The organism is Lacinutrix himadriensis (genome assembly GCF_001418105.1).
Lineage (GTDB): Bacteria > Bacteroidota > Bacteroidia > Flavobacteriales > Flavobacteriaceae > Oceanihabitans > Oceanihabitans himadriense.
This window is the reverse complement of sequence record NZ_LIQI01000022.1, coordinates 57,672-173,014: the sequence shown is the minus strand read 5'-3', so window position 1 is coordinate 173,014 and position 115,343 is coordinate 57,672. Positions and strand designations below refer to the sequence as shown.

At 33.6% G+C, this 115,343-nt stretch carries 98 protein-coding genes and 3 tRNA genes (2 of these 101 cut by a window edge); 51 read left to right on the top strand and 50 right to left on the bottom strand.

The genetic code is table 11. The features are described from left to right. Positions 1-571, bottom strand: the start of a protein-coding gene (locus AMD28_RS08505) for a GH3 auxin-responsive promoter family protein (protein WP_055443718.1). The gene continues 944 nt to the left of window position 1, outside the view; only the first 571 of its 1,515 coding nucleotides appear in the window; its start codon is at positions 569-571; the stop codon falls past the left edge of the window. Positions 572-614: 43 nt separating this feature from the next. Here AMD28_RS08505 and AMD28_RS08500 point away from each other — a divergent pair, with 43 nt between their 5' ends. Beyond that, a complete protein-coding gene (locus AMD28_RS08500; RefSeq protein WP_055444341.1) occupies positions 615-1,409 on the top strand; it encodes a DUF2797 domain-containing protein in 795 nt (264 codons plus the stop codon). Positions 1,410-1,475: 66 nt separating this feature from the next. Here AMD28_RS08500 and rpsU read toward each other — a convergent pair whose 3' ends face one another. The 3 genes from rpsU to AMD28_RS08485 form a co-directional block, all read right to left on the bottom strand. Then, a complete protein-coding gene (gene rpsU, locus AMD28_RS08495) occupies positions 1,476-1,670 on the bottom strand; it encodes a 30S ribosomal protein S21 (RefSeq protein WP_055443717.1) in 195 nt (64 codons plus the stop codon). 81 nt (positions 1,671-1,751) lie between these two features. Continuing rightward, the gene (locus AMD28_RS08490) at positions 1,752-4,469 is read right to left on the bottom strand and encodes an AsmA-like C-terminal region-containing protein (protein WP_055443716.1); all 2,718 of its coding nucleotides are present in this window, start codon (positions 4,467-4,469) and stop codon (positions 1,752-1,754) included. An 89-nt stretch (positions 4,470-4,558) separates the two neighbouring features. Next, on the bottom strand, positions 4,559-5,263 hold the full coding sequence (locus AMD28_RS08485) for a queuosine precursor transporter (RefSeq protein WP_055443715.1): 705 nt from the start codon (positions 5,261-5,263) through the stop codon (positions 4,559-4,561). Positions 5,264-5,513: 250 nt separating this feature from the next. Here AMD28_RS08485 and folK point away from each other — a divergent pair, with 250 nt between their 5' ends. Continuing rightward, entirely contained in the window at positions 5,514-6,641 is a 1,128-nt protein-coding gene (gene folK / locus AMD28_RS08480; protein WP_055443714.1) for a 2-amino-4-hydroxy-6-hydroxymethyldihydropteridine diphosphokinase, read from the top strand. 67 nt (positions 6,642-6,708) lie between these two features. Here the strand turns inward: folK and AMD28_RS08475 are convergent, their stop codons facing one another. Next, the gene (locus tag AMD28_RS08475) at positions 6,709-7,242 is read right to left on the bottom strand and encodes an RNA methyltransferase (protein WP_055443713.1); all 534 of its coding nucleotides are present in this window, start codon (positions 7,240-7,242) and stop codon (positions 6,709-6,711) included. Between the two features lie 68 nt (positions 7,243-7,310). Continuing rightward, positions 7,311-7,754, bottom strand: coding sequence for a DUF1573 domain-containing protein (locus AMD28_RS08470; RefSeq protein ID WP_055443712.1), 444 nt, complete (start codon positions 7,752-7,754; stop codon positions 7,311-7,313). A gap of 156 nt (positions 7,755-7,910) precedes the next feature. Between AMD28_RS08470 and mutS the strand changes: the two genes are divergently transcribed. The 3 genes from mutS to AMD28_RS08455 all read left to right on the top strand — a co-directional run bounded on the left by mutS (position 7,911) and on the right by AMD28_RS08455 (position 10,828). Beyond that, a complete protein-coding gene (gene mutS, locus AMD28_RS08465) occupies positions 7,911-10,523 on the top strand; it encodes a DNA mismatch repair protein MutS (protein ID WP_055443711.1) in 2,613 nt (870 codons plus the stop codon). Positions 10,524-10,622: 99 nt separating this feature from the next. After that, positions 10,623-10,694, top strand: a tRNA-Gly gene (locus AMD28_RS08460). Between the two features lie 50 nt (positions 10,695-10,744). Next, a tRNA-Leu gene (locus AMD28_RS08455) sits at positions 10,745-10,828 on the top strand. 601 nt (positions 10,829-11,429) lie between these two features. On the opposite strand, the gene AMD28_RS08450 is transcribed toward AMD28_RS08455, so the two are convergent. Both AMD28_RS08450 and AMD28_RS08445 read right to left on the bottom strand, forming a co-directional pair. After that, positions 11,430-11,852: a hypothetical protein gene (locus tag AMD28_RS08450; RefSeq protein WP_083478269.1), complete on the bottom strand. Its 423-nt coding sequence runs from the start codon at positions 11,850-11,852 to the stop codon at positions 11,430-11,432. A 115-nt stretch (positions 11,853-11,967) separates the two neighbouring features. Further along, a complete protein-coding gene (locus AMD28_RS08445) occupies positions 11,968-13,203 on the bottom strand; it encodes a 3-deoxy-D-manno-octulosonic acid transferase (protein WP_055444340.1) in 1,236 nt (411 codons plus the stop codon). Between the two features lie 185 nt (positions 13,204-13,388). Between AMD28_RS08445 and AMD28_RS08440 the strand changes: the two genes are divergently transcribed. The 3 genes from AMD28_RS08440 to AMD28_RS08430 all read left to right on the top strand — a co-directional run bounded on the left by AMD28_RS08440 (position 13,389) and on the right by AMD28_RS08430 (position 16,006). Then, complete coding sequence (locus tag AMD28_RS08440) at positions 13,389-14,531, top strand: DegT/DnrJ/EryC1/StrS family aminotransferase (protein ID WP_193787280.1); 1,143 nt, start codon at positions 13,389-13,391, stop codon at positions 14,529-14,531. A gap of 101 nt (positions 14,532-14,632) precedes the next feature. Then, positions 14,633-15,652, top strand: a complete 1,020-nt coding sequence (gene galE / locus AMD28_RS08435; RefSeq protein ID WP_055443710.1) for a UDP-glucose 4-epimerase GalE — start codon at positions 14,633-14,635, stop codon at positions 15,650-15,652. Positions 15,653-15,814: 162 nt separating this feature from the next. After that, on the top strand, positions 15,815-16,006 hold the full coding sequence (locus tag AMD28_RS08430; RefSeq protein ID WP_055443709.1) for a hypothetical protein: 192 nt from the start codon (positions 15,815-15,817) through the stop codon (positions 16,004-16,006). A gap of 38 nt (positions 16,007-16,044) precedes the next feature. Here AMD28_RS08430 and lspA read toward each other — a convergent pair whose 3' ends face one another. The 8 genes from lspA to AMD28_RS08390 form a co-directional block, all read right to left on the bottom strand. After that, positions 16,045-16,524: a signal peptidase II gene (gene lspA, locus AMD28_RS08425; protein WP_055443708.1), complete on the bottom strand. Its 480-nt coding sequence runs from the start codon at positions 16,522-16,524 to the stop codon at positions 16,045-16,047. Beyond that, complete coding sequence (gene fabD, locus AMD28_RS08420; RefSeq protein ID WP_055443707.1) at positions 16,524-17,417, bottom strand: ACP S-malonyltransferase; 894 nt, start codon at positions 17,415-17,417, stop codon at positions 16,524-16,526. Before fabD ends, lspA begins: the two co-directional genes overlap by 1 nt. A 217-nt stretch (positions 17,418-17,634) precedes the next feature. Next, a complete protein-coding gene (locus tag AMD28_RS08415) occupies positions 17,635-19,191 on the bottom strand; it encodes an NAD(P)/FAD-dependent oxidoreductase (RefSeq protein ID WP_055443706.1) in 1,557 nt (518 codons plus the stop codon). A gap of 55 nt (positions 19,192-19,246) precedes the next feature. Next, positions 19,247-19,981 carry an SDR family oxidoreductase gene (locus AMD28_RS08410; RefSeq protein WP_055443705.1) on the bottom strand — a complete coding sequence of 245 codons (735 nt, stop codon included), beginning with the start codon at positions 19,979-19,981 and terminating at the stop codon, positions 19,247-19,249. A 34-nt stretch (positions 19,982-20,015) separates the two neighbouring features. After that, the gene (locus AMD28_RS08405) at positions 20,016-20,816 is read right to left on the bottom strand and encodes a haloacid dehalogenase type II (protein WP_055443704.1); all 801 of its coding nucleotides are present in this window, start codon (positions 20,814-20,816) and stop codon (positions 20,016-20,018) included. 51 nt (positions 20,817-20,867) lie between these two features. Further along, complete coding sequence (locus tag AMD28_RS08400) at positions 20,868-21,470, bottom strand: TetR/AcrR family transcriptional regulator (RefSeq protein ID WP_055443703.1); 603 nt, start codon at positions 21,468-21,470, stop codon at positions 20,868-20,870. A 65-nt stretch (positions 21,471-21,535) separates the two neighbouring features. Beyond that, complete coding sequence (locus AMD28_RS08395; RefSeq protein ID WP_152975574.1) at positions 21,536-22,024, bottom strand: DUF5763 domain-containing protein; 489 nt, start codon at positions 22,022-22,024, stop codon at positions 21,536-21,538. Further along, entirely contained in the window at positions 22,024-22,932 is a 909-nt protein-coding gene (locus AMD28_RS08390) for a dihydrofolate reductase (protein WP_055443701.1), read from the bottom strand. Before AMD28_RS08390 ends, AMD28_RS08395 begins: the two co-directional genes overlap by 1 nt. A gap of 252 nt (positions 22,933-23,184) precedes the next feature. Between AMD28_RS08390 and AMD28_RS08385 the strand changes: the two genes are divergently transcribed. After that, complete coding sequence (locus AMD28_RS08385) at positions 23,185-23,481, top strand: isoamylase early set domain-containing protein (RefSeq protein ID WP_055443700.1); 297 nt, start codon at positions 23,185-23,187, stop codon at positions 23,479-23,481. Positions 23,482-23,567: 86 nt separating this feature from the next. Here the strand turns inward: AMD28_RS08385 and AMD28_RS08380 are convergent, their stop codons facing one another. The 7 genes from AMD28_RS08380 to AMD28_RS08350 form a co-directional block, all read right to left on the bottom strand. Then, entirely contained in the window at positions 23,568-24,407 is an 840-nt protein-coding gene (locus AMD28_RS08380) for an energy transducer TonB (protein WP_055443699.1), read from the bottom strand. A 13-nt stretch (positions 24,408-24,420) separates the two neighbouring features. After that, positions 24,421-25,245 carry a thymidylate synthase gene (locus tag AMD28_RS08375; protein ID WP_055443698.1) on the bottom strand — a complete coding sequence of 275 codons (825 nt, stop codon included), beginning with the start codon at positions 25,243-25,245 and terminating at the stop codon, positions 24,421-24,423. 339 nt (positions 25,246-25,584) lie between these two features. After that, positions 25,585-27,252 (bottom strand): NupC/NupG family nucleoside CNT transporter, encoded by a 1,668-nt coding sequence (locus tag AMD28_RS08370; RefSeq protein ID WP_055443697.1) that lies wholly within the window; start codon positions 27,250-27,252, stop codon positions 25,585-25,587. Positions 27,253-27,356: 104 nt separating this feature from the next. Next, positions 27,357-27,971: a bifunctional nuclease family protein gene (locus AMD28_RS08365; RefSeq protein ID WP_055443696.1), complete on the bottom strand. Its 615-nt coding sequence runs from the start codon at positions 27,969-27,971 to the stop codon at positions 27,357-27,359. Positions 27,972-28,056: 85 nt separating this feature from the next. Beyond that, complete coding sequence (locus AMD28_RS08360; protein WP_055444338.1) at positions 28,057-29,016, bottom strand: electron transfer flavoprotein subunit alpha/FixB family protein; 960 nt, start codon at positions 29,014-29,016, stop codon at positions 28,057-28,059. 104 nt (positions 29,017-29,120) lie between these two features. Next, the gene (locus tag AMD28_RS08355) at positions 29,121-29,867 is read right to left on the bottom strand and encodes an electron transfer flavoprotein subunit beta/FixA family protein (protein WP_055443695.1); all 747 of its coding nucleotides are present in this window, start codon (positions 29,865-29,867) and stop codon (positions 29,121-29,123) included. 177 nt (positions 29,868-30,044) lie between these two features. Next, positions 30,045-31,127, bottom strand: a complete 1,083-nt coding sequence (locus AMD28_RS08350; RefSeq protein ID WP_055443694.1) for a T9SS type A sorting domain-containing protein — start codon at positions 31,125-31,127, stop codon at positions 30,045-30,047. A 95-nt stretch (positions 31,128-31,222) separates the two neighbouring features. Between AMD28_RS08350 and AMD28_RS08345 the strand changes: the two genes are divergently transcribed. Both AMD28_RS08345 and AMD28_RS08340 read left to right on the top strand, forming a co-directional pair. Beyond that, a complete protein-coding gene (locus tag AMD28_RS08345) occupies positions 31,223-32,200 on the top strand; it encodes a pyruvate dehydrogenase complex E1 component subunit beta (protein WP_055443693.1) in 978 nt (325 codons plus the stop codon). 83 nt (positions 32,201-32,283) lie between these two features. Next, positions 32,284-34,782 carry a DUF5686 family protein gene (locus AMD28_RS08340; RefSeq protein WP_055443692.1) on the top strand — a complete coding sequence of 833 codons (2,499 nt, stop codon included), beginning with the start codon at positions 32,284-32,286 and terminating at the stop codon, positions 34,780-34,782. A 49-nt stretch (positions 34,783-34,831) separates the two neighbouring features. On the opposite strand, the gene AMD28_RS08335 is transcribed toward AMD28_RS08340, so the two are convergent. After that, on the bottom strand, positions 34,832-35,128 hold the full coding sequence (locus tag AMD28_RS08335; RefSeq protein WP_055443691.1) for a hypothetical protein: 297 nt from the start codon (positions 35,126-35,128) through the stop codon (positions 34,832-34,834). Positions 35,129-35,202: 74 nt separating this feature from the next. Further along, the gene (locus AMD28_RS08330; RefSeq protein ID WP_055443690.1) at positions 35,203-35,769 is read right to left on the bottom strand and encodes a hypothetical protein; all 567 of its coding nucleotides are present in this window, start codon (positions 35,767-35,769) and stop codon (positions 35,203-35,205) included. Between the two features lie 258 nt (positions 35,770-36,027). Between AMD28_RS08330 and AMD28_RS08325 the strand changes: the two genes are divergently transcribed. From AMD28_RS08325 to AMD28_RS08310, 3 genes are all read left to right on the top strand, one after another. Beyond that, a complete protein-coding gene (locus AMD28_RS08325; RefSeq protein ID WP_055443689.1) occupies positions 36,028-36,987 on the top strand; it encodes a hypothetical protein in 960 nt (319 codons plus the stop codon). A gap of 671 nt (positions 36,988-37,658) precedes the next feature. Further along, positions 37,659-38,426 carry a sensor histidine kinase gene (locus AMD28_RS08315; protein ID WP_055443687.1) on the top strand — a complete coding sequence of 256 codons (768 nt, stop codon included), beginning with the start codon at positions 37,659-37,661 and terminating at the stop codon, positions 38,424-38,426. Continuing rightward, positions 38,423-39,058: a response regulator transcription factor gene (locus tag AMD28_RS08310; RefSeq protein ID WP_055443686.1), complete on the top strand. Its 636-nt coding sequence runs from the start codon at positions 38,423-38,425 to the stop codon at positions 39,056-39,058. The genes AMD28_RS08315 and AMD28_RS08310 overlap by 4 nt, the downstream gene beginning before the upstream one ends. 17 nt (positions 39,059-39,075) lie before the next feature. Here AMD28_RS08310 and AMD28_RS08305 read toward each other — a convergent pair whose 3' ends face one another. Together AMD28_RS08305 and glpK are read right to left on the bottom strand one after the other, a co-directional pair. Beyond that, positions 39,076-40,749, bottom strand: coding sequence for a glycerol-3-phosphate dehydrogenase/oxidase (locus AMD28_RS08305; protein ID WP_055443685.1), 1,674 nt, complete (start codon positions 40,747-40,749; stop codon positions 39,076-39,078). Positions 40,750-40,937: 188 nt separating this feature from the next. Beyond that, complete coding sequence (gene glpK, locus AMD28_RS08300; protein ID WP_055443684.1) at positions 40,938-42,431, bottom strand: glycerol kinase GlpK; 1,494 nt, start codon at positions 42,429-42,431, stop codon at positions 40,938-40,940. Positions 42,432-42,592: 161 nt separating this feature from the next. Here glpK and AMD28_RS08295 point away from each other — a divergent pair, with 161 nt between their 5' ends. The 13 genes from AMD28_RS08295 (at position 42,593) to AMD28_RS08240 (ending at position 56,251) form a co-directional block, all read left to right on the top strand. Then, positions 42,593-43,150 carry a hypothetical protein gene (locus AMD28_RS08295; RefSeq protein WP_152975573.1) on the top strand — a complete coding sequence of 186 codons (558 nt, stop codon included), beginning with the start codon at positions 42,593-42,595 and terminating at the stop codon, positions 43,148-43,150. Between the two features lie 9 nt (positions 43,151-43,159). After that, positions 43,160-43,960 (top strand): AfsR/SARP family transcriptional regulator, encoded by an 801-nt coding sequence (locus AMD28_RS08290; protein ID WP_055443683.1) that lies wholly within the window; start codon positions 43,160-43,162, stop codon positions 43,958-43,960. 171 nt (positions 43,961-44,131) lie between these two features. Beyond that, positions 44,132-44,395 (top strand): hypothetical protein, encoded by a 264-nt coding sequence (locus tag AMD28_RS08285; protein ID WP_152975572.1) that lies wholly within the window; start codon positions 44,132-44,134, stop codon positions 44,393-44,395. A gap of 106 nt (positions 44,396-44,501) precedes the next feature. After that, positions 44,502-45,362 carry a hypothetical protein gene (locus AMD28_RS18770; protein WP_055443681.1) on the top strand — a complete coding sequence of 287 codons (861 nt, stop codon included), beginning with the start codon at positions 44,502-44,504 and terminating at the stop codon, positions 45,360-45,362. Positions 45,363-45,390: 28 nt separating this feature from the next. Next, complete coding sequence (locus AMD28_RS08275) at positions 45,391-45,678, top strand: hypothetical protein (RefSeq protein ID WP_055443680.1); 288 nt, start codon at positions 45,391-45,393, stop codon at positions 45,676-45,678. A 127-nt stretch (positions 45,679-45,805) separates the two neighbouring features. Next, entirely contained in the window at positions 45,806-46,456 is a 651-nt protein-coding gene (locus AMD28_RS08270) for a TetR family transcriptional regulator C-terminal domain-containing protein (RefSeq protein WP_055443679.1), read from the top strand. A 73-nt stretch (positions 46,457-46,529) separates the two neighbouring features. Continuing rightward, positions 46,530-47,840: an ABC1 kinase family protein gene (locus AMD28_RS08265; RefSeq protein ID WP_055443678.1), complete on the top strand. Its 1,311-nt coding sequence runs from the start codon at positions 46,530-46,532 to the stop codon at positions 47,838-47,840. Positions 47,841-48,033: 193 nt separating this feature from the next. Continuing rightward, entirely contained in the window at positions 48,034-49,878 is a 1,845-nt protein-coding gene (locus AMD28_RS08260; RefSeq protein WP_055443677.1) for a WS/DGAT/MGAT family O-acyltransferase, read from the top strand. A gap of 3 nt (positions 49,879-49,881) precedes the next feature. Beyond that, positions 49,882-50,463: an alpha/beta hydrolase gene (locus tag AMD28_RS19030; RefSeq protein ID WP_152975571.1), complete on the top strand. Its 582-nt coding sequence runs from the start codon at positions 49,882-49,884 to the stop codon at positions 50,461-50,463. Then, positions 50,391-50,810 (top strand): serine aminopeptidase domain-containing protein, encoded by a 420-nt coding sequence (locus tag AMD28_RS19025; protein WP_152975570.1) that lies wholly within the window; start codon positions 50,391-50,393, stop codon positions 50,808-50,810. The genes AMD28_RS19030 and AMD28_RS19025 overlap by 73 nt, the downstream gene beginning before the upstream one ends. 12 nt (positions 50,811-50,822) lie before the next feature. Beyond that, a complete protein-coding gene (locus AMD28_RS08250) occupies positions 50,823-51,995 on the top strand; it encodes an alpha/beta fold hydrolase (protein WP_055443676.1) in 1,173 nt (390 codons plus the stop codon). 14 nt (positions 51,996-52,009) lie between these two features. After that, complete coding sequence (locus AMD28_RS08245) at positions 52,010-55,240, top strand: HAD-IB family hydrolase (RefSeq protein WP_055443675.1); 3,231 nt, start codon at positions 52,010-52,012, stop codon at positions 55,238-55,240. Between the two features lie 9 nt (positions 55,241-55,249). Then, positions 55,250-56,251: an NAD(P)H-dependent glycerol-3-phosphate dehydrogenase gene (locus AMD28_RS08240; RefSeq protein ID WP_055443674.1), complete on the top strand. Its 1,002-nt coding sequence runs from the start codon at positions 55,250-55,252 to the stop codon at positions 56,249-56,251. A gap of 11 nt (positions 56,252-56,262) precedes the next feature. On the opposite strand, the gene AMD28_RS08235 is transcribed toward AMD28_RS08240, so the two are convergent. Further along, complete coding sequence (locus AMD28_RS08235; RefSeq protein WP_152975569.1) at positions 56,263-56,643, bottom strand: hypothetical protein; 381 nt, start codon at positions 56,641-56,643, stop codon at positions 56,263-56,265. A 204-nt stretch (positions 56,644-56,847) separates the two neighbouring features. On the opposite strand from AMD28_RS08235, the gene AMD28_RS08230 reads away from it, so the two are divergent. From AMD28_RS08230 to AMD28_RS08220, 3 genes are all read left to right on the top strand, one after another. Beyond that, the gene (locus tag AMD28_RS08230; RefSeq protein ID WP_055443672.1) at positions 56,848-57,375 is read left to right on the top strand and encodes an inorganic diphosphatase; all 528 of its coding nucleotides are present in this window, start codon (positions 56,848-56,850) and stop codon (positions 57,373-57,375) included. Positions 57,376-57,636: 261 nt separating this feature from the next. Continuing rightward, complete coding sequence (locus AMD28_RS08225; protein ID WP_055443671.1) at positions 57,637-60,054, top strand: sodium-translocating pyrophosphatase; 2,418 nt, start codon at positions 57,637-57,639, stop codon at positions 60,052-60,054. Positions 60,055-60,130: 76 nt separating this feature from the next. After that, positions 60,131-61,135 carry an App1 family protein gene (locus tag AMD28_RS08220; protein ID WP_055443670.1) on the top strand — a complete coding sequence of 335 codons (1,005 nt, stop codon included), beginning with the start codon at positions 60,131-60,133 and terminating at the stop codon, positions 61,133-61,135. A gap of 33 nt (positions 61,136-61,168) precedes the next feature. Here AMD28_RS08220 and AMD28_RS08215 read toward each other — a convergent pair whose 3' ends face one another. The 3 genes from AMD28_RS08215 to AMD28_RS08205 all read right to left on the bottom strand — a co-directional run bounded on the left by AMD28_RS08215 (position 61,169) and on the right by AMD28_RS08205 (position 63,858). Then, the gene (locus AMD28_RS08215; RefSeq protein WP_055443669.1) at positions 61,169-61,816 is read right to left on the bottom strand and encodes a hypothetical protein; all 648 of its coding nucleotides are present in this window, start codon (positions 61,814-61,816) and stop codon (positions 61,169-61,171) included. A gap of 644 nt (positions 61,817-62,460) precedes the next feature. Then, positions 62,461-63,075, bottom strand: coding sequence for a deoxynucleoside kinase (locus AMD28_RS08210; protein ID WP_055443668.1), 615 nt, complete (start codon positions 63,073-63,075; stop codon positions 62,461-62,463). A gap of 3 nt (positions 63,076-63,078) precedes the next feature. Next, positions 63,079-63,858 (bottom strand): hypothetical protein, encoded by a 780-nt coding sequence (locus tag AMD28_RS08205; RefSeq protein WP_055443667.1) that lies wholly within the window; start codon positions 63,856-63,858, stop codon positions 63,079-63,081. A 161-nt stretch (positions 63,859-64,019) separates the two neighbouring features. Between AMD28_RS08205 and AMD28_RS08200 the strand changes: the two genes are divergently transcribed. Both AMD28_RS08200 and AMD28_RS08195 read left to right on the top strand, forming a co-directional pair. Then, entirely contained in the window at positions 64,020-64,919 is a 900-nt protein-coding gene (locus AMD28_RS08200) for a GLPGLI family protein (RefSeq protein ID WP_055443666.1), read from the top strand. Between the two features lie 42 nt (positions 64,920-64,961). Then, positions 64,962-67,658, top strand: a complete 2,697-nt coding sequence (locus AMD28_RS08195; protein WP_055443665.1) for a TonB-dependent receptor — start codon at positions 64,962-64,964, stop codon at positions 67,656-67,658. A gap of 251 nt (positions 67,659-67,909) precedes the next feature. Here the strand turns inward: AMD28_RS08195 and AMD28_RS08190 are convergent, their stop codons facing one another. The 12 genes from AMD28_RS08190 to metK all read right to left on the bottom strand — a co-directional run bounded on the left by AMD28_RS08190 (position 67,910) and on the right by metK (position 78,491). Beyond that, entirely contained in the window at positions 67,910-68,881 is a 972-nt protein-coding gene (locus tag AMD28_RS08190) for an HTH domain-containing protein (RefSeq protein ID WP_055443664.1), read from the bottom strand. Between the two features lie 214 nt (positions 68,882-69,095). Beyond that, complete coding sequence (locus AMD28_RS08185) at positions 69,096-69,863, bottom strand: hypothetical protein (RefSeq protein WP_055443663.1); 768 nt, start codon at positions 69,861-69,863, stop codon at positions 69,096-69,098. Further along, on the bottom strand, positions 69,860-70,117 hold the full coding sequence (locus AMD28_RS08180) for a hypothetical protein (RefSeq protein WP_055443662.1): 258 nt from the start codon (positions 70,115-70,117) through the stop codon (positions 69,860-69,862). The genes AMD28_RS08185 and AMD28_RS08180 overlap by 4 nt, the downstream gene beginning before the upstream one ends. Positions 70,118-70,257: 140 nt before the next feature. Then, on the bottom strand, positions 70,258-71,010 hold the full coding sequence (locus AMD28_RS08175) for a hypothetical protein (protein ID WP_161804628.1): 753 nt from the start codon (positions 71,008-71,010) through the stop codon (positions 70,258-70,260). A 143-nt stretch (positions 71,011-71,153) separates the two neighbouring features. Continuing rightward, entirely contained in the window at positions 71,154-72,329 is a 1,176-nt protein-coding gene (locus AMD28_RS18505; RefSeq protein ID WP_152975568.1) for an SH3 domain-containing protein, read from the bottom strand. A 160-nt stretch (positions 72,330-72,489) separates the two neighbouring features. Beyond that, complete coding sequence (locus AMD28_RS08165) at positions 72,490-73,083, bottom strand: hypothetical protein (RefSeq protein WP_055443659.1); 594 nt, start codon at positions 73,081-73,083, stop codon at positions 72,490-72,492. 10 nt (positions 73,084-73,093) lie between these two features. Next, entirely contained in the window at positions 73,094-73,483 is a 390-nt protein-coding gene (locus AMD28_RS08160; protein ID WP_055443658.1) for a hypothetical protein, read from the bottom strand. 339 nt (positions 73,484-73,822) lie between these two features. Continuing rightward, the gene (locus tag AMD28_RS08155; protein WP_055443657.1) at positions 73,823-74,257 is read right to left on the bottom strand and encodes a universal stress protein; all 435 of its coding nucleotides are present in this window, start codon (positions 74,255-74,257) and stop codon (positions 73,823-73,825) included. A 138-nt stretch (positions 74,258-74,395) separates the two neighbouring features. Then, positions 74,396-74,803 (bottom strand): nuclear transport factor 2 family protein, encoded by a 408-nt coding sequence (locus AMD28_RS08150; protein ID WP_055443656.1) that lies wholly within the window; start codon positions 74,801-74,803, stop codon positions 74,396-74,398. 66 nt (positions 74,804-74,869) lie between these two features. Beyond that, complete coding sequence (locus tag AMD28_RS08145) at positions 74,870-76,402, bottom strand: M28 family peptidase (RefSeq protein ID WP_055443655.1); 1,533 nt, start codon at positions 76,400-76,402, stop codon at positions 74,870-74,872. 539 nt (positions 76,403-76,941) lie between these two features. Next, positions 76,942-77,023, bottom strand: a tRNA-Tyr gene (locus tag AMD28_RS08140). Positions 77,024-77,234: 211 nt separating this feature from the next. Beyond that, on the bottom strand, positions 77,235-78,491 hold the full coding sequence (metK, locus tag AMD28_RS08135) for a methionine adenosyltransferase (protein ID WP_055443654.1): 1,257 nt from the start codon (positions 78,489-78,491) through the stop codon (positions 77,235-77,237). Positions 78,492-78,985: 494 nt separating this feature from the next. Between metK and AMD28_RS08130 the strand changes: the two genes are divergently transcribed. From AMD28_RS08130 to argH, 16 genes are all read left to right on the top strand, one after another. Further along, positions 78,986-80,161 carry a pyridoxal-phosphate-dependent aminotransferase family protein gene (locus AMD28_RS08130; protein ID WP_055443653.1) on the top strand — a complete coding sequence of 392 codons (1,176 nt, stop codon included), beginning with the start codon at positions 78,986-78,988 and terminating at the stop codon, positions 80,159-80,161. 493 nt (positions 80,162-80,654) lie between these two features. Further along, positions 80,655-82,334, top strand: a complete 1,680-nt coding sequence (gene ilvD, locus AMD28_RS08125; RefSeq protein ID WP_055443652.1) for a dihydroxy-acid dehydratase — start codon at positions 80,655-80,657, stop codon at positions 82,332-82,334. An 87-nt stretch (positions 82,335-82,421) separates the two neighbouring features. Further along, positions 82,422-84,155 carry a biosynthetic-type acetolactate synthase large subunit gene (ilvB, locus tag AMD28_RS08120; protein WP_055443651.1) on the top strand — a complete coding sequence of 578 codons (1,734 nt, stop codon included), beginning with the start codon at positions 82,422-82,424 and terminating at the stop codon, positions 84,153-84,155. Between the two features lie 111 nt (positions 84,156-84,266). Continuing rightward, positions 84,267-84,797 carry an acetolactate synthase small subunit gene (gene ilvN / locus AMD28_RS08115; RefSeq protein WP_055443650.1) on the top strand — a complete coding sequence of 177 codons (531 nt, stop codon included), beginning with the start codon at positions 84,267-84,269 and terminating at the stop codon, positions 84,795-84,797. Positions 84,798-84,908: 111 nt separating this feature from the next. Then, complete coding sequence (gene ilvC, locus AMD28_RS08110) at positions 84,909-86,411, top strand: ketol-acid reductoisomerase (protein WP_055443649.1); 1,503 nt, start codon at positions 84,909-84,911, stop codon at positions 86,409-86,411. A gap of 81 nt (positions 86,412-86,492) precedes the next feature. After that, a complete protein-coding gene (gene ilvA / locus AMD28_RS08105) occupies positions 86,493-87,761 on the top strand; it encodes a threonine ammonia-lyase (RefSeq protein ID WP_055443648.1) in 1,269 nt (422 codons plus the stop codon). A gap of 13 nt (positions 87,762-87,774) precedes the next feature. Further along, positions 87,775-89,352 carry an NADP-dependent glyceraldehyde-3-phosphate dehydrogenase gene (locus AMD28_RS08100; protein WP_055443647.1) on the top strand — a complete coding sequence of 526 codons (1,578 nt, stop codon included), beginning with the start codon at positions 87,775-87,777 and terminating at the stop codon, positions 89,350-89,352. A 431-nt stretch (positions 89,353-89,783) separates the two neighbouring features. Continuing rightward, entirely contained in the window at positions 89,784-90,413 is a 630-nt protein-coding gene (locus tag AMD28_RS08095) for a GNAT family N-acetyltransferase (RefSeq protein WP_055443646.1), read from the top strand. Then, the gene (locus AMD28_RS08090) at positions 90,406-91,587 is read left to right on the top strand and encodes an argininosuccinate synthase (RefSeq protein ID WP_055443645.1); all 1,182 of its coding nucleotides are present in this window, start codon (positions 90,406-90,408) and stop codon (positions 91,585-91,587) included. Before AMD28_RS08095 ends, AMD28_RS08090 begins: the two co-directional genes overlap by 8 nt. Before the next feature lie 82 nt (positions 91,588-91,669). Then, positions 91,670-92,653 (top strand): N-acetyl-gamma-glutamyl-phosphate reductase, encoded by a 984-nt coding sequence (gene argC, locus AMD28_RS08085; protein ID WP_055443644.1) that lies wholly within the window; start codon positions 91,670-91,672, stop codon positions 92,651-92,653. Between the two features lie 251 nt (positions 92,654-92,904). Beyond that, the gene (gene proC, locus AMD28_RS08080) at positions 92,905-93,705 is read left to right on the top strand and encodes a pyrroline-5-carboxylate reductase (RefSeq protein WP_055443643.1); all 801 of its coding nucleotides are present in this window, start codon (positions 92,905-92,907) and stop codon (positions 93,703-93,705) included. A gap of 98 nt (positions 93,706-93,803) precedes the next feature. Beyond that, positions 93,804-94,931: an aspartate aminotransferase family protein gene (locus AMD28_RS08075; RefSeq protein ID WP_055443642.1), complete on the top strand. Its 1,128-nt coding sequence runs from the start codon at positions 93,804-93,806 to the stop codon at positions 94,929-94,931. Next, a complete protein-coding gene (locus AMD28_RS08070; protein WP_055443641.1) occupies positions 94,928-95,863 on the top strand; it encodes a Rossmann-fold NAD(P)-binding domain-containing protein in 936 nt (311 codons plus the stop codon). The genes AMD28_RS08075 and AMD28_RS08070 overlap by 4 nt, the downstream gene beginning before the upstream one ends. A gap of 142 nt (positions 95,864-96,005) precedes the next feature. Then, positions 96,006-96,782 carry an acetylglutamate kinase gene (gene argB / locus AMD28_RS08065; RefSeq protein WP_055443640.1) on the top strand — a complete coding sequence of 259 codons (777 nt, stop codon included), beginning with the start codon at positions 96,006-96,008 and terminating at the stop codon, positions 96,780-96,782. Beyond that, positions 96,779-97,840, top strand: coding sequence for a M20 family metallo-hydrolase (locus tag AMD28_RS08060; protein ID WP_055443639.1), 1,062 nt, complete (start codon positions 96,779-96,781; stop codon positions 97,838-97,840). Before argB ends, AMD28_RS08060 begins: the two co-directional genes overlap by 4 nt. A 159-nt stretch (positions 97,841-97,999) precedes the next feature. Continuing rightward, the gene (gene argH / locus AMD28_RS08055; RefSeq protein ID WP_055444337.1) at positions 98,000-99,274 is read left to right on the top strand and encodes an argininosuccinate lyase; all 1,275 of its coding nucleotides are present in this window, start codon (positions 98,000-98,002) and stop codon (positions 99,272-99,274) included. Between the two features lie 142 nt (positions 99,275-99,416). On the opposite strand, the gene AMD28_RS08050 is transcribed toward argH, so the two are convergent. Together AMD28_RS08050 and gltB are read right to left on the bottom strand one after the other, a co-directional pair. Beyond that, positions 99,417-100,883, bottom strand: coding sequence for a glutamate synthase subunit beta (locus AMD28_RS08050; protein ID WP_055443638.1), 1,467 nt, complete (start codon positions 100,881-100,883; stop codon positions 99,417-99,419). Positions 100,884-100,886: 3 nt separating this feature from the next. After that, a complete protein-coding gene (gltB, locus tag AMD28_RS08045) occupies positions 100,887-105,383 on the bottom strand; it encodes a glutamate synthase large subunit (RefSeq protein ID WP_055443637.1) in 4,497 nt (1,498 codons plus the stop codon). Positions 105,384-105,823: 440 nt separating this feature from the next. Here gltB and AMD28_RS08040 point away from each other — a divergent pair, with 440 nt between their 5' ends. The 3 genes from AMD28_RS08040 to AMD28_RS08030 all read left to right on the top strand — a co-directional run bounded on the left by AMD28_RS08040 (position 105,824) and on the right by AMD28_RS08030 (position 108,629). Continuing rightward, positions 105,824-106,861, top strand: coding sequence for an outer membrane beta-barrel protein (locus AMD28_RS08040; RefSeq protein WP_055443636.1), 1,038 nt, complete (start codon positions 105,824-105,826; stop codon positions 106,859-106,861). A gap of 30 nt (positions 106,862-106,891) precedes the next feature. Then, entirely contained in the window at positions 106,892-108,196 is a 1,305-nt protein-coding gene (locus tag AMD28_RS08035) for an ammonium transporter (protein ID WP_055443635.1), read from the top strand. 91 nt (positions 108,197-108,287) lie between these two features. After that, complete coding sequence (locus AMD28_RS08030; protein WP_055443634.1) at positions 108,288-108,629, top strand: P-II family nitrogen regulator; 342 nt, start codon at positions 108,288-108,290, stop codon at positions 108,627-108,629. A 205-nt stretch (positions 108,630-108,834) separates the two neighbouring features. Here AMD28_RS08030 and AMD28_RS08025 read toward each other — a convergent pair whose 3' ends face one another. The 5 genes from AMD28_RS08025 to AMD28_RS08005 form a co-directional block, all read right to left on the bottom strand. Next, a complete protein-coding gene (locus AMD28_RS08025; protein WP_055443633.1) occupies positions 108,835-111,414 on the bottom strand; it encodes a phosphoenolpyruvate carboxylase in 2,580 nt (859 codons plus the stop codon). A 3-nt stretch (positions 111,415-111,417) separates the two neighbouring features. Beyond that, a complete protein-coding gene (gene leuB / locus AMD28_RS08020; RefSeq protein ID WP_055443632.1) occupies positions 111,418-112,536 on the bottom strand; it encodes a 3-isopropylmalate dehydrogenase in 1,119 nt (372 codons plus the stop codon). A gap of 137 nt (positions 112,537-112,673) precedes the next feature. After that, complete coding sequence (gene leuD / locus AMD28_RS08015) at positions 112,674-113,264, bottom strand: 3-isopropylmalate dehydratase small subunit (RefSeq protein WP_055443631.1); 591 nt, start codon at positions 113,262-113,264, stop codon at positions 112,674-112,676. Positions 113,265-113,350: 86 nt separating this feature from the next. Further along, positions 113,351-114,751: a 3-isopropylmalate dehydratase large subunit gene (gene leuC, locus AMD28_RS08010; protein ID WP_055443630.1), complete on the bottom strand. Its 1,401-nt coding sequence runs from the start codon at positions 114,749-114,751 to the stop codon at positions 113,351-113,353. A 34-nt stretch (positions 114,752-114,785) separates the two neighbouring features. Next, a protein-coding gene (locus AMD28_RS08005) for a 2-isopropylmalate synthase (protein ID WP_083478267.1) crosses the window boundary here: on the bottom strand, positions 114,786-115,343 show its 3' portion. The gene runs 618 nt beyond the window's last position; the window shows 558 of its 1,176 coding nt (coding positions 619-1,176); its start codon lies beyond the right edge, outside the window — the gene reads right to left on this strand; the stop codon is at positions 114,786-114,788.

Here is a 115,343-nt window from a genome sequence, read left to right as displayed (position 1 = left end):
AAACTTTATTGCTTGGCGTGCTACTAAATTCTGCCCAGAAAGGCATGTTATCAATCAAAATTGCGCTTAAATCACCAAAAGCAGTTCCGTTTTCTTTGTAAAGTTCTTTGCTTCCACCAAGACGTAAACTTTTTCCTGTAAAGAGTTGGGAGTCTTCATTGTTGTTTAAATACATACAAAGTAAATCTTTACTTGCTGCATAGTGACAATCTTCTAGAGAGTCTGTGCTCACTGGAATAAATTTACTTTTTGCATTTGTGGTTCCGCTTGATTTTGCAAACCATTTAATAGGTGTTGGCCAAAAAATATTATTTTCTCCATTTCTAGAACGCTCAATACTAGGCTGTAAGTCTTCGTAAGTAGAAACAGGAACACGTTCTGCAAATTGTCTGTAATTTTTTATAGAAGCAAAATCGTATTGTTTACCAATTTCGGTATCTTTTGCTGTATCTATAAGATCTAATAGTAATTCGGTTTGTACTTCATTGGGGTATTTTAAAAATAATTCGATTTGATGAAATCGCTTTTTTAAAAACCAGGAAGCAATAGAATTGACTATAGGAATTGCCATATTTATATTATCTTTAAGAAGTTTAAAAATAAGACTTTTTTTTATGTTCTACCAAGGTGTTTTAACAAAAATGACAACCGAATTTGCACAGCCTATTCAATATTATTTAGTATTTGAAAGTGATTTCTTGAATATGAATCAATTGTTAGGCAAAACGTTACACATAAAGTTTGTGAAATACCAATGTTTACACTGTGGTTTAAATAAGGAGATTTACAGACAAGGATTTTGTAAGAGCTGTTTTTTTGATATTCCGCAAGCTGCAGATTGGATTATACGTCCAGAGTTAAGTAAGGCACATTTAGATGAGGAAGATCGAGATTTAGCATACGAAAAGAAAGTGCAGTTACAACCACATATCGTTTACTTGGCTAATTCTAGTAACGTAAAAGTTGGTGTTACCAGAAAAGGGCAAGTACCAACACGTTGGATAGATCAAGGTGCTCATGAAGCCATTGAAATTGTAGAAGTCCCAAATAGGTATTTAGCAGGAATTACCGAGATTGCTTTAAAAGATCATGTTGCAGACAAGACCAATTGGCGAACCATGTTAAAAAATGAAATTGCAGATGAAGACTTGGTAGTTTGGCGTGAGCGTTTAAAACAATATATACCAGATGAGGCGCAACAGTATTTTATAGAAGATAATACCGAAACGAATATTGAGTTTCCGGTGTTGCAATATCCATTAAAACCTAAAAGTTTAAATATTAAAAAACAAGGAAGTTATTCTGGGAAGCTTGTTGGTATAAAAGGACAATACCTCATTTTTGAAGATCAAACCGTTTTTAATGTAAGATCTAATGAAGGTTTGGTTGTAGAGATTGGTGTAGATTAAAGCCAACAAAAAAACACGCTTTTAATAAAAAGCGTGTTTTTGTATATATTAAAAAAGAAGTAACTACTAAATATCTTCAGCGTCTCTTAAACCTTGGATATAAGATGCTTTTTGTACTTGTCTTCTACGTTTTACAGATGGCTTAGTGAAAAACTGGTTTTCTCTTAAGTTTTGCATAACTTTCACATTTCTGTGTTTACGCTTGTAACGTTTTAAAGCACGTTCTATATTTTCTCCTTCTTTTATTTCTATTCTTAACATAATGAATCTTTAATTGTGGATGCAAAAGTAAATTAAATATTCATATTTTATAATATTTATTCACTTTTTTTTTCTTCTTTTTTACTTAATCGAATCTTTTGTAGTTTCTTTCTTCTTTTTTCCTCCAAAAAGTCCGCCTAAAATGTCTTTTACACCGTCTTCAACAGTAGGTTTTTTAGGGGTTGTTTCTGTATTTGTCGTATCTGTGGTATTGGTGTTTGTGCTGTTTCCGCCTATGATATCACTGAGTACATTTTTAATTGGATTATTGGTTTGTGTTTTTGTGGAATCGTTTTTAGGTTTAGAACCACCTAAAGCATCACCAATTAAATCTTGTAATTGTTGTGTCCCTTGATTTAAAAGTTTCTGCTTTTGTATTTCAATAAGCTGTTTTGTTAAGTTGGTAACACCGCTCGTTAAATCTGTTTTAACGGTTGGAGCAGTAAAAGTACCACCAATGGTTGCCGTTATAGGAATAGTTATCTTATCTACGGCAGGATCGTTTATTTTACCTATAAGTTGGTTTACTTCACTTCCTAGGTATTTAGCAGGAACTTGTAAGACGGCATTATAAGCCATGCTTTTATCAAATCCGTGAGATCCATCTACAGTAATGTTAATGTCTTTATATTTGATGTCAAAAGGTTTCACGTTTACTTTTCCGTCTTTAAATTCTAATTTTGTCTTTAGGTCTTTTAAATCTAACTTATCGAAATCTATAAAACTAAAAGCGCCATTTAATTTGCTTAATAAAGGAGCATTTTCGGAAGATATATTAGTCGTTAATAATTCTGCAAGCGCATTTCCAGAAACCGAAGCTAAATCTGGTGAAAATTCTTCGTCTAAAGCACCAGAAAGATTAATGGTTGTATTTAGTTTTCCTTGTAATATTTTTGCGATAGGCGCTAAGCTTTGTAGTAATTCTAAATCTTTAAAAGATTGCGAGATGTCAAAATTAGCGATACCAAGATTCATATTAAAAAGAGGGGTCTTGTTTTTTGTGTCTACCAAACCAGAGATGGCTAAATCACCATCAAAAATATTGGTTGTTAGATTTTCTAAATTGGCTTGTTCGTCTTTTATTTTAAGAGACCCTTTTACGTTTTTAAGGGTTAGGTTATCATATAAGACCGTTTTTGCGTCCGCTTGAATACTGCAATCTAAAAATGCTGGAATTTTAAGAGATGCTTCCTCTGTAGTCGTTTTGTTTTTAGTTGCAGTTTCTGTTTCAGCAACCATAAAATCATTCACCGCAAAGGTATTCGACTTTACATTAAAGTTACCTTTTAATTTACCGTCACTAAGTAAAAAACCTAATAGGTTATTAATCGTTCCTGTTGCGCTTATGTCACTAGTTCCTGTTCGTGCATCAAAACTGTTTAGTGAAACGGTTCCAGGGTGAAAAGTAATATCAGCTTTACTTATATGAATTGGGTTTACAATATCTTCTCCAGAAAAGATGAAGTCAGTAATACCTACTGTTCCATTATTTTTAATGCGTTGGTATGTATTTGTTTCTATAGCATTCATGTCAAAAGAAGTATTCAACTTTGCTTTTAAAATTCCGCTTAATTCTTTTTCTAAAGTTACAGGATACGCTTTGGTGATGTTTGCTAGATTTAAAACACCATCAATGTCGGCGTTTACAAACATGTTTTTAGTGATGTTTTTTAGGGTTGCTGATGACTTAAAGATGTCTTCGTCTATTTTAAAGTTTAAAGCTTTTATATCCACATAGGTATTGTCTACATTTCCATCATCGTTTTTAACCGATGCATTTATGATGATGTTTTCTACACTTTTTGGTAAGTCCGGATATTTAAATGAAGCATTATTAGAGGTCACATTAATATCTAAATGCGGAATGGTGGTGTCGCTACTGAGTCCTTTTATAATTCCTTTTACTTTAAAGGTTCCAGTAGTCGCTACATCTTCTATGTTTTTTGAATATTCTTTAGGAACAATGGCTAGGAAGTCTTTGAAATCGGAACCCGTATTTTCAAAAGAAATATCGATATCCTGACCTTCATCTACCATTTGCACATATCCTTGAAACGCTAATGGTAACTGATTGATAATCGCTTTGTTTTCCTTAAAAGTGTATTTGTTGTTTTCTAAATCCAAACCAATTAAGGCGTCTAATTTAATAGTGTTGTTGTTTAAATATTGTGTACTGTCTAATTTTAAACTGACTCTAGCTTCGGTATTGGTGTCTAACTCTGAAACATCACCAGAAAAAGTTCCTTTTCCAGAATGATTCAATTCTGTGATATAAAAAGTAACATTCGATTTTTCGTCTAAATAGGTGAAAGCACTATTGTTTATAGCGTAATCTTCTATGTCTAAGGTAAAGCCTTTTTCATCTGCAGAAGCTTCTGTGTTTTGGTTTTCTTTTTGCTTTACAATATCATAATTTACATCACCAAGTTTGTTTGTTTTTAAAGTCAGTAATGCTTCATTTACATTTATGGCATTTATAATTATAGGTCCTTCGTCTGCAGTTTTAAATAATTCTTTTACAGACATATCAAAAGTAATGGACTTTGCCGTGGCAAATGTTTCATCTTTAAAAGGTGCGAAATTGGTAATTACTAAATCGTCGACACTAACATGCGCTTGCGGAAAACTACTTAGAAAGCTAAGGTTTACATCGCTAAATTCTACATTAGCATTCATGTTTTCGTTTATAAAACGTTTTACCATATCCTTAATTTGCGATTTAAACATAAAAGGAATGGCAACTAAAAGTGCCACAATAATGAGTAAAGTAATGCCAATGATTTTTAAAGCTTTCTTCATAAAAAAATACAAATTTGTTTGTGTAAGTATTTACGTAATAATACAAGGTTTAGATGTTACAAAGATAGACTTTAGTATAAGTTTAGCATTTAAAGTAAATCTATTTCTTCGTTAGTTTTTAACTTAAAACGTTTTCTAAAAAGATAGACGCCTAAGTACAAAAAAGGCGTGTCAAAAATAGCAATGAGCACTTTAAAAATAAATCCTGCTGCTAACAATCCCGCAAATTTATCCCAAGCTATAATATGAAAAGAACATAGTAATATTAAAATGGTAAAAGTATCCACAAACTGAGATAAAAAGGTGGAGAAGTTATTTCGCAACCATAAGTGTTTTCCTTTGGTGACTCTTTTCCAAAAGTGGTAAATCTGAATATCTATTAATTGAGCAAGTAAGTAAGCCATCATACTAGCAAAAACCGCAATTGCTGTGCTTCCAAAAACAGTGGTGAATAATTGGTTATCTACTGGCGACCAACTTGTAGCTGGTGCAACATTCGCTACATAAACAATTAGCATCGAGAAAAAGGAGGCGAAAATCCCAGCAATAACAATATCGTTGGCGCGCTTTTTTCCGTAGATTTCACTTATTAAATCGGTTACTAAAAAGGTGATAGGATATGGTAGAATACCAACGGAAATTTCAAATAGTTTCGATCCAAAAATTTCTACATCCATAGGATACCAATAAAAAAACTTTTGAAATATTAAATTCGAAACCACTAACGAGGTTATAAATAGAGCACCTAAAAATAGGTAAATACGTTGTGCAGCAAGTTTATCTTTTAATGTCATAATGTTTCCAATGTTGGCAGGAATCTAAATTTGATTAATGTTTGTTCGTTTCATATTATATCTGTCGTATTTAATGTATTCAGATTAGACAAGTTTCCGCTCAAAAACTTTTGAGAATAAATTGTGAATAAATAGCTAAGATAAATATAAAGCATTAAAAATTGTTTTACTTATTTTGCACGAATGCATCTTCGCTTGTTGTTTTAGTTATTTCATAGGAACAAAAAAGAGGAGATTCGTTAAATAACTTATGAGCCAACCAAAAAAAGCATACATTTCTTTAGGAAGCAACAAAGGCGACAAATTTAAAAATTTGCAAAACGCTATTGATTGTATTCACGAACAAGTTGGTAATATTAAAATTATATCTAAGGTGTATAAAACACCTGCTTTTGGTTTTGAAGGCGAGGCGTTTTTTAACACCTGCTTAATTCTAGAAACCGAATTTAAAGCAAGTAAGCTTTTAAAGATTCTATTAGATATTGAAAAGCAATTAGGGAGAGTTCGCTCTAAAAAGGAAGGATATGAATCTAGAATCATAGATTTAGATATTATTTTTTATGAAGATGAAGTTATAGATACGAAATCGTTACAAGTTCCGCATCCAGAAATGCATAAACGTAAGTTTGTGTTGCAGCCTTTGCAAAATATAGCTTCGCAAATGAAGCATCCCGTTCTAGAGAAAGAAGTTAGTGTTTTGTTGGAAGCATGCGAAGATACTAGCGTTTTAGAACCAGTAAATATTTGGCTGAAAAACCCAAGTAAGCAATATGATTTCTCTAAGTATAATTTTATTGCAATTGAAGGAAATATTGGTGCAGGGAAAACGAGTTTAACCAATAAAATGGCACATGATTTTAATGCGAAGCTTATTTTAGAACGCTTTGCTGATAATCCGTTTTTGCCAAAATTTTATAAAGAACCTAAGCGTTATGCGTTTACTTTAGAGATGTCCTTTCTTGCAGATCGTTACCAACAAATTAGTGATGATTTATCGCAATTAGACCTATTTAAAGATTTTATTGTTAGCGATTATGATGTTTTTAAGTCGTTAATATTCTCTAAAATTACCTTGCCAGAAGACGAGTTTAAACTGTATAGAAAACTCTTTTATCAAGTATATAAAGATATAGCGAAACCGGATTTATATGTGTATTTATATCAAAATACTGAAAGGCTTCAGGCGAATATTAAGAAAAGAGGTAGGAATTACGAGAAAGATATCGAAAACGATTATCTAGACAAAATCAATTCTGGTTATTTAGAATTTTTAAAGGAACAAACCGAATTGAATATTAAAATCATCGATATTTCAAATAAGGATTTTGTAAAAAACAGAGCAGACTACCTTTGGTTGTTAGATAGAATTTGTGAGTAGATGTTTTGTCATTTCGAGCTTGTCGAGAAACCCATTGAGATTCCTCCGTTTTAGTCGGAATGACATCTTATAGCTTTTTTAGCTTCGAAAACACATCCCAAACCACAACACCACAACTCACCGAAATATTAAGGGAATGCTTGGTTCCAAATTGAGGGATTTCTATAACCACATCACTTTTTGAAACTACATCTTGTGCAACACCTTTAACTTCGTTGCCAAAAACTAGCGCGTATTTATGGTTAGCTTCCGGTGTAAAATCGTTTAGCATCGTTGCATTTTCCGCTTGTTCAATCGCGCATATTTTTACGTTTTCGTTTTTCAGCTTTTCAACAACATCTAAAGTGTTTTCTGCATATTCCCAAGCAACAGTGTCTGTACTTCCTAAAGCTGTTTTGTGAATGTCTTTATGAGGTGGCGTAGCGGTAATTCCGCAGAGATAAATTTTTTCAACTAAAAAAGCATCACTAGTTCTAAACACGGAGCCAATATTGTTTAAGCTTCTAATATTATCTAGAATGATAATAATAGGTGTCTTTGCCGAAGTTTTAAAATCTTCAACACTTAATCGATCCAGTTCGTTATTTTTTAGTTTTCTCATATTGCAAATATTCAAAAAAAAACTTCCTTATAAAAAAGGAAGTTTTAAAGTTATCAAAAAAAAAGAAATTAAATATTCTTGTCTTCTGCTGGTTTTGGATTCACCTTTCCTTTAATGTGTATTACTTTTTTAGGAGCATTGACAGCATTAGAAGTTAGTGTGATACTTTTAGAAAAAGACCCTGTTCTGTCTGTTGCATAACGTACGCCAATAACAGAAGATTCACCAGGAGCAATCGCTTCTTTTGGCCATGTTGGGACTGTGCATCCGCAAGAACCTTTGGCATTTGTTATTACTAGAGGTGTTGTACCTGTATTTGTGAATGTAAACTCCCTATTTCCATCCGAGCTGTTTTCAATAGTCCCATAATCTATGGTTTCTGATTCAAACTCAATTTTTGCGCCATCTTCATTAGCTACTGTTTTTGCTTCACTAGCTTTTGTGGTGTTTTGAGCCATTCCTACTGTCGTCATTGCTAGCATAGCAAAACTTAATAAAATTGCTTTTTTCATAATTTATAATGGTTTGATTTAAAAATATCTATACCAAATTTACTAAAACATTATATTCCTAGTACTACAATTTAGTTTTTAACTTTATTTTATAACAACTATTAATTTGACTAAATTCGCAATGAAATGAATTTTTACTAAAAATAACATCTACCCTTGGCAAAAAAAGAAAAGAAAGTAACCCCTTTAATGAAGCAGTATAATGCTATAAAAGTGAAGCATCCAGATGCTTTATTATTATTTCGTGTTGGTGATTTTTATGAAACCTTTGGTGCAGATGCTATTAAAACCGCAGGTATTTTAGGAATTATTTTAACCAAACGAGGCGCAGGAAGCGAAAGCGAAATTGAGCTTGCAGGCTTTCCGCATCATTCTTTAAATACCTATTTACCAAAATTAGTAAAAGCTGGTGAACGTGTTGCTATTTGTGATCAGTTAGAAGACCCTAAACTGACTAAGAATATTGTAAAAAGAGGTGTTACCGAACTTGTAACTCCTGGAGTTGCGCTTAATGATGAGGTTTTGGTTTCTAAATCGAATAACTTTTTATGTTCGGTTTATTTTGAAAAAAATAAAATCGGTATTTCCTTTTTAGATGTATCTACTGGGGAGTTTTTAACCTCACAAGGAAATGCAGAATATATAGATAAGTTACTTCAAAATTTTAGTCCGAGTGAAGTATTAGTGTCCAAACAGAAAAGAACACTTTTTAATGAAACTTTTGGTGCCGACCTCCATACTTTTTATTTGGAAGATTGGGTATATCAAACCGATTATGCAAACGAAACTTTAATTAAGCACTTTAATACAAAAACATTAAAAGGTTTTGGTATTGCCGATTTGCATGAAGGAATTATAGCTTCTGGATCGATTTTGCATTATTTAAGCGAAACACAGCATAATAAATTACAACATATTACTTCTGTTTCAAGAATTGCAGAAGACGATTATGTTTGGATGGACCGATTTACCATTCGAAATTTAGAACTGTATAACTCTACCAACAATAATGCAGTGACACTTTTAAATGTTATTGATAAAACCATTTCTCCAATGGGAGGACGTTTATTAAAGCGTTGGTTGGCCTTACCATTAAAGAATGTCGATAAAATAAAACAGCGTCATGAAGTAGTAGACTTTTTTACAAAAGATAAAACGACGCTTCAAAAAATACAGAATCACATCAAGCATATTGGAGATATAGAAAGATTAATCTCTAAGGTGGCTACTGCAAAGGTGAATCCACGAGAGGTTATTCAACTTAAAAATTCTTTAGAAGCAATACTGCCAATAAAAGTGTTATCGTCTAATTGCGATAATGAATCGCTTAAGATTATTGGTGATAAATTACAAAGCTGTGATATACTTCGTGAGAAGATAAAAACGATGCTTAATGAAGAAGCTCCTGTTAATGTTTTAAAAGGAAGTAGTATTGCGCAAGGATTTTCTGAAGAATTAGATGAGCTTCGAGCTTTGTCTACTTCGGGTAAAGATTATCTGAATAAGATGTTGCAACGCGAAAGTGAACGCACCGGAATCACTTCCCTTAAAATAGCATCTAACAATGTGTTTGGCTATTATATAGAAGTACGAAATACGCATAAAGATAAAGTTCCAGAAGAATGGGTTAGAAAACAAACCTTAGTAAATGCAGAGCGTTATATAACGGAAGAGCTTAAAGAATACGAAACTAAAATTTTAGGTGCCGAAGAAAAAATTCTAGCCATAGAGCAAAAGCTATTTGCCGAATTGGTTACTTGGATGAATCAATACATTAAACCGGTACAACAAAACGCGTATTTAATTGGTCAGTTAGATTGTTTGGCTGGTTTTGCACAATTAGCAAAAGATAATAAGTACATCTATCCGGTTATTGATGATTCTCATGATTTGGAAATAAAAGATGGTCGTCACCCAGTAATTGAAAAACAATTACCAATTGGTGAGCCTTATATTGCGAATGATGTATTTTTAGATAGAGATGCACAACAGATGATTATGATTACTGGTCCAAATATGTCTGGTAAGTCGGCTATTTTGCGTCAAACCGCATTAATAGTACTCTTGGCTCAAATGGGAAGTTTTGTTCCTGCAAAAGCCGCTAGAATTGGTTTGGTAGATAAAATATTTACTAGAGTAGGGGCGAGTGATAATATTTCTATGGGAGAATCTACGTTTATGGTAGAAATGAATGAGACCGCTTCTATTTTGAATAATATTAGTAATCGAAGTTTAGTCTTGTTAGATGAAATTGGAAGAGGAACAAGTACCTATGATGGGATTTCTATTGCTTGGGCAATTAGCGAGTATTTACATGAGCATCCTGCAAAACCAAAAACACTTTTTGCAACCCATTATCATGAGTTAAATGAAATGACCGAAACATTTACTAGAATAAAAAACTACAATGTTTCTGTAAAAGAACTAAAAGATAATGTTTTGTTCTTGCGTAAGCTCGTTCCTGGCGGAAGTGAGCATAGTTTTGGAATTCACGTAGCTAAAATGGCTGGAATGCCACAGCAGGTAATACATCGCGCTAATAAAATATTAAAGAAATTAGAAAAATCACATTCTAGCGAAGAACTTACCGATAAAGTAAAATCGTTAAAAGATGAAATGCAATTGAGTTTCTTTAATTTAGACGATCCATTGCTAGAAGAAATTAAAGAAGAGATTTTAGATATTGATATTGATACACTTACGCCTGTAGAAGCGTTGATGAAACTCAACGAAATAAAACGAATGTTGGTGAAGAAAAAAGAGGTTTGAAAAAAAAATTAATATTTTTTCAAAAAAAGCTTTGCAATTAAGAGATTTATTTTAAATTTGCAACCGCAATAGCAATATTGCACGTTCATACAAAAGACTGCGAAAGTAGCTCAGGGGTAGAGCATCACCTTGCCAAGGTGGGGGTCGCGGGTTCAAATCCCGTCTTTCGCTCTGAGACTTTCATTATAATATACCAAGCGATATTTTACATATCGTTTCCTGCTGAAGTGGTGGAATTGGTAGACACGTTGGACTTAAAATCCAATGTCCATTAGGACGTACGGGTTCAAGTCCCGTCTTCAGTACAGATGAAAAGCCGAAACGAAAGTTTCGGCTTTTTTGTTTTAAAAATATACGGAAAGCGCGCTTTCAAATATATTTTTAAAACAAAAAACCAATCCAATCTTTTGGATTGGCTTTTCTCAAGATGTTGAAACAGGGACTCGACGCAGTCAATTCCCGTTATAAACAGAAAAAGCCATACAGAAATGTGTGGCTTTTTCTGTTTTAAAAATTTAGATAAATTTCGCTTTCAAGTATATTTTTAAAACAAAAAAGCAATCCAATTTTTTGGATTGACTTTTCTCAAGATGTTGAAACAGGGACTCGACGCAGTCAATTCCCGTTATAAACAAAAAAGCCATATAGAAATGTGTGGCTTTTGTTTTAATTTAAGTAAATTTTAATTTCAAGAGTATTCTTTAAGTGAAAAAAACAATCCTGTTTTATGGATTAGCTCTTCTCTAAACAAGGATAAGAGATTGCGTATAGTTCATTCCTCTTTTTCATAGAAAAGCCTTACGGAGATAGGTAAGGCTTTTGTGTTTTCTAGTATTTCGATTTTAAAAATAAGCACAAAAAAAAGCCTTCATAAAGATGAAGGCTTTTTAAATTTAAGTCTCGTAATTAGTGAGTAGCAGCTTTAGCTTTTAAATCTTTTGCTTTGTCAGAAACTGCATTAGCAGCTTTGTCTACAGCATTTCCAGCAGCATCTTTTGCATCACCAGCAGCTTTTTCAGCAGCATCAACCGCGTTTCCAGCAGCATCTTTTGCAGAGTCAGCAGCGTCTTCAATTGCATTTCCAGCAGCATCAACAGCATTACCTGCAGCGTCAACAGCAGAATTAGCAGCACCTTCAACAGCGTCTCCAGCATCTTCTAAAGCTTCACCTGTTGCGTCAGCAGCATTTTCTAGTGCATCACCAGTAGCTTCAGCAGCGTTTTCTACAGCATCTCCAGCCGCGTCAGTTTTTTCTTTTACTTCTCTACAAGATGTAAACGATACGCTTAATGCTAATAATAAAGCAGCGCTAAATAATAATTTTTTCATTAGTAATAGTTTTAGTGTTAATTTTCAATACTACGAAAGTAACAACTTCCTGTTAAAATTCGCACAAGTTTGTTAAAATTTTTAACATAATCGTTATTCCGATTAATTTAATAGTCTATTTACGTATATAACGGATGATTTGGATGACTGCCTCCTTGTTTTTTTTAATATAATTAAGATTTTGTGCTCCAGATCTCTCTCTCTTTTCTCTATTTTGAATCAATTCTGTAAGTGTAAAGGCTAATTCTTCCTTGTTTTTTACGGTAAACATTCCTCCTTCTTCTAACATTGCGAACGCTTCAGGGAATTTTTTGTAGTTTTTTCCTATAAGTACAGGTATGCCAAACACAGCAGGTTCTAATGTATTATGTAATCCTGTATTACCCATTGCGCCTCCAACATAGGCAATATCTGCATAGCTGTAGGTTTTGGATAATAATCCAATAGTATCCATTATAAAGACAGTAGATTTGGAGATGTCTTTGTTTTCTTTTTCAGAATACTTTATACTTGGTACTTGTAATTGTTTAATAAATCGATCTATTTGTGCACTTTTAATATTATGAGGTGCAATAATGAATTTTAGCTTTTCGGAAGCATTTTTATTTATATAATCTAATAAAATGTTTTCGTCTTCTGGCCAAGTGCTTCCTGCAACAATACATAAACTATCTTGTTTAAATGCTTCAATAAAAGCTAAGCTGTTGTTTTGTGATAACTGACTATAAACACGATCAAAACGGGTATCTCCAGAAACGGTTACTTTATTATAGCCTATGGTATGCAATAGGGTTTTGGAAGCTTCATTTTGAGTAAAAATATGATCGAAAGCAAATAAAGCTTTACGTTGTTCTTTTCCGTAGAATTTGAAAAAAGAATGATTAGGTCTAAATAAAGCAGAAATTAAAATAGCTTTTAAGTTTCGTTTTTTTAATTCCTTTAAAAAATTTGGCCAAATATCATACTTTACAAATACCGTTAATTCCGGATTTACAAGATCCATGAAATTTTTAGCGTTTTTCTTAGTGTCTAAAGGAAGGTAGACAACAATATTTGCTATTTCGGTGTCTTTTCTTATTTCATAACCAGAAGGCGAAAAAAAAGTAAGCACAATTTTATGATTCGGATAAAGCTTTCTAATTTCTTTAAAAACCGGTAGTCCTTGTTCGTATTCTCCCAAAGAGGCACAATGAAACCAAATACAAGTATCTGTTTTTGATATATTGTTTTTTAAAGCAGCGAATGTTTGTTTTCTTCCGTTAACACCTTTATTAATTTTGGTATTAAATAGCGCTATTCCTTTTAAAACAAATGAAGTTAAAGAAATAAGTATGTTATAAATGAAACCCAATAGTTTTTGTTTATTGCTAAAATACATTTCTTTTAAATTAAATACATATTCTAGTATTAAATAAATTATTTATTATTCATTAATCTTCATTGCTAAACTATATGGTTTTTTGTAAATTCGTGAGATATAATGAGCCTAAATGTAGTGTTGAGGTTTCCAAATTTAAGAATGTGAAAAAAATTCAAATGGTTGATCTTAAAGGTCAATATGCAGGTATAAAAGATATTGTTAATCCAACTATTCAAGAAATAATCGATAACGCATCCTTTATTAATGGACCAAAAGTTCATGAATTTCAGAAAAACTTAGAAGATTATTTAGGTGTAAAACACGTTATTCCTTGTGCTAATGGTACAGATGCATTGCAAATAGCAATGATGGGTTTAGGTTTAAAGCCAGGAGACGAAGTTATTACAGCCGACTTTACATTCGCTGCAACTGTTGAGGTAATCGCATTATTGCAATTAACTCCAGTTTTGGTAGATGTAGATCCAAACGACTTTAATATTAGTGTAGATGCGATTAAAAAGGCAATAACACCAAAAACAAAAGCAATAGTTCCTGTGCATTTATTTGGTCAATGTGCCAATATGGAAGCAATCATGAAACTTGCCGAAGAACATAATTTATATGTTATAGAAGATAATGCACAAGCAATAGGTGCAACATATACCTACAGTAATGGTAAAAAAGCGAAAGCAGGAACTATAAGTCATGTGGCTTCTACTTCCTTTTTTCCATCTAAAAACTTAGGTTGTTATGGCGATGGAGGAGCAATTTTTACTAATGATGATGCATTAGCACACACCATTAGAGGAATTGTAAATCACGGCATGTACGAACGTTACCATCATGATGTAGTAGGTGTGAATTCTAGATTAGATTCTATTCAAGCAGCGGTGTTAAATGCGAAATTACCACATTTAGATACGTATAATAAGGCGAGACAATCTGCCGCAAGAAAATACAGTAAAGCTCTAGAAGGGATCGCTAGTATAACAACGCCTCAGGTTTCTAAAACATGTGGTGCAATTTGCGAAGATTGTGATTGTCACGTTTTTCATCAATACACGTTAAAGCTAAATAATGTAGATAGAGATGGCTTAGTGAAGTTTTTAAATAGCCATGATATTCCATGTGGTGTGTACTATCCAATTCCGTTACACAACCAAAAAGCGTATCAAGATACCAGATATAACGAAGCAGATTTTCCGGTTACTAACCAATTGGTAAAAGAAGTCATTTCTTTACCTATGCACACCGAGTTAGACGATGAGCAAATACAGTTTATCACCGATAAGATTAAAGAGTTTATAACAAATAATTAGAGCGTTACCGCAAGGGTCAGGCTGTTCGCTTAAATCTTTTTTTGCCATATAGGCAAGCAAAAAAAGGATACCGCTTCCATCCTTAACGCACACATTAGCCAATGAAAGTATTAGTCACAGGAGGTTTAGGTTTTATAGGTTCGCACACGGTTGTAGAACTTCAAAAAGAAGGATACCAAGTGGTGATTATAGATAACCTATCTAATTCCTCTTTAGAGGTTTTACAAGGTATTGTTTCCATTACAGGAATAATGCCAGTTTTTGAAAAGCTAGATTTAAAAGACAAAGCGAAAGTTCAAGAATTCTTTAAGCAACATCAAGATATTCATGGAGTCATCCATTTTGCTGCCAGTAAAGCAGTAGGTGAGAGTGTGCAAAATCCCTTAATGTATTATGAAAACAACATCAATACATTGGTTTATGTGTTACAAGAATTAGAGAAACTACCAACAGCTAATTTTATTTTTAGTTCCTCGTGTACAGTATATGGTCAAGCCAAAGCCATGCCGATAACAGAAAATGCACCCATACAATTTGCAGAATCTCCTTACGGAAATACCAAACAAATTGGCGAAGAAATCATACAAGATACGTGTAAGGTAAATAGTAATATACAAGCTATATCCTTACGGTATTTTAATCCGATAGGAGCACATGAAAGTACTAAAATTGGAGAATTACCAATTGGTGTGCCGCAAAATTTAATTCCGTACATCATGCAAACAGGTGCAGGAATTCGAGAGCAACTCTCTGTTTATGGTGACGATTATCCAACAACAGATGGAACCTGCATAAGAGATTATATTCATGTGGTAGATGTTGCAAAAGCACATGTTATTGCTTTAAAAAGGTTGTTAGAAAATAAAAATACATCTAATAATGAAACGTTTAATCTAGGTACTGGAACTGGGAGTTCTGTTTTAGAGGTTATTCAAGCTTTTGAAAAAGTAGCAAATAATAAACTCAACTATAAAATAGTAAATAGACGTCCTGGTGATGTTATTTCTGCTTACGCAGATACCTCAAAAGCAAATGAGGTTTTAGGTTGGAAAGCACAATACAGTTTAGAAGAAGCGGTACTATCTGCTTGGAAATGGCAAAATAGCCTAAATTCCCTTTAGTATATGATTAGGTATTTGGTGTCTCATTATCAAATGCGCAACATATTCTAAACGGACTTATGTAATTCCTATTAATATGTTGATTAACAATATTTTAATGTTCTTAATTCGGGATTGGTTTATATTCTTGTTTTCTTTGTAGCTAATGAAAATGAGAAAACAATGAAATGGATTACAGTAAAACGTCAGACAAGACGAGAAAACAGATTCGCTCCCAACATGGGACGTGTTAATGCCAAAGTAACGTATATTAAAAAACAAGTACTTGGTATTCCTATTAAAACACTGCACAAATACAGAGAAACCTATTACGGAAAAGTAAAAGACTGTGAAGATTGTGTACTAAGTAGATAATAAAAAAAAAAGCCTCGAAATAATTTCGAGGCTTTTTTTTATGCTTCTTTCTTTTTAAAATTGCCAAGAATAAGCAATCCTAAACCTACCATTACAGACATATCTGCAACGTTAAAAATACCGGTTCTAAAAACACCGCCAAAATCTATATGAAACATATCTGTTACAGAGCCATACATGAATCTGTCGTAGATATTAGCCATTCCACCACCTAAAATACAGCAAAAACCTATTAAAGAAAAGGTGTCTAAGTCTTTGTTTCTAAAAACTAGAAATAAAACATAAGCCATTACAGCAACAGGAACAATAAGTAAAAATATAGCGCGCATTGTCGGACTTAAATCGCTTCCCATTCCTAGAAAGGCTCCAGAATTCTCTACATTATGTAAGGTGAAGTAATCTCCAATAATTTCAGACTTACTACCTGGAACAACATAGGCACGTGTCCAAATTTTAGAAACCTGATCAATAACAATATTGAAAATAATTATAAACGATATAAATAAAGAACGTTTCATTATGCTTCCGTTTCTATAGTTGCAGTAGCAGTTTGTGCTTCTCTATTAATTTTTTTAACCAATCCTTGTAATACTTTTCCTGGTCCTACTTCTGTAAATAAAGTGGCACCATCTGCAATCATTTGTTGTACAGATTGTGTCCAACGTACAGGAGCTGTAAGTTGTGATATTAAATTCTTTTTAATTTCTTCTTCGTCGGTTGTGGCACTTGCCGTAACGTTTTGATAAATTGGGCAGTTTGGTTTGCTAAATGTTGTGTTTTCTATAGCAGCTGCTAATTCTTCTCTTGCAGGTTCCATCATTGGCGAGTGAAATGCACCACCAACAGGAAGTACTAAAGCACGTCTTGCTCCAGCTTCTTTCATCGCTTCACAAGCACGATTAATAGCATCAATTTCTCCTGATATTACTAATTGTCCCGGACAGTTATAATTTGCAGCAACTACAATACCTTCCGTTTTTGCACAAATATCTTCTACCACTTTATCTTCTAAACTTAAAACAGCAGCCATAGTACTTGGTTGTATTTCACAAGCTTTTTGCATGGCTAAAGCACGTTTAGATACTAAGCGTAATCCGTCTTCAAAAGTTAAAGCTCCTGCAGCAACTAGCGCAGAAAATTCACCTAAAGAATGTCCGGCAACCATATCAGGTTTAAAGCTTTCTCCTAATGTTTTTGCTAAAATTACAGAGTGTAAAAAGATAGCTGGTTGTGTTACTTTGGTTTCTTTTAAAGCTTCTGCAGTACCTTCAAACATAATATCTGTAATGTTGAATCCTAAAATGGCATTCGCATCTTCAAATAAATGTTGTGCTTCTGGAGAGCTTTCGTATAGATCTAAACCCATTCCTGAGAATTGTGCGCCTTGACCTGGAAATATATATGCGTTCATTTGTTTTAAATTTTGAGTTGCAAAAATAGGAATAAATTATTTATAAAGAGAAAAGATCACTTCGCTTAAAGAATCAAGAATATAGACTTGTTTCTTTTGATAATAAACAGCCAGTTGTCTTCATTATTCTTTAAAAAAAAATCAATAAAAAGTAAATGTTTAAATAAGAATTCTCAACATTTTAAATGGGGTTAGCAATAAACCTCTATTCTGTTTTTTATAACCCAACAATGGCAGATTCTGCACAACGTTCCCCATCCATTGCAGCAGAAACAATTCCACCAGCATAACCACCTCCTTCACCACAAGGGAAAAGTCCGATAATTTCAGGATGTTCTAAATTTTCGTTTCTTGGGATATTAACAGGAGAAGACGTTCTAGATTCTACACCAATAATATTGGCTTCTTCGGTGTGAAAACCTCTCATTTTAGACCCAAAAGCTTTGAAACCTTGACGTAATCTGCTTCCTATAAATTTAGGAAATAAAGAATGTAATGGTGCCGATTGTAATCCTGGTTGGTATGAGGTAGGATTTAAACTAGAGGATAAATTACCATCTACAAAATCGGTTAGTCGTTGTGCTGGTGCAGTCTGACTTCTTCCACCAGCATTAAATGCTAGTTTTTCAAAATCTTTTTGGTATTCTAATCCTTTTAAAACACCAAATTTTTCATATTTAGCTAAATCTTTATCGACGTTAATTTCAACAACAATACCAGAATTAGCGAACTCGTTATTTCGTTTAGAAGGCGACATACCATTCACAACTACTTCACCATTTGCAGTAGCAGCAGGAACAATAAAACCACCAGGACACATGCAAAAAGAGTAAACCCCTCGATCGTTAACTTGGTGCACTAAACTGTATGCAGCAGCAGGAAGTAGTTCGCTACGATTCCCATCACAATGGTATTGAATAGCGTCTATAATATGTTGTGGGTGCTCTACACGAACTCCCATTGCAAAAGATTTTGCTTGTAGCGCAATCTCTTTTTTATGTAGTAAATAATAAATATCACGAGCAGAATGACCAGTGGCCAAAATAACGCGGTTTGCGATTAGCTCTGTACCATTTTGCAATTGTAAGGCTTGAATTGCATTGTTTTTGATGACAAAATCGGTAACACGAGATTCAAAATGAATTTCACCACCAAATTTTAAAATGGTTTCTCTAATATTAGAAACTACTTTTGGTAATTTATTGGTTCCAATATGAGGATGGGCATCTACCAAAATTTGGTCTGTTGCTCCGTGAAATACAAGGTTTTCAAAAATACGACGCACATCACCACGTTTTAAACTACGTGTGTATAGTTTACCATCACTATAGGTTCCGGCGCCACCTTCACCAAAGCAATAATTAGAATCTTCGTTTACAAAATGATCTTGGTTAATGGCTTTTAAATCCCGACGTCTGTCTTGCACGTTTTTACCACGTTCTAAAACAATAGGTTTAAAACCTAACTCTATACAACGCAATGCAGCATACATTCCTGCAGGACCAAAACCTATAATGTGTATCGGTTTTGCATTAGAAACATCTTTGTATTCAAACGAGTAATCAGAAGTTTGCGGAACAGGCTCGTTTATAAAAACAGCAACTTTATAATTAAAGATGATTTTAGCTTTACGTGCATCAATAGATTTACGTAATACTTTAATTCCTGAAATATCGCCATAAGGAATTCCTAAGTTTTTGGAAGCTTTCTTTAATAGAATATTTGGTATTTCTTCTTCCTTTAAGGAAACACGAAGTTGGATGTCTTTAATCATATTGCGAATTTATGAAAAATTGCGATAGCGGATTAAAGATTTTTTATGTTTCGAATTATACCAATGCGCCATTAGCACCAATTACTTGTCCTGAAATCCATTTGGAATCGTCGCTAGCTAAAAATAAAGCCACTTTTGCAATATCTATTGGTTTGGCAAGTCGGTTGAAAGCATTCATGCTGCTTAGTTTATCTATAAATTCTTGCGATTTACCTTTTAAAAATAATTCGGTTTCTGTTGCTCCAGGAGCTAGTGCATTTACCGAAATCCCTCTTCCTATTTCTTTAGAAAATACACGTGTCATTTGTTCTACTGCAGCTTTTGTTGCGGAATATAGTGCGTAAGTAGGAAACATTAATTTTACAGTACTTGAAGAAATATTGATAATGTTTCCGTTGTCTGCTAATTTACTGCTAGCTTCTTGTAGTGTGTTAAAAACACCTTTTACATTGACGTTAAATTGTTTGGTAAAATCGGCTTCCGTATTATCTTTTAATTTCTTCGAAATCATAACACCAGCATTGTTTATTAATACATCTACTTTTTCAAATGTAGCGATAGCTTGGTCAAATAATGCCGTAACTTCCTCTTTTTTACTTACATCTGCTTGAACAACAATAGCAGTTCCACCTTGCGCTTTAATAGTTTCTAGAGTCGCGTTAGCTTCCGTTTCACTATTCGAATGATTTATAACTATTTTCGCTCCGTTTTTAGCTAAAAGTGTTGCTATTTCTCTACCAATTCCTTTAGAAGAACCAGTTACTATAATTACTTTGTTTTCTAGTTTCATATATGTATGGTTTAAGCGTTATATAAATTGCAACTTACTTTAAAGCAATTAGTTTATCTGCAATCTCGGTTAAATTAGGCGCAATTATTTCTGGTTTTTCCGCTAATGGATATAATTGTGCTCCAGGTCTACTAACAAAAGCCCCTCTCCAATTTGCCCAAATTGCACCTGCAATATCCCAACCGTGTGCTGCTATTAATAAACATTCGTTGGATTGAACCCCCATTTTTCTAGCTGCCCAATCGTAAGCATCGGTATCTGGTTTGAACTTTCCTATATCTTCAATACTTAAACGCGCATCAAAAAACTCGATTAATCCAGCATTTTCAAATTGGGTTTGCACGCCTTTGTTTGACGAGTTAGTAAAAGATACTAGTTTGTATCCTGCATCTCTTAATTTTTGTAGCGCAGCTTTTACTTCTGGATGTGCAGGTAAAGATCGAATAGGACCTAAAATAGCTTCTCTTGCATCGGTTTCAGATATGGTGATTCCGTGGTTGGAAGCTACCATTTGTAATGCAGCTGCACCTATAATCCCGAAATCGTTATACTTTCTTCCTACTGTAGTAACTAAGGAGTATTGTAACATGGTTGTAAACCATAGTGGCAATAAATCACTTCTGTTTCCTAGCGCTTTACCAACACTTTCTTTCATTGCTGTAAGATCTAGTAATGTTTCATTAACGTCAAAAAATAATACTTTTGGTCTGGTGTTCATGTCTTCTGTTTTAGTGGTTTGTTGTAAGGTAGAGCTAAATGCTAAATGTGGCGCAGCCAAACCTATCATTGCTGTTTTCTTAATAAAATCTCTTCTGTTGTTTTTTTCTTTTTTCATGTTTTAGTTTTTACAAACATACTACCTAGTATGTTTTGTGTTAAAAAAAAATTAAGCCTTAAGTTGTTTTAAGTATAAGGAAAGCCCAGCAATATATTCCTCTAGAATGTCATCATTATCATATAATTTTCTAATACCTCGAATCCCTTCAAAAGCACTAATAAGATATACAGCAACTGCATTACTAGAAATGTTTTTATTTATAGTGTTTTCACTTTTACCTCTTTCTATTAATAGGATTAAAGCTGCTTTCCAATCTTCAATAATATTTCGCAATGCTATTTGATAGGCAATTTCAAGATCGCCAATCTCGTTAATAAAATTATTCATTGGACAACCATGTTGCTTATCGTAGATAGGAAAAGATTTTAATCGTTCTAAAAACGTGGCTTCTAAAATTTCTAAGGGATTACCAGATGTATACAAAGGAAGAATCATGCCTTCACAAACTCTTTTTTCTAGTTTTAAGCTAATAACAGCAAGGCCTAATTCCTTTTTGTTTTTGTAATGATGATAAAAGGCACCTTTAGTGAGCTTAGTCGCCTTCATTATTTTATCTACACTCGTCGTTTTAAAACCATTTTCATAAAACAGTTTAAACGATTCATTGAGAATGGTTTGTTTTGTGATTTCCGATTTTAAATCTTGTTGCATAGTACAAAGGTATATGAAAAAATACTAGTTGGTATGTTTTTTATTTTTATTTAACAAAAATGGAGCTAATGTTGATAACATCGAGCTCCATTTTTTACTTTTCGTTTACAGAAACCTCCAGATTTTGTTCTTGCGCCACAGGTAGAACTTGTAGTTTGGTTTGTGGTATTATAGGAATTACTGTTTTGACTTGTATGTTGATAGCAATAACCGTTAGCCAAGCTAGTTTTATGTTTACACCTAGTGCCTTTTTTAGTTTTTCCTTTGCATTGTGCCGTTTTAGAAGTTCCAACCGCTTTATTAGTATTCGAGAAACTACTTGTAATATTTGTTTGAATGGGTGGTTTGCAAATTTTACAAGGAGTTAAACCATATGTAGAGATATCTATATCTGAAAGTTTCTTAGAAACATTTTCGACCATTCTGCAACTGCTTAAATGATACTTTTTACCAGATGGTGTTTTGTAAAGTGCTTGCGCGTTGGTTTTGGTGAAAACCATAAATAGAAAAATCACAAATAGACTTTGTGAGAATTTATGGTTTGTAGTTCTCATTATTTTCTAACATAGGTCAAAAAAGAAAAATCAAATTTATGATTTTCATCTTTTTGGTGGTGTTTATCGTTGGTTTTTTTCCAGATAGAAGTATCTATTTTTGGAAAAAAGGTATCTGCTTCAAATGCTTCATGAACACGTGTAATTTCTATTTTATCAACTAAAGCCATGGCTTGTTTGTAAATTTCACCGCCACCAATAATATAAGGTTGCATATCTTTTTTAGCAATTGCAATCGCTTTTTCTAGAGAGTTTACCACAATAACTCCTTCAGGAACTTGGTAGTTTTCTTGTCTGCTTATAACCACATGTGTTCTGTTTGGTAATGGCTTCGGGAAGCTTTCAAAGGTTTTTCTTCCCATGATAATGTGGTGTCCAGAAGTAAGAGCTTTAAAGCGTATTAAATCATCACGTAAATGCCAGATAAGCTTATTGTCTTTACCAATAGCATCGTTTTCTCCAGCAGCAACAATAATAGTTAAGACTTGTTTTTTAGCGGCTAAATTTTCATTGTAGATTTCTGTTTCTGCAATATGTGGCGCTTCTTTTTTAAGATTTATTTTTAATTTTTCAATACGTGCTTGTTGCTTGCTTACTAGTTTTTCTAGTTGTTTTGCTTCCCATTCTTTTCCCATAAAGGTTTGAAACAAAAACACATTTAAAAAATGCCAAAATAATAGCGCAAACCAAATAGCAATGATTACTACAGACCAAGGAAGTGTTGCTAGTGTAAACTCATCTGCTAATTGTAAACCAACATTAAGAGTGTATAGTATTATAGCAAAAATTGCAAATACGATAGTATGAGAATAAAAACGTTTTTTCTGTTTTATTCTTCGTTGTGCATTTTGTATAAGTTGTAATTGCTCTTGGTCTATTTGTGGTTTATTTTTCTTTTTACCGAACATATTTAATAGATTTCTTATGTAAAGTTACTGAATTCCTTTTTGTCTTTCACTAAAACGATATAGTTTGGTTTTCAGTGTTTTATGTTGTTTTTATGATTATTATATTCTTTAATTCTGAATCCGTTTTATAGTTATTTAATACTTTTACTATGGGATTTATAATAATAAAATAATAATTCAAAATTAGGTATTTATTTTTTTGATACCTCTAACTTTCTTATTTAATTTGAACTAGCTTAAATCAATAATATTATGGCAATTAAGAAACAATTTTTAAAAAGTAAGCCAGTTTGTAAAGTAACATTTACAGTTCCTGCTAAAGATGCAAAAGAAGTTTTAGTAGTAGGGAATTGGAACAATTGGGATGCAAAAGCAGAACCTTTACAAAAATTAAAGAACGGAACATTTAAAGGAACAGTAAACTTAGAAAGTGGCAGTTCTTACGAATTTAAATATGTTGTTGACGGACAATGGCAAAACGAGGAACAAGCAGATGCTTTTGTTTGGAACGAGTTTGCAGCATCAGACAATAGTGTGATAAATTTGTAATACGCGACTAATAAAACAAAAAAGGTGTATTCTTTAATTAGAATACACCTTTTTTGTTTTATATCTTTTACGAAAAAGGCAAGCTATTAAAAATAAATAGTCATTAAAATTCGAAATGGAACTGCGACTGGCTTGCCATTTAAATACCCTGGCTTTTTCATTTTTGGAAGTCGTTTTAAAAGCTTTATCGCTTCTGCAGCAATTTCTTTTTTATGTGCTTTGGCAGTGATGTTTTTGGTCTTTCCTTTTTCATCAATAGTAAATTCTACTAAAAACTGTGTTGACTTGTCTTGAGGGAATAGCTTATCTGCTAATTCATAATTAAAACCTAATTTAATAAAGTCTACTATTTTTTCGGTGGTACAGCTTTTTGTGCCTTGTAAGTCTAGATTTTCACTGCAACTTCTGTAAACTGGATAGCTATCTACTTTAGTTATTTTTTCTGCTGTCGAAGAGTTAGGAGCACCTTCTACCGTAAAACTTATTGGAAATCCATAAGGCACAATAACCGGTTTACCTTTTTGATAACCTGGTTTATCTAATTGCGGTATTAGTTGTGTAACCCTAATCGCTTCTTTTTCTAGTGTTGGATGCGGAGCTCTTGCTCTAACATCAACTACATTACCTTTTGTGTCTACTTTGAACTGTACACTAATTCTATGTTTACCAGGAGAAAGATGAAGGGATTGTGCTAGTTTGGTGTTGAAGTTTTTATTAACCAAAGTCGCCAATTTAGAACTCATACATTTTTTAAGCGCTGGATTCCCCATGTTTTCATCACAACCAGGATAAATGGGTACATTTTCAATTACTTGAAATGGAGCTTCTTCAGAATTTTCTGTGACTTCGTTTATTGTTTTTAGATTGTCTTGTGAAAAAGAAAAAGTGGTACACCATAAGCATACAAGAAGGGTTAAGTATTTCATTTGTTTTTTTTAATTAAACAGCAACTGCTCCTTTAATATGGGCATGCGGGTTGTAATCTTCTAGCGTGAAATCATCAAAAGTAAAGTCGAAAATATCTTTTACATCTGGATTGATTTTCATTTTAGGAAGTGCTCTTGGTTCGCGAGATAATTGTAATTCTAATTGCTCGATATGGTTGCTGTAAATATGTGCATCCCCAAAAGTATGAATAAAATCTCCTGCTTGGTAGCCACAAACTTGTGCCATCATCATGGTGAATAATGCATAACTAGCAATATTAAACGGAACACCTAAAAAGATATCTGCACTACGTTGGTATAATTGACAAGATAATTTGCCGTCTGCTACATAAAACTGAAAGAAAGCGTGACAAGGAGGAAGTGCTGCTTTACCATTAGCAACATTCTCGCTAAAGGATTTTGAAGTATCTGGTAACACGGAAGGATTCCAAGCAGAAACTAACATTCTTCTACTATTCGGATTGGTTTTTAAAGCGTGAATTACTTCTTTAATTTGATCAATTTCATCATCGTTCCAATTTCTCCATTGGTGACCATAAACAGGACCTAAGTCGCCATTTTCGTCAGCCCAACTATTCCAGATTTTTACGCCGTTTTCGGTAAGGTAATTAATATTTGTATCGCCTTTTAAGAACCAAAGTAATTCGTAAATAATAGATTTTAAGTGTAATTTTTTAGTGGTTACCATTGGGAAACCTTCACTTAAATCAAAACGCATTTGGTGACCAAAAACACTTTTTGTTCCTGTTCCTGTTCTATCTCCTTTTTGGTTTCCGTTTTCTAAAACGTGTTGTACTAGGTCTAAATATTGTTTCATAGTATTTCCCACGAAGGTGGGAATCTCTTTAAATTAAACTTGATTTTATTCGCAGTATGGATTGTCTAGAAATAGATGTTTCGACTGCGCTCAACATGACATTTATTTTGTCAGGATAAAAATAAAGAAAAGCTTCAACTCTAATGAATTGAAGCTCTTATTTATATTATAAAGTTATTAACGATTTTTTAATTTAATGAAGTAGACCTTAAAAGGTGTTATGCTTATAAGAAATGTGAAAAAATCGTTGCATTCTTTTGTTTTCAAACGCTCCGAATTTTTAATAAAAATTCACATCTCTTTAGCTAAAGAGAGGAACACATGCTAATTATGTTTTTGTTAACCTATTATCATACCTGCAATAGTTGCCGACATTAGCGATGCAATTGTACCACCAATTAAAGCTTTTATCCCAAATTCGGATAATGTTTTACGTTGTCCAGGTGCAAGAGAACCAATACCTCCAATTTGAATACCAATGGATGCAAAGTTTGCAAAACCACATAACATATAGGTTGCCATGATTATAGACTTGTTATACGTTAGGTGTGTTGCGCTTGCTGCATCTTTTAAATCTGCTAATTGTATATAACCAACAAACTCACTTGCTGCTAATTTGATTCCTAGAAGTTGTCCCATTAAGGTCATATCTTCTGTAGCTACACCAATTAGCCACATTAATGGCGCAAACATATATCCTAGAATAAGTTCTAGAGATAGACTTTGATATGCGGTATTATCGGAAATCCAAGAATTAATGGTAGTAACATCTCCAACCCAACCAAGAATACCGTTTGCCATGGCAATAAAAGCAACAAATACTAAAAGCATTGCACCAACATTTACAGCTAGTCTTAATCCTTCCGTAGTACCGTTAGCAATAGCATCTAAAATGTTGGATCCTATTTTTTCGGAAGAAACGTTTACGTCTGTATTGATATCTTCAGTTTGTGGATATAATATTTTTGAAATGACAATGGCACCAGGAGCAGCCATAACCGATGCTGCTAATAAATGTTTTGCAAATTGTAATCTTAAAACAGGATCATCTCCACCAAGAAAACCAATATACGCAGCTAGAACAGCTCCGGCAACGGTTGCCATACCTCCAATCATTACTAGAAGCATTTCCGACTTATTCATTTTCTCTAAATACGCTTTGATAAGTAATGGCGCTTCGGTTTGTCCAAGAAAAATATTTCCTGCTACACTTAAACTTTCAGCTCCAGATATTTTTAAGACTTTAGATAATACGACTCCAAATGCCTTTACTACTTTTTGAATGACTCCTAAATAGAATAAAAGAGAAGTTAAAGCCGAAAAGAATATAATAGTTGGTAATACTTGAAAAGCGAAAATAAAGCCAAAAGTATCCATGTCTACTACCAAACCTTCAAATAGGAATTTACTTCCTGCTCTAGTGAAATCTAGCACACTTACGAATAATCCACCAACCCATTCGAATATTTTTTGAACAAAAGGAATTTTTAAAACACCAACGGCAATAATAAGTTGTAATGCTAAACCTAGTCCTACTGTTTTCCAGTTTACTGCTTTTCTATTGCTACTAAAAAGGAATGCTAAGACTAAAAGGGAAATCATACCCAATACCCCTCTCCATAAACTTTGAATTGAAAAACCTTGACTTTCTACAATGGTATCCCCGGTTTCTATAGGAGTAGCTAATGCTGTTGCTGCTTTTTCTTGAGCTGCTGTAAAATGAAAGTCTATATTTTTTTCTGAAAAAACTAAAGTAGAATCGGTGTGCTCTTTAATTTTATACCGTCTTATGGTATCGTTTGGTTGGTTGTAGTAAAAAACCAATAAGTTGTTTTGGTGTATATAATCACCGGAAGCATTTGTAGTATTAAATTCACCTTGATGTAGTTCTAAGGTTTCAAAACTATTGTTCTGGTTATTTGCTATCCATTTTTTTTCTAGGTCTTGTGCAACAGTTGTAGAAAATCCAAAAAAAATAGCTACAATAGCTAATACAAAATTTTTCATGTGCTTATTTTTATTTTTTTTTATTCGTCACATGCTGTTCGCTATTAATGATTTTCTTGGATGAAAAACTTTTTAGCATGCTCGTATCATGTGGTGGTATTTAGTTATCGTTTAGAGATCTCATCTCTTATATGCGCTGCTTTTTCATAATCTTCATTAGCAACTGCTTCGTCTAACATATTGTGTAATTCTTCAATAGTTTTACTAGCAAAGGTGTCGTTTGGTGATTCTGTTTCTAATTCTTCCGTAACTAAAGCATCTAAAAGAATATCGTCTCCTAGGTTTTCGTCTTCTTTTTCCGGATTTACTTTTAAATAAATCCCTGCTTTATCCAAAATATTTTTATAGGTAAAAATTGGTGCTTGAAAACGTAAAGCTAATGCAATCGCATCACTGGTTCTGGCATCAATAATTTCTTCGATTTTATCGCGTTCGCAAATTAAACTAGAATAGAAAACCCCATCTACTAGTTTATGAATGATTACTTGTTTTACAACAATATCAAATCGATCTGCAAAGTTTTTGAATAAATCGTGGGTGAGTGGTCTTGGCGGACGAATTTCTTTTTCTAAAGCAATAGCAATAGATTGAGCCTCGAAAGCACCAATAACTATTGGGAGTTTTCTGTCTCCATCCACTTCATTTAAAATCAAGGCATAAGCGCCATTTTGAGTTTGGCTATACGAAATACCTTTTATGTTTAACTTGACTAAGCTCATAATATAAAACGCAAAAGACTGTTTAAATTAGGACAAAACAAAATTTAAACAGTCCTTTTTAACAATACAATTTATAAAAAAATATTTATTGTTGCGCCTTAAAGGCTTTTAATTTTTCGATTAAAGCAGGAACAACTTCAAAAGCATCGCCTACAACACCATAATCTGCAGCTTTAAAGAAAGGAGCTTCAGGGTCTGTGTTTATTACTACTTTTACCTTACTAGCATTAATTCCTGCTAAGTGCTGTATTGCACCAGAGATACCAATTGCTATGTATAAGTTAGATGCTACAGGTTTCCCTGTTTGCCCTACGTGTTCACTATGTGGTCTCCAACCTAAGTCACTAACAGGTTTAGAACAAGCGGTAGCTGCTCCAAGTACTTCTGCTAATTCTTCAATCATTCCCCAGTTTTCTGGACCTTTTAATCCACGACCAGCAGAAACTACTATTTCTGCATCTGCTATACTTACTTTATCACTTGCTTTGTCTACAGATTGTACATGTACTCCAAATTCTGGAATAGCAGGAGCAAAGTCTTCCGCGGAAGCGCTTCCTGAATTTTCTACTAATCCGAAAGAATTATTAGATACGGCAACTAATTTTACATCGGTATTAATAGTTGTCATGTTGAATGCTTTATTAGTAAAAGCAGTACGTTTTACTGTAAAAGGAGAAGTGCTGGATGGCGCTTCAACCACATTGGTAGCATATCCTGCGTGTAAACCAACGGCTAATAATGGTGCTAAATATTTACTGTCTGCACTAGAGCTTACAATAACTACTTTAGCGCCTTCTTTTTCTGCTGCTTGTTTTACAACATCTGCGTATGCTTTTGCATTAAAAGCATCTAGCTGTGCGTTAGTAACGTTTAGTACTTTGTCTACACCATAGTTTCCTAAAACACTAGCATCACTAGCGTTAATAGTTACCGCTGTTACTGTGGTACCTAATTGGTTAGCAACCGCTTTGGCGTAAGAAGCTACTTCTAAAGCTACTTTTTTAAATTTTCCTTGTTCTGATTCTGTATATACTAAAACTGACATAATATATTCTTTGTTTTTTATTTCCACGAAGGTGGAAATCTCATTAATGATTTCGTAAACTTTAAAAAGAACCCAAATCCAGTTTGGGGTCATTTAATTTACAACTAAATTACCTTCGCTTCGTTGTGAAGTAAGTTTACTAATTCGTCTAAATTATCTGGAGCAACAAGAGTTACAGCGCCTTTAGGAACTGGTTTTTCAAATTTAACAGAAGAAGTTTCTGCTTCTGTAGCAACAGGTTCTACAACTTGTAAAGGTTTTTTACGAGCCATCATGATTCCTCTCATGTTTGGAATACGTAAATCACTTTCTTCTACTAATCCTTTTTGACCTCCTATTACTAAAGGTAAAGAGGTAGTAACGGTTTCTTTTCCACCATCAATTTCTCTGGTAGCAGTTGCATTTGTTCCTTCTATTTCAAGGCTAATACAGTTGTTTACAAAATTGGCATTGGTAAGACCAGCTATCATTCCTGGAACCATTCCTCCATTATAATCAATAGATTCACGACCAGCAATTACTAAGTCATAACCTCCATCTTGAATTACTTTCGATAATTGTTTTGCAACAGCAAAACCATCTGTAGCTTCTGTGTTTATTCTAATTGCTTCATCTGCACCAATGGCTAAAGCTTTACGTAAAGTAGGTTCTGTTTCTGGACCTCCAACATTTACAACAGTTACACTAGCACCTTGTTTTTCTTTAAACCACATAGCACGCGTTAAACCAAACTCATCATTAGGATTAATTACAAATTGCACACCATTGGTGTCAAATTTTGTATCTCCTTCTGTAAAATTAATTTTTGATGTCGTGTCAGGAACGTGACTGATACACACTAAAATTTTCATATTTATATAATTAAATTAAAATTGTATTTTTTGTAAAGGCTAGAACTATAACGATATCGTAAAACATTTTAACAGTTAAAATTCTAAGCTTTATTTTCTAGGCTACGAAGTTAATTATAATATTTTGATTATTTACTATGCGTGCATAGTAAATTTTAAACAATTTTATTTGTGAAGTTAATTTTTAATGAATTTGAAAACTCTTGATTTTTTGTTATTCTGAAGTTTAATAAAATACAATCCTGTTGCAAAACTTTCCGATAAAATAGAGTTATTATTAAATGTTTTATTTTTTAATATTTGTTTTCCGGAAACATTAAATATTTCAATTTTGTAATTGTCGTTCTCTATATTAGTGAAGTTGATGTACGGGTTTTTATAGTTAGAAACTAATTTTATTTTTTCAAAATCAGTATCAATTGTTGATAATCTGTGGTTTGTAAAAGTCATAAAATCTGTAGAGAAAGTACTGGTATGTCTTTCAAGTACTAAGGTGTCGTTCCCAGTGTCCATATTGATTTTTATATTTCCATTATGAGATTCTTCAAAACAAGAAACACCAATAATACCATATAACGTTTCTTCTATGTAATGGCAAGAATCCTCATAATTGGATGGTGTAGAAGTTCCAGGATTAGAGATCCATAGTTGAAGTGTATTATTTACGGTTCCTCCTTTAAGAGAAATTGAAAATGAATTACCACAGGGTGTTGATCCAATAATTGTTGCTAACATTAAATCATTTGTTGCATCGTAATTAAACTCCATACCTAGATAAAAATCATTTGGTACATTTTGTTCATTGTCTTCACAATATTCACCTGCTTCTTCAATATCAGAACAATATTTTGTTAAATCAAATACTTCGCCATCTAAATAGTTGATAATATTACTACTAATAGGAGTTGTTTCATAATTATTATCTAACTGAAAAATGGAAGATGGAACGGTTGCATACAGTTCATTAATTAGGTCCCTGTTTTCGAAAGAAATATTATAATATTTTCTTAACTCACTAGATGAATTTGGAAATGATTGAATAAAATCATGAATCACATAATTAGCAAAAACATCAGTAATGTAAGCTTCTGTATGGGTTAATGTTATTGTTCCATCCGGGTTATTTGTAATACTAGGAACGTTAACAGGGTCTTCTATTTTTAGATAAGTTTCTTGTAATGGACACAAAATTGTATTTTGAGTGAACCCTAAATAATTAAAAACAAGAAATACAATTATAGTGTAAGCTTTAGTATTCATTTTGTGATTTTAGATAAATATAGATAAATATTGATAATAAATTTATTTAGGAAATGAAAATATTCTATTTTTGTTCACCTTAATATTTATAATAGATGAAGACTATACAATTTAGAGAAGCAGTTTGTGAAGCCATGAGTGAAGAAATGCGCAGAGATGAGAGCATTTACTTAATGGGAGAAGAAGTAGCAGAATACAACGGAGCATATAAAGCAAGTAAAGGTATGTTAGACGAGTTTGGTGCAAAGCGTGTTATAGACACACCAATTGCAGAACTTGGTTTTTCTGGTATTGCTGTTGGTTCTACCATGACAGGAAATAGACCAATTGTAGAGTTTATGACTTTTAACTTCGCTTTAGTTGGTATTGACCAAATTATAAATAATGCTGCTAAGATTAGACAAATGTCAGGAGGACAATTCAAGTGTCCTATCGTTTTTCGTGGTCCAACAGGATCTGCAGGACAATTAGGAGCAACACATTCTCAAGCTTTTGAAAGCTGGTTTGCAAATACTCCGGGTTTAAAAGTAATTGTACCATCTAATCCTTATGATGCAAAAGGTTTATTAAAAGCTGCTATACGTGATGACGATCCAGTTATTTTTATGGAAAGTGAGCAAATGTATGGAGATAAAGGAGAAGTGCCAGAAGGAGAATATGTAATTCCTATTGGAGTTGCAGAAGTGAAAAGAGAAGGAACCGATGTAACTATTGTATCTTTTGGTAAGATTATTAAAGATGCATACAAAGCGGCAGACCAATTAGCAGAAGAAGGTATTTCTTGTGAGGTTATTGATTTACGTACCGTAAGACCTTTAGATATGAATACTATTTTAACTTCGGTTAAAAAAACAAATAGATTGGTTATTTTAGAAGAAGCTTGGCCATTTGGAAATGTTTCTACAGAAATTACATACCAAGTGCAAGCGCAAGCTTTCGATTATTTAGATGCACCAATTGTAAAAATAAATACAGCAGATACACCTGCACCTTACTCACCAGTTTTATTAGCAGAATGGTTACCAAATAGTGACGATGTTGTTAAAGCGGTGAAAAAAGTAATGTATAAATAAAAACTAATTTCTTTCGTTATATAAACTTCATTGGCAACATTGTTGATGAAGTTTTTTTTGTATAATGAAATCAGATGGACTAAATGAAGTTTAAATTAATTCTCTTATTGTTTTTTTTCGGAATCGTTTCCGTTGTTGCACAAACCAAAGTTAGTGGTAAAGTATACGATGAGTTTAATGAACCTGTAGCATTTGCTAATGTTATCTTTAAAGGTTCTTCCGAAGGTACTATAACAGATGAAAATGGAACTTTTTATTTAGAGTCTGATGCTACTTGGGATACCGTTTTTGTTTCCTTTATAGGTTTTGCAACTTTAGATGTTCCCCTGGAAAAACGAGTTAATTACGATCTTAAATTTATTCTAAAAGAAGAAGAAGGATCCTTAGATGAAGTGGTGATTGTTACCGGAAAACAGTCTAAAAAAGAATCTGAAAACCCTGCAATTGCTATTCTTAAAAAAGTTTGGGAGCACAAACGAAAGAATGGTTTAAAGCAATTCAAACAATACGAGTACGATAAATACGAAAAAGTGGAATTCGATCTTAATACTATAGATAGTTCCCTTATTAAAAGTAAGCTGTTTAAAGGTATGGAGTTTGTATTTGACGAGGTAGATACTTCTCGTGTTACAGGAAAAACATACTTGCCAATATTTATTAATGAAGCCGTTTCTAAAATTTATGGAGACAATACTATTAATAAAGAAAAAATAGATTTGCTAGGAAATAAAAACTCCGGTTTTAGCGATAATCAAGTCATTATTGATTTTGTGAATGATCTATATTCTGAGTTTGATATTTATGATAACTATCTAAAGTTTTTCGATAAGAGTTTTGTTAGTCCAATTTCTAGAACAGGAATTAATACATACAATTACGTTTTATCCGATAGTACATATAGAGATAATAAATGGTGTTACAACATCATCTATTATCCAAGACGTAAAAACGAACTTACCTTTAAAGGGGACTTCTGGGTTGCAGATACTACGTATGCCATTAAGGAAATCAACATGCAAGCTTCCAAAAGTGCCAATATAAACTGGGTAAAAGAAATTTATATAGAGCAAGAATTTGATGTATTAAATGATTCGTTACTATTATTAAAACGAGATTATTTTATGTCGGATTTCTCTTTTAATAAAAAAGAAGAAGCTCGCGGTGTTTACGGTAAGCGTACTACTTTGTATGATAATTATGCTTTTGATATCCCGAAAGACGAAAAATTCTACAGTCAGGAAGTATATAATTACGATAAGGATGTCTATAATAGAGAAGACGACTTTTGGGAAGATAACCGAATGGAAGCTTTAAGTAAAGACGAAAAAGGGGTTTATAAAATGCTAGACACTTTAAAAACCGTTAAAAAGTTTAAGCGTCTTTATAATGTAGGAAGCATTCTGGCATCCGGATATATTGAAATGCCAAGTTATAATTTAGATTACGGACCCATATTTTCCACTTTTGGGTTTAATGAAGTAGAGGGTGTGCGATTAAGAGCTGGAGGAAGAACGTATTTCGGACAAAATGATCTTTGGCGTATAGAAGGATATACCGCTTATGGTTTTAAAGACGATAAGTTTAAATATGGTATTTCTGGAAAAGTACTTTTAAACAAAAAAAATAGATTTATTATTTCTGGAGGAAACCGAAGAGATGTAGAACAAATAGGAGCGAGTCTAACCACATCCACAGATGTTTTAGGTAGAAGCTTAGCGTCGTCATCTATTGTAGGTACTGGAACTAATGATAAACTAACGTCTATTAATCTTACCAGTCTTGCCGTTGAAATGGAGCCGGTAAGAAACGTGGTTTTTAGATTAAGCGGAAACTACAGAACTTTAGAGTCGGCATCTCCAACGTTTAGTTTAGATTATAATACTCCAACCGGAGTAGAATCGGAAGTAAAACAATTTGAAAGTTCTTTATCTGTTTCTTATTTTCCGAAAAGAAAAATGACAGGTTTTGGTGTAGAACGTAGGGAAGCAAACGATAATTTCGCAAGAATATTTGCACAAGTAAGCAATGGTAATCAAAACATGTTTAAAAGTGATTTTGATTATACTAAGGTGCAATTCTCCTACTTACAGCCTTGGTCTGTTGGTGGATTAGGAAGATTATATACTACGCTAGAAGTAGGGAAAACCTTTGGCGAAGTTCCGTTAGGACTATTAAGTGTCGTTCCTGGAAATCAGAGTTATTTTTCTATTTATAACACCTTTTCTAACTTAGATTATTACGAGTTTGTAACAGATACGTACGCATCTGTGCACATACAACACAATTTTAATGGACGTTTCTTTTCCCGAATTCCTTTTTTACGTAAGTTAAACTGGAGAGAAATAATTGGTTTTAGAGCGGTTGTTGGTGAAGTTTCTAATGAAAACAGAGCGCTTAATGCTTCAGGTTTAGTCTATAAAGCACCAACGAATAAAGCGTACTACGAATATAGTTTTGGTATAGATAATATCTTTAAAGTCTTTAGAATTGATTTTAATTTTAGAGGAAATTATCTAGACGAAACCAATTATCCAGATGCCAGAAAATTTGGTATTACAGGTAGTTTCGGGTTTAATTTTTAGGAAAAAAAGCTTAATACCTTTTAAGTACTAAGCTTTTTTTAATGAATCATTATAAATTGATATTTATGTCAATGTCAATTTTTTTCCAAAATTGTAATACTGTAATACAAAATTTCCATTTGCAGAGTCTTATTCTAATTTCTTGATTTTCATTTTTGTCATCCTCATTTTTTTCTGCTAATTCAAGCATTTTTTCTATATTAGATAATTCTTTTAGTATTTCTGAATTTTCTTTTGCGTTCTTTTTCACTAATACTTTTGCATTCTCAAAATTATTAGCACGAATAATCAATTTTGCATTTGACTCTTCACATTTTGCTTTTTCTAAACCATTTTCTTTACACATAATTTCTAAATATTTATTTACCTACTCTTTTAATAAAGGTTTTTCGGTTTCCACCTGAATAATTATTTTATGAATTAATTTTCATCTTCATTAGAGAATAAAAGTTTTCTTTCTCTTTTTAGTCTTGAGTGAGCAGTAAGTTCATCTAAATAATTTTGCTCCATTTTAGATAGTATTTCGGACATTGAAGTGGGTAAGTCTAATCCAAAAAGAGCATTCAATATTTGGTCAATAATTAGAATTATGTCTATTAACCATTTTGGTGCTTTAAAGAGGTCTAATATAAAAAGAATCAATTTTTTGATTTCCTTAATTATACTGTTTAGACCCAGTTTTGATGAAATAGATTTTAAGTTTTTAGATATTGATTTTGCACTTTTAGCAAGCTCTAGTCCGGATGCAGTTTTTAGTAGGCTTGTAGCATCCTTTTTTTCTTGAGCAGATCCATTCTTAAAGCTTTCTTTAATAAGTTCAGAAATTTCTTTAAACTGTTTTGCAAGAATGGGTGTGTATATTAATACGACATCATTCATGTCTTGATCATCAAAACTTTTTAATAATCCAGTTTCAATAGCTTTTGGAATTTCAATTAATTCATTAGCAAATAATTCTAATAGAGATAAATTTTCATTTGTTGCCATAATATAATATTTAATTTCACCTACTCTGTTTAATAAAGGCTTTTCGGTTTTCGCCTAGATAATGATTAATAGCACTTCGAAATGTGGATTACAAAGTTGTAGAGAAAAACAAACCAAGACAAGAGGTTTTAAACGGAAAAGGATAGAGGGTTTATTTGAGAAAAAACAGATAAATGACTCCTTTAAAAAGGGGTTTTTACCTGAGATAAAAAAAATGATGTAACTTACTTTTGTGTAATAACTTTAAAATCAGAAATCATGAAAGCTAAAACAATCAATTTTGCATTACTCACTATATGTGTACTATTATTGGGTTATATTTTTATTTGTAAATGTGGTAATAAATTAGATGCAGACAAGGCTATTGCAACCTATGAAAACTCTTTTCATGCTATTAGTATAGCAGAATCTAAAGAATTATATACCAATTACGCAAATCGATTTTTAGAACCTATTAGAAATATACAAAAAGGGGTTCCTTGTATGGTCGATGATGTAGATCCAGAGCCTATAGAGAAGGACTCCAAAGTATTGGATGAAAAAGAACTTCACGAATTAAACCAAGCAAAGCTTAATAAAAAAAGTTTTAATACTGGAATAGCAAATAATCTTAAATCGGAAAACCTAAAAAAGAAAGGGAACTTTAAGTCTGTGGAAGCAAAGTTAGACAATAGAGAAGATTACAATCCTACAGAATATGTTTGGGTTAGCTTAGCATGGTTAGAAGAATATTTAAATTTTGCAAAAGCATTAGAACAAAAAAATCCACTAAATGATATTACCGGAATAGCTATTAATTTTGGAGCTTATGGCTTAGAGGAAGATAATAATATACATTTAAAAGAGAATGAAAAATTTAGAGGAAATGAACCTGCTAAATCTGGGGATCATCGCGGTAGGTTAACCAATTTTCTAACGCTTACCTATTATGACGATAGTAATGACAGTATTGCAAGAGATGAGATAGAAAAACATATTCCGTTTAGTATACAACATGAGGCTGGTGAAGATCCATACGTGGGAACTTTTGTTCCTTTAAGATCCGTTTATAATAATACAGCATCTAATTCTAAATGGAAAGTGGAAAATGAAAACCAATTAGCAACCGTACTTCCTTTATTAAAACCAAAAGCAACTAAAAAGAAGCGGGTTATGATGGAACATACAAGTGTTAGTGCAAATGAGTTTAATGACATGCCTCCAAAAAAAATTCAATAAAAAGAAAGGTCAATTTAATTGAATATGATAATGAATACTATTTACGATGCATTGTTTAACAATTATAGTATTATACAGCTAATAGTTGCTATCATAGCGCTTTTTTTCTGGAATACATTTAAACAATTAGAGTACAGATTATATATTGTATCCTTGTGGTTTATAGTGCTTGTTGAAGTATTTGCACTATACTATGGTAGGCATGTTAGTGAGATTGGATATAATAAAATAGTCTTTAATATAAGAAATATAATTAATTTTTATTTTCTTTTTTGGTTGTTCTACAGATTTTCTGAAAGCAATAACTTTAAAAAAACAATATCTGTTTTAGGAGTTCTTTATGCAATAAGTTTGATGTATGAAATTGGGTTTGAAAAAATTAATCCTTTCCAACAACCACAAGTGAAATCTTTTATTTTAGCAGGGTTTAGTGTTATGCTTTGTGTGTTTTATTATTTTTTCGAAATGTTAAACTCGTCTAGAATAGTCAATATCTATCGCGATTTATTTTTTTGGATAGCAGTATCCCTATTTGTATATTATCTTGTGTTTACGCCATTTAAGATTGGAGAGACCAATTTTTTTAAATTGGAAGATTATTTTTATTTATTTTATATAAAGCAGGCTATAACTATTTTTTCTAGTTTAATTTTAATTACAGGCTTCATCGTATGTTCGAAAAGGAAGGTTTAACAATCATACTAGCATTAGTAATAGTGGTGATTTTAGGAGTATTTGTAGTCCTTTTTTTTCTGCTATTCCTAAAACGAAAAAATGCCTTAATAAAAAGCAAGGAAGATGCAGAAGTTAATTATAAACAGGAAATAATAAAAACACAAATAGAAATTCGCGAAGAAACCTTGCGTAATATTAGCTGGGAATTGCATGATAATATTGGTCAGTTAATGACGCTTGCAAAAATACAAGCACAAAACGCTAAAGACGATCCGGTAAAAATGGAAGAGGCTGCTAATAGTATAGCTAAAGGATTAGATGAATTAAGAGCCTTATCTAAAAATATTAATCCAGATACTATTAAAGACTTAAGTTTAGAAGCTGCTTTAAAACAAGAATTAGATCGTTTTAACAAACTTAATTTTTTGGAAACCCAGTTAGAAATAAAAGGAACTACCCAAGAGATTAATGCCAATATAGCCATAGTGCTTTTTAGAATCTTGCAAGAGTTTTTTTCTAATACCATAAAGCATTCTCAAGCCTCTAATTTAAAGGTGGTATTGAAATATTCTGAAACGCGATTAGAAATACAGGCTAAAGATAATGGGATAGGTTTTGATAGTTTACTACCTACTCAAGGACAAGGTTTAAAAAACATGATTCATAGAGCAGCGTTAATTGGAGCCAAAGCTACCATACAAACAAAGGATAACAGCGGTACCTCTATTACTATTTTATATCCATTAAACACAAATATCTCATGAAGCATTCCGTAGTCGTAGTAGACGATCATATTTTATTATCAGAAGCCATAAGTGAACTTGTTAATGGGTTCGAAAATTTTAAAACTTTATATTCCTGTAAAAATGGAAAGGAGCTATTAACCATGTTAAAAGACCCTAAAAATATCCCAGAGATTGTTTTAATGGATGTTAATATGCCTATCTTAAATGGTATAGATGCTACAGCAGAACTTAAACAACATCATCCGCAAATTAAAGTAATAGCGCTATCTGTGGAAACCGAAGAGAAAACAATTATAAATATGCTTAGGGCAGGAGCAAAAGGCTATTTAGTAAAAGATACTAAAAAGGAAATTTTAGAAGAAGCGTTAAATGAGGTATTACAAAAAGGCTATTATCATACCAATACCATAGCACAACTTTTAATAGGTAGTTTGACTAAGGAAGAAGATGAAATGGTTTTAAAAGACAGAGAAATAGAGTTTATTACACATGCATGTAGCGAGAAAACGTATAAAGAAATTGCGGACTTAATGTTTTTAAGTCCAAAAACGATTGAAGGATATAGAGATGTTTTGTATGCCAAGCTAAACTTAAAAAACAGAATTGGACTCGTCTTGTATGCTATTCGGAATAATTTGTTTAAACCTTAAAATGACCTAAATCTTTTTTAATTCAATTCTTCATCATAAAAATGGGTAGCATCTTTTACAAGAATGCTTAATGTTTCTTTCTCTTTAGCAATTCGAGCAGCATCCCAGTTTAAGTATTGTGTGCAGTCTTTCGTAATTAACGTTTCATATTTTGCAACGCTAGAAATATTAAAATACAGTCTACCGGTTCGTCGTACAAAGAAATCAGCAAGACTATTAATCATTTCATGATGAATACCATACCATAACTCGGCTCTAATGAGTCTAGATTCCGGATTTTCATCGGTAAAGGATTGCATTTTTTCTAGTATATCATTCGCTTGTTTACCATAATTGGAAGTCAAATACCAAGCAAAATAATCGTTTTCTATTCCGAATTCTTGAAGCTTTAAGCGTAATTTTTTTTGATATTTTTTCACTTCTTTAGACGAAGTCATCGCATTTGTGGTAAGTGCTATTTTTTCGGTATATGAATCTTTTAATTTCGACTCTTGCTTATCAGTCATCGTTTTTAAAACGGCATCCATTACACGTTGTGCCATTTTTCTGTATCCTGTTAATTTTCCGCCAGCAATAGAAATTAAGCCACTTTTAGAAACAAATATTTCATCTTTTCTAGATAATTCGGAAGGGTCTTTTTCTTCTTCATGAATTAAAGGACGTAATCCAGCCCAATTCGATTCAATATCTTCTTCCTTTAAATGAATATCCGGAAATGCATCATTAACGGCATCTAGCAAATAATGAATATCTGCTTTTGTGGTAACTACGCGATCTAAGTTTCCAAAATAGTCGGTATCTGTGGTGCCAACATAGGTTGCTCTTCCTCTCGGGATTGCGAATATCATACGTCCGTCTGCGACATCAAAGTAAACCGATTGTTGTAATGGGAATTTTTCAATAGGAAAAACAATATGTACGCCTTTTGTTAGATGTAAATGTTTGTTGTTTTTGGAAGCATCTTTCTCTCGTAATTTATCTACCCACGGACCAGTAGCGGAAACGAAATTTCTAGATCTAATGCTAAAGGTTTCTCCCGAATTATGATCGATACATTGAATACTCTTTATTTCCTTTTTGGTATTGTAAACAAAAGCATCCATTTCACAATAATTAAGAATGGTTGCTCCAAATTCGGAAGCTTTTTTAAGTAATTCTATGGTGAGTCGTGCATCATCTGTTCTGTATTCCGAATAATAACCACTACCAAGAATCGTCTCGGCATCAAGCAGTGGTTCTTTTTTTAAAGTTTCAGCTTTGTCTAGCATTCTCCTACGATCATCCCCTTCCACATCGGCTAAAAAATCATATACTTTTAATCCGATAGAAGTCATCATTTTACCATAAGTACCATCTTCAACAAGCGGTAAAAGCATCTTTTCTGGAATCACTAAATGTGGCGCTAGCTTATGTACAATAGCGCGTTCTCGACCAGATTCTCTCACTAGACCAATTTCCAATTGCTTTAAATAACGCAAACCGCCATGAATTAGTTTTGTGGATTTATTACTCGTTCCAGAAGCGAAATCATTTTTCTCAATCAAACAGGTTTTTAGTCCTCGTGATGCAGCATCTAAAGCAATTCCTGCTCCTGTAACACCACCGCCAATAATAACAAGATTAAATTTTTGGGTGCTTACGGTTTTAAGATCTTCGGCTCTATTTAAAATAGAAAATGGTTTTGCTTTCATATTTGTTTGCTAGGTTCCTTTAAAACCAAATTTATATTTAATACCAATGGAAAATGCGTTGTCATTGGTTATCCTACAAGGTTTTGAAAACCTTGTAGGTATTGTTTGTTTAGGTATAATACCTACAAGGTACAAAAGGAGACCTTGCAGGAAATAAATTAATTGTTTGTGTTTTTATAATGCAATATTTATTCCTCGTCATTAAAGGTTTTGGTTCTTTTAATAGCCGACAACCAGCCTGCATATTTTTGAATTCTTGTTTTTATATCCATTTTTGGCGTAAAAACTTGATCTATATCTCGAATGGATTCCATGTCTTTTCTCGACCAAATACCAGCTTTTAATCCTGCTAGCATGGCAGCTCCAAGAGCAGTTATTTCTAACATTGTTGGTCTTTCCACAATAACATCAAGCATATCACATTGAAATTGCATCAGGTAATTATTCGCACTTGCACCACCATCGACTTTTAAGGAAGTTAGTGTTTTTCCGCTATCTTCTTCCATTGCTTTTATGACATCTTTGGTCTGATAGGCTAATGCTTCAATAGTTGCTTTAATAATTTCATTTTTTCCAATATCTAGTGTAATTCCGTAGATGGCACCTTTTGCATTGGCATCCCAATATGGTGCGCCTAATCCTGCAAAAGCGGGAACCACATATAAATCTTTTAATGGCGGAATACTTTTACAAATAGCCTCAGTTTCTTTTGCATCCTTAATGAATAACAACTTATCGCGTAACCATTGTATAGATGCGCCACCAATAAAAATACTACCTTCTAATGCATAGTTGACAGGTTCGTTGGGTAAGCTGCAAGTTAGTGTGGTGATGAGTCCGTTTTTAGAAGACACATAATCTTTTCCATTATTAAGTAATAAGAAGCAACCCGTTCCATAAGTGTTTTTCGCAATTCCTGCTTCCGATCCTCCTTGTCCGAACAAAGCTGCCTGTTGGTCGCCAGCAACGCCATAAATAGGGATTTGGATTCCGTTAAAAGTTACAGCACCAAAATTAGAGGATGAGGTTTTTACTTCTGGTAACATCGATTTCGGAATATCTAAAGCAGCCAACAACGTAGCATCCCACTTTAAATCTTTAATATTATACAGCATAGTTCGGGAAGCGTTGGTATGATCGGTAAGGTGCTGCTTTCTGTTAGTAAATTTATAGATTAACCAACTATCTATCGTTCCGAATAAAAGTTTTCCAGCTTCGGCTTTTTTACGTGCTCCTGGTACGTTATCTAAAATCCATTTTAATTTGGTTCCCGAAAAATAGGCATCAATAACTAATCCTGTATGCTCTCGAACATAAGTTCCTAAGCCATCCTTTTTTAAAGTCTTACAAATGTCTTTGGTTCTATTATCTAGCCAAACAATGGCATTGTAGATAGGTTCGCCCGTTTCTTTATCCCAAACCACAGTGGTTTCTCTTTGATTGGTAATTCCTATGGCTGCAATTTCTTCCGGAAGAATTCCGGTGTCTTTTAAAACGGTTTCAAAAGTTTCTTTTTGGTCGTTGTATATTTCGATAGGGTCGTGTTCTACCCAGCCAGATTCTGGATAGTGTTGAGTGAGTTCTTTTTGCGATATACCTAAAATAGTACCTTTTTCATCAAAAATAATGGTCCTGGTACTGGTTGTGCCTTGGTCAAAAGCGATTACGTATTTTTTATGCATGAACAACTTTTTGAAATATTAAAACATAAAGTACCGAAATTATTTTAATATACTATGCGTGCATAAGAATTATTTTGTAAGTTAAATATGGTATTCCGTTTCCGGAGCAATTCATTTCTCAAAAAAGAATTGTAATTTGTAACGGATAAAATTTTAAAATTATGGCTAAAAAAGCAGACCAAACAGCATCCTTTATGGTTCGGTTTAACCAGATTATTTTTGAAGAAGATGGGGAATCAAAAGTACAATGGCGCGGAAAAGTATCGCATGTACAAGGTGGTGAGGATAAGAGTTTTTCAGATTTTAAAGAAGCTGTAGCTTTTATACAGTCCAAATTAGCCGATTTAACTTTGGAAGCTACAAAACATGAAACTCCAGAAGTGCAGGATTCTCTATTGAAAAAGAGTTTTTCACTTTGGAAAACCATTTCAAAAGAAGGTCCGAAAGTAATCCTAGAAACTATTAAAGATCCTAGAAAGCAAGTCGCAAACATACAAGATCAAATTAGTTATTTAGGCGAAGACTTAATGGATAAAGTACATATCGATCAATGGCGAAATGCTTCTCGATCTGATTTTAATACTATAAAAGATTCTATTAGCAGTTTAGCAGATGAGATTAAAAAATTAAATGCTAAAGTAGATGCTATTAGCACTCCAACTAAAGCAACCAAAACTACGAAAACAGCTAAAACTACACGAGCTACTAAAAAGAAGTAAGCCTTATACATGAATCCACTTCCAGATAGATTAATAGAATTAAAACAGTTTCAAAAGGATGCGATTATTCGTATTCAGACTTTGGGACAGTTTCATCTATGGATACATAATGAGAAAGTAGATTCCAAGAAATGGGGAAGAGATAAAACCGTGCAATTACTGCAGTATTTAATTTCTAATAGACAACGGCATGCCCTTCATAAAGAAAAAATCATGGATCATCTTTGGGAAGATGGAGACGATAGAGATTTTAAAGTCGCATTGCATGGAGTTAATAAAGTTTTAGAACCTGAAAGACCTTCTAGAACGGAACCTAGTTTTGTGATTCGACAAGGCATTAGTTACCAATTAGATTTAGAAAAAGTTTGGATTGATGTCGAAGCTTTAGAACAATATATTATTATAGGTAACGAAGCTTTTGGCGAAGATCAAGCCATTGCTAAAGAAGCCTATAAAGAAGCTATTGCCTTATATCGAGGTGTGTATTTACCAAATCGCGTTTTTGAAGATTGGTCTTCGGAAGAACGCGAGAAAATTCAAATCCTAATTTTAGGCGCTTATGTAATACTTGCTGAAATTTTATTAAATGAAAATCCGTTAGAAAGTATTCGTTTGGCACAATGTGCAATTGCAATTGATAATACTTGGGAAGATGCATACCGACTTCAAATGCAAGCTTATATTAAAAAAGGGAATAGACCACAAGCCATCAAAGCCTATCAAAAATGTGCTGATGTGCTAGATAAAGAATATGGAATTGAACCACTTCCTGCTACAAAAAATCTTCTAAAGGAGATTGAAAATATTTAATTGTAAAATATTTTAAAAATAATCATTCGCTGTAAACCCTTGTTTTTACTCAAGTTTTTATTCTTCCTTCTTATAAAAAATCGCTAAGCATCGTTTTTGCAACTCAGTTGTAACTACTTGATTGTACGTTTGTACCATAAAATAAGATATAACACATTTAAACAATATATTATGGCTACTAAAACAAAAGCAACATTAATCAACAGTACTACAAATAAAGTATTAGGATTAACTACGAAAGTAAATGATTTCGCTTTAAACACTACAGAAAAAGTATTCACAAAATCTATTGGTTTAACGGAGAAGGGATTAGGTCTTTCTGCAAAACTAGTAAAGAAAGGTTTAAAAGCATCTGCTAAAAATCAAGATATGGTTTTTAATACTTTAGAAACAGTAAAAGGAAAAGCGGTAAAGTTTATCGCAAAATCTAAATAATTTCAAAAATAAAAGGAACGCATACACAAGTGCAACTCATTTGTAACTCGCTGATTGTATGTTTGTACCAGAATTAAATATAACAACACAATAACAACAATATATTATGGCAACTAAAACTAAAAAAGTAGCAAAAAAAGCAACAAGTAAAGTAAAGAACGATACTAACGTTGTAAAGAAAATTAATACAGAATTAGTGAACGCATCTATAGCTACAATTAATACGGTTGTAGATAATGGTGAAAAATGGCAAAAATTAGCTTCTAAGTTAATTAAGAAGTCAGAGAAAATAAGAGAGCAACAAATCAATATGATTTTTGATACTGCTGAAGCTGTAAAAGGTCAGTTTGTAACAGGAACAGATAAAATGAAAGATTTAGTTGGTTACGATGCAGCATTAGTTGAGAAAGCTAAAGACATGGCGATTAACAATCCAGTAGCTAAAAAAGTATTAGATATCGTAGAAGATATTACAGAGAAAGTTTCTGAAAACCCAATGGTTCAAAAAGCAGAAAAAGTTTCTGAAGATATTAAAAACATGGGAATGGCTAAGTATAATGAACTTAAAGGAGATATGTTAGATCAAGCTTCAAAGATCATTAATAAAGGAGAAGCTATTATTGAAGAAGCTAAGGAAACGCCTAAAGCGAAAGTTAAGAAAGTAACTAAAAAAGCAGTAGCAACTAAAAAGACAGTAGCTAAAAAAACAACAGCTAAAGTTGGTAAAACAACTAAAGCAACTAAGGTAGTAGCAAAAGCGGCACCTAAAAAAGCAGCAGTTAAAAAGACAGTAGCTAAAAAAACAACTGCAACTAAAAAAGCAGTAACAAAAGCAGCTCCTAAAGCAAAAGCAACGGTAGCTAAAAAAGCAATAGCAGTTAAAAAAGAAACGGTAGCGAAAGTAGCTGAGGTTAAAACGGAAGTAGCTCCTAAGGTTGCTGAAGTTAAAACAGAAGCAACAAAATAATACCATAACTTATAAAAAGTAATTTGATATGCGTACAAAATCAATATTAGATGCTCCAAAAAACATAGTTTTTAAAGCATTAAAGAAAACAAGAAAAGTTGCAGAATCGGCTAATGATTATGCGCTAAATACCACAGAAGGCGTTGTTAGTGAAACGATAGTTGTTGCAGAGCAATGGCAAACGGTTGCTAGTAAAGCAATAAAAGACAGCTTGAAAATAGCTGCAACAAATCAAGATTTAGTTTTTACTGCTTTAGCAGGTATGAAAAAACACGTAAAACTTAGCAAAAAAAGATTTACTAAGCTTATAGCATAGTATTAAAGTTTTTGTTTATTACTAAGTTGATTGGTTAGAAAGGTTGTCTGTAGAGACAACCTTTTTTGTTTTATAGATCTTCGTTTTGGTCAAAACGTTTCGTACTTTTATAGCAAACATTTGATTAATGGCCAAGAAAAAGAAAGTTGCAGCTTCAGATATACTCACCATGTACATGGATTATGTGGTAAAACACCATAGTAAACCAGAATCGGTAGCAAGTTTTACGGAAATACATGCTTTAGATGAAGAAGTTTTTTACACCCATTTTGCCTCTTTTAAAGATGTAGAAAAGGATATTTATTTATTGCTTTTTGAAAATTCAGTGGCTATTTTAAAGCAAACGCCAGAGTATATTTCGTTTACTAAAAAAGACAAGATGCTCAGTTTGTATTATACTTTTTTTGAAAACCTGTCGCTCAATCAAGAATTTATAAAAATCAATTTGAAAGGTTTCGAAAATCAGCTGAAAGCATTTTCTACCTTTTCCAGATTAAAACGTGGATTTAAGGCATTTGTAGAAGATTTAGATCTAGAAACAATTAGTCTGAATGTAGATACCATTGAAAATATTCAAAAGAAAACCATTAAAGAATCTTTCTGGATTCAGTTCTTGTTTACTATGAAGTTTTGGCTCGATGATACTTCGGAAGCTTTTGAAAAAACAGATATTTTTATTGAGAAATCACTAAACACCAGTTTCGAATTGTTAAATACCAAGTCTTTGAATAATATAATAGATTTGGCGAAGTTTTTATATAAAGAGAAAGTGAAATAGTAGTCCTGCAAGGTTTTTAAAACGGTGTAGGTCTATAAATTAAAAAAAGATACCCGTTTTCACGGGCATGAGTATGAAAACACTTAAAAACATACCGATTTCTAAAATTCAAAGGGCATCCAAATTGGTGCAAACGGGAGCAAAAGTTGGCGTAAATTATCTGAAATATTATGGCGATAAAATGGTGCATTCCGAAGAAGAAGCCAAAGAACGTTTGGACGAATCTAACGCTACAGATATTTACGATAGTTTAAAAGACTTAAAAGGTTCTGCATTAAAATTGGCGCAAATGCTAAGCATGGAGAAAAACATTTTGCCGCAAGCCTATGTGGAAAAATTCTCTTTGTCGCAATTTTCAGTACCTCCATTATCTGCACCATTAGTTTTAAAAACTTTTAAAAAGTCTTTTGGTAAATTCCCAAGTGAAATTTTTGATGCTTTTAATCCGGAAGCAATAAATGCAGCGAGTATCGGACAAGTACATAAAGCCGAAAAAGATGGGAAAACCTTAGCTGTAAAAATTCAGTATCCAGGAATTGCAGATAGTATTTTATCCGATTTGGCAATGGTTAAACCCATCGCTATGAAAATGTTTAATATTAAAGGAGAGCATTCCGACGTATATTTTAAAGAAGTTGAAGGGAAGCTGTTAGAAGAAACGAATTACTTGCTAGAGATAGAACAAAGCAAAGAAGTCGTTGCTGCATGTGCGCATATTCCTAATTTAGAATTCCCTAGATATTATGAAGATTTCTCTTCACAACAAATCATTACAATGGATTGGATGGAAGGGATGCATCTTTCCGAATTTGCTAAAATAAATACTAACGCGGAGCTTGCCAGTCAACTCGGACAAGCATTATGGGATTTCTATTTATATCAAATGCATACGCTTAAGAAAGTACATGCCGATCCGCATCCGGGTAATTTTTTAGTTTCCGAAAAAGGAAAATTAATTGCCATCGATTTTGGTTGTATGAAAATCATTCCGGAAGATTTTTACTTGCCTTATTTCGAATTATTTAATAAAGAAATACTGGATGATTCTAAACGGTTTCATAAGCAATTATTGAAATTAGAGATTTTAAGAAAAGACGATTCCGAAGAAGAAATAGCATTTTTCACCAATATGTTTCACGATGTGCTAAGCTTTTTTACACAGCCTTTTCGAGAGGAAACTTTTGATTTTTCAGATCCCGCATTTTTTGAGAAGATAGCTGCTATTGGGGAACGTTATTTTAAAAGTACGAGATCTAATAAAATGAACGCCAACAGAGGTTCTAAACATTTTATTTATTTGAATAGAACGTTTTTCGGATTGTTTAATTTAATGTTTGATTTACAAGCTAAAAACATTAAAATCAATAACTATCAAAATTTTTAGTAGCGCACTTCACGATGCAACATCTTACTTAAATTAAAATACTATGCATGCATAGTATTTTGTGTAAATATCGTATATTGTAAAAAATACCGTTTATTTTGTGGTTTATTTTGATAAAATCATTAAATTTTCACATTAAATATATAGAATTAGCAATATTTTAAAAGAACAGCATAAATACAAATAATTTATAATGGCAAAAAAAATTGATTTGAAGGATATTGTGCAAGATGCTTTCGATACTTCAATCCACCAGATTTCAGGTTCTGATGCTGCATTTCTATATGCAGAATCACCAACAAGTCCGATGCATATTGCAACCTTGAATATTGTTGAGGGTTCTTTAAAGTTTGAAGATTTTAAAGAGATTGTCGCTTCCAAATTGCATTTAGTGCCAAAATTCAGACAACGATTATTAAGTGTTCCTATGGATTTAGATTATCCGTATTGGGTAGACGATCCAAATTTTGATATCGACTTGCATTTAAATCGTATTAAATTACCAGATCCTTCCAATTGGAAAACCTTAAGAGATTTAACATCTACCCTGTTTTCTGCACCTTTAGATTTGCGTAGACCATTATGGTCGATGCATTTTATTGAAGGAATAGACGAAATTGCGCAAGTACCAAAAGGCTCTGTTGCTATAGTAACAAAAGTACACCACGTAATGATTGATGGTAGTTCTGGCGTTGGTATTATGGGTGTTTTGTATGATAGTGATGCAGATGGCAAGCAGAAAAAGCGTTCTAAACCTAAACCTTTTAATCCAGAACCATTACCAGACGAACTTAGTTTACTGCTAAAAAGTGGTTATGGTTTTTTAAAGAATCCGTTTAGAATACCAAAAACAATTGCAGAAACGGCTTACAGTTTTATAAAAAGCAAAGCAGCCAAGAAACTAAGTATTCAAAGAGAATTTAGTTCCACAAAGTTTCCAGTTCCAATTACCATTTTTAATGGCACTATTTCAGCCAAAAGAACTTGGGGAACAGCCATTTTATCCTTCGAACGAATTAACGTACTTCGAAAAACAATGGGAGGAAGCATTAACGATGTCATTCTTGCTATTTGCGCAGGAGCGCTTCGTCGTTATTTAGTTGAAAAAGAAAAACTACCATTACATCCTTTGGTTGCCAATGTGCCAATTTCTATTCGTACAGAAGGCAGCAACCATAAAATGAATAATCAAATTGCTAATATGATGATTCAGTTAGCAACACATATCGCAGATCCGTTAGAACGTTTAGAATATATTCAAGAACAAACCATGCTGGGTAAATCGAGACACAATACTATGGGAGCAAAAACACTGGCAAAAATGGCAGACGTGGTTCCTTTTGGTTTAGCAAATTTAGCAGCTGGATTATACAGTAAATACAATATTAAAGATTTACACAGACCACCATTTAATGTTACCATTACTAATGTTCCGGGGCCAAGAGGTTTATTGTATTTAAACGGACATAAAGTAGTTTCTATTTTTGGTTTGACTCCTGTTGTAGATGGTTTCGGATTGATTATTGCTGCATTTAGTTACAACGGACAAGTGAGTATTACTACAACTTCAGATTCTAAAACAATGCCAGATGCGGATGTCTTTTCTAGATATATTAGAGAATCTGCTAACGAGTTGGAAGAACAAATTAAAAACCTAGGAAAAGATAAATCTGATAGTAAAACAGTACAACAAGTTAAAAGCAAAAGTGGACCATTTTTTACGGCTTTAAAAAAGTATGTAAAAGAAAATCCTAAAGAAGTGAAGTCGGCTAAAGGTTTATACCATATGCAATTAGATTTAGGAGATAGAACAGATGGCTGGGAACTAGATTTTACAAAAACAGTAGCCGTTATTAAGAAGAAGAAAAACGTAGACCCTAAGGTTTTAATCGAAATTGAAGATGAAAACCTATTTGCTTTGTATAAAGGCAAGTTGCTTTTAGAGGAATTAAAAATTCAAGGGCGAATTAAAATAACAGGAACTGCAGCAAGTAAAGCAAAATTCATGAAGTTGCTAACTGCTTTTCTAGAACGATAATTAATGTTTTATAATACACATATATTTAAATCTACAGATGGCGAATCCATTTGTTATTATAAATGGGAAGCGAACCCAAAAGTGCCTTTTAAAGGCGTTGTACAAATCGCACACGGATTAGGAGAACATGCCGGTAGATATGATGGTATGGCACATCTTTTACAAGAGGAAGGCTATTCGGTTTATGCTAATGATCATCGTGCACATGGTAAAACTGCAGAGATGAAACGCTTGTTTGGCTTTTATGATGGTAACGAGTATTTTGACGATTGTATAGAAGACATGCATGTGTTATCCAATCTAATGAAAGTCGAAAACCCCAAAACGAAATATATATTATTTGGTCATAGTATGGGATCGCTTTTTAGTAGAATGTACGTCACTAAATATGGTGAAGAATTAGATGCTTTAATCTTATCTGGAACCGCAAGTTTTATAAAAGGATTAGGGAATGTTGGACTTGTGGCAGCGTCTACAGTAACCGCTTTTCGCGGAAGAGCAAGAGGAAATGAATTTTTGAAATCGGTCTTTTTTGGCGAATTCATAAAAAGTTCAAACCCAATAGAACCAAATTTGATTGGCTAAGTCGTGATGAAGAACAAGTCGATGTTTTTGCTAAAGATCCTTATCGAATAGAAGATTTTTCATTGGGTGTGTTTTTAGATATTATCAAAAACTCGAAAACAATCAATAAATCGGAAGCCTTTAAAGCAACACCAAAAGATTTACCAATTTTGATGTTTTCTGGAGACAAAGATCCCGTTGGTGAAATGGGGAAAGGCGTAAAACGCGTTGCCAAACAATTTGAGAAAAGTGGAATACATGATTTTACCTTTAATTTATATGAAGGAGGAAGACACGAAATGTTAAAAGAAACGAATGCCGAGGCAGTGAAGCAAGAAGTTATTGCTTGGCTAAATGCACGTATGTAAGAATTAAAAGAAATGGAAGAAACCCAAATTATATATAAAATTTTCACACGCTTAGCTGTTGCTTTAGGAACGCTAAATGGCCTGTCTATAAAAGATGCAAAAAAGCTAACGAACCTACAATTCAAGCAGCATCCTTTTCAAAAGGAAATCAAAGTACTTATTAGTAATATCAAAAAAGACGAACACGAAATTATTGAACAATTATTAGAAAAAACTATTTTGGTATGTGATGAATTAGGTCCGAATAGAGATTATATAACGCTAATAAAAATATTAAAAAATATAGGCGTTTCTATTTCCGAAGGGCACGATCAAAACGAATACAAATACACCAATTCCATTCTAGATAGATTCCAGAAAAAAATAAAGGCGATCAATAAAAAAATCCCATTACCGCCATTATTTAATATGATGATGGAAAGCAGGTCGATAATCGAATGGTCATCCATTTATTGCTTATATCCTTTTATCCCAAAACGTATTAAAGGTAAAGGCAAGCCTGTATTATTAATTCCGCCATATTTAGGGGATGACTTTTCTACTTCCTTTGTACGAAAATATTTAAAATCTCTAGGCTTTACAACCTACAAATGGGAATTAGGATTTAATATGGTGAAATCCCATTATATTCCTAGGTTAGAAGAAAAACTAGCAGATATTTACCAAGAACACCAAGAAAAAGTAAGTATTGTTGGTTGGAGTGGCGGTGGTATTTTTGCCAAAATTATGGCAAATAGACATCCAAATCAAGTAGAACAAATTTTAACGATTGGTTCTCCAATTTGGGGCGTTATGGATATGAAAACACCCGTATATGGTTTGTTAGAATTTTTTAGAGGAAAGTCTTTAAAGGAGCGTAACGAAAGGTTTTTAGCCGAATTAGAACCAATACCAACCGTTCCTGTAACTTGTATTTATACAAAAACCGATGGTTTAGTACCTTGGAAACATTGTATGGAAGCAGCAACATATAGAGAGAATATTAAAAATATTGAAGTCTTTGGTAGTCATACGGGAATGGGAGCCAATGCAAGTGTTTTGCTCGTTACAGCCAATATGCTTAGTGCGAATATACAAGGTAAAAAAATAAGAGATGTTGGCTCAAATATAGAACGTTATTTATATCCTAATTTCTGGAAAAAAGCTATAAAAACGTTTAAAACTAAAAAGCCAATTGTACAGTAATAAAATAATAAGATATGGATCATATTATTGCCCATCATAAATTTCAAGAAGCTTTAAAGCAAATTGCTATAGAGATAAAGTTAGATCTTGAAGATGTAAAAAAGCAAGGCGCAAACTGCATTAAGGAGCTGTATGCACAACAGCATCCTATTGCAAAATTAATGTCCGTAAAAAGCTTTGATTATATTCTTTCTAGAGCGTATAATGATAAAATTGATGTCGATCCAAAAGGGATAAAAAAGCTGATGAAATTGATGCAGAAAAACTCTGTAGCATTCATCATGACGCATAAAACCTATCTTGATACTTTGGTGCTGATTTCAACATTGGCACGTTATGGTATGCCAATTCCGTATTCCTTCGGTGGAAGTAATTTGGCATTTCCAGGAATGAAACAATTAGGAAACAATGCAGGGCTTATTTTTATTCGTCGCAGTTTTAAAGACGACTTAATTTACAAAGCAGCTTTACGTCATTATATCGCTTCCATTATAGATAAAGGGGATCACCTAACGTGGAATATTGAAGGAACACGATCCAGAACCGGAAAAATTATTTACCCAAAAATGGGAATCTTAAAATATATTAAAGAAGGGGAAGCGCAGAGTACAAGAAATATAAAATATGTTCCCGTTTCTATTGTTTATGACCTAATTCCAGATGTCAAACAAATGACAGAGGAAGGAAAAGGCCAAGAAAAAAAGTCGGAAAACATAAAAGAGACTTTCAGTTATATTAAGAAATTAGGACATGATTATGGTCGTGCAGCAATCCGATTTGGAGATCCTGTGGAAATGGATGAAGACCAGCAAGCCATCATTCCAGATATGGAAGAAGATAGTTATGCCGATAAAAATACACTACCACGTTTTGCTTTTGAGTTAATTCACAAAACCAACGCGATTACACCAGTAACAACGGTTTCCCTAATTTGCCACGTGCTGCTAAATGATTTTGCTTTAACCAAAAAAGAAATCGAATTCAAGGTGAATAGATTGATGGGATACATTGGTCAGAAAAAAGAAGATGTTCTTATAGATCGTGGTAAAAAGATTGGAGTTACCATTCAAACCGCACTAAATTTATTAAAGGCAGCTAGAATAATTCAAAAAAGTAGGGCAGGACAAAAGGCGCAATATAGTTTGGTTGCTACCGAGTATTTACCAGCGACGTATTATGCAAATATGGCTTCGGGCCATTTATACCATCAGGCTTTTATTGAAATGGCTTTGGTGAAAATAAAAGACGATACATCTGCGAATCGTATTACGAACTTCTGGAAAGAAATTATGGACCTTCGTAATTTATTTAAGTTTGAATTTTTCTACACGAATAAACCAAAATTTAGTAGTGAAATTGAAACCGAATTATTACGATTCGATAAAAACTGGAGAGCCATTTTAGCAGATCCAAAAGGGGATATCTCTGCGTTGTTGAAGAAGCAAGATTTATTCGTTTCTAGAGCAATTCTTTTATCGTATTTAGAAGCCGATAAAGTGGTTTGTCATACCTTGAATAGTTGGGATACAGATGATGAATTTACAGATAAAGAATTCATCGAATTGTCTATGTTTAAAGGAAAAGAATTGCATTGGCAATCTAAAATAACACGTTTAGATAGTGTTTCTAAACCCTTTTTAATCAATGCACTTCGTTTTGCTAAGAATGCAAATTTAATTCCAGTAGATAGAACCATAGATTATGATGCTTTAGAAAGCTGGAAAAATCAGTTAGAAGATTTATCCGAAAGGTTATTTTACTTAAAGCAAATAGAAAATGTACAAGATGAAAAAGGATTAAAAGAAGAACCGCAAGAGCAAATTATGGTTCCCGATTCTGGTAATGATGAAATTCACCAAGAAGAAGCCATTGAAGAAGGTCCGCATATCACCGCGTTTTTTGATATGGATAGAACGTTAATCAATGATTTTTCAGCGAAAAAATTCATGACAACACGTTTGTTTAGCGGAAAAACAACAGCAAAAGAATATCTCACACAGTTTGCTACAGCAGCAGTTTTTGCTTTAGGAAATAGAGATTTTGAAGTGCTTACTAAAATAGCTGCACTTGGTGTAAAAGGCATTGCAGAAGCTGCATTTACAGAATTAGGAGAACAGGTTTTTACCGATTATCTAGAAGAAACTATTTACCCAGAATCGCGGGAGTTAATAGAGAAACATTTAGAGAAAGGTCATAAAGTCGTTATTATATCTGCAGCTACTACTTATCAAATTGAACCCATAGCGAAAGCCTTAGGGATTAAAGATATTTATGCAACAGAAATGGAATTGCGCAACGGTAAGTTTACTGGTCGTGTTTCCGAAATGTGTTGGGGAGAAGGTAAAGCAAGAGCGGCAAGAAAATTTGCGAAAAAGAACAATACCGATTTATCTAAAAGTTATTTTTATACCGATAGCTTTGATGATTATCCATTATTAAAAATTGTTGGAAAACCAGTTGCTACCAATCCAGACCAGCGATTATCTCAAGTAGCGTTCGAAAATAATTGGCCAATTTTAAGATTTGAAGAACCAGTAGGGAAACCTTTGGTTAATGGTTTTAGAACCGGATTAGCAGCAGCAAGTATTTATCCTTCCGCTTTAAAAGGAATTGTAAAAGGAGCAATGACGATGTCTAGGCGAGAAGCTGCGAATACTACCTTTTCCAGTATTGGTGATTTAGGATCCAAAATGGCAGGATTAGAAATAGCTGTAAAAGGCAAACATAATTTAGAAGAAATACGTCCCGCAGTTTTTTGTTTTAATCATCAAAGTGCTGCCGATTTCTTTATAGTGATGAAATTGATTCGTCATGATTTTACAGGAATTGCTAAAAAGGAATTAGAGAGAACGCCTTTCGGACCTATATTTAAAGCATTAGGTGCTATTTATGTGGATCGTGCTAATAAAGAAAAAGCCATTGAAGCCATGCAACCAGCAGTGGAAGCTCTAAAGAGTGGGATTTCTGTAGCTATTGCACCAGAAGGAACCAGAAGCGGGAGTAAAACTTTAGGAACCTTTAAAAAGGGTGCATTTCATTTAGCCATGCAAGCAGGAGTGCCAATTATTCCTATTGTAATTAAAAATGCGTATTTGGCCATGCCAAAAGGAACAAGCATGTTTAAACCAACACATATAGAAGTGGTGGTTTTAGACCCTGTAGATACTTCCCTTTGGAAAAGAAAAAATATCAATAAGCATATTGAAGAAGTTCGAGATTTATATATTAATGAATTAGAAAATTAATTTTAGGTTATGAAATTAAACGTCGGAATTTTAGGAGGTGGTTCTTGGGGAACCACAGTAGCATCATTAACTGCAAAAAATAATGATACTATTTTATGGGCAAGAAATGAAAAAACTATTCAAGAAATTAATGAAGAACATAGCAATTCTAAATATTTACCAGGAGCCAAATTAAATAAGAATTTAAAAGCTTCTACTTCTATTGAAGAAACGGTTAAAAATGCAGATGTGATTGTCATGGGGATTCCTTCGCAGCATTTTAGAGAAGTGTTGCGTGCTGCAAAACCTTTTATTAGACCTTGGGTTCCTATTGTGAGTTTAGCTAAAGGTTTAGAATTGGACACTAAAATGCGCATGACGCAAATTATTGAAGAAGAACTTCCTGGGCATCCAGCTGGAGTTCTTACAGGACCTAACTTAGCTAAAGAAATACATGCTGGGCAAGCAGCGGCAGCCGTAATTGCCATGGTAGATAAAACGATTGCTAAAGAATTACAACAAGTATTTAGCACAGGGTTATTTCGTGTATATACCAATAATGATGTGATAGGTTGCGAACTTGGTGGAGCTCTTAAAAATATTATGGCAATTGCCACAGGAATGGGGGATGGTGCAGATGCAGGGGATAATACAAGAGCTGCGTTAATCACCAGAGGCTTATCTGAATTAACTAGGTTGGGAATTGCCATGGGAGGAAAACGACGCACGTTTGCTGGACTAGCAGGAATGGGAGATTTAGTAGCTACCTGTTCCAGTTCTAAAAGTAGAAACCACCATGTTGGATTTCAAATCGGACGAGGGAAAAGTTTAGATCAAATTATTGAAGAAATGGATGAAGTTGCCGAAGGTGTAAAAACGGCAAAAGCAGTTATGGAATTAGCTAAAGATTATAAAGTAGACATGCCAATATCTAGAGAGGTTTATAAAGTGCTTTATGAAGGGAATACGGTTAATGAAGCCTTTAAAGGTTTGCTTAAAATTGAAAGCGGCTCAGAAAAGGAGCCAGGATAGGAGGCTTTTTTTTACAGTGTGTTTTTTAAATTCACTTTATGATATTCTGTAGATTCCCCATTTGTTTCTAATGTCAGATTGCTTTTATCTAGTTTTTTAATTACAGAGGTCCAATTGCCATATCTATAAATGTATTCTAGTTTCATAGTATCTGCTTCCTTTTTTATATAAATGTGCGAATGTGATTTTTCAACAGGCTTGTATTCTCCAATCGTTTCCGATATTTCCACATTTTCCACATTTCCTCTTCCATTTTCAAACCAATAATGATAAATGCTTTTAGAATCGTCATTTTTAATTTTCCAATACCCAGTAATGGCTTCCTCAATTTCTTTATCAGAAGAGCAGCATTCTAAACTTTGTGCAAAGTTTGAAAATGGGATTAATAGCAAAAAAAATAAAAGATAATTTTTAAATAAAGGCATTTAAATAAGAAAATTAATAGCAAAACAATAACAATATACTGTTTTTTAATTAAATGGAATGTGTTTTAGTTGCTAGACGCTAAATGTTTCCGTATTTTTGCACTCCAATTTTTTTAGACTTTAATAACAATAATTTTTTTGCTTAGGCAGAAATAATAAATAAAATAATACATGAGCCCAAAAGGAAAAGACACATTTGATGTTTTAATAGAGATTCCAAAAGGAAGTAGAAATAAATACGAATATGATTTTGATTTACATAAAATCCGTTTCGATAGAATGTTATTTTCTTCTATGATGTACCCAGGAGATTATGGATTTATTCCAGAAACTTTAGCACTTGATGGAGATCCATTAGACGTATTAGTAATGGGTGCTGAACCAACTTTTCCAATGTGTGTAATGGAAGTAAAGCCAATTGGAGTATTTCACATGGCAGATGAAAAAGGACCAGATGAAAAATTAATATGTGTACCTACTACAGATCCTATCTGGAATAGCTGTAATGATATTAATGACTTAAATCCACATAGAATAAAAGAAATAACACATTTCTTTCAAGTATATAAAGATTTAGAAAAGAAAAAAGTAGACGTAGGTGGTTGGGGAGATGCAAAAGAAGCTTATGAAATTTTAAATAAATGTGTAGAGCGCTATGAAAATAGTGAACACAAAGCAAAAGGTAACTTTACTATATAAGACCTTTTAGAGTACAAAACGGAAACCCTTTCATTTTAAATGAAAGGGTTTTTTGTTTTATAATACGGAAATGCAATCGGTTGGGATTCTATATTTTTCTTTTTTTAATAAAAACCGTTAGATGACTTGTTTTCTTTTAGAAAGTAAAATAGTAAAATGCTAATTTTTGTGTTAAAAAATTGTCATTTTAAAATATTTTTTACTTCTGATTGATTTTATTACTTTAGCAATCGTTAAAAACTAATCAAACTATAAAATAATATGGAATCAATGATGATTTATATGCCAATTATATTGGCAATTTTAGGATTAATTTACATGGTTGTAAAAAAATCTTGGGTAATGAAACAAGATGCCGGAGATGGTAAAATGAAAGAGATTTCAGATCACATCTACGAAGGTGCACTTGCTTTCTTAAATGCCGAGTACCGTTTGTTAACATTCTTTGTCGTTGGTGCGAGTATTGTTCTAGCAGGTATTGCTTTTTATATGAATAGTACGTATTTAATTGTAGTTGCCTTTATTATTGGAGCTATATTTTCTGCATTTGCAGGAAACATGGGGATGAAAATAGCAACGAAAACAAATGTTAGAACAACACAAGCAGCAAAAACAAGTTTGCCAAATGCATTAAAAGTGTCTTTTGGTGGAGGTACCGTTATGGGACTTGGAGTGGCTGGTTTAGCAGTATTAGGTTTGACCCTTTTCTTTATTATATTCTTTCAATTGTTTATGGGAGGCGAATGGACAAACACTAGTGATATGACTATTGTTCTAGAAGCATTAGCTGGTTTCTCTTTAGGAGCAGAATCTATAGCTTTGTTTGCAAGAGTTGGTGGTGGTATTTATACCAAAGCTGCTGATGTTGGTGCAGATTTAGCAGGAAAAGTTCAAGCAGATATTCCAGAGGATGATCCAAGGAATCCAGCAACAATTGCAGATAATGTTGGTGACAACGTTGGGGATGTTGCAGGTATGGGAGCCGATTTATTTGGATCTTATGTGGCAACCGTTTTAGCCGCAATGGTGTTAGGGAATTATGTTATTGAAGATATGGGAGGAGCAATTCAGGACGCTTTTGGTGGTATCGGACCAATTCTTTTACCAATGTCCATTGCTGGTGTAGGAATTATTATTTCTCTTATAGGAACTTTATTAGTTAAGATTTCATCTAATGATGCAAAAGAGGCAGATGTGCAAAAAGCACTAAATATTGGAAATTGGGCATCTATCGCAATGGTAGCTATTGCTTGTTTTGGATTAGTAACTTGGATGTTGCCAGAAACCATGCAAATGGATTTCTTTGGAGAAGGCGTTAAAGATATTTCTTCTATGCGTGTCTTTTATGCATGTTTAGTTGGTTTAGTTGTTGGTGCTGGAATTTCAGCTTTTACAGAATATTACACAGGTTTAGGTTCTAAGCCAATCCTTAAAATAGTACAACAATCTAGTACTGGAGCCGGAACAAATATTATTGCTGGTTTAGCTACTGGAATGATTTCTACTTTCTCTTCTGTATTATTATTTGCGGCTGCAATATGGGCATCTTATGCATTAGCAGGGTTTTATGGTGTTGCTTTGGCTGCTTCTGCAATGATGGCAACTACAGCGATGCAATTAGCAATCGATGCTTTTGGACCAATTGCGGATAATGCTGGTGGTATTGCCGAAATGAGTGAGCAAGATCCTATCGTTAGAGAGCGTACAGATATTTTAGATGCTGTTGGTAATACAACTGCTGCAACAGGTAAAGGTTTTGCTATCGCGTCTGCTGCATTAACGTCATTGGCTTTATTTGCGGCTTATGTAACTTTTACTCGTATTGACGGAATTAACATCTTTAAAGCGCCTGTTTTAGCCATGTTATTTGTTGGAGGTATGGTACCTGTAGTATTCTCTGCTTTGGCTATGAATGCGGTTGGAAAAGCGGCAATGGAGATGGTAAACGAAGTGGTAAGACAGTTTAAAGAAATTCCAGGTATTATGGAAGGAACTGGAAAACCAGAATACGATAAATGTGTTGCTATTTCTACCAAAGCATCCTTAAAAGAAATGATGTTACCAGGAATATTAACTATAGGTTTTCCTATTGCAGTGGTGTTGGTTGGTAAATTAGTTTATCAAGATAATAATATGTTAGTTGCCGAAATGTTAGGTGGTTATATGGCTGGTGTTACCGTAAGTGGTGTGCTTTGGGCTATTTTTCAAAATAACGCTGGTGGTGCATGGGATAATGCTAAGAAATCTTTTGAAGCAGGAGTAGAGATTAATGGTGTAATGACCTATAAAGGTTCTGATGCGCATAAAGCAGCAGTAACTGGGGATACAGTAGGAGATCCTTTTAAAGATACTTCTGGACCATCGATGAACATCTTAATTAAACTGACTTGTTTAATTGGATTAGTAATTGCTCCTATTTTAGGTGGACATACCGAAGAAGGTATGGCTAAAACAACTGAAATTTATAAAGAAGTAATCGTTGAAGCTAATGTAGAGGTTTTTAAGAAAGCAGCTATTGAAAAAATGGAAGACGGTAGCGCTAAAGCTACAGTAAAAATAGTAACGGTTACCAATGGCGTAGAAGAAGTGGTAACAAAGGTTTACGAAGGTACTATGGATGAGGTTACCAAACAAGTAGAAGCTTTAGGAGGAGATATTAAAATAAAATTTTTAGAATAAATAATAACAATTATTTTTGTTAACAAAACCACGCTTTATGCGTGGTTTTTTGTTATTTTGAAGTAATCTAATAGGTATGAGATTATTTAGAAAAGATCCGGTTCAAATTATTGCATTTCAAAGCTATGGCACAGATACGCACTTTTACTTGCGTGGAAGAGCGCTAGAAGATGAATCCATAGATTTAGAACACCAAGGTTTTTTTAGCGTGTTAGTGAACACTTGGAAACGATTAGAAAGTGATGAATTAAAACATGTTGGTATTACAGTGCAATTACCAAATGGAAAGTGTTTACAAACCACAAGTGATAATCATGGGTATTTTAAAGTAAAAGCCAATGTACAAGATTTAAAAGCAATGGCTAATGCCGAAGGTTGGTTACACTGTGAAGTTGCTTTTAATGATGCTTCTATTAAGGGAGACATACAAAAGGATAATCGGTTTCCTGCAGAAATACTGATACCTTCCAGTCAAGTAGACTTTGGTGTTGCTAGTGATATTGATGATACTATTTTACATACCGGAGTAGTTTCTACCTTAAAATGGCGTGTGCTTTATAATACTTTTTTTAAATCTGCAAAAATGCGTTTGCCTTTGGAAGGTGCTGCCGATTTTTATCATTTATTACATCGCGGGAAATCTGGAGCAAATGCCAATCCCATATTTTATGTAAGCCATAGTCCGTGGAATTTATACCGCTACTTAGAATTGTTTTTAAAGCAAAATAATTTTCCGAAAGGTCCCATATTATTACGAAGCTTTAAAGATGTTTTTAAACGTAAAAAAGCAGATGAAAAACCGCAAAAGCAAAAAGAGATTTTAGATTTATTAAAGACGTATCCCGATTTGCCTTTTATCTTAATTGGCGATAGTGGGGAGCATGATCCGGATATTTATATAGAAATAGCCGAGTTGTTTCCTGGACGAATAAAAGCCATTTATTTACGTAGTGTAAAGCACAAAAAGAAAATGATTCGTGTAAAAGGATTGCTAGAAAATTATAAAACAACACCTGCTTTATTAGTAGAAAGTAGTGCGCAAGCCATTAAACATGCTCGTGAAAATGAGTTTATAAAATAAACATTGACTTATTACTCTTTTAAGATTTATACCTTAAGAATAACATAATTTAGCAAACTGAAAAAGAGAAGCAGCTACTAATAAAACACCAATTATTCGATTGATTTTTGTGGTGGTATTTTTCATTTTAATTTTTAGTCTGTGACTAAACTTTCCATAGCCATATAAGGTTATTGCTTTTCCGGAATAGATACCAAAGAGGAACGGAATCAATAATACATATGCCATGCTTATGTCTAAATAAAGCATTTTTTTGTTTAAAAAAGAAAGAACCAAAATCCAATAAATCAACACGGTTGGATTCACCAGTCCCAGGATAAAACCTAGCATTTGTTTCGAAAGGTTAAATCGTTTTTTTATAATAATACATTCGTCATTTTCATCTTTAATACATTCCTTTCTTCCTGAAAGAAGAATAATTCCAACGACTAATAATAGTAATGCAATAGCAAATTGCATCCAAATGTTCCTGCTAATAAAGTTTTCAATTTGCAGATTAAATTGAAGGGCTATTATTACTAAAATGATTTCGGCTAAAGCTGCGGTGTAGATAATTTTTAAAGCACTTTGAATGTTTTCTTTTATGGTGGTATTAATAACCGCAACATTAGTGGTTCCTAATGGCAGTGCGCCAATTATGGCTGTAATAAATCCTAAGAATAAGTAGGTTATGGAAGTCATACGTTTTCTGTAATTCTATGGATTAGAAGTATTGGTTTTTAAACATAACCATTTTCTAATCTATAGTAATCCTGCAATTTTTATGGTTTTTATTGTCGGATAGTAGGTCGGCAAGGATCGCTTGACCTTTCATTTTAATTAAGGATAGTAATGTTCCTAATCGGAATATTTGTATAAAAATAGCAGCGCAGTTTCCTTCGTGAATAAAAGCTATTTATTTGCGTAGCGTAAAAACAAGTAGAAAAGGATTGGCGTAAAGGTTTGCTAAAATTACTATTATTACCAGCTCCTTCCTTTAGCTAAAGGAAGGTGGGTTTTGCTTCAGCAAAACTCGGATGGTTTGTAGAAAAAGGCGTAGCTCTTTTTTAATAAGCAAGAGTAAGGCGTTAGCGATAGCAACGGCATCCTTTTTATTTGTCGTTTTGAGCCTTAATGGGCTTGAAAAAATAGTATAACAAAGTTCGCTTGCCATGTAAATGGAGCGTTTGTTAAATAAAAAGATATAGTGAATAGCGCGACCCTTGTGGTAACGCCCAGCCTTCGCTAAAGCTTCGGTTGGCTAACCAAACATTCGTTTATACTTCGGTTGGCTAACCAAACATTCGTTTATACTTTGATTGGTTAATCTAGAAATAATTTCTAGACTAAAATAATCCGTTTATTTCTGCGTCAATTTTATTTAAGATAAATCCTAAATCTTCTGGGTTATCTACAAAATCAAGGTTGTCTACATCAATAATTAAAAGGTTTCCTTTGTTGTACCCCGTTATCCAAGCTTCATAACGCTCATTTAATCTGCTTAAATAATCGATGCTTATCGAGTTTTCATAATCGCGACCACGTTTGTGAATTTGCGATACAAGGTTAGAAATAGAACTACGTAAATAAATAAGTAAGTCTGGACCTTCTACAAAACTTTCCATAAGATCGAAAAGCGATTTGTAGTTTTCAAAATCACGATTGGTCATCAAGCCCATAGCGTGCAAGTTTGGTGCAAAAATATGTGCATCTTCATAAATGGTTCTGTCTTGAATGATGTCTCTACCGCTTTTACGAATATCGGAAACTTGACGAAACCTACTATTTAAAAAGTATACCTGTAAGTTGAAACTCCAACGTTCCATTTGATTGTAAAAATCGTCTAAATAAGGGTTGTCTACAACGTCTTCTAACTGGGCCTCCCATTTATAATGTTTGGCTAGTAATTTTGTAAGCGTGGTTTTACCAGCACCAATGTTTCCTGCTATAGCAACGTGCATATATTATTTAGTTTTTAGTTGAAATTTAGATAAGATTTCCAATTGGCAAATATACAAGGTTTCATTGGTTAGTAAAAACTGATTTATTAACAAATTTGGTATTTTTATTTCTTGTAATACTTCGGTGTTTTTCTTTAAAAAGTAAAGTGCATTTTCTTTTTTTAATACCAGGTTTCCGTTGTCTTCCTCTATGGCAGTAAAGCCTTCGTTTTTAATCTTTTGCGTTAGGCTGCCAAAATAATTGTATTTGTAGATGTAGTTTTCGGTTAAAAGCCAGCAGAAATTAAAGTTGCTTTTTAGGTCTAAAATAGCAGATTGAACAGGTAATGTAGTCGCTCTTGTGTTATTGGCTTTATAATCATACAGCTCTAATTGTTGGGTGTCTAGATTAAAAATCCAAAGGGTATTATCGTTTCCTGTCGAGATATGCGACACGCTTTTATATGGTTTTGTGGTATTGAAGTCTATTTTGAAAATTTCGGCTAAGCGATTATCTAAAATAATAGCCGTATTAAAATCTTTATAAAAGACATTTATTTTTAACGGATTAAATGCATTTGCTGAGGTGATTTCTCCCAATTGTACATTGCTGTAATTACTAGACTTGGTGTTGCTCTTTTTATAAAATACGTTTTGCTGAATGTGATATTGCGTTCCAAAATTATCAATATCTACAATTTGCTGTTTGGTTAATGTGGTATCTTTTATAAATGTAGCTGGTATCGTGTTTTGCGCACGAACAGAAATAACAGTTAAACACAGGAAAAGGAGTATATATTTCATAGGACTTGAAAAGTACAAAAATTGCGCCAAATTTGTTTAAAATAATATTTTCATTTTAAGAATACTTTAACATTTGTGAATTAAACGTTTTACTGTTTTTAAAGTCTTACTGTCATTATTAAACCTAATTTTATAAAACAAAAACTACAAATAATTCCATAATGAAAACGTATAAAAAACTATCTATTATCTGCATCCTGTTTTTCTCTGTAGCAGCAACCTATGCGCAACAAGACTTTCAAGGTAAAGCCTATTACGCATCTAAAACTACTGTAGATATGGACAACTTTGGTCGTCCAGACATGTCGCCAGACAGAAAAAAGCAAATAATGGAACGTATGAAAAGCTTTCTTGAGAAAACCTACATTCTTACGTTTAACAAAACGGAATCTATTTATAAAGAAGAAGAACAATTAGCTGCTCCAGGAGGATCTCAAGGTAGAGGTTTTGGAGGTTTTGGTGCTAGTTTTGTTGCAGGAGAGCAATATAAAAATGTGCAAAGCAATGCGCTATTACAAGAACAAGAGTTTTTTGGAAAACAATTTTTAATTAAAGATTCGTTAGCGCCATTAAAGTGGAAAATGACTGGGGAAACCAAACAAATTGGTCAGTATATGGCTATGAAAGCTACAGCAATGAAACCTGTAGATAAATTGAGTTTTTCAAGTTTTAGACCAGGACCAAGAGGTGGTGATAAAGAAACAGCAGATAAAAAAGGCGATTCTACCAAAGTAGACAAGCCTGTGGAAGAAAAAGAAGTGCCAAAAGAAATTGAAGTTACTGCTTGGTACACCATGCAAATTCCAGTAAACCAAGGTCCGGGAGAATATTGGGGACTTCCAGGTTTAATACTAGAAGTTAGTGCAGATAGAACGACTGTTTTATGTACTAAAATCGTTTTAAATCCTACAGAAAAAGAAAGCATCAACGCGCCGTCTAAAGGTAAAGAAGTTACCAAAGATGAATACGCAGAAATCGTTACTAAGAAAATGGAAGAAATGCGCGAAATGTACGGAGGTCGTGGTGGTCGTGGAGGCGGACGTCCAGGAAGAGGTCGTTAATCCAGTAAAATATTCCATTTAAACCAACCTTAAATTTTAAAAATGAAAAACCTTTTAACGCTACTAATCTGTTTAGTAGCAAGCACCACTTTTGCTCAAGTTAGAGTAGAAGGAGTAGTGAAAGATAGTATTGGTAACCCTTTAGAACTTGCCAATGTTGTTGCCATAAATCAAGAAACAAAAGCATTAGATTCTTACGGAATTACCAATGATACCGGACGTTATAAACTCTCTTTAGAGAAGAATTCTAGCTACCAAATACAAGTGAGTTATATTGGTATGAAAACTACCGAAGACCTTTTTAGTACCAAAGAAGAAGACCTTACTAGAAATTATACCTTACAAGACGATAATACTTTAGACGAAGTAGAACTAGTCTATGAAATGCCAGTAACCGTAAAAGGAGATACCATTGTGTATAACGCCGATTCTTTTAAAACGGGAACCGAAAGAAAACTAGAAGATGTTTTAAAGAAGCTTCCTGGAGTAGAAATTACCGACGATGGTGAGATTGAAGTAGAAGGAAAGAAAGTCACTAAAATCATGGTCGATGGTAAAGATTTCTTTGACGGAGATACCAAATTAGCGGCAAAAAATATTCCTTCTAATGCCGTAGATAAAGTACAAGTACTTAAAAACTTTAGCGAAGTAGGGCAATTAAGTAGTGTTACCAATAACGATGATAATATTGCGATTAATATCAAACTGAAAGAAGGAAAAGATAAATTCTGGTTTGGAGATATTACGGTTGGAGCAGGAATTGCAAGCGATGACGGATTGTACAAAGTGCAACCCAAGCTGTTTTTCTACAGTCCGAAAACAAGCATCAACTTTATTGGAGATTTAAATAATACGGGAGAAATAGCCTTTACACGTAGAGACTATTTTAATTTTACTGGAGGATTTAGAAACCTAAGTCAGAGTAGTGGAACCAATATTAGTTTAGGGGATAATAGTTTAGGTTTTTTAAATACAACCAATAATAAAGCCGAAAGTATCGATACTAAATTCGCTGCAGCAAACTTTAGCCATGCGCCAAACAAAGCATTAACGTTAAGTGGATTCGGAATTTTCTCCGGAACCAAAACCGCAATTCGTGAGAATAATGAAGTTACCTATACCGATGATGAACTGAGTATTCCAGACGAGTCTACTACCAATTACACCCAACAAGAAAGTAATTTAGGTTTACTAAAATTAAGTGCAGTCTATAAACCAGATGCGAATAATCAATTGGATTATGATATCTTCGGAAGGCTATCGAAGCAAACACAAAATCGTTTTTTCAATTCTTCTGTTTTAGGACAAGTAGATCAAATAGAAGAGCAAACCCCATATAGTATTAATCAGAATTTAAATTACTACTATACCTTAAACGAAAACAATATTTTCTCTTTCGAAGCACAACATTTACTACAAGACGAAGATCCTTTTTACAATGCCTTTATTGAAGACAAAGCAACCTATTCTAACACGGCAAGTGCTTTAGGATATGATAACGCACAAACTGCTTATGATGCTGCACAAAACAAACGTGTAAAGTCCAATAAATTAGATGCCAAATTAAATTACTGGAATGTACTTAACCAAAAGAGTAATCTTAATTATACCGTAGGTTTGGTATATAGCAACCAGAAATTCAATTCGGAGATCTTTCAAATTTTAGATGATGGTTCTCAATATGATCCAACACCAGCCGAAGGTTCCAATACCAATTTTGTAGATTATACGTTTAGTGACGCTTATGTAGGCGTGCATTATAACTTAAAAGCAGGAAAGTTCACATTAACACCTGGTTTTTCGGCACATGCTTACAATACCAAGGATACGCAATTTGGAACTACAAACTCCAACAGTTTTGCTAGAATTTTACCAGATGCGACTATAAGATTACAACTTAAAAAGAGTGAAAATCTAAACCTGCGTTATTCCATGCAAACCAATTTTACCGATGTTACGCAATTGGCAGAAGGTTTAATTATGAATAACTACAGTTCCTTATTTTCTGGAAATCGCGAATTAGAAAACTCGTTGTCACATAATTTAAACCTATCGTATTTTAGTTTTAATATGTTTAATTATACCAACGTATTCGGATTTTTAAACTATTCTAAAAATATCGATGGCATTAGAAATAGCACCGATTTCGAAAGTGTAATTACCACTTCCACACCTTTTAATTCCGATTTTGCAGACGAGACTTTTTCTGCTCGTGGACGCTTTGAACGTCGTTTCGGAAAAATAAAAGCCAACCTTTCTGGATCTTGGAGCTGGGCAACCTTTAACCAATTTGTAGGCGGAAATCAAAGTGAAAACAAAAGCTTTACACAAACCTATGGTTCTCGAGTAAGCACCTTTTTTAAGAATGCACCAAACGTAGAATTGGGGTACGACTTAACCATCAACGATAACGATCAAGGAAATAACAACACCAAGTTTTATACCCACAGACCATTTATAAACGTGGATGCTGTGATTTTAAAAGACTTTAGTTTTGTTACCGAATACAGTTATTACGATTTTAGAAACACCGAAACGTCATTGAATAAATATGGCTTTTTAGACGCTTCTTTAACCTATCAGAAAAAAGATAGCTCTTGGGAATACAAAGTAGGTGCAACCAACTTGTTAGACACGCAAAGCTTGAGCCAGAGTAACACAGGAAACATTTCGGTGAGTAATAGAGAATATTACATACAACCACGTTATGTGGTGTTTAGTGTGAAGTATAATTTGTAATTCCCGCGAAGGCGGGAACCCCATGAAGCAACTGGCATTTCGAGGAGGAAACGACGTGGTAATCTCTCAAAATGAACCAAAATCTCTATAATTTGGGCGTTACCCTACTTCGCTGAAAAGCTACGTAGCGTCAGGCTGTACGTTGTATCTTTTGTAAAAACAAAAGGATGCCACTGCCATCCTTAACGCAAAAAAACCTTCTTGGAAAAAGAAGGCTTTTTTGGGTTGGTTATTATTTATATTTGTGTGTTCTACACAGTTTTTTCTTCTTCTTCTTCTAACGGAATATTCTTTTCCTTACAATACTTTTCAATTTCGGAATCTGTTTTAAAATAATCGTCACAAAAACTTTCAAATTCCTTTTTTGTTCCTTTTACATACTTTTCAGGAGCAATTAACATAGTTTCGGTTTGTCCAATAAATTTTTCAAATTCAGTATTTATTTCGCACAACTTGTCAATTGTCTTAAAATCCAATTCTTTGTAAGTTGGTTGAAACAAAATTTTACTTTCGTATGGGTTTCCGTTTAATTCTATAATTCCAATTCCGAAAGATTGGTTAAGTCGTTCCATTTCATTCATTAAGTTTTTACTTATCTCAAATGCAACTAAATATCCATAATTCGCCCAACTTGAATTCGAAACAGCTTGGAAGAAGCATTTTTTCAATTCGTAGTCAGATTTTATTTCTCTTTTTAATTCGTACGATATCAAGTTAAATGCGTCTGCTTTATTTATAACTTTTAATAACGCATTACTTGATGAGTTTTTAAGGTTCAAAAAGTCAATTCCTAACATATCCGGATGAATCCATTTTTGATGGTCATCTTTACTATTCGCTGATTTTTCGTGGAATATTGTTTTCGAGTATATATTTTGACTTTTTAAATATGAGCTTAAAAGTTTATGTAAATCTCGTTCTTGATACTTTTTTGAAGCTGGTTTTTTAATTAAAGATTCCTTTTCAACAACTTCGGATAAATTTAACTCGCTTTCGTATTTTGCTAAATAGTATTCAAATCCTTTTTTTCCTTTAACTCGCTTAACTCTTGAGTCATTTTGCCTAATAAAATGCCCTAATTGAGCTCCAATTGTATCAGAAGGAGTTTTTGCATTTCCCCAATCAATATAATTCTTTTCGTCAATCATTTTCAGAACTTCCAAATATGTGAAAGAACCAATGTTGTCTTCTAATACTTTTAAAATAGCTTCTTTTATAGTCATTTATTCGTGTTGTTGGTCAAATTGTGTAAAACTCGTTATATAGTAACATTTATCAATCATAGCCAGTAACTAAATCTGTTTATAGTAAAATTAATGGTTCGTATATTCTGTAAAGTCGTTCTAAACAAACCTACCATTTACAAACACCAAAACAAATACGTACTTCTACGTATTTTTTTTTGTTAGCTTTTACAAGCAGTAAATTGTATAAGTTTTAATCCTCCATTTTCATTTCCTCTAATTCATTAACAGCCTTTTGATAACTGCTCATTATGTCATTTTCCAAAATCGAAGAATCACTAAATTTTATATCGTATTTTGATTCATTATTTGGATCAGGTATAAAGAATACATAATATGTGTTTTCAGTAAAATTTCCAAATCCATTTTTAGCCTCAATATCTAGAGTTACTAATGTTGTTTTAGTTTTTACATATTTATTATTTTCATTAAAATTCTTATGTTTATGAATATAAGCTTTGTTGAATTTTGCTGAATTTGGGTTTTTTAGATTGTATTTCGCTTCCTGAATAGCACTTTCATAAAAATAGCTAACATCTTTAATTGTATAACCACATTCATAAATAATACCTTTAACTGCAAAGTTTTGAGAAATTTCTATGTCCTTTTGGATTCTATCAATTTCTGATTTGGATAATTCGATTTTTTCAAAAATCAAACTATCATTTGTTTCAGTCATTACGACATTATTATTTAGTGTTTTAAACCAAATTGTGTCGGTTTTTAATTCGTTCGTTTTATAAAGACCATTTTCATTTGACTTAAAAAACATAAAACTCCAACCACAAGTTTTTAAACTATCTTGATTAATGGCAACTATTGTGTCATTGATGAAAGTCAGATATATTTCCCTTTCGTTTTCGATTCCTTTGTAATAGTTGTTTTTTTTATTAAAATTAGAATTCGATTGACAAGAAATTATTAAAATTGTCAAAAAAGAAAGGATTAGAATTTTTTTCATAATTCGTTTTTTTCATTAATTAAACAATGTCCACATAGTTTTAGATTCCTGTTTGGTATTAATGCACCAAAGGAGATTGCTTCATTTAAAGTAGAAAAATAACCAAACCATCTATCATTGGAAGAAGGGTTTTCACGAAGCCATTGATTTGTTATTTTAGTATGTCCTTCGTTGGCGTGTCCACATTCTGATTTATGCACAACGGCTTTGTTTTCAGCTCTCCAGTTTTCATAAATTAAAAATCTTTTCTCCATTATTATAGTATTTTAAAATCTATACTTCTCCAGTTCTTTGTATTTAGGCTAGAACTAGAAATAAATTATATAAGGTGTTGCAAGCGGTTTTTAATGAATCAATAAAAAATACAATTCATTTTAAGGTATATATAATATTATTATTTATTCAATAAAAGTTCATTGTAATGCTTAAGTGCGTTTAAAAGAATTTCTGCATTTCCATGACCTTTTACTTTTATAGTAAATTTGTATTTACTACTCCACTTATTTTTTTTAGAATTTATTAACCTTGGAATATATGCGTTAAGGTATGCGTAATTATGACCTCGATAAGAAATTTCATGAAAATCACAATAACCTGAAAAGTCGTGTAAAAAAAAATCAATCTTTCTTCCAGGTTTATCTTGCCAAAATTGTCCAAGATTATCAATCTTATATAATCTTAAATAATCACCTTCAAATTCAGCGATTAATCGCATTTGATCATTATTGTTAAACTTACCTAATGAATTACTACGGTTAAAGCAAAAACTATCTATGGTCTTCTTAATTAGCGATTTTGTTTCTTCTAGATTATAGTCCTTTAGCGCTTTTATTATTTTAAAATAATCATCATCACGTTCATAATCATCATTACCTACACTTTCAAAAGATTCATTATGTACACCTTGAAAATATTCAACGCGACCGGTTTCATATGAAATTCTAGAAATATCTTTTTTAGAAATAGTGTAAAGCGGACCATTTACATGGTCTGTTCTTTTATATTTAATTTCATTAATTTGAACTTCTAAGATTTTAGAATAAATAGAGTCACCATCTTTTTTAACAATAATATCTTGAGAAAAGGATAAAAAGCTACTGCTAAGAAATAATAAGGACAAAATTTTATGCATAATTAAATTTTTCAAATGTTGGGCACGTGTTCATATATTAATACTTGCGTGGTTCGAGCAACTAATTTAGCAAATATAAACTGAATAGAAAATCCGCAAGGATTTTCGTAAGTATGCTAGAATTAGCCATTAATTATAAACGTTGTTGTGTGTAGTGCTTATTCTACTAATTTAGTTTTGACTATTTTCCATTTCCCATATTGATATTCCAAAATCAAAATTTGTTTCCATCTTCTAGAGGTATGTAGAGGGTCGCTGGCGTAATAATCTGCAAATACAACAGCTTGGTCATCATAAGCATTTTCAAGTCTAACTTCATAAATTGTAACGTAATCAATTCCGCCATATGCATCTGTTGAAGAAAACCAACTATATCCACCATTTTTATTCCAACTTGGGTTATTTGTTAATGAGAATGCACTATAAAATTCTTCTTTATCTAAATGTTTAAGGAAACTCTTTACAACTGAAGTTGGACCGTCAATTTGTTCTTTATTTTCTATTTTGTTATCAGAGATTAAACTGTTACTTAAAAATCCGATGTAAAATCCGTTATCAGCTTCTACAATTATTTTCGTCCAAGAACTATAAGTTGAATTATCAATAATCCTAATTTTATCATTTTGCTTTATTGTAGTCAAAACATTAGTAATTGTAGTCGGTCCTAATCGTAAATTTGCTTCTCTTGCGGATACAAACTTACTTGGTAGTATATATATTTTCGATACTTCTATATCAAATATTTCATTTACTTTCGCTTTAGATTCTGTTGAATTAGAATATTCTTTTTCGCCTTTTTTTAGGCTTCTCATTTTTGAGTTTTCGTTAATAGTAATAATATTTATATAGCCAATAGTTCCATTAGATATTACTTTATAAAACTCATCTTCATATTCTATGACTTTTACCCGACTTCCTTTCTCAATTGGACGAATTGCATCAAGTAGAGATGGTTCCCTCCATAGCTGACCGTAAGAACTTGTAGTTGTATAAATACTTGTAGAGTTATACGAGTTATTTGATGTGCTGGTAGAAGTTGAATTGTAAGTGGTTATAGGATAAGTTGTATTTGTATTTGAATATGAATTTGTTGTGTATGTTGAAGATGCATTGCCGTCAGGTGTAATATATCCTTTTTCTCCTGTATATGGATTGGTATTTCCACGTGTAGAGAAGTTATCTCTATTCGTTCTATTTGGTGCAGTTCGATAATGTGGTTGAACATAAGTTCCGTTACTTTTATAGTAACCACTTACATACACGTGATTGGAATTTGTTTGCGCAAATGAAAACAAGAAAACAAAGAAAAATATAATTGTAAATATCTGTTTCATAGTTAAATTGGTTTTTTGCATTATGCACAACGGTTACGTATAAGAATTGTGCGTTTTTGTGTGCGAGGATTTTCCGAAGGAAAATCAGAAGTAACAAAAGTGCACTGTTCTTTGTTTAAGTACTAATCTACGCATTATTTTTATGCGATGTTAGCACACGTTATTTTATTTGCTGATTTTCAGTTTCCGTATAAATATGTCGATTTCCTTTCATTACCTCTATTATTTGGTCAGCATTATTATATTCCGATAATTCATTTGTGTTCGAAACCAAAGATAAAATACGTTTAGAATAATCTATAAAATTACTTTGTAAATTAGCTTGAAGAGCCATAATCGAACCGTCAACTAATCGTTGTATCTGTTCTGTTTTTCCTTTCTCAACTACTTTTCCAATATTTGACTCTTGGTTAGATTTTGATAAAATAAAATGAACTGCATAACCACTTGGGTCAACACTTGCCATACTAAAGGCTGTTTCACAATTAAATCTGTTTTTTAAATTTGCTAATGATAAATCAGTCGGACGAATTACACGAAATTCAATTCCATTTTCGTATTTTCCTAAATATGAAATTGTAGAAAAATCTTCTTCTAACAATTTTAGTTCAGAATTTAGTAATTCAGTTCCGTTATTGGTAATTCTTAAATGTTTATTTGATATATCAACTTCGCAGTTCTCAAATCCTATTGCTTTTTCGCTTTCTGATGAGTTTCCTGTAATATTCTTTTGAAAGATTGTTGCTTTATACATATTAGTTAGATTAAATTACATTTCCTCCGTGTGAGCCAAATAATTCGTTATAATGATTATTTATTAAATCCTTTGAATTGTTGTTAGAAATAATATTGTCATAACGTTCCTTTATCATTCTTGAATGTTCAGAGTTGAAATTAGCTTTAAAATGCTTTTCTAATGCTATGTCCATTCCTTTAAAAAGTAAAGTCATTGATTCTGCTGGTAAACTGGTCATATTACTTCCTGTTTGTGCATTTAATTGTTTCACAGACAACAAGTTGTTTACAGCTAAACAATTTGATGCTTCGTTAATTACATCATTCATATTTATCGTTCCATCATTTCTTTGATGTCTTGCTGATAAATTACGTAATATTTCTTCTTCTATATTTTGAAATATTGCTTGTTCACTCATAGTTGGTTGTTTTAAAATTTAAGGATAAAGGTTAAAAATTTGGCTGAAAATAAATTACGGTTTTCCACAATCACTTAATTAAATTAGTAATCACGGATTTTTCTTTCTAATGTGTGCTAACTCGTTATATAGTAACATTTATCAGTCATAACCAGTAAATAAATCTGTTTATATTAGATTTACTTATTCTTAAAAAGTCGTTCTAAACAAACGTACCATTTACAAACACCAAAACAAATACGTACTTCTACGTATTTTTAAACTCAAAAAAGCACCTCTTAAAGAGAAAGCTTTTGTAATTTAGGATACGCGATGTATTATGCCGTATTCGTTTTCCCTTTATGCTAAAGGAACAATAAGTACTGGTATTTTAGATTTTTTTACAATTTGTCCAGAGACGCTTCCAACAAATGCTTTATAAAGAAAACTATGTTCCTGGTGGCCAGCTATAATTAAATCTATGTGTAATTTCTTAGCTTCTTCCATGATCATTTCTATGGTTGCTCCTTGTACCAGTAAACCATCGGCATCCACTCCTTTTTTCTTAAACATTTCTGCGTATGCTTCTAGTTGTTTGTGTTCTGTTCTCAATTCTGTGGCACGGTTATCTCGTATGTATTGTGGACCAACATCGTAACCTACAAAATCGGGATCCGGAGCAGCAATATGTATGAGCCATATTTTGGAGTCAAATTTTTCAGCCAATTGCAACGCTTTATCTATTAGTAATTGTTCATTGTCATGAAAGTCTACGGTAACTAAAATGTTTTTCATATCTCTAATTTTTATTACACACCTCTTTTTAATACATCTAGCATTAATGTATTTGTTGGACTTGAATTTTGTAAGAAATGGATAGCTAAAGTTATTGAATTTATTCTTTAATTACACATAAAACAATGCATTCCTAAACTATTCTTCAGCATCCGCCAACTTCTTTGTATCCACATATTGTTGAAAATGAATAATTTCTCCTTCGTCATTAAGTGTCCATAGATGCGCGGCTTGTGCATTATAGCTCTTTCCAGTTGCTTTTACTTTGGCATCATAGCGTAGTGTAGCTAATACCATGTTATTTTGCATGCCGTACACTTTTACATCTTGTAATCCAAAGTGATCGTGGTTGGCGCCAAGACGTGCAAAAACGCCTTCTAGAATAGCATCTGGACCAACATAAGGGTTTCCATCTGCAAGGGAGTTGCTTTCGGCTTCGTTCCATGCCATTTTAGGATGCATCAATCCGAGAACGGTGGGCATATCACCCGTTGCAAAAGCGTTATACAACGTGTCAATGACTTGTATGTTTTGTTTTGTCTTCATGATTTTTATTTTAATTAGATGTCTGTTTTTTTAATACCTAGTAGGACATGATTTTATAGCTGCGTATTACTTTTGCTTTCTAGGGATTTTTTCTTTCCTGTTATCTAAGACGTAAATGGTCCAGGCTAAAATCACCGCATTTTTCATAACATCATCTTCATGTACGTATTCTAAAAAGTCCAAATTGGTATGATGCGTAGCAGTATTGTAGGCCAAAGCGTCTTGTATAAATTGAAAAGAAGGGATATTGTAATGATCAAAGGTTTCGTGATCTGTAGAAAGTGTGTTGTCTATATGTATAGCACCTTCGCTTATATTAGAAATTGGTGCAAATATTTCTTCAAATACAGGTCTTGCCAATTCATTGTTTTGCAGATGAATCCCTCTTATTAATCCTGCGCCATTATCTAAATTTAAATAAGCAGATACTTTTGTAGATGCTGTGTTTGGTTTTTTACCTAAAGCACCAAAATGTTTTTTAGCATAGGCAGCCGATCCTAAAAATGCTTGCTCTTCTCCTCCCCAAAGACCAATCTTAATCGTTCTTTTGGGTGTGTATCCTATTTGCTTTAGAATGCGTAATGCTTCGATTAAAACAATACAGTTTGCGCCATTATCTGTTGCTCCTGTTGCTGCATGCCAAGAATCAAAATGTGCTCCTAGGAGGATGCTTTCCGACTTTAATTTCGCGTCATTACCAGTGATTTCACCAATGATGTTTACATTGTTTTCGGGTTCATTGTAAAATTCAGTTTGTAAATTAATACGTATGGTTGCTGGTGTGTTTAATTTTGCCATTCGGTATAACCTACCAAAATGTTCCGGCATAATAGTAAAATAAGGTAAAGGTTTTAGGTCACTATCCTTATAATAATAAATTTCTTCAGGGTGTAAAATACCTAAATATGTAGATTCTGTATTTAATATCGCTAAAGCTCCTTCTGTTTCTAAAAATCTAAGGAAGGGTTCGTTTATTTTATCTTCAATTTCCCATTTATCAAATAGTTCTGGTAATAGGGTTGTTTTTACTTTAGCAGTTACTTGCTGCTCTAATTGTTTTAATTTCTTATCGGAATATCGGAATTCAATGGTGTCTAATAGGGATTTCTTTTTTGGTTCTTTTCCTAAAAGGATTATTTTTCCCTTTAGTTTTCCGGACCATTCTTTTTGCACTTTAGTCATATCCGAAAAACGCTCTATGCTTATTATTTCACCGGAAACAATACCATTTGTGCTTTTAGACATTGCCAAAGGGTAGGCAGAAATATGCATGTAGTTTGGAGCAATCATTTCTACATTAAAAGATTGGATACTCCACCCGCGACAATTGGAACAGTAATTTTCAAAATGAACGTTTTCCAATCCTACTTTTTTCATTTCATCAGAAATCCAGTTGGCTGCTTTAAAATATTCTCTACTTCCGGTAAGTCTTTGTCCGTAAATGTCGGTAAGCGTACTTATCCTATGCATAGCTTCCGAATTTTTAAATCCTGCATTACGAATTTCAGATAAGATATTTTTGGCACTTGTTACTTGCGAATAACTGTTTATAGAAAGTCCTATAAAAAGGAATAAGGCAATACTCGTTTTTAGTTTCATAATTATAAGTTATTGAATTACTAGATTTTATATCCAGTGTTTTAAAAAAACCTTCTCTAAAATAGAGTCTTTTTTCATTGGTTCGCTAGTTCGTTTTTATCTTTTTAGCAACCTTTAAGTGGTATAAAGACCAGAAACTCCTGCTCCAAATATGGAATATGTTATGTTTTTTATAATACGTGGCTTTATAAAATGGAACATTTCAATGTTTAAAAATACAATAACTTCAAAAAGTATTTTAGCGTGTAAACACCTGATTTTTAATTAGTAAAAGTATTTTTTGTTCGTGATTAAAGGATAAGAGTAGGAAGGAATGTAGCTGTTTTTTAGAAACAAAAAAGCCTTCTTAAATTTAAGAAGGCTTTAGTATAAATGTGGGGAGAGTAGGATTAGATATCCTAACATGCCACTTCGTGAAAATAAAAAGGTACACTGCTAGCGCATTGCCTTTTTTGTTTTGATCCAAAGCTTAAAATGAATTTTGGCTTTTCCTAAAAACAAAAAAGTCTGCATTTACATGCAAACTTTTTGAGTTAAAGTGGGGAGAGTAGGATTCGAACCTACGAAGTTAAAAACAACAGAGTTACAGTCTGTCCTCGTTGGCCGCTTGAGTATCTCCCCGGGCGAGTGCAAATATATTTAAGTTTTACTGTTTTACAACTATATTTTTTGCTCTTTTTTTAAAATTTATGAATATTTTTTTTCGCCAAAAAGTAACGATTGCTATGTCTTTGTTATTTAATTGTTTACAAAACAAAGTGTCTGGGGTTTGGCAATAAAAAAACCGTTACTAAAAATAGTAACGGTTTTAAAAATGGTATGTTAGTAGTTATTACAACCCAAAGGCAGCTTTTACTTTATCTACGTAGTCTAATTTTTCCCAAGTAAACAATTCCACGTCTACCGTTAAATCATCTCCATTTGGTTGCGAAAAAGTTTTGGTTACCGTTTCACTAATTCTTCCCATATGTCCGTAAGCAGCTGTTTCGCTATAGATTGGGTTTCTTAATTTTAAACGAGTTTCAATAGCAGATGGACGCATGTCAAAAATTTCAGAAATCTTTTTAGCTATTTCACCGTCGGTCATATTAAACGGACAAGTTCCGTACGTATCTACAAAAATTCCCATTGGTTCTACAACACCAATAGCATAACTTACTTGTACTAAAACTTCGTCACAAATTCCTGCAGCAACTAGATTTTTAGCAATATGTCTTGTAGCATAGGCAGCACTTCTGTCTACTTTACTTGGATCTTTTCCTGAAAAAGCACCACCACCATGTGCACCTTTTCCTCCGTACGTATCTACAATAATTTTTCTTCCTGTAAGTCCGGTATCTCCATGAGGTCCACCAATTACAAACTTCCCTGTTGGGTTAATATGGTATTTGATATCGTCATTAAAAAGCGCTTGTAAATTCTCAGGTAATTTTGCAACCACTCTAGGGATTAATATATCTACAATATCTTTTCTAATTTTCGCTAACATCGTATCGTCATCGGCATCAAAATCATCATGCTGTGTAGAAACTACAATAGCGTCAATACGTTGTGGTACATTATCATCACTATATTCAATAGTTACCTGACTTTTAGAATCTGGTCTTAAATAGCTAATGTCTTTGTTTTCTCTTCGTAAAGCAGCAAGCTCAATTAAAATTTTATGCGAAAGGTCTAAAGCCAAAGGCATATAGTTTTCGGTTTCATTGGTTGCGTAACCAAACATCATTCCTTGATCTCCTGCTCCTTGCTCTTCTTTGCTAGCTCTATCTACACCACGACTAATGTCTTCCGATTGTTCGTGTATTGCAGAGAAAACACCGCAAGAATTTCCGTCAAACATATATTCGCTTTTCGTGTAACCAATCTTGTTGATGGTATCACGAGCAATTTTTTGTACGTCTAAATAGGTGTTCGATTTTACTTCACCAGCAAGTACAACTTGACCTGTAGTTACTAAGGTTTCACATGCAACTTTTGATTCGGAATCAAAGGCTAAAAAATGATCGATTAAAGCATCACTTATTTGGTCTGCTACTTTATCTGGATGTCCTTCTGATACACTTTCTGAAGTAAATAAATATGGCATAAATCCTAAATTTTTTAATTATAGTTTAATTACAAATTTGTTGGATTGCTTGGTCGCTAGAGAAGTGAATAACTTACTGCTTTAGCATTTTATTTCAAACTGGATTCGGAATCTTGTTCAAGAGACCTTAATTCGTTTGAAGAGGTTGCAATCAGACAAATTTTTCCTCTTAATTTTAATACCGCAAAAGTAGAAAAATAAAACGGAACGCATACCAATTTAACCTTTTTTAAAGATTTTTTAATTTATATTGTCTAGTGTACCAATCTATTACTCCATGTATCGGTGTATCTTGAAATGAAAATAGAAGCTTTTTTTATTGATTTTCGGGATTTGAACATCATGCGTGTTCGTGTTTAATTGATTGGTTGTCAATTGGTTGATTGTGTGTTGCTAGGTGTGAGTTTAGTCCTAAGTCAAGGAAGTGTAAAAATAAGAGCACACAATACACTAATTTAGGACATAGATTAAATAGATACCTAATTAAAAAAGAAATGAAAGGAAGAAAACTTTTAATGATTCCAGGACCAATAGAATTCGAACCAGAAGTTTTAAGGGCAATGAGTGCCGTTACAACAAGTCATGTAGCACCTAGTTTTATTCATAGTTTTGGTAATGCATTAGATCTAATGAAAAAGATTTGGTTGGCGCCAGCAGGACAGCCTTTTGTTGTCGCGGGAAGTGGCACGTTGGCTATGGATATGGCAGTTGCTAATTTAGTGGAAGCTGGTGATAATGCACTAGTGATTTCTACAGGTTATTTTGGTACACGTTATAAAGATATTTTAGAACGCTATCAAGTAAATGTGACTATTTTAGAGGCTCCTGTTGGAGAGGTTCCTAGTTTAGAAACCATAGAAAATGCATTAAAAAATAAAGCATATAAAGTGGTAACCATGACCCATGTAGATACGTCTACAGGAGTCTTGGTGCATTCTAAAGAAATTGCCGCTCTAGCAAAAAAGTATAACGCATTAAGTGTTTTAGATGGTGTTTGCTCTGTTGCTGGTGAAGAAATAAAACAAGAAGAATGGGGAATCGATGTGGTGTTAACAGCATCTCAAAAAGCAGTTGGTGTGCCGCCTGGATTGGCATTGTTGGTAGCTTCCGAAAAAGCAATCCAGACCTGGGAAGATAGAAAAACACTAGTATCCAATTATTATGCGGATTGGAAAAATTGGTTGCCAATTATGAAAGCATACCAAGAAAGAAAACCTTCTTATTTTGGTACACCGCCAGTAAATTTAATAATGGCTTTAGAAACTAGTTTGCGTATCATTAATGAAGAAGGCATTGCTACAAGAATCCAAAAACACAAACAATTAGCAGGTGCTTTTCGGGAAGCAATAGCAGCTATCGGATTAAAAATACTGCCGATAAAAAAAGAAGATGCAGCAAATACACTAACAGCAGTTTATTATCCAGAAGGCGTAGAGATGGCTTCGTTTTTAAAACATTTGTCAAAACTAGATGTTATTGTCGCTGGCGGATTGTTACCAGAAATAAAAACGAAATATTTTAGAGTAGGGCACATGGGAGCCGTTACTTCAAGCGATATGATTAGCACTTTAAGTGCTATAGAGTTTGCATTAGTAAAAAGTGGTTTTACATTCAAATCGGGAATTGGTTTAAGCACTTTTCAAAAGATATTAAATAGCTCATTAGAGTAACAAGCTAAAAAAATAAGGCAAGTAAATCCTATCTTTTTAAAATAAATGTTAAGATATTGAATAGGGTTTTATACATGTATACCATCCAATAAAAAAACAATTAGTAAATAGTATTTCCATTATTCGCATCGTGATTATTTCACGAGGCCACGGAATGCTATAAATAATGATACCTAAAAATATATTTTAAGCCTTCCATAATCGGAATGCTTTTTTTATGCATAAAAGACAAATGAAAATACGATGTAACATAAGATCCAAAAGCTTGGTGAAATATAATTTCTTTTAAATAAGAAAGCATAATCAAATACAGCACCTAATAATAAAAAATTCAACCATTTGAGTGTCATATTTAAATAAGCGCAAACACCTAGTAGTCAATAAATTAAGTATTAATTTTTACTATTGGATTTAGCTAGATAAAACGAATGCTATTATAAATAGTCAGCTAAAACTTTAATTTAGTTCTAGCAAATACAATTTGCATTACCATATGAGTCAATTAAACAAATACAGTAAAACAGTTACACAAGACCCAACACAACCAGCTGCACAAGCAATGTTGCACGCTATTGGGTTAACAAAAGAAGATTTTTTTAAACCTATTGTAGGTATCGCAAGTACTGGTTATGAGGGTAATCCTTGTAATATGCACTTAAATGATCTTGCAAAACTGGTTAAAAAAGGAACCAAAAACGAAGATGTTATAGGTCTAATTTTTAATACGATTGGTGTTAGTGATGGTATTTCTATGGGAACTCCAGGAATGCGTTACTCCTTACCATCTCGTGATATTATTGCAGATTCTATGGAAACCGTTGTGCAAGCAATGAGTTATGATGGTTTGATTACCGTTGTAGGTTGTGATAAAAACATGCCTGGTGCTTTAATGGCTATGATTCGTTTAGATCGTCCGTCTATATTAGTGTATGGAGGAACCATTGATTCTGGTTGCCATAACGGAAAAAAATTGGATGTCGTTTCTGCTTTTGAAGCTTGGGGAAGCAAAGTTGCTGGTACTATGGAAGAAGCCGAATACCAAAGTATTGTAGAAAAAGCATGTCCGGGAGCTGGAGCTTGTGGGGGAATGTATACTGCAAATACGATGGCTTCTGCTATTGAAGCTTTAGGAATGGCCTTGCCTTTTAATTCTTCAAACCCAGCATTAAGTGATGCTAAAAAAGAAGAGTCGGTAAAAGCGGGTGAAGCTTTACGATTGTTATTAGAAAAAGATATAAAACCTAGTGATATTATTACGCGTAAATCCTTAGAAAACGCAGTAAGACTAGTTACTATTTTAGGAGGTTCTACCAATGCCGTGTTACACTTTTTAGCCATTGCACGAGCAGCACAAATAGATTTTACGCTTAAAGATTTTCAAAAAATAAGTGATACTACGCCGTTTTTAGCAGATTTAAAACCTAGCGGAAAATATTTAATGGAAGACGTTCACGCGGTTGGCGGAATTCCTGCAGTATTAAAATACCTTCTGAAAAAAGGATTAATTCATGGCGACTGTTTAACTGTTACTGGAAGAACAATTGCCGAAAATTTATTAGATGTTCCAGATTTAAAGGAAGGTCAAGAAGTTATTAAGCCAATAGAAAACCCGATAAAAATTTCTGGACACTTACGTATGCTTTATGGAAACTTAGCAACCGAAGGTAGTGTAGCTAAAATTACTGGAAAAGAAGGTTTGAAATTTCAAGGAAAAGCAAAAGTGTTTGAAGGAGAATATGCAGCCAATGATGGAATAAGAGACGGATTAGTAGGTAAAGGAGATGTGGTCGTCATTCGTTATGAAGGACCAAAAGGAGGGCCAGGAATGCCAGAAATGCTAAAACCAACTGCTGCAATTATGGGAGCAGGTTTAGGTAAAGATGTAGCATTAATTACAGATGGTCGTTTCTCTGGAGGAACACACGGTTTTGTAGTTGGTCATATTACACCAGAAGCACAAGAAGGAGGAAATCTAGCACTTGTAAAAGATGGAGACATTATTACAATAGACGCAGAAACAAATTCTATAGTTCTAGAGGTTTCGGAAGAAGAATTACAAGAAAGAAGAAAAACATGGAAAGCACCAGCTTTAAAGTTTGAGCGTGGTGTTCTTTATAAATATGCCAAAACAGTTTCGTCTGCATCCAAAGGGTGTGTAACAGATGAGTTTTAGATAGAACACAATTGAAAACAAGATGTCACGCTGAGCTTGTCGAAGAGTCTCAGTATAGAAAAATATAATAATCCTAACAAGATTAATATGGATACAAAAACAATAAAAAAAGAAGCTATCAACACGCAAACAACAGAGCGCATCTCCGGAAGCGAAGCTGTGGTAAGATGTCTTTTAGAAGAAGGTGTAAAAGTGCTTTATGGCTATCCTGGCGGAGCTATTATGCCGGTTTATGATGAATTATATAAATTCCAAGATAAAATTCACCACGTATTAGCGCGCCACGAACAAGGAGCAACACACGCTGCACAAGGCTATGCAAGAATTTCAGGAGAAGTAGGAGTCGCAATTGCAACTTCAGGACCTGGAGCAACAAATTTAATTACAGGAATTGCAGATGCGCAAATAGATAGTACACCAATGGTTTGTATTACAGGTCAAGTATCTTCTCATTTGTTAGGTAGTGATGCGTTTCAAGAAACAGATATTGTTGGTATTTCAACGCCAGTTACCAAATGGAATTGCCAAGTAACCAAAGCTTCACAAATTCCGGAAGCGATGGCTAAGGCTTTTTATATTGCAAAAAGTGGTCGTCCAGGTCCTGTTTTAGTAGATATTACTAAAGATGCGCAGTTTGAAGAATTCGATTTTAAATATGAAAAATGTAAGGGGGTAAGAAGTTATAATCCGATTCCAAAATTAGATCCAACTTCGGTTGCAGCTGCGGCAAAATTGATTAATGCAGCTAAAAAACCAATGATAGTTTGGGGACAAGGTGTTTCTTTAGGTCAGGCAGAAGCGCAATTTAAAGCAGTAGTGGAAAAAGCGGGAATACCTTCAGCTTGGACTATTTTAGGCGCAGGAGCTATTCCAACGTCGCATCCTTTAAATATTGGTATGGTTGGTATGCATGGTAATTATGCGCCAAATGTTTTAACCAATGATTGTGATGTTTTAATTGCCATCGGTATGCGTTTTGACGATCGTGTAACAGGAAGTTTATCGACATATGCAAAACAGGCAAAAGTGATTCATTTTGAAATTGATCCAGCCGAAATAGATAAAAACGTAAAAACAGATGTAGCAGTTTTAGGGGATGCAAAAGAAAGTTTAGCAGCCTTATTACCGCTTTTAGAAGAGAAAACACATCCAGAATGGCATCAAAAATTCAAGGATTTATATGCTATTGAATATGAAAAAGTAATAAAAGACGATTTACATCCTACCAAGGAAGGATTAACCATGGCCGAGGTGTTAAAAGAAATTAATATCCAAACCAAAGGGGATGCTGCTATTGTTAGTGATGTTGGTCAGCACCAAATGATCGCTTGTCGTTATGCTAATTTCAACAAAACGAGAAGTAATATTACGTCTGGTGGATTAGGTACTATGGGCTTTGGTCTTCCTGCTGCAATTGGAGCAAAAATGGCAGCTCCAGATCGTGAAGTGATTTCAATTTCTGGGGATGGTGGTTACCAAATGACTATTCAAGAATTAGGAACCATTTTTCAGCAAAAAGTACCCGTTAAAATTGTAGTATTAAACAATGAGTTTTTAGGTATGGTTAGACAGTGGCAACAATTGTTTTTTGAAAAGCGATATGCGTCTACTGAAATGACAAACCCAGATTTTGTTGCTATTGCAAAAGGTTATTCTATAGAAGCTCAAAAAGTAACAAAACGCGAAGAGCTTAAGGATGCAGTAGCAAAAATGATAAACACAGACGGACCTTATTTTTTAGAGGTTTGTGTAGAGAAAGAAGGAAATGTATTTCCTATGATACCAACAGGAGCGTCCGTTTCCGAAGTAAGATTAGAGTAAATTAAAAGGAAAACAGAGCAAAGAAACAAGAATAAAGACAATGTGGATAAAATCACATATAATCGAGTACAGGTCTATTTTCTAGTGTCTTTTTTCTAATATCTATAAAGAATGAGTACAGAAAAACAATTATTTACAGTTTCCATTTATACGGAAAACAATATAGGATTGTTGAATAGAATTTCAGCAATATTCCAAAGAAGACATATAAATATAGAGAGTTTAAATACGTCTCCTTCAGAAATTGATGGCGTTTCTAGATTTACTATTGTAGTAAATATGTCTGAAGATAATATCAAAAAAATTATTGGTCAGATAGAAAAACAAGTCGAGGTTATTAAAGCATATTACCATACCGAAGACGACATTATTTATCAAGAGTCTTGCATCTTTAAAATGAGATCGGGTTTATTGTTTGATGAACGCCAAATTCAGAATATCATTAAAGAAAGCAACGCAAGAATTGTAACCGTAAATCGCGACTTCTTTGTGATTGAAAAATCAGGTCGTAAAGAAGAAATCGAATTATTACATAGAGAATTAAGTGTTTTTGGGATCATGCAATTTACGCGTTCAGGACGCATTGCAGTTACTAAAGACGAAATGAAAATATCAACAATGCTACAAGCATTCCAACATTAAAACTAAAAAGAAATTAGAGAGTAGACTAAAGAAAATAGAAAACGTAAGGATGCATTTTGATGGTGTCTTTTATCTTTTTTCTTTCTTCTATTTTCTCAAAAAACAAAAACAATGTCAAATTACTTTAACACATTATCATTAAGAAATCAATTAGATCAATTAGGTAAATGTAGATTCATGGATGCTTCAGAGTTTGAAGATGGTGTAAATGCATTGAAAGGAAAGAAGATTGTAATTGTTGGTTGTGGAGCACAAGGATTAAACCAAGGATTAAACATGAGAGATTCTGGTTTAGATATTTCCTACGCCTTAAGACAAGTTGCAATTGATGAGCAAAGAGATTCTTTTAAAAATGCATCAGGTAACGGGTTTACAGTAGGGACGTACCAAGAGTTAATTCCGACTGCCGATTTAGTTTTAAACTTAACACCAGATAAGCAACATACCAACGTGGTAAAAGCGATAATGCCTTTAATGAAAAAAGGAGCAACATTAAGCTATTCTCACGGATTTAATATTGTAGAAGAAGGTACAGAAGTAAGAGAAGATATCACGGTTATTATGGTCGCTCCAAAGTGTCCAGGTACAGAGGTGAGAGAAGAATATAAACGTGGTTTTGGTGTGCCAACATTAATTGCTGTGCACCCAGAAAATGATCCAGAAAATAAAGGTTGGGCACAAGCAAAAGCGTATGCTGCTGCAACTGGTGGTCATCGTGCAGGAGTATTACAATCGTCTTTTATTGCGGAAGTGAAAAGTGATTTAATGGGAGAGCAAACTATTTTATGTGGTTTGTTGCAAACAGGTGCGATTTTATCGTTTGATAAAATGGTAGCAGAAGGTGTAGAGCCTGGTTATGCTGGGAAATTAATTCAGTTTGGTTGGGAAACCATTACTGAAGCTTTAAAGCATGGTGGAATTACCAACATGATGGATCGTTTATCGAATCCAGCAAAAATAAAAGCATACCAATTATCGGAAGAATTAAAAGATATTATGCGTCCGCTATTTGAAAAGCATATGGACGATATTATTTCTGGTCATTTCTCAAAAACCATGATGGAAGATTGGGCAAATGATGATGTAAACCTTTTAAAATGGAGAGCTGCAACAGGTGAAACTGCTTTTGAAAAAACAGTATTAACACCAGATCATATTTCGGAACAAGAATATTTTGATCATGGTACGTTATTAGTAGCATTTGTAAAATCAGGTGTAGAATTAGCTTACGAAACCATGGTAAGTGCAGGAATTATTGCAGATTCTGCGTACTACGAATCGTTACACGAATTACCATTAATAGCAAACACCATCGCTAGAAAGAAATTATTTGAAATGAACCGAGTAATTTCAGATACTGCAGAATATGGCTGTTATTTATTTGACCATGCATGTAAACCGTTATTAACAGACTTCATGAAAACGGTAGATACCGATATTATTGGAAAAGCATTTTCTGCAACAACAGGAGTGGATAATATTGAATTAATTGCAGTGAATGATGCGATTAGAAATCATCCAATCGAAGCAGTTGGAAAACGTTTAAGAGCGGCAATGACTGCAATGAAAATAATAAAATCAGATGTAAAAACGGAAGATTCTGTTTTAGCATAAGAAAGAGATAAATATCCTGCAAGGTTTCAAAAACCTTGTGGGTATTAAAAAATAAGATTCCCACGCTCGTGGGAAGTAAACATGGAAGAAACCAAAACAACATACAGACCAACTCTAGAAGCTATAGAAGCTGCTGCTATAAAATTAAAAGGCATCGCAACAGTGACACCTTTAATTAAAAACGCACGTTATTCTAAGCATTTCGGAGCTAATATATTTTTTAAAAGAGAGGATTTACAAGAAGTACGCTCGTACAAAATTCGTGGGTCTTATAATAAAATCTCTTCTTTGAGTGCTACGCAAATAGAGAATGAAATTGTATGTGCAAGTGCCGGAAATCATGCACAAGGTGTGGCTATTTCGTGTAAACTTCTGAAGATTAAAGGAACCATATTTATGCCTTCTCCTACACCAAATCAAAAGGTGGAACAGGTTAAAATGTTTGGAGAAGACTATGTAGATGTTGTTTTAGTTGGCGATACTTTTGACGATGCTTATCATGCAGCAATGAAACAATGCGAAGCATTGAATAAAACTTTTATTCATCCTTTTAATGATGAAAAAGTGATTGAAGGTCAGGCAACGGTTGGTTTAGAAATTATTGATCAAGCCAAAGAGCATCCAATTCATTATGTTTTTGTACCGGTTGGTGGTGGCGGATTAGCAGCAGGCTTATCTTCTGTTTTTAAAATTCTATCTCCGCAAACAAAAATTATTAGTGTAGAGCCAAAAGGTGCGCCAGCAATGTTAACTTCTATTAGAAATAATAGAAATACCGAATTAAAGACTATCGATAGTTTTGTCGATGGTGCAGCGGTGAAACGTGTTGGTGATTTAAATTTTGCAATATGTAAAGAAACCTTGCATCGCGTGGTTACCGTAGATGAAGGTAAAGTGTGTCAAACCATTTTAGATTTATATAATAAAGATGCTATTATTGTAGAACCTGCAGGGGCTTTAAGTCTTTCTGCTTTAGAGCAGTTTTCCGAAGAAATAAAAGGAAAAAATGTAGTCTGCGTAATTAGCGGAAGTAATAACGATATCACACGTACTGCCGAAATCAAGGAACGTGCATTATTGTACGCCAATCTAAAACATTATTTTATTGTGAAGTTTCCGCAACGTTCGGGAGCTTTAAGAGATTTTGTAGTAGACATTCTTGGTCCAAACGATGATATTACCCATTTTGAATACACCAAAAAAGCAAACCGTGAAAATGATGTCGCTGTGGTAGGATTGGAGCTAAAATCACCTTCCGATTTAGAGCCTTTAATTACCAAAATGAAACTTCATAATTTTTATGGAGATTACCTAAATGATAAACCAGATTTATTTCAATTCTTAGTTTAAATAAAAACACATAATGAGCATTCCAAAAGCGTATCAAATACAAGAAGTTTTAAACCAAAAAACCTATTTAGTAGCAGGAGAATTGAAACCATGGAAAGGGGAAACATCACAGGTGTTTTCTACCATTTCTTCCTCAGAAGATTACAAACCTACTTTACTAGGGAGTATTCCAACTTTAGGCGAAAAAGAAGCCTTGGGAGCTCTAGATGCAGCTTGCGTTGCGTATAATAAAGGACAGGGTTTATGGCCAACCATGAAAGTGGTAGATCGTATTGCTTGCATGGAAAAGTTTGTCGCTCAAATGAAAACCAAGCGAGAAGAAATTGTGAAATTATTAATGTGGGAGATTGGTAAAAACTTACCAGATTCTCAAAAGGAATTTGATAGAACCGTAGAATACATTTACGATACTATTGAAGATTATAAACAAATGGATCGAGATAGCGCGAAGTTTGAAAAAAATGCAGGTGTCAATGCGCATATTCGTCGTGGACCTTTAGGTGTAGTTTTGTGTTTAGGACCATATAATTATCCTTTAAATGAAACGTTTGCCTTGTTAATTCCTGCTTTAATTATGGGGAATACAGCCATTTTTAAACCAGCAAAACACGGGGTTTTATTAATTTCACCTTTATTGGAGGCTTTTCAAACGAGCTTTCCGAAAGGTGTAGTTAATATTATTTATGGAAGAGGAAGAACCGTTGCAACGCCAATCATGCAATCTGGTAAAGTCGATGTTCTGGCTTTAATAGGAAATAGTAAATCGGCAAATGCATTACAAAATCAGCATCCAAAAAGTAATAGACTACGTTCGGTTTTAGGTTTAGAAGCTAAAAACCCAGCAATCGTTTTAAAAGATGCCGATTTAGATTTGGCAATAGACGAATGTATTGCAGGTGCAACTTCCTTTAATGGGCAACGTTGTACCGCATTAAAAGTGTTATATGTGCATGAAGATGTTGTAGAAGAATTCAATAAGCGTTTTTCTGCAAAAGTAGATGCGCTTAAATTTGGTAATCCTTGGGAAGATGGCGCTAAATTAACACCATTACCAGAACCAGGTAAACCAGCATATATTCAAGAATTGATTGATGATGCTACTGCAAAAGGAGCAAAAATCATTAATGCAAAAGGAGGAGAAACTACCGATAATTATATTTTTCCAACAGTTTTATATCCAGTGTCAAAAGACATGCGTGTATTTCAAGAAGAGCAATTCGGACCAGTAATTCCAGTGGTACCTTTTAGTGATATTGAAGAGCCTTTGGATGATATGGCTGCTTCCAATTACGGACAACAAGTAAGTTTGTTTGGTCAGGATGTAAAAACCTTGGCGCCTTTAATAGATACCTTAGTAAACTTAGTGTGTCGTGTTAATTTAAATAGTTCTTGTCAGCGTGGACCAGACGTATATCCGTTTACAGGACGTAAAGATTCTGCGGTTGCAACGTTAAGTGTGCATGATGCGTTACGTTCTTTTTCTATACGAACGTTTGTAGCTTCCAAAGACAACGATTATAACAATGCTATTTTAAAAGAATTGTTAGATTCTAGAGCTTCTAATTTTGTGAGTACAGATTATATTTTATAATTTTTTAAAGCGGTAAAGCCTAATAATGAGATTTGTATAATTATTAGGCTTCAAAATAATGATATCGCAATAATTCAGATAAAATGATTGTTTTGTTAGTTCGTATCAAATTAATTTATAGCTTTACATTATGTTTAATACAATAAATAAAAACGAAAGACCCATAAGTTTGCCAATGCGCAGACGACGTCGCTAATACGTATACTTCAAGTTATTTAGTTAACCGTTTTTTATTTTTTTTACTTTGAACAATCCATCACAAATATTTACTTTTTTAAATCCAGTTATTAGAAATAATAACAGATTAGACATACGTCCAATTTTCCGTCGTCGCCCTTAGGGTGTACTTCTATTTATAGAACTAAGGTGAGTCCGGTTCTACTTTCAGAGAAAAACAAAATCATCATATTTATAATTTAAAATCAATTACAATGGAAATTGTTATTGCGAATAAATCACATAGTATCTACGCAGATATTATTTGTAACACTATTGCAGATGCGGCCCAAGTTAGAGGGACTGGTATTGCAAAACGAAAACCAGAATACGTCATTACTAAAATGGAGAATGGTAATGCTGTAATCGCTTTAGAGGACGATAAATTTGCAGGTTTTTGCTATATCGAACAATGGGGACATGGCAAGTTTGTAGCCAATTCCGGATTAATTGTACACCCAGATTTTAGAAATATAGGGTTAGCTAAAAAGATTAAACAGAAAATATTCGAACATTCTAGAACCAAGTTTCCAGACGCAAAAGTGTTTAGTATTACTACAGGTTTAGCGGTGATGAAAATGAATAGTGATTTAGGGTATAAACCGGTTACGTTTTCCGAATTAACAGATGATCAATCCTTTTGGAATGGTTGTCAGACTTGCAAAAATTTTGATGTTCTAACAAGAACAGAACAGAAAATGTGCTTATGTACAGGTATGTTATATGATCCTTCAAAAAAGCAAGCAACAAAATCGGCAGCTAATAATCACGATAAAAAAGTATGGACCAGATTGAAAAATATTAAGCAATCCATGTTCCTTAAAAAAGAAAAGAAAGATGAGTAAAAAATTAGTCATAGCATATAGTGGTGGATTAGATACATCCTATTGCGCAGTAAGTTTGAGTAAAGCAGGATATGATGTACATGCCGTAAGCGTAAATACGGGTGGTTTTTCAGATGAAGAAATAAAAACCATTGAAGGGAATGCTTACAAAATGGGCGTATCTACCTATAAAAACATTGACGCTATTGCATCGTATTATGATAAAGTGATTAAGTATTTAGTATTCGGAAATGTATTGAAGAATAACACCTATCCTTTATCTGTAAGTGCAGAACGTATTATTCAAGCCATCGAAATTATTGAATATGCAAAAAGTATTGATGCCGAATATATCGCACACGGAAGCACAGGAGCAGGAAATGATCAAGTACGTTTTGATATGATTTTTCAAACCTTAGCACCACATATTAAAATCATCACGCCAATTAGAGATGGTAGTTTAACTAGACAACAAGAAATTGATTATCTTAAAGAAAACGGTATTGAAGCATCTTGGGAAAAGGCAAAGTATTCGGTTAATAAAGGACTTTGGGGTACCAGTGTTGGTGGTGAAGAAACATTGACTTCTGAAAAACCATTGCCAGAAACCGCTTATCCATCGCAATTAAAACATACGGAAGAAGAGAAAGTAACCTTAACTTTTTTAAAAGGAGAATTGGTTGCTGTAAACGGAATTAAAAACAATCCAGAAATCAATATTGAAGTACTAAACAACTCAGCTTCTGCCTATGCTATTGGAAGAGATATTCATGTAGGAGATACCATTGTAGGTATAAAAGGACGTGTTGGTTTTGAAGCTGCAGCTGCTTTGGTGATTATAAAAGCACACCATTTATTAGAGAAACATACGTTGACCAAATGGCAATTGCAGCACAAAGATTATATGTCTAATTTCTACGGCATGCATCTGCATGAAGGACAATATTTAGATCCTGTAATGCGTGACATGGAAGCCTTTTTACAAAGTAGTCAAGACAAAGTTTCGGGAGATGTTTTTGTAACACTAAAACCATATCATTTTACTGTAGACGGAATTTCTTCTAAGCATGATTTAATGAATGCAAAGTTTGGAAGTTATGGTGAAGAAAATAAAGGGTGGACTGCGGAAGAAGCTAAAGGATTTATCAAAATTGTAGGGAATCAAAACAAAATATATCAACAAGTTAATAGCTAAATAGGACCTTTCTGGTTTTTAAAACCTTGACGGTCTGAAGTAAGTTGAATTAAAAAGATTCCCACTTTCGTGGGAAATAGATATGAAAAATTTAGAAATAGGAATCATTGGAGGAGCGGGTTACACGGCAGGAGAACTAATTAGATTGTTGTTAAATCATTCCAAAGTAAACATCAATTTTATTTACAGTACTTCTAATGCTGGCAACAAAATATCTAAAGTACACCAAGATTTAATTGGTAGTACCGATTTGGTATTTACCAATGCAATTAATCCAAAAGTAGATGTGTTGTTTTTGTGTTTAGGTCATGGGAATTCTAAAGTGTTTTTAGAGAAAAACACCTTTTCTGCGGAAACTAAAATCATTGATTTAAGTAATGATTTTAGATTAACAAACGATGCCGTTTTTGAAGGTAAGACTTTTGTTTATGGATTGCCGGAATTGAATAAAGAAGCCATTGTGAAAGCGAATTATATAGCGAATCCAGGTTGTTTTGCAACCGCGATTCAGTTAGCGTTGTTGCCTTTAGCGAAAGCCGAAGTTTTACAAAACGATGTATATGTGAATGCGGTTACAGGAGCAACAGGAGCAGGGACGTCCTTATCCGCTACCACGCATTTTACGTGGCGAGATAATAATTTCTCACACTATAAAGCATTTACACATCAGCATTTAGGTGAGATTAATCAGTCGGTAAAAATATTGCAATCTGATTTTAGTTCTGAGATTAACTTCATGCCAAATCGTGGTGATTTTTCTAGAGGAATTTTCGCTACCATGTATACCAAATTTGATGGAAGTTTAGAAGCGGCAAAAGCATTGTATAACGCGTTTTATAAAGATGCTGCATTTACTGTGATTTCTGATGATGAGATTCATTTAAAACAAGTGGTAAATACCAATAAGTGTATTCTTCATTTACATAAACATGAAGATAAGTTATTGGTAACAAGTATCATTGATAATTTACTAAAAGGTGCTTCGGGGCAAGCCATTCAAAACATGAATTTAATGTACGGTTTTGAAGAAACAGAAGGTTTAAAATTGAAGGCGAATTACTTTTAAAAGTACTGCTGCTGCGTTAGCGATTGGAACGACATCCTTTTTTGGTGTCAGTTCGAGTGAATTTGTGAAGCATGAGCAAATTTGTATCGAGAACAAGACAAAAAAGATATAACGGAAAGCGCGACCCTTGTGGTAACGCCAAAAAAACAAATAAATATGTCACCTTGAGCGCAGTCGAAAGGTATTAGTAAAAAGAAAGTTTAATTAAAAAGATTTCCGCCTTCGCGGAAATGAAAACAAAAAGATCAAGCATGAAAATAGCAATTATAGGAACAGGAAACTTAGGGAAATCCATCGCAAAAGGATTAATAACCAACAATGCGATTACTACTTTATACTTAACAAAAAGAAATCTAGAAGGCATTCAAGAATTTGAGGGATATAAAAATGTGTATCTAACTACTGATAATGCCGAGGCTGTTGCGAAATCCGATATCTTAATTTTTGCTGTGCAACCAGCACATTTTGAAGGAATTTTAAAGGATATAAAAGATGATTTAACGGAAAAGCACGTTTTAATTTCAACCATTACTGGTTTCTTAATTCCTAAGATGGAAGAGATAGTTGGAGCAGATAAATTTATCATTCGTGCTATGCCAAATACAGCAATTGCGGTAGGTAAATCGATGACCTGTTTGTGTAGTAATGAGCAAGGTGCAAAACGTCTAAAAATTGCCGAAGCTATTTTTAACCGATTAGGACATTCGTTGAGTATTCCTGAAAGTCAGATGCAAGCAGCAACGGTAGTATGTGCAAGTGGTGTTGCCTTTTGGATGCGTTTAATTAGAGCGACAACACAAGCGGCTATTCAGTTAGGTTTTGATGCCAAAGAAGCACAAGAATTAGCCATGTATACTAGTGAAGGAGCCGCAAGTTTACTAATCACAAATGGGAATCATCCAGAGGAAGAAATCGACAGAGTAACCACGCCAAAAGGTTGTACGATTGAAGGTTTGAATGAAATGGAACATAAAGGTTTGAGTTCTTCTTTAATACAAGGAATGATTGCTTCGTTTAACAAAATTAGTAACATTAAAAAAGAGCAGATGTAAAACTCCTGCAAGGTCTTTAATTCCTTGTAGGTTTGAGCTTAAAAATAAAATGATACCTACAAGGTTTTTGAAGACCTTGCAGGAAAAACAATAATAGTATGAGTTTATTTAACGTATATCCATTATTCGATATCACACCTGTAAAGGCAGAAGATGTTTATGTTTATGATGAAAACAACACCAAATATTTAGATTTATATGGCGGTCATGCTGTGATTTCTATCGGACATTCGCATCCTAAATATGTGACTGCAATTTCAGAGCAAGTTGCTAAATTGGGTTTTTATAGTAATTCGATTCAGAATCCGTTACAAGTGCAATTAGCCAACAAACTAGAGCAATTATCTGGTTGTAAAGACTACGAATTATTTTTGTGTAATTCTGGAGCGGAAGCGAACGAAAACGCATTAAAGTTAGCATCTTTTCATAACGGAAAGAAAAAGATAGTTGCTTTTAAAAACGGATTTCATGGTCGTACCTCTGCAGCAGTTGCAGCAACCGATAATGCGAAGATTATTGCGCCAATTAATGCGCAACAAGAGGTCGAGATTTTAGCATTAGGCGATTTAGAAGGTGTTGAAAAAGCACTGGCTAAAAACGATGTTTGCGCTCTAATTATAGAATGTATTCAAGGTGTTGGCGGATTGGACGAAAGTACTGCTGCATTCTATGAAGGTGTGGATGCGTTATGCAAAAAATACAATACTTGTTTTATTGCAGATGAGGTACAATCTGGTTTTGGAAGAACTGGTGATTTTTTTGCATTTCAACAATATAACGTGACTCCAGATATTATTTCTATTGCCAAAGGTATGGGGAATGGTTTCCCGATTGGCGGGATTTTAATTCATCCAGATATTAAAGCATCCTTTGGTTTATTAGGAACCACTTTTGGTGGAAATCACTTGGCATGTGTCGCTTCTTTAACCGTTTTAGAAGTGATTGAAGAAGAAAAACTGATGCAAAATGCAAATGAAATAGCAACTTATTTTATAGAGAAAGCAAAAGAAATTTCGGCAATTAAAAACATAAAAGGACGTGGTTTAATGTTAGGATTGGAATTTGATTTTCCAATTGCCAACCTTCGTAAGAAACTAATTTTTGATCATAAAATATTTACAGGAAGCGCAAAGAATCCTAATTTATTGCGAATTCTTCCACCTTTAACTATTCAAAAAGAACATGTGGGTTTGTTTTTTGAGGCTTTAAAAAAGGAGTTAATATGAAAAAATATACCAACATAAAAGATATTTCTAATTTGCAAGAAACCATTAAGGAAGCCATTTTATTAAAAATGAATCCTTTTCAGTTTTCAGAATTAGGAAAACACAAAACACTAGTGATGCTGTTTTTTAATGCGAGTCTACGTACACGATTAAGTACTGAAAAAGCTGCGAAAAACTTAGGGATGGAAGTTCTGATTCTAAATGTGAATGATGCCTGGAATCTAGAATTCGAGGATGGCACCATTATGAATGCAAATACGTCGGAACACATTAAAGAGGCTGCGCAAGTAATATCGCAATATGCCGATATTATCGCTGTTAGAGCATTTCCAAGTTTAACGGATAAGCAAAAAGACGAAAGTGAATTTGTAATGAATAGCTTTATAAAATACGCAACAGTACCAATTGTAAATATGGAAAGTGCAACAGCACATCCTTTACAAGCCTTGGCAGATGCCATTACGATTACCGAATTAACCGAAAAGGCAAAGCCAAAAGTGGTGTTGTCTTGGGCGCCACATCCAAAAGCATTGCCGCAAGCAGTTGCGAATTCTTTTGTAGAAATGATGCAAAATATGGACGTCGATTTAGTGATTACACATCCGGAAGGTTATGAATTAAGTGAAACAATTACAAAGAATACACCAATAAATCACAACCAAGAAGAGGCTTTAAAAGACGCCGATTTTGTTTATGTGAAAAACTGGAGTAATTATAAAGACTACGGAAAAGTGCTAAGTCAAGATGAAAATTGGATGATGACGAAAGTCAAACTAGGAAGCGCAAAATTCATGCATTGTTTACCGGTTAGACGAAATGTGGTGGTAGAAGATGCGGTTTTAGATGGTGAAAATTCTGTGGTGATACAACAAGCAAATAATAGAACGTTTGCAGCGCAAATAGTCTTGAAAGAGATTTTGGAGGAAATGTAAAACAAATAGTCTTCGACAAGCTCAGACTGACAAATAGTTATTAAATGTCTTACGGAGCTTGTTGAAGAATTTATAAAACCTGTGAGGTTTTAATAACCTAGTAGGTCTATAACTAAAAGATACCCGCTTTCGCGAGCATAAAATGAAAACACTAAAAGTCGTAAAAATAGGAGGAAACATTATCGATGATGCTCATGCTTTGCAACAGTTTCTAAAAGAATTTGCAACTATAGATTCTCCTAAAATCTTAGTGCATGGAGGCGGAAAATTAGCAACCAAATTAGCACAACAAATGCAAGTGGAAGTTAAAATGATTGACGGAAGACGCATCACCGATCAAGAAACTTTAGATATTATCACCATGGTGTATGCTGGAAAAATAAATAAAAATGTAGTCGCACAATTGCAAGCTAATAATTGCAATGCTATAGGGTTTTCTGGTGCAGATGGAAACACGATTGTTTCTAGTTTAAGACCATCAGAGCCTATCGATTATGGTTTTGCTGGAGATGTTGTAAAAGTAAATACCGAAACTTTAGAAATCCTTTTAAATAATAATGTGACTCCTGTATTTTGTGCGATAACGCATGATGAAAACGGACAATTATTAAATACCAATGCAGATACGATTGCTTCCGAATTAGCAATAGGTTTTGCGTCTATTTATAACACGGAATTATATTACTGTTTCGAAAAAAATGGGGTTTTAGAGGATGTCGATAATGATGATTCTGTTATCGAAAATATCAATACAAAAAGCTATCCCTCACTAATCGAAAATGGAATTATTTATGAAGGCATGCTTCCCAAATTAAACAACTGTTTTCATGCGATAAACCATCAGGTACAAAAAGTTTGTATTGGTAAATCCCAAATGCTTTTCCATAAAAATAATAAACACACAACCATTACCAAATGATAGAAAAACTAACAACAAGAGCAATTCAGCTGTTAAAAACACTCATTGAAACGCAGTCCTTTTCTTCGGAAGAAGATCAAACAGCCGCGCATATTGAGCAATGGTTTGTACAACAGGATATTCCTTTTAAAAGAACGAAACATAACGTTTGGGCAACGAATAAACATTTTGACGATAGCAAACCAACGCTATTGTTAAACTCGCATCACGATACGGTAAAACCAAATAATGGCTATACCAAAGATCCTTTTAAAGCGATTGTTGAGGATGGTAAATTATATGGTTTAGGTAGCAATGATGCTGGAGGTTGTTTGGTGAGTTTGCTGGCGACCTTTGCGTATTTTTATAACAGAGAAAACCTGAATTTTAATTTGGTGATTGTCGCTTCAGCAGAAGAAGAGAGTAGTGGTCCTGACGGATTGAATAGTATGCTGTCTGTGATTCCAAAAGTAGATGTCGCTATTGTTGGTGAGCCTACTTTAATGAATTTGGCTGTTGCCGAAAAAGGTTTGGTGGTTTTTGATGCAATCGTAAAAGGAACCCCGAGTCATGCTGCACATCCAAACGATGATAATGCGATTTATAAGACCATTCCGGTATTAGAATGGTTTAAAAATTACACCTTCGATAAAACCTCGGAAGCTTTAGGGGAAGTGAAATTAACGGTTACTCAAATTAACGCAGGAAAACAACATAATGCAGTTCCTGCAGATGTAAAACTGGTTGTGGATGTTCGTGTAAACGATAAATATTCCAATCAAGATATTGTCGATATTTTACAAAAGGAAGCGCCTTGTGATAGTATTATTCCGAGAAGTATAAAATTAAATTCATCCTCTATTCCAATTGATCATCCATTAGTTATTGCAGGAATAGAAATTGGAAGAAGTACCTATGGTTCGCCAACCTTGTCGGATCAAGCGGTTTTAACTTGTCCGTCATTAAAATTAGGACCAGGAGATAGTACAAGATCGCATTCTGCCGATGAGTTTATTTACGTGCATGAGATTGAAGAAGGCATAAAGATTTATATTGAATTATTAGAAAAAGTACTTTAATCGTACTGTCATTCCGCACTCGATGCGGAATCCAAAAAATAGGTTTCTGTATTTGCAGAAATGTATCGAAAACAAGAAAAGACTTCTCGATACAATTCTGATGAAAAATCAGAATCACTCGAAGTGACAAAGAACAAATCAACAGATAAACTAAAGAACATGAAACTCTGGGACAAAGGAATTAGTATCGATAAGAAAATAGAACAATTTACCGTTGGAAACGATAGAGAGATTGACATGCATATTGCGAAGTATGATGTGCAAGCGTCTTTAGCCCACGCAATAATGTTAGAGTCTATTGGAATCATTTCTTCGGAAGAATTACAACAACTTAAAAATGGTTTACACGCTATTGCGGAAACCATAGAAAATGGAACCTTCGTTATTGAAGAATCGTTTGAAGATGTGCATTCTAAAATTGAATATGAACTGACTAAAACCTTAGGTGACGTCGGAAAGAAAATCCATACCGCACGATCTAGAAACGATCAAGTTTTAGTTGCGCTTCAATTGTACTACAAAGAGAATTTAAAAGAAATTAACGCGAAAACAAAAACGTTTTTTGATACGCTTTTAGGTTTGGCGGAAACGCATAAAGAAGCTTTACTTCCTGGTTATACACATTTACAAGTAGCGATGCCATCTTCCTTCGGATTGTGGTTTTCTGCCTATGCGGAGGTTTTAATAGACGATGTGTATTTATTAAACGCAGCCTTGCAAACGGTAGATCAAAATCCCTTAGGTTCTGCTGCTGGTTACGGAAGTTCTTTTCCTATTGATAGAGAATTAACGACTAAAGAATTAAACTTTGCTACCTTAAAATATAATGTGGTTGCTGCGCAAATGAGCAGAGGGAAAAGCGAACGAACTATCGCTTTGGCTTTAGGAAGTGTGTGTAATACATTGGCGCGTTTTGCAATGGATATTTGTGTGTATAATAGTCAGAATTTTGGCTTCATCGCTTTTCCAAATGAACTTACTACCGGAAGTAGTATTATGCCGCATAAAAAGAATCCAGATGTGTTTGAATTAATCCGAGGGAAAGCAAATAAAATACAAGCTTTACATACCGAAATGGTGTTGATTACCAATAATTTGCCAAGTGGTTATCATAGAGATTTTCAGCTTTTAAAAGAAAATATTATTGCTGCTATTGAAGATGTAAAAGATCTTTTAGATATTTTTAATTATGCCATTCAGCAAGTCATTGTAAAGCATATTGATTTAAACGATGCGAAATACCAATATTTATTTACAGTAGATAATATTAATACCTTGGTTGTAGAAGGAATGCCGTTTAGAGAAGCATATCAAAAAATTGGTGGTGAAGTGGAAAACGGAACTTACAAACCAGATACGTCTAAAAAACATACGCATGTTGGTAGTATTGGTAATTTGTGTTTGGATAGGATTAGAAGTAAATATCCAGAGTAAATAGGGTATACTAGCTGTGAAATTGTCAGTTTGAGCGCAGTCGAAAACCTTAAGGTTTCGCTTTTAATAGCATTTCGACTGCGCTCCATGTGACATTTAATTATTTTTTAAATCAAAAGATTTCTGCTTTCGCAGGAATTTGTTACACTCTAGGTAAATCACTATCATCTTTTAAAGGCAAACAAGATTCTCCCATTAAATAGGTGTCTATATGATAGGCTGCTTGTCTTCCTTCCGATATTGCCCAAACAATTAGTGATTGTCCGCGACGCATATCTCCAGCAGCAAAAACACCAGGAACATTTGTTTTGTAATCTTTTGTTGTAGCTTCAATATTGGTTCTAAAATCCATTTTTAATCCAAATTGGTCTGCTAGTGTTTTTTCAGCTCCTGTAAATCCAAGTGCTAATAACGCGATATCACATTTCCAATCTTTTTCGGTATTTGGTACTTCTTTAAGTTGTGGTCTTTCTCCAGGTGTGAAAATCCATTCTACTTCTACGGTTTTTAATCCGGTTAAGTTTCCTTTTTTATCTCCAATAAATTCTTTGGTAGAAATACTAAAAAAACGTTCTACACCTTCTTGATGCGATGAAGTTGTTTTTAGTTTCATTGGCCAATATGGCCAAGGTTGGTTTGCTGGTCTACCTATAGAAGGTTTGCTTAAGATTTCGAAATTAGTAACCGATTTTGCATGATGACGATTGGAAGTTCCGATACAATCACTTCCTGTATCTCCACCACCAATAACAATAACGTCTTTTCCTTTCGCGGAAATCACATCTTTAAAATCTATTAAACCATCTACAAACTGATTATTCAATTTTAGGAAATCCATCGCTTGCGTCACACCTTTTAAATCTGCTCCAGGAATAGGGATGTGTCGCCTAACGGTTGCGCCACCACATAAAATAACCGCATCAAAATCGTCTTTTAATTTGTTAGCATCTATATTTTTACCAACATGTGCATTGGTTTTAAATATAATCCCTTCTTCTTCTAAAACGGCAACACGTCTATCAATCACGGTTTTTTCCATTTTAAAATCTGGGATTCCGTATCGTAATAAACCACCAACTTTTTCGTCACGTTCAAAAACGGTAACGGTGTGTCCTGCGCGATTTAATTGTTGTGCAGCAGCTAATCCAGCAGGTCCAGAACCAATAACAGCAACTGTTTTTTCGGTTCTAACTTTTGGTGGATGTGCAACAATCCAGCCTTCCTTAAAGGCTGTTTCTACAATGTTTTTTTCAATATTTTCTATAGTTACTGGGTCTTCATTAATACCTAATACACAAGCTTCTTCACAAGGTGCTGGGCATAATCTTCCAGTAAACTCTGGAAAGTTGTTGGTTTTATGTAAAATTTCAGCAGCTTCCTTCCATTTGCCTTTGTATACTTTATCGTTAAAATCTGGAATTAAATTCCCAAGCGGACAACCACTATGGCAAAAAGGAATTCCGCAATCCATGCAACGTGCACCTTGATTTTCTAAGTGGTCTTCTTTTAAAGGAATCGTAAATTCTTTGTAATTCTCTATGCGTTTTTCTGGCGCTATATAACTTTCGTTTTCACGCTTAAATTCTAAAAATCCTGTTATTTTTCCCATAATTTACGCTAATTCTAATTGTTCTTGTTCTAATCTCACTAAGGCTTGTCTGTACTCTTCTGGTAACACTTTTTTAAACTTCGGAAGATAATTATTCCAGTCTTTTAAAATTCGTGCTGCTAAAGGGCTTCCTGTTGCTTCTAGATGATTTTCAATCAATTCTTTCAACTGAAGGATGTCTACTTCATTTTCTAATGGATCGATATTTAAATCTTCCGAATTGCAGTTTTGTTGGAAGTTTTCATCTTCATCTAAAACATAAGCAACTCCACCACTCATTCCTGCTCCAAAATTTCGACCAACAGTACCAAGAATAACGGCAACACCACCAGTCATATACTCACAACCGTGATCACCAATACCTTCTACAACTGCTTTTGCACCAGAATTTCTAACACAAAAACGTTCTCCTGCTTTTCCATTTATATAAACTTCACCAGAGGTTGCTCCATATAAAGTTACGTTTCCTGTGATGATATTATCTTCGGGAACAATGGTGCATTTTTCTGGGACTTTAATGATTAGTTTCGCTCCAGATAAACCTTTTCCTAGGTAATCATTGGTGTTTCCATGAACGGTAAACTTTAAACCTTTGGTAGCAAATGCTCCAAAACTCTGTCCTGCAGAACCTGTGAAATCAATATTTATAGTGTCTTCTGGTAAGCCGTCTGCGCCATAAATTTTTGAAATTTCGTTACTTATTACGGCACCAACTGCTCTATCAATATTTGTGATAGGCATTTCTAAATTTGTTTTTTGTCTTCTAAATAACGCTTGATGTGCTTGTTTGATAATTTTAAAATCTAAGTGCACATTCAAGTTGTGGTCTTGACAATAGGTATTATATAATTGTACATCTTCAGCAACTTCTACTTTGTGTAAAATAGGAGTTAAGTCAATTCCTGAAGATTTATAATGATCAATTGCTTTGTTTCTATTTAGTTTTTGAGATTGTCCAACCATTTCGTTGATGGTTCTAAATCCGAGTTTCGCCATAATCTCACGTAATTCTTGTGCTACAAAATACATGTAGTTTACTACGTGTTCTGGTTTTCCTTTAAACTTTTTACGTAAGTCTGGGTTCTGCGTTGCGATACCAACTGGACACGTATTTAAATGACACACACGCATCATAATACATCCGGAAGCTACTAAAGGTGCGGTTGCAAAACCAAATTCTTCTGCTCCAAGTAAACATGCGATGGCTACATCTCGCCCCGTTTTTAATTGTCCGTCACACTCTAAAACTACACGATTTCTAAGGTCGTTCATTACTAGAGTTTGTTGTGCTTCTGCAACACCAAGTTCCCAAGGTAAACCTGTATGTTTTTGTGAAGTTAAAGGTGTTGCTCCTGTTCCTCCATCAAAACCAGCAATTAGAATAACATCTGCTTTAGCTTTAGCAACTCCTGCTGCAACGGTACCTACACCAATTTCAGATACTAGTTTTACATTAATTCTAGCTTCTCTGTTTGCGGATTTTACATCGTAAATTAATTGGGATAAATCTTCTATTGAATAAATATCGTGATGTGGTGGCGGCGAAATTAATCCTACATAAGGAGTTGAATTTCTTGTTTTTGCAATTTCCGGATTTACTTTAGGTCCAGGTAATTGTCCGCCTTCACCAGGTTTTGCACCTTGTGCTATTTTTATTTGAATTTCGCTTGCGCTTGTTAAGTAGTTAGAGGTAACTCCGAAACGACCAGAAGCTACTTGCTTGATTGCCGAGTTTCTCCAATCTCCTTGTGAGCTTTTGTAGAAACGTTCTTGATCTTCTCCACCTTCACCAGAATTAGATTTTCCTCCAATTCTGTTCATGGCAACGGCTAAGTTTTCATGTGCTTCTTTGCTAATAGAACCATAAGACATGGCTCCAGTTTTAAAACGTTTTACAATTTCGGTCCAAGGTTCTACTTCTTCTAAAGGAATTGGGTCAAATTGGTCAAATTCAAACAACCCTCTAATAGTCATTAGGTTTTTAGATTGGTTGTTAACTAAATCTGAAAACTCCTTAAAAGTAGAGGCTTTATTGGTTCTTACCGATTCTTGAAGTTTCGCAACGGTTAACGGATTAAACATGTGTTTTTCTTGTCCGCGTCTCCATCGATATTCTCCTCCAACTTCAATTTCTGGTTCTGTATTTTTATGAAAAGCTCTTTTGTGACGTTTCACAATTTCTTGCTCAATTTCTCTTAATCCAATACCTTGAATACGCGTTGGTGTATTTGGAAAATATTTTTCAACTGTTGAAGTTTTAATTCCGATACATTCAAATAATTGAGAACCACGATAAGAGTTTAAAGTGGAAATTCCTATTTTGTTCATCACCTTCAGAATTCCTTTACCAACTGCTTTATTGTAATTTTTAATAGCAGCTAAATATTCTAAATCGGTAAGATCTGCATTGTTGATTTGTTTCTGAACAATTTCATTTACAATATATGGATTTACAGCACTTGCGCCATAACCAAATAGTAGTGCAAAATGATGTACTTCACGAGGTTCTGCAGATTCAATAATTAAGCTAATTCGAGAACGTTTTTCTAATTTGTGTAAAGCATGATTCACGTAAGAACAAGCTAAAAGCGCAGGAATTGGTGCATGATTTTCGTCTACAAATCTATCAGATAAAATAATAATATTTGCGCCTTCATCTATCGCTTTGGAAGCTTTAGTGACTAAATTTTCTAGTGCAACTTCCAGTTCGTTTAATCCGCGATTTACTTCATATAACATCGAAATAGATTCGATTTTAAAATCGGGATTCGTATCATAATCTCTAATTTTATCTAAATCATGTTTAGAAATAACCGGATTCTGAATTTTTAATTTCTTACAATGCTCGGCATTAATGTCGAATATGTTGACGTCGCTGCCAAGTGTTAAACTAATATCTGTAATTAATTCTTCACGAATACCATCTAAAGGCGGATTGGTAACTTGAGCGAATAACTGTTTGAAATAGTTATAGATTAGTTGTGGTCTTTCCGATAAAATAGCAATAGGAGTATCGCTTCCCATAGATCCAATAGGTTCTTTTCCTAATTGTGCCATGGGGCGAATAATGGTATTTAAATCTTCTTCGGTATAACCAAAAACAACTTCACGTTTTTTAAGTTCGATTTCGTCGTATTTAATATGGCCTTCTTTAGCTTCAATATCTCGAAGGTGTACTAAATTTTCATCTAACCACTTTCTGTAAGGATGTTTGGCTGCAATTTCTTCTTTAATCTCTTCATCGTTAACAATACGACCTTCGCTCATGTTTACTAAAAACATTTTTCCTGGCTCTAAACGACCATGGAATTCTATGTTTTCAGGAGCAATATCTACAACTCCAGTTTCTGAAGACATGATAACATTTCCTTGCTTGGTAACGGTGTAACGTGAAGGACGCAATCCGTTTCTATCTAAAACAGCGCCAATAAAATTACCGTCTGTAAATGGTATAGAAGCTGGTCCATCCCAAGGTTCCATTAGACATGAATTGTATTCGTAAAATGCTTTTTTAGCATCTGACATATTTGGGTTTTTCTCCCAAGCTTCAGGTACAAGCATCATCATCGCTTCTGGAAGTGAGCGACCTGTCATTAATAATAATTCGACAACCATATCTAAGGTTGCAGAATCTGATTTTCCTCTTAAAACTGTTGGGATAATCTTTTTAATATCATCACCAAATAATGGGCTTTCCATGATTTCCTCACGAGAAAACATACGAGATACGTTACCTCTTACGGTGTTTATTTCTCCGTTATGACAGATGTATCTAAATGGCTGTGCTAAATCCCAAGTAGGGAATGTATTGGTAGAAAAACGTTGGTGTACTAATGCTAATCTAGTGTCTAAAGCGGAATTAAATAAATCTAAATAATATTCATTAATATGTTCCGGCATTAATAAGCCTTTAAAAATAATGATTTTAGTAGATAAGCTTGGTAGGTAAAAGAATTTAGCTTCCGATAATTTAGAATCATATATAGTATGTTCTGCAATTTTTCGTGCAGCATATAATTTGATGTTGAATTCTCTTTCGGTTTGTGTATCGTTTTCCTTTCCTATAAATATTTGTTTTACAAAAGGTTCTGTCACTTTTGCAATTTCACCTAATACATCACTATTCACAGGTACGTCTCTCCAGCCTATTAATTTAAGGCCTTGATTTTGAATTTCTTTTTCAAAAACATCGATACAATATTGGCGTTGGTTTTCTTTTCTAGGAAGGAATACATTACTGGTTGCATATTCTCCAGCTTCTGGTAGATCAAATTCGCAAAAAATCTTAAAAAATTTATGAGGAATATCGATTAAGATTCCAGCGCCATCACCTGTTACACCATCAGAACTTACCGCGCCACGATGTTCTAGTTTAACTAAAATTTCAAGAGCTTTATGGATGATGTCGTTCGATCGTTTTCCTGTTAAGCTACATATAAATCCTGCACCACAATTATCGTGTTCAAATTCTGGTAAATAAAGTCCTTGTTTTTTTAGCATAATGATTCAAATTTAAAGGCTTTTAAGGCCTTATTATGTCTCTAATATAGAAGCTATTATTCGATATAAAAAAAGGAGTAAACACTTTTTTCATATCGATAATTTAGTGGGTTCTAAATGAAAATTCAGCAATAATATGTAGTATAACTAATAAATAAGCAATGAATAATACTTAATAAAAACAAGCTTTTATTACGAAAACGTTTTCGTTAAAACAGAAACATTGAATATAATTTAATAAAAAAGCTTAAATGATGAAAATAATGCTTTTTCGTAAATATGGAATTACGAATAAAAGTGTATTTATTTTATTTTGCCCTATAAAAAATAGGGTTAAAATTGATTTAATCATAAAAATGAATATTTAACCCCTTAAAATTTAGGGGTTAAATTGTTTTTTATATAGGTTTGAGTCAGAATACTAACTAAATTATATACTTATGAAGAAATTATTTCTATCCGTTATGGTGTTATCATCATCATACTTTTTTGCACAAGAAGCTACAGAAACAGAAAAAGCAACAGAAACAGAGAAAAAAGAAAAGAAGTTTTCTTTTGAAGGAAGTGTAGATGCTTATTATCAATCCAATTTAACTTCAAGTGATAAAGCTATTTTTGGAGCGGACGGTGATGCTTTTCAATCTTTTGGAACTTCGTTTGCAGATGAAACAGGTTTTGCTTTAGGTATGGCAAATATTATTGCTAAGTATGAGGGTGAGAAAACAGGAGTTGTTGCCGATTTAGTTTTTGGACCAAGAGGTGATGCTGCAATTGGTGGTTATAATTTAAATCAATTATACGCATACTGGAATGTTACCGAAAGTACTACTTTAACTTTAGGTCGTTTTAATACATACTTAGGTTATGAAGTAATTTCTCCAACAGGAAACTTTAACTATAGTACTTCGTATTTGTTTTCTAGCGGACCGTTTTCTCATGTTGGTTTAAAGGCAGACTTTGCTTTATCAGATGATTTTAGCTTAATGCTTGCGGTTATGAATCCAACAGATGTGAACAATAATTATATTGGAGGTTATGCTTTCGGTGCGCAATTAGGGTATTCCGGACAATTTTTAAACTTCTACTATGATGATAATGAGGTTTTAGGTTTTGAAATAGATTATACCGGTGGATTTGATGTTTCCGATTCTTTCTACTTAGGATTAAATGCTGCGTATGCAGATAATGATGGTGAAGGTTTTATGGGAGCTGCTATTTATCCGCAATTTGCTGCAACCGATAAATTTTCTATTGGTTTAAGAGGAGAATACTTTGATTGGTTAAGTGATGCAGATACTTCTGTAGATGATCAAGATGTACTTGCACTTACGTTAACAGGAAGCTATACTTATGAAGCTTTAACGATAAAACCAGAATTAAGATTAGATAGTAACTCGCAAGAAGTATATGCAGATAGTGATTTAGAAAGCACTAAAAGTTTTGCTGCATTTACAATGGCTGCTATCTACCAGTTTTAATTAAATAATAACTAACTACAAACAATTATTATGGATTATTTTTTAACAATATTACCAAATCTAGTCGCAACGCAAGAAGTTGTGGCTGCTACAACAAAAGATATAGAAGAAGCGGTATCTGCTATTAATGCAGATATGGGAATGCTATGGATGCTAATATCGGGTATCTTAGTTTTCTTTATGCAGGCTGGTTTTACACTTGTAGAAACAGGGATGACGCGCTCAAAAAATGCAGCAAATATAGCAATGAAAAACTTGCTTGATATTTGTGTAGGATCATTAACATATTGGTTAGTTGGTTATTCTTTAATGTATGGAGATACTTCTAACGGATGGTTTTTCTGGAGCGGATTAATGCAAGGAGAAGGTGCTGATTTATTTTTTCAAACCATGTTTGCCGCAACAGCTGCAACTATAGTTTCTGGAGCTATTGCAGGAAGAACTAAGTATTCTACCTATGCTATATTTTCTATATTAATGACAGCTTTAATTTATCCAATAGCTGGTGGATGGCAATGGCAAGGTTCTGGTTGGTTAACCGAACTAGGATTTATTGACTTTGCAGGTTCTTCTATTGTACACTCTGTTGGTGGTTGGGCTGCACTTGTAGCTGCTTTTATGGTAGGTCCAAGAATTGGAAAATTTGTAGATGGAAAAGTACTTTCTATTCCAGGACACAATCAAATTCTTGCAACTTTAGGTGTGTTTATTCTATGGATAGGATGGTTTGGATTTAATGGTGGTTCACAACTTGCTTGGGGTGGTGCTGATGCTACTGCTGCTTCTACAGTTGTTTTAGTTACAAATCTAGCTGCAGCAGCAGGTGGTTTAGGGGCTTTAATTACTACATGGATTTGGTATGGAAAACCTAATTTACCACAAACCTTAAATGGAGCATTAGCTGGTTTAGTAAGTATTACTGCTGGTTGTGGAAATATGTCTGCAGTAGGAGCTATTTTTGCCGGATTAATAGGAGGTATCATAGTTGTTTTTTCTATTGAAATTATTGAAAAGAAACTTAAAATTGATGATGCAATTGGAGCTGCTTCTGTGCATGGTGTATGTGGTGCATGGGGAACTTTAGTTATCGGACTTTGGGGAATAGATGGTGATACTGGAATTGGTTTATTTAATGGCGGAGGATTTGGTCAATTAGGTGTACAAGCAACAGGGGTTTTAGCTTATGCTGTTTGGGCTATTGTTTTATCATTTATTATTTTGAAAATATTAAAATCTACATTAGGTCTTCGTGTTACCGAGGAAGAAGAAACAATTGGATTGGATCTTTCCGAACATGGTGAGATTGCTTATCCAGGAAAGAGAGAAAGAGGTTAATAAAATATACTATTTTAAATCAAATAATAGTCCTAGAAACTATTTCCTAGGACTATTATTTTTGTTTTAAAAGAAATTGAAATTAGATACAATGAAAAAAGTAGAAGCAATTATTAGAAAATCTAAGTTTACCATTGTTAAAGAAGCATTACACGATGTAGGTGTCAATTTTTTTTCTTTTTGGGATGTTACAGGAGTGGGAATTGATAAAGAAGAAAGTACCGTTTTAAGTCAGATTACAAATGAGGTTAATAAAATAGAAAGATGTTATTTGACCATTATTGTTAATGATGATTTTGAAGAGGTAACTATAAAGGCAATTCTAGAATCTGCAAACTCTGGTGAAGATGGTGATGGTATGTTGTTTGTCTCTTCAGTAAATGAAATTTACAGAATTAGAACAGGAGAGAAAGGCTCCAAGATATTAAGATAGTACGGATATTATTCTTTTTAAAGATTTATATATTCAGTACGAAGAAGAATTAGAAAGTTTTGATGTTCATAAAATGAAATGGGTACTAAGTCCCATATTGTTGGTTCGTATGAATATTAAGTTTAGTTTAATTGTTTGTTAGAAAAAACCTCGGAACGTAATGTTTCGAGGTTTTTTTAATTAGACTAACAATAAAATAATTAGGTTAGGCAGAGTTACGGCTTGCGTTTATATTTCCAAATAAGGAACGTGTTACTATTTTTTCATAAATTTTAAGTTGCTCTTCATCTCTAACTTCGGCTTTTTCAAGTTCTTGAATCTTTTTTAAAGCAAACTGTTGTATCGTTAATAACGGCAATACTATAGATTCTCTAACAGCAATAGATGCTTTTCCTGCAGGCTCTTCTTGCATCAATTCTTTATAACCGGTAAGTTTTAAAATAAGACGTTTTGAAGTTTCATACTCGTTGTATATTACGTTCCAAAATTCTCCGTATTCAGGATCTTCAGACATGTATTTCGTTAAATCGAAGAACGATTTAGATAAAGACATCATACTATTCTCTATTAATGTTTTAAAGAAATCGGATGTTTTAAATAAGTGCTGTGCTTTTTCAAACTCGCCAGCATCTTCATATTTTTTTAATGCAGTACCAACACCAAAAAATCCTGGTACATTTTGTTTTAATTGACTCCAAGATCCTACAAATGGTATGGCTCTTAAATCTTCAAAAACCAAACCTTCCGCTTTTCCTCTTTTCGATGGGCGACTACCAATATTAGTTTTTGCGTAGTATTTTAAAGTACTCATGTGTTCTAAATAAGAAATGAATTTAGGGTGTGCTTTAAATTTTACATAGGCATCATAGCTTAGTTTGGCAATATCGTTCATGACTTCTCTGTTTTCAGGAAGCATGCTTAAACTGTTTTCACTAAAGCTATTGTGAATTCCAGAAGTAATCAGTTGTTCTAGGTTGTATTGCGACGAATCTAAGGTTCCAAAATTAGAACTTATCGTTTGTCCTTGTATGGTTAATTGTACTTCTTTGTCTTCAATAGTAGGTCCTAAAGAGGCATAGAAATTATGCGTTTTTCCACCACCACGTGCAGGAGGTCCACCGCGACCATCAAAGAAAATAGCAGTTATGCCATACTTTCTAGAAATGGTAGTTAGGTTTTCTTTGGCATTATAAATTGCCCAGTTTGCCATTAAATAACCACCATCTTTTGTTCCATCACTAAAGCCAAGCATAATAGTTTGCTTGTTCCCTCTAGCTTTTAAATGAGCGGCGTATTCCGGATTGGTATATAACGCTTCCATAACTGCAGGCGCATTTTGTAAATCGGTAATTGTTTCAAAAAGTGGTCCAATATCCACCGTTAATTCATCTTGAAAAGCAACTAGTTTTAGCATAGCAAACAATTGCATGACATTTAATGTCGTTTGGTTGTTACTAATTATATAGCGATTTGCAGCCTTTTCTCCATTAGAATCCTGAATGGTTTTGATGGCTTTCATGGTGTTTAAAGCCTTTAACGTTTCTTCGTCTTTTATTAAAGATAGGTCTACACTTCCTTTTACTTTAGATAAGATTTGTACTTGCTCGGTTTCTGATAAATCGTGATAGTTTTTCGGAAAAATATCGCTTCCATTTGTAATTAAAGCATGCACCATATCGTTAAAGAATTGGTCATGCTTTCTGCTATCTTGACGAATATCTAAATTCGCAAAATGAAACCCGAAAAGGTGAACCTTATTCAATAAACTATTCACTTCGCTTACATAAAGCGACTGATGCTTATCAATTATAATTTGTTTAATTTCTTTTAATTCGGAAACCAAAAGATCTAAGGTTAAATTAGATTTTTCATTAAGAATCATTTTATAAAGGGCTTTTTCAATCGAAGCTATTTTATCTTCCACACCATGAAAAGTAAGCTTTCGTCTTAACCTTCTTGCGTCTCTATAATAATTTTTAATTACGGTTTCTTGTAATCTTTTTGCAACATTAAGTGTTATTTCTGGAGTTACAAATGGGTTTCCATCTCTATCTCCTCCAGGCCAAAAACCAATATTTATAATGTCGTTATCTATTTGTTTTCCGTCGAAAATATTTTGTTGAATATAATCGTAAATGCTTCCGAAGGATTTATAAAATACATTCTCCAAATACCAAATTAAACTTACTGCCTCATCATAAGGTGTAGGTTTTTCGTGTTTAAAGAAAGGTGTTTTTCCTAATTGTGCCAATAAATCATTGATACGAAGCAAGTCGTTTTCCTTAACAGCTTCGGTTAAATCCGTGATAATTCCTAAAACAGAACCCGGGTAAAATTGCGTAGGATGTGCCGTTAGAACAATTCGGACTTTAAATTCTTCCAGATATTTCTGAAGCGTTTCTAGTTTGCCTTCTGCAGAAGCGGTCTCCTTTAAACTTCTTAAAGTACCAATTCCGTCCATGTTATTCACTATAGGAAATGCAGCATCTTCAATGGCATCAAATAATACGACCTGACGTTCTATATATTGAATAAATTTAAACAACAAACTAATCTGACTGTCAGACGATCTTCGTGCTTGATATTTTTTAAAAAAGGTATTTACAATAGTGGTTGGGTCTTCTCCATTTTCAAAACCATTTTTACAAGTTTCATGAAACAATGGCAATAAAACACCTGTCTTTGTAATCGAATCAAAAGGCAGCGTCATGAAAATACTATTGTATATCTGGTATTTTGATAGTACGTTTTGATTAAATCTTGTAAGTTTTGGTTGTGTAGACATATGTTATATGATAGTAGATTGACCTAAATGTATATTGTTGAAATTAAGATTAGAATCTTTAGGGTTAGAAATGTAATCTGCAATGAAATCACCAACTTTAGATGTCGTTACATTGCTGTATTCTGTATTTAAATCTGGCGTTGTAATATTAAGAAGTAACGATTTTTCAACCGCTTTTCTAATTAATTCTGCTTCTTCAAATAAATCAAAATGCTCTAATAACATGGCAGCAGATAAAATAGAAGCAATTGGATTTGCAATCCCTTTTCCGGTAGCTTCCGGGTACGAACCGTGAATAGGCTCAAACATGGCATATTTATCGCCAACAGATGCCGAAGCTAATAAACCAATAGAACCACCAATTACACTAGCTTCATCACTAATAATATCGCCAAACATATTCTCTGTTAAAATAACATCAAACTGTTTTGGGTTTAAAATCATTTGCATGGCAGCATTATCTACAAATAAGAAATCTAGAGTAACCTCAGGATATTCTGTAGCAACTTCTTTAACCACTTTTCGCCAAAGTCTAGAACTTTCCAGAACATTTGCTTTATCTACTAAAGTCACTTTGTTTCTTCTCGACCCTGCAGCTTTAAAGGCTAAATGTGCAATGCGTTCAATTTCTACTCTGGTGTATAAACATAAGTCCGAAGCCGTATTACCATCTTCACTTAATTGTTTTTCACCAAAATAAATTCCGCCAGTTAACTCTCTATAGATACTAATATCTGTACCTTCAATAATCTCTTTTTTCAAAGGAGATTTGTCAATTAAAGTTTCGTAAGCCTTTACAGGTCTAATGTTTGCGTATAAACCTAAGGATTTACGTAAACGCAATAAACCTTGTTCTGGACGCACCTTTGCATCTGGATTGTTATCGTATTTCGGAGCTCCAATCGCACCAAATAAAATGGCGTCATTTGCTTCACAAACATCTAATGTTTCTTCTGGCAACGGATTTCCGGTTTCGTCAATGGCAATCGCTCCAACAGAAGCATGCGTAAATGAAAAGGAATGATCAAATTCTAAAGCAATTGCTTGTAAAGCCTTAATTGCCTGCTTTGTCACTTCTGGGCCAATACCATCTCCTGGTAAAACTGCTATGTTTAGTTTCATATTATTTCCTGCGAAAGCAGGAACCTCTCCCTACAATCTTAATTAGTTTTTATTTTTTTGCGTTACCTAAAGGTCGCGCTTTTCGTTATATCTTTTTTTGTACCTCAAAAAGGATGCCACTGCAATCGCTAACGCGCTTATATGCTAGTTGCATTTTCAAAGGCTTCAATCTCTGTTTTTTTGCTAAGTAAATAGTCAATATCGTCATAGCCATTAATCATACAGGTTTTTTTGTATGAGTCAATTTCAAAAGCTTCCGATACATTACTGTTCTCTACCGAAATAATTTGCGCGTCTAAATTAACAATTATTTCAGTCTCCGGATTATTTTCAATAGTATTTAATAATTCTTTTAAAAACCCTTCACTAACCTGAACAGGTAGCAAACCATTATTTAAAGCATTTCCTTTAAAAATATCTGCAAAAAAACTAGAAACAACTACCTTAAAACCATAACCGGTTAAAGCCCAGGCAGCATGTTCTCTACTAGAGCCACAACCAAAATTATCTCCAGCTACTAAAATAGTTCCTGAGTAATTATCGTTATTAAGTGCGAACTCTGCGTTTACAGATCCATCTTTTTTATATCTCCAATCTCTAAAAACATTGTCGCCAAATCCCTTTTTATCTGTCGCTTTTAAAAAACGCGCAGGAATAATTTGATCGGTATCGACATTCTCAATTTGTAACGGAATTGCTCTAGACTGTAATGTTGTAAATTTTTCCATCTCAACTTCCTGCGAAAACAGGAATCTCTTTTAATTAGTTATTCTTTTATTTATAAAACCTGTTTGGTCTTTTTCCGAATTAAATCTTAAACAAGTTCTAATTCTTCAATCTCTTGTGTTACATCTATTATTTTTCCCGCAATTGCTGTTGCTGCTGCTACTAACGGACTAGCAAGAATGGTTCTAGAACCTTGTCCTTGTCGTCCTTCAAAATTTCTGTTAGAAGTAGAAACGCAATATTCGCCTTGCGGAATTTTATCATCATTCATAGCTAAACATGCAGAACAACCTGGCTGTCTTAATTCAAATCCAGCGGCATCAAAAACATCTTTTAATCCTTCTTCTATAATTTGAGCTTCTACTTGTTTACTTCCTGGAACCAACCAAGCAGTAACATTATCGGCTTTTTGCTTTCCTTTTATGTAATTTGCCGCCACTCTAAAATCTTCAATTCTAGAATTGGTACAGCTTCCTATAAACACAAAATTAATAGGTTTGTTTATTAAGCTTTCTCCAGCTTTAAAGTTCATGTACTCCAAAGATTTTTTGAAGGAAGCATTGTCTTCTGTCGGGATGTTTTCAGTAATTTTAATTCCCATTCCAGGATTAGTACCATAGGTAATCATTGGTTCTATATCTGCTGCATCTAGAAAATATTCTTGGTCAAAAGTAGCGCCTTCGTCTGTTGGTAACGTTTTCCAATAGGCTACTTTTTTATCGAAATCTTCTCCTTTTGGAGCAAATTCTCTTCCTTCTACATAATCAAAAGTGGTTTGGTCTGGTGCAATCATTCCGCCTCGAGCGCCCATTTCAATACTCATATTACAAACGGTCATTCTTCCTTCCATGCTCATCTCTTCAAAAACATTTCCTGCATATTCGCAAAAATATCCGGTTCCAGAATTGGTACCTAGTTTCGAAATAATATATAAGATAACATCTTTTGGTAAAACGCCAGCTTTCAGTTTTCCGTTTACCGAAACTCTTAAGCTTTTTGGTTTTGTAAGTAATAAACATTGGCTAGCAAAAACTTGTGCGACTTGACTTGTTCCTATTCCAAAAGCAATAGTACCAAAAGCACCATGTGTTGAGGTGTGACTATCGCCACAAACCATCGTCATTCCTGGTTGTGTGAAACCTAATTCTGGAGCCATTACGTGCACAATACCATTGTATTTATGTCCTAATTGGTACAGTGTAATATTATTTTTTTCGCAATTAATAGATAGCTGTTCTAGTTGTTTTCTAGATAATTCATCCTTAATCGGTTGATCTTGATTTTGTGTTGGTGTATTGTGATCTGCTGTAGCAACAATTTGTTCTGGTCTAAAAACAGGAATTCCGCGATCTTCTAATTCATTAAAAGCTTGCGGACTTGTTACTTCGTGTATTAAATGTTTGTCTATATAAAGTACCTGTGGACCATTTTCTATAGTATCTACCACATGTGCATCCCAGACCTTATCGAATAGTGTTTTCTTACTCATATTTGTTTTCCGCGAAAGCGGTAATTTTAATTAACTATGCGCTAATTATTTGTTGGTATACTTTACTTGCTTCAATGATTTGATGAATATCTGAATCATTAATTTCTTTCTTGTTGTCGGCAAAAGTTAAAAAACTTGCATAAATTTCATCTAATTGCAATTTGGTTAATTCATAACCAATATTTTTAGATCTATACGCTAAAGCTGCTCTACCACTTCTTGCTGTTAAAACAATAGCAGATTCTGTTACGCCAACATCTTTAGGGTCAATTATTTCATAAGTTTCACGATTTTTAATAACACCATCTTGGTGTATTCCAGAGCTGTGGGCAAAAGCATTTGCGCCAACAATTGCTTTGTTTGGTTGTGTGTAAATTCCCATGCTATCAGAAACTAGTTGACTGATTCCGTAAAGCATTTCGGTTTTAATATTGGTATCTAGATTTAGGTATGGATGTTGTTTTAATACCATGACGACTTCCTCTAAAGCCGTATTTCCTGCACGTTCACCAATACCGTTAATAGTACATTCAATTTGGCGTGCACCATTTATAACACCTTCAATAGAATTAGCAGTCGCTAAACCTAAATC

Coding starts and splice junctions, on each gene's coding strand:
- AMD28_RS08500 (WP_055444341.1), top strand. CDS start 615: ATGTTCTACCAAGGTGTTTTAACAAAAATGACAACCGAATTTGCACAG.
- rpsU (WP_055443717.1), bottom strand. CDS start 1,670: ATGTTAAGAATAGAAATAAAAGAAGGAGAAAATATAGAACGTGCTTTA.
- AMD28_RS08490 (WP_055443716.1), bottom strand. CDS start 4,469: ATGAAGAAAGCTTTAAAAATCATTGGCATTACTTTACTCATTATTGTG.
- AMD28_RS08485 (WP_055443715.1), bottom strand. CDS start 5,263: ATGACATTAAAAGATAAACTTGCTGCACAACGTATTTACCTATTTTTA.
- folK (WP_055443714.1), top strand. CDS start 5,514: ATGAGCCAACCAAAAAAAGCATACATTTCTTTAGGAAGCAACAAAGGC.
- AMD28_RS08475 (WP_055443713.1), bottom strand. CDS start 7,242: ATGAGAAAACTAAAAAATAACGAACTGGATCGATTAAGTGTTGAAGAT.
- AMD28_RS08470 (WP_055443712.1), bottom strand. CDS start 7,754: ATGAAAAAAGCAATTTTATTAAGTTTTGCTATGCTAGCAATGACGACA.
- AMD28_RS08450 (WP_083478269.1), bottom strand. CDS start 11,852: ATGAAAAAATTATTATTTAGCGCTGCTTTATTATTAGCATTAAGCGTA.
- AMD28_RS08440 (WP_193787280.1), top strand. CDS start 13,389: ATGGTTGATCTTAAAGGTCAATATGCAGGTATAAAAGATATTGTTAAT.
- galE (WP_055443710.1), top strand. CDS start 14,633: ATGAAAGTATTAGTCACAGGAGGTTTAGGTTTTATAGGTTCGCACACG.
- AMD28_RS08430 (WP_055443709.1), top strand. CDS start 15,815: ATGAAATGGATTACAGTAAAACGTCAGACAAGACGAGAAAACAGATTC.
- lspA (WP_055443708.1), bottom strand. CDS start 16,524: ATGAAACGTTCTTTATTTATATCGTTTATAATTATTTTCAATATTGTT.
- fabD (WP_055443707.1), bottom strand. CDS start 17,417: ATGAACGCATATATATTTCCAGGTCAAGGCGCACAATTCTCAGGAATG.
- AMD28_RS08415 (WP_055443706.1), bottom strand. CDS start 19,191: ATGATTAAAGACATCCAACTTCGTGTTTCCTTAAAGGAAGAAGAAATA.
- AMD28_RS08410 (WP_055443705.1), bottom strand. CDS start 19,981: ATGAAACTAGAAAACAAAGTAATTATAGTAACTGGTTCTTCTAAAGGA.
- AMD28_RS08405 (WP_055443704.1), bottom strand. CDS start 20,816: ATGAAAAAAGAAAAAAACAACAGAAGAGATTTTATTAAGAAAACAGCA.
- AMD28_RS08400 (WP_055443703.1), bottom strand. CDS start 21,470: ATGCAACAAGATTTAAAATCGGAAATCACAAAACAAACCATTCTCAAT.
- AMD28_RS08395 (WP_152975574.1), bottom strand. CDS start 22,024: ATGAGAACTACAAACCATAAATTCTCACAAAGTCTATTTGTGATTTTT.
- AMD28_RS08390 (WP_055443701.1), bottom strand. CDS start 22,932: ATGTTCGGTAAAAAGAAAAATAAACCACAAATAGACCAAGAGCAATTA.
- AMD28_RS08385 (WP_055443700.1), top strand. CDS start 23,185: ATGGCAATTAAGAAACAATTTTTAAAAAGTAAGCCAGTTTGTAAAGTA.
- AMD28_RS08380 (WP_055443699.1), bottom strand. CDS start 24,407: ATGAAATACTTAACCCTTCTTGTATGCTTATGGTGTACCACTTTTTCT.
- AMD28_RS08375 (WP_055443698.1), bottom strand. CDS start 25,245: ATGAAACAATATTTAGACCTAGTACAACACGTTTTAGAAAACGGAAAC.
- AMD28_RS08370 (WP_055443697.1), bottom strand. CDS start 27,252: ATGAAAAATTTTGTATTAGCTATTGTAGCTATTTTTTTTGGATTTTCT.
- AMD28_RS08365 (WP_055443696.1), bottom strand. CDS start 27,971: ATGAGCTTAGTCAAGTTAAACATAAAAGGTATTTCGTATAGCCAAACT.
- AMD28_RS08360 (WP_055444338.1), bottom strand. CDS start 29,016: ATGTCAGTTTTAGTATATACAGAATCAGAACAAGGAAAATTTAAAAAA.
- AMD28_RS08355 (WP_055443695.1), bottom strand. CDS start 29,867: ATGAAAATTTTAGTGTGTATCAGTCACGTTCCTGACACGACATCAAAA.
- AMD28_RS08350 (WP_055443694.1), bottom strand. CDS start 31,127: ATGAATACTAAAGCTTACACTATAATTGTATTTCTTGTTTTTAATTAT.
- AMD28_RS08345 (WP_055443693.1), top strand. CDS start 31,223: ATGAAGACTATACAATTTAGAGAAGCAGTTTGTGAAGCCATGAGTGAA.
- AMD28_RS08340 (WP_055443692.1), top strand. CDS start 32,284: ATGAAGTTTAAATTAATTCTCTTATTGTTTTTTTTCGGAATCGTTTCC.
- AMD28_RS08335 (WP_055443691.1), bottom strand. CDS start 35,128: ATGTGTAAAGAAAATGGTTTAGAAAAAGCAAAATGTGAAGAGTCAAAT.
- AMD28_RS08330 (WP_055443690.1), bottom strand. CDS start 35,769: ATGGCAACAAATGAAAATTTATCTCTATTAGAATTATTTGCTAATGAA.
- AMD28_RS08325 (WP_055443689.1), top strand. CDS start 36,028: ATGAAAGCTAAAACAATCAATTTTGCATTACTCACTATATGTGTACTA.
- AMD28_RS08315 (WP_055443687.1), top strand. CDS start 37,659: ATGTTCGAAAAGGAAGGTTTAACAATCATACTAGCATTAGTAATAGTG.
- AMD28_RS08310 (WP_055443686.1), top strand. CDS start 38,423: ATGAAGCATTCCGTAGTCGTAGTAGACGATCATATTTTATTATCAGAA.
- AMD28_RS08305 (WP_055443685.1), bottom strand. CDS start 40,749: ATGAAAGCAAAACCATTTTCTATTTTAAATAGAGCCGAAGATCTTAAA.
- glpK (WP_055443684.1), bottom strand. CDS start 42,431: ATGCATAAAAAATACGTAATCGCTTTTGACCAAGGCACAACCAGTACC.
- AMD28_RS08295 (WP_152975573.1), top strand. CDS start 42,593: ATGGCTAAAAAAGCAGACCAAACAGCATCCTTTATGGTTCGGTTTAAC.
- AMD28_RS08290 (WP_055443683.1), top strand. CDS start 43,160: ATGAATCCACTTCCAGATAGATTAATAGAATTAAAACAGTTTCAAAAG.
- AMD28_RS08285 (WP_152975572.1), top strand. CDS start 44,132: ATGGCTACTAAAACAAAAGCAACATTAATCAACAGTACTACAAATAAA.
- AMD28_RS18770 (WP_055443681.1), top strand. CDS start 44,502: ATGGCAACTAAAACTAAAAAAGTAGCAAAAAAAGCAACAAGTAAAGTA.
- AMD28_RS08275 (WP_055443680.1), top strand. CDS start 45,391: ATGCGTACAAAATCAATATTAGATGCTCCAAAAAACATAGTTTTTAAA.
- AMD28_RS08270 (WP_055443679.1), top strand. CDS start 45,806: ATGGCCAAGAAAAAGAAAGTTGCAGCTTCAGATATACTCACCATGTAC.
- AMD28_RS08265 (WP_055443678.1), top strand. CDS start 46,530: ATGAAAACACTTAAAAACATACCGATTTCTAAAATTCAAAGGGCATCC.
- AMD28_RS08260 (WP_055443677.1), top strand. CDS start 48,034: ATGGCAAAAAAAATTGATTTGAAGGATATTGTGCAAGATGCTTTCGAT.
- AMD28_RS19030 (WP_152975571.1), top strand. CDS start 49,882: ATGTTTTATAATACACATATATTTAAATCTACAGATGGCGAATCCATT.
- AMD28_RS08250 (WP_055443676.1), top strand. CDS start 50,823: ATGGAAGAAACCCAAATTATATATAAAATTTTCACACGCTTAGCTGTT.
- AMD28_RS08245 (WP_055443675.1), top strand. CDS start 52,010: ATGGATCATATTATTGCCCATCATAAATTTCAAGAAGCTTTAAAGCAA.
- AMD28_RS08240 (WP_055443674.1), top strand. CDS start 55,250: ATGAAATTAAACGTCGGAATTTTAGGAGGTGGTTCTTGGGGAACCACA.
- AMD28_RS08230 (WP_055443672.1), top strand. CDS start 56,848: ATGAGCCCAAAAGGAAAAGACACATTTGATGTTTTAATAGAGATTCCA.
- AMD28_RS08225 (WP_055443671.1), top strand. CDS start 57,637: ATGGAATCAATGATGATTTATATGCCAATTATATTGGCAATTTTAGGA.
- AMD28_RS08220 (WP_055443670.1), top strand. CDS start 60,131: ATGAGATTATTTAGAAAAGATCCGGTTCAAATTATTGCATTTCAAAGC.
- AMD28_RS08215 (WP_055443669.1), bottom strand. CDS start 61,816: ATGACTTCCATAACCTACTTATTCTTAGGATTTATTACAGCCATAATT.
- AMD28_RS08210 (WP_055443668.1), bottom strand. CDS start 63,075: ATGCACGTTGCTATAGCAGGAAACATTGGTGCTGGTAAAACCACGCTT.
- AMD28_RS08205 (WP_055443667.1), bottom strand. CDS start 63,858: ATGAAATATATACTCCTTTTCCTGTGTTTAACTGTTATTTCTGTTCGT.
- AMD28_RS08200 (WP_055443666.1), top strand. CDS start 64,020: ATGAAAACGTATAAAAAACTATCTATTATCTGCATCCTGTTTTTCTCT.
- AMD28_RS08195 (WP_055443665.1), top strand. CDS start 64,962: ATGAAAAACCTTTTAACGCTACTAATCTGTTTAGTAGCAAGCACCACT.
- AMD28_RS08190 (WP_055443664.1), bottom strand. CDS start 68,881: ATGACTATAAAAGAAGCTATTTTAAAAGTATTAGAAGACAACATTGGT.
- AMD28_RS08185 (WP_055443663.1), bottom strand. CDS start 69,863: ATGAAAAAAATTCTAATCCTTTCTTTTTTGACAATTTTAATAATTTCT.
- AMD28_RS08180 (WP_055443662.1), bottom strand. CDS start 70,117: ATGGAGAAAAGATTTTTAATTTATGAAAACTGGAGAGCTGAAAACAAA.
- AMD28_RS18505 (WP_152975568.1), bottom strand. CDS start 72,329: ATGAAACAGATATTTACAATTATATTTTTCTTTGTTTTCTTGTTTTCA.
- AMD28_RS08165 (WP_055443659.1), bottom strand. CDS start 73,083: ATGTATAAAGCAACAATCTTTCAAAAGAATATTACAGGAAACTCATCA.
- AMD28_RS08160 (WP_055443658.1), bottom strand. CDS start 73,483: ATGAGTGAACAAGCAATATTTCAAAATATAGAAGAAGAAATATTACGT.
- AMD28_RS08155 (WP_055443657.1), bottom strand. CDS start 74,257: ATGAAAAACATTTTAGTTACCGTAGACTTTCATGACAATGAACAATTA.
- AMD28_RS08150 (WP_055443656.1), bottom strand. CDS start 74,803: ATGAAGACAAAACAAAACATACAAGTCATTGACACGTTGTATAACGCT.
- AMD28_RS08145 (WP_055443655.1), bottom strand. CDS start 76,402: ATGAAACTAAAAACGAGTATTGCCTTATTCCTTTTTATAGGACTTTCT.
- metK (WP_055443654.1), bottom strand. CDS start 78,491: ATGCCATATTTATTTACTTCAGAAAGTGTATCAGAAGGACATCCAGAT.
- AMD28_RS08130 (WP_055443653.1), top strand. CDS start 78,986: ATGAAAGGAAGAAAACTTTTAATGATTCCAGGACCAATAGAATTCGAA.
- ilvD (WP_055443652.1), top strand. CDS start 80,655: ATGAGTCAATTAAACAAATACAGTAAAACAGTTACACAAGACCCAACA.
- ilvB (WP_055443651.1), top strand. CDS start 82,422: ATGGATACAAAAACAATAAAAAAAGAAGCTATCAACACGCAAACAACA.
- ilvN (WP_055443650.1), top strand. CDS start 84,267: ATGAGTACAGAAAAACAATTATTTACAGTTTCCATTTATACGGAAAAC.
- ilvC (WP_055443649.1), top strand. CDS start 84,909: ATGTCAAATTACTTTAACACATTATCATTAAGAAATCAATTAGATCAA.
- ilvA (WP_055443648.1), top strand. CDS start 86,493: ATGGAAGAAACCAAAACAACATACAGACCAACTCTAGAAGCTATAGAA.
- AMD28_RS08100 (WP_055443647.1), top strand. CDS start 87,775: ATGAGCATTCCAAAAGCGTATCAAATACAAGAAGTTTTAAACCAAAAA.
- AMD28_RS08095 (WP_055443646.1), top strand. CDS start 89,784: ATGGAAATTGTTATTGCGAATAAATCACATAGTATCTACGCAGATATT.
- AMD28_RS08090 (WP_055443645.1), top strand. CDS start 90,406: ATGAGTAAAAAATTAGTCATAGCATATAGTGGTGGATTAGATACATCC.
- argC (WP_055443644.1), top strand. CDS start 91,670: ATGAAAAATTTAGAAATAGGAATCATTGGAGGAGCGGGTTACACGGCA.
- proC (WP_055443643.1), top strand. CDS start 92,905: ATGAAAATAGCAATTATAGGAACAGGAAACTTAGGGAAATCCATCGCA.
- AMD28_RS08075 (WP_055443642.1), top strand. CDS start 93,804: ATGAGTTTATTTAACGTATATCCATTATTCGATATCACACCTGTAAAG.
- AMD28_RS08070 (WP_055443641.1), top strand. CDS start 94,928: ATGAAAAAATATACCAACATAAAAGATATTTCTAATTTGCAAGAAACC.
- argB (WP_055443640.1), top strand. CDS start 96,006: ATGAAAACACTAAAAGTCGTAAAAATAGGAGGAAACATTATCGATGAT.
- AMD28_RS08060 (WP_055443639.1), top strand. CDS start 96,779: ATGATAGAAAAACTAACAACAAGAGCAATTCAGCTGTTAAAAACACTC.
- argH (WP_055444337.1), top strand. CDS start 98,000: ATGAAACTCTGGGACAAAGGAATTAGTATCGATAAGAAAATAGAACAA.
- AMD28_RS08050 (WP_055443638.1), bottom strand. CDS start 100,883: ATGGGAAAAATAACAGGATTTTTAGAATTTAAGCGTGAAAACGAAAGT.
- gltB (WP_055443637.1), bottom strand. CDS start 105,383: ATGCTAAAAAAACAAGGACTTTATTTACCAGAATTTGAACACGATAAT.
- AMD28_RS08040 (WP_055443636.1), top strand. CDS start 105,824: ATGAAGAAATTATTTCTATCCGTTATGGTGTTATCATCATCATACTTT.
- AMD28_RS08035 (WP_055443635.1), top strand. CDS start 106,892: ATGGATTATTTTTTAACAATATTACCAAATCTAGTCGCAACGCAAGAA.
- AMD28_RS08030 (WP_055443634.1), top strand. CDS start 108,288: ATGAAAAAAGTAGAAGCAATTATTAGAAAATCTAAGTTTACCATTGTT.
- AMD28_RS08025 (WP_055443633.1), bottom strand. CDS start 111,414: ATGTCTACACAACCAAAACTTACAAGATTTAATCAAAACGTACTATCA.
- leuB (WP_055443632.1), bottom strand. CDS start 112,536: ATGAAACTAAACATAGCAGTTTTACCAGGAGATGGTATTGGCCCAGAA.
- leuD (WP_055443631.1), bottom strand. CDS start 113,264: ATGGAAAAATTTACAACATTACAGTCTAGAGCAATTCCGTTACAAATT.
- leuC (WP_055443630.1), bottom strand. CDS start 114,751: ATGAGTAAGAAAACACTATTCGATAAGGTCTGGGATGCACATGTGGTA.